This window comes from Pantoea vagans (assembly GCF_001506165.1).
GTDB classification, from domain to species: Bacteria; Pseudomonadota; Gammaproteobacteria; order Enterobacterales; family Enterobacteriaceae; genus Pantoea; species Pantoea vagans_C.
Window position 1 is genome coordinate 1,033,407 of sequence record NZ_CP011427.1, and the last position, 110,501, is coordinate 1,143,907.

At 53.2% G+C, this 110,501-nt stretch carries 127 protein-coding genes, 4 tRNA genes and 1 pseudogene; 90 read left to right on the forward strand and 42 right to left on the reverse strand.

From position 1 onward, the window contains the following. Window positions 1-42 precede the first annotated feature (42 nt). A complete protein-coding gene (locus LK04_RS04735) occupies window positions 43-396 on the reverse strand; it encodes a YfeC-like transcriptional regulator (protein WP_039329658.1) in 354 nt (117 codons plus the stop codon). Window positions 397-507: 111 nt separating this feature from the next. After that, window positions 508-1,296, reverse strand: coding sequence for a formate/nitrite transporter family protein (locus LK04_RS04740; protein ID WP_039329656.1), 789 nt, complete (start codon window positions 1,294-1,296; stop codon window positions 508-510). 342 nt (window positions 1,297-1,638) lie between these two features. Here LK04_RS04740 and LK04_RS04745 point away from each other — a divergent pair. Further along, window positions 1,639-1,714 (forward strand) — tRNA-Ala (locus tag LK04_RS04745). A gap of 42 nt (window positions 1,715-1,756) precedes the next feature. Continuing rightward, window positions 1,757-1,832 (forward strand) — tRNA-Ala (locus LK04_RS04750). 477 nt (window positions 1,833-2,309) lie between these two features. On the opposite strand, the gene LK04_RS04755 is transcribed toward LK04_RS04750, so the two are convergent. The 5 genes from LK04_RS04755 to LK04_RS04775 form a co-directional block, all read right to left on the reverse strand. Then, the gene (locus LK04_RS04755) at window positions 2,310-3,908 is read right to left on the reverse strand and encodes a rhodanese homology domain-containing protein (protein WP_039327406.1); all 1,599 of its coding nucleotides are present in this window, start codon (window positions 3,906-3,908) and stop codon (window positions 2,310-2,312) included. Then, window positions 3,901-4,491, reverse strand: coding sequence for a cysteine dioxygenase (locus LK04_RS04760; protein WP_039327404.1), 591 nt, complete (start codon window positions 4,489-4,491; stop codon window positions 3,901-3,903). The genes LK04_RS04755 and LK04_RS04760 overlap by 8 nt, the downstream gene beginning before the upstream one ends. Continuing rightward, complete coding sequence (locus LK04_RS04765) at window positions 4,488-5,471, reverse strand: ABC transporter substrate-binding protein (RefSeq protein WP_039327400.1); 984 nt, start codon at window positions 5,469-5,471, stop codon at window positions 4,488-4,490. The genes LK04_RS04760 and LK04_RS04765 overlap by 4 nt, the downstream gene beginning before the upstream one ends. Continuing rightward, window positions 5,471-6,559, reverse strand: coding sequence for an LLM class flavin-dependent oxidoreductase (locus LK04_RS04770; RefSeq protein ID WP_039327397.1), 1,089 nt, complete (start codon window positions 6,557-6,559; stop codon window positions 5,471-5,473). The genes LK04_RS04765 and LK04_RS04770 overlap by 1 nt, the downstream gene beginning before the upstream one ends. A gap of 193 nt (window positions 6,560-6,752) precedes the next feature. Continuing rightward, a complete protein-coding gene (locus tag LK04_RS04775) occupies window positions 6,753-7,943 on the reverse strand; it encodes a NupC/NupG family nucleoside CNT transporter (protein ID WP_039327393.1) in 1,191 nt (396 codons plus the stop codon). 369 nt (window positions 7,944-8,312) lie between these two features. Between LK04_RS04775 and LK04_RS04780 the strand changes: the two genes are divergently transcribed. Beyond that, window positions 8,313-9,554 (forward strand): Nramp family divalent metal transporter, encoded by a 1,242-nt coding sequence (locus LK04_RS04780; RefSeq protein WP_039327390.1) that lies wholly within the window; start codon window positions 8,313-8,315, stop codon window positions 9,552-9,554. Window positions 9,555-9,598: 44 nt separating this feature from the next. On the opposite strand, the gene LK04_RS04785 is transcribed toward LK04_RS04780, so the two are convergent. Both LK04_RS04785 and mgrA read right to left on the reverse strand, forming a co-directional pair. Further along, entirely contained in the window at window positions 9,599-9,937 is a 339-nt protein-coding gene (locus LK04_RS04785; protein WP_039327388.1) for a DUF2502 domain-containing protein, read from the reverse strand. A gap of 159 nt (window positions 9,938-10,096) precedes the next feature. After that, window positions 10,097-11,089, reverse strand: a complete 993-nt coding sequence (gene mgrA, locus LK04_RS04790; RefSeq protein WP_039327385.1) for an L-glyceraldehyde 3-phosphate reductase — start codon at window positions 11,087-11,089, stop codon at window positions 10,097-10,099. A gap of 212 nt (window positions 11,090-11,301) precedes the next feature. Between mgrA and LK04_RS04795 the strand changes: the two genes are divergently transcribed. Then, window positions 11,302-12,957 carry an alpha-keto acid decarboxylase family protein gene (locus tag LK04_RS04795; RefSeq protein ID WP_039327382.1) on the forward strand — a complete coding sequence of 552 codons (1,656 nt, stop codon included), beginning with the start codon at window positions 11,302-11,304 and terminating at the stop codon, window positions 12,955-12,957. Window positions 12,958-13,113: 156 nt separating this feature from the next. Next, on the forward strand, window positions 13,114-14,079 hold the full coding sequence (glk, locus tag LK04_RS04800) for a glucokinase (protein WP_039327379.1): 966 nt from the start codon (window positions 13,114-13,116) through the stop codon (window positions 14,077-14,079). Window positions 14,080-14,112: 33 nt separating this feature from the next. On the opposite strand, the gene LK04_RS04805 is transcribed toward glk, so the two are convergent. Together LK04_RS04805 and LK04_RS04810 are read right to left on the reverse strand one after the other, a co-directional pair. Beyond that, the gene (locus LK04_RS04805; protein WP_039327375.1) at window positions 14,113-14,838 is read right to left on the reverse strand and encodes a LytR/AlgR family response regulator transcription factor; all 726 of its coding nucleotides are present in this window, start codon (window positions 14,836-14,838) and stop codon (window positions 14,113-14,115) included. Next, window positions 14,835-16,526, reverse strand: coding sequence for a sensor histidine kinase (locus LK04_RS04810; protein ID WP_039327372.1), 1,692 nt, complete (start codon window positions 16,524-16,526; stop codon window positions 14,835-14,837). The genes LK04_RS04805 and LK04_RS04810 overlap by 4 nt, the downstream gene beginning before the upstream one ends. A 429-nt stretch (window positions 16,527-16,955) precedes the next feature. Between LK04_RS04810 and LK04_RS04820 the strand changes: the two genes are divergently transcribed. Further along, on the forward strand, window positions 16,956-17,480 hold the full coding sequence (locus tag LK04_RS04820) for a GNAT family N-acetyltransferase (protein WP_039327364.1): 525 nt from the start codon (window positions 16,956-16,958) through the stop codon (window positions 17,478-17,480). A 117-nt stretch (window positions 17,481-17,597) separates the two neighbouring features. Beyond that, window positions 17,598-18,833 (forward strand): alanine transaminase, encoded by a 1,236-nt coding sequence (gene alaC, locus LK04_RS04825; RefSeq protein WP_039327361.1) that lies wholly within the window; start codon window positions 17,598-17,600, stop codon window positions 18,831-18,833. Window positions 18,834-18,874: 41 nt separating this feature from the next. On the opposite strand, the gene ypdK is transcribed toward alaC, so the two are convergent. The 3 genes from ypdK to LK04_RS04835 form a co-directional block, all read right to left on the reverse strand. After that, window positions 18,875-18,949, reverse strand: coding sequence for a membrane protein YpdK (gene ypdK, locus LK04_RS20490; protein WP_100701370.1), 75 nt, complete (start codon window positions 18,947-18,949; stop codon window positions 18,875-18,877). 202 nt (window positions 18,950-19,151) lie between these two features. After that, on the reverse strand, window positions 19,152-20,180 hold the full coding sequence (locus LK04_RS04830) for an HlyD family secretion protein (RefSeq protein WP_039327358.1): 1,029 nt from the start codon (window positions 20,178-20,180) through the stop codon (window positions 19,152-19,154). A 5-nt stretch (window positions 20,181-20,185) separates the two neighbouring features. Beyond that, window positions 20,186-21,787 carry an MFS transporter gene (locus LK04_RS04835; RefSeq protein WP_039327355.1) on the reverse strand — a complete coding sequence of 534 codons (1,602 nt, stop codon included), beginning with the start codon at window positions 21,785-21,787 and terminating at the stop codon, window positions 20,186-20,188. Between the two features lie 150 nt (window positions 21,788-21,937). Here LK04_RS04835 and LK04_RS04840 point away from each other — a divergent pair, with 150 nt between their 5' ends. The 4 genes from LK04_RS04840 to LK04_RS04855 all read left to right on the forward strand — a co-directional run bounded on the left by LK04_RS04840 (window position 21,938) and on the right by LK04_RS04855 (window position 24,535). Beyond that, window positions 21,938-22,723, forward strand: coding sequence for an IclR family transcriptional regulator (locus LK04_RS04840; RefSeq protein WP_039327351.1), 786 nt, complete (start codon window positions 21,938-21,940; stop codon window positions 22,721-22,723). Between the two features lie 7 nt (window positions 22,724-22,730). After that, window positions 22,731-23,183, forward strand: a complete 453-nt coding sequence (locus LK04_RS04845) for a universal stress protein (RefSeq protein ID WP_039327348.1) — start codon at window positions 22,731-22,733, stop codon at window positions 23,181-23,183. 9 nt (window positions 23,184-23,192) lie between these two features. Continuing rightward, the gene (locus tag LK04_RS04850; protein ID WP_039327345.1) at window positions 23,193-23,996 is read left to right on the forward strand and encodes a hypothetical protein; all 804 of its coding nucleotides are present in this window, start codon (window positions 23,193-23,195) and stop codon (window positions 23,994-23,996) included. A gap of 257 nt (window positions 23,997-24,253) precedes the next feature. After that, window positions 24,254-24,535, forward strand: coding sequence for a membrane lipoprotein lipid attachment site-containing protein (locus tag LK04_RS04855; protein ID WP_039327342.1), 282 nt, complete (start codon window positions 24,254-24,256; stop codon window positions 24,533-24,535). Between the two features lie 67 nt (window positions 24,536-24,602). Here LK04_RS04855 and LK04_RS20710 read toward each other — a convergent pair whose 3' ends face one another. Together LK04_RS20710 and LK04_RS04860 are read right to left on the reverse strand one after the other, a co-directional pair. Further along, window positions 24,603-24,749 carry a hypothetical protein gene (locus LK04_RS20710; protein WP_197063290.1) on the reverse strand — a complete coding sequence of 49 codons (147 nt, stop codon included), beginning with the start codon at window positions 24,747-24,749 and terminating at the stop codon, window positions 24,603-24,605. A 283-nt stretch (window positions 24,750-25,032) separates the two neighbouring features. Continuing rightward, entirely contained in the window at window positions 25,033-26,250 is a 1,218-nt protein-coding gene (locus LK04_RS04860; RefSeq protein ID WP_039327340.1) for an MFS transporter, read from the reverse strand. A 278-nt stretch (window positions 26,251-26,528) separates the two neighbouring features. Here LK04_RS04860 and LK04_RS04865 point away from each other — a divergent pair, with 278 nt between their 5' ends. After that, window positions 26,529-26,768, forward strand: coding sequence for a hypothetical protein (locus LK04_RS04865; RefSeq protein ID WP_039327337.1), 240 nt, complete (start codon window positions 26,529-26,531; stop codon window positions 26,766-26,768). Window positions 26,769-26,806: 38 nt separating this feature from the next. Here LK04_RS04865 and LK04_RS04870 read toward each other — a convergent pair whose 3' ends face one another. Then, the gene (locus tag LK04_RS04870; RefSeq protein ID WP_039327414.1) at window positions 26,807-27,706 is read right to left on the reverse strand and encodes a DMT family transporter; all 900 of its coding nucleotides are present in this window, start codon (window positions 27,704-27,706) and stop codon (window positions 26,807-26,809) included. Between the two features lie 182 nt (window positions 27,707-27,888). Here LK04_RS04870 and LK04_RS04875 point away from each other — a divergent pair, with 182 nt between their 5' ends. From LK04_RS04875 to LK04_RS04885, 3 genes are all read left to right on the forward strand, one after another. Then, window positions 27,889-28,764, forward strand: coding sequence for an AraC family transcriptional regulator (locus LK04_RS04875; RefSeq protein WP_039327334.1), 876 nt, complete (start codon window positions 27,889-27,891; stop codon window positions 28,762-28,764). A gap of 273 nt (window positions 28,765-29,037) precedes the next feature. After that, the gene (locus LK04_RS04880) at window positions 29,038-29,316 is read left to right on the forward strand and encodes a hypothetical protein (RefSeq protein WP_039327412.1); all 279 of its coding nucleotides are present in this window, start codon (window positions 29,038-29,040) and stop codon (window positions 29,314-29,316) included. Window positions 29,317-29,647: 331 nt separating this feature from the next. Continuing rightward, the gene (locus LK04_RS04885) at window positions 29,648-29,971 is read left to right on the forward strand and encodes a CCDC90 family protein (RefSeq protein WP_231568819.1); all 324 of its coding nucleotides are present in this window, start codon (window positions 29,648-29,650) and stop codon (window positions 29,969-29,971) included. A gap of 18 nt (window positions 29,972-29,989) precedes the next feature. Here the strand turns inward: LK04_RS04885 and LK04_RS04890 are convergent. Beyond that, window positions 29,990-30,064 (reverse strand) — tRNA-Arg (locus tag LK04_RS04890). Window positions 30,065-30,259: 195 nt separating this feature from the next. Between LK04_RS04890 and LK04_RS04895 the strand changes: the two genes are divergently transcribed. Then, complete coding sequence (locus LK04_RS04895) at window positions 30,260-31,429, forward strand: tyrosine-type recombinase/integrase (protein ID WP_039332521.1); 1,170 nt, start codon at window positions 30,260-30,262, stop codon at window positions 31,427-31,429. Here LK04_RS04895 and LK04_RS04900 read toward each other — a convergent pair. From LK04_RS04900 to LK04_RS04950, 12 genes and pseudogenes are all read right to left on the reverse strand, one after another. Then, window positions 31,413-31,595, reverse strand: a complete 183-nt coding sequence (locus LK04_RS04900; RefSeq protein WP_039332520.1) for a helix-turn-helix transcriptional regulator — start codon at window positions 31,593-31,595, stop codon at window positions 31,413-31,415. The two genes, LK04_RS04895 and LK04_RS04900, sit on opposite strands and share 17 nt — an antisense overlap. A 48-nt stretch (window positions 31,596-31,643) precedes the next feature. Next, the gene (locus LK04_RS04905; protein WP_039332518.1) at window positions 31,644-31,979 is read right to left on the reverse strand and encodes a hypothetical protein; all 336 of its coding nucleotides are present in this window, start codon (window positions 31,977-31,979) and stop codon (window positions 31,644-31,646) included. Beyond that, on the reverse strand, window positions 31,979-32,119 hold the full coding sequence (locus LK04_RS20715) for a hypothetical protein (protein WP_197063333.1): 141 nt from the start codon (window positions 32,117-32,119) through the stop codon (window positions 31,979-31,981). The genes LK04_RS04905 and LK04_RS20715 overlap by 1 nt, the downstream gene beginning before the upstream one ends. Then, a complete protein-coding gene (locus LK04_RS20720; RefSeq protein WP_052206086.1) occupies window positions 32,119-32,496 on the reverse strand; it encodes a hypothetical protein in 378 nt (125 codons plus the stop codon). Before LK04_RS20720 ends, LK04_RS20715 begins: the two co-directional genes overlap by 1 nt. Continuing rightward, window positions 32,486-32,803 carry a hypothetical protein gene (locus tag LK04_RS04915; protein ID WP_039332517.1) on the reverse strand — a complete coding sequence of 106 codons (318 nt, stop codon included), beginning with the start codon at window positions 32,801-32,803 and terminating at the stop codon, window positions 32,486-32,488. The genes LK04_RS20720 and LK04_RS04915 overlap by 11 nt, the downstream gene beginning before the upstream one ends. Then, window positions 32,803-33,521 (reverse strand): annotated as a pseudogene (locus LK04_RS20290) (hypothetical protein). Before LK04_RS20290 ends, LK04_RS04915 begins: the two are co-directional and overlap by 1 nt. Further along, window positions 33,514-34,149, reverse strand: coding sequence for a hypothetical protein (locus LK04_RS04930; protein ID WP_039332516.1), 636 nt, complete (start codon window positions 34,147-34,149; stop codon window positions 33,514-33,516). The pseudogene LK04_RS20290 and the gene LK04_RS04930 overlap by 8 nt, the downstream one beginning before the upstream one ends. Further along, window positions 34,146-34,586 carry a hypothetical protein gene (locus LK04_RS04935; protein ID WP_039332514.1) on the reverse strand — a complete coding sequence of 147 codons (441 nt, stop codon included), beginning with the start codon at window positions 34,584-34,586 and terminating at the stop codon, window positions 34,146-34,148. Before LK04_RS04935 ends, LK04_RS04930 begins: the two co-directional genes overlap by 4 nt. 11 nt (window positions 34,587-34,597) lie before the next feature. Next, a complete protein-coding gene (locus LK04_RS04940) occupies window positions 34,598-34,780 on the reverse strand; it encodes a DUF1317 family protein (protein ID WP_418903643.1) in 183 nt (60 codons plus the stop codon). Further along, window positions 34,743-35,282 (reverse strand): hypothetical protein, encoded by a 540-nt coding sequence (locus LK04_RS04945; RefSeq protein ID WP_039332509.1) that lies wholly within the window; start codon window positions 35,280-35,282, stop codon window positions 34,743-34,745. Before LK04_RS04945 ends, LK04_RS04940 begins: the two co-directional genes overlap by 38 nt. Window positions 35,283-35,732: 450 nt before the next feature. Further along, window positions 35,733-35,900 (reverse strand): hypothetical protein, encoded by a 168-nt coding sequence (locus LK04_RS20620; protein WP_156138065.1) that lies wholly within the window; start codon window positions 35,898-35,900, stop codon window positions 35,733-35,735. 196 nt (window positions 35,901-36,096) lie between these two features. Next, a complete protein-coding gene (locus LK04_RS04950; RefSeq protein WP_197063332.1) occupies window positions 36,097-36,756 on the reverse strand; it encodes a LexA family protein in 660 nt (219 codons plus the stop codon). A gap of 93 nt (window positions 36,757-36,849) precedes the next feature. Here LK04_RS04950 and LK04_RS04955 point away from each other — a divergent pair, with 93 nt between their 5' ends. The 41 genes from LK04_RS04955 (at window position 36,850) to LK04_RS05145 (ending at window position 65,411) form a co-directional block, all read left to right on the forward strand. Continuing rightward, window positions 36,850-37,053, forward strand: coding sequence for a Cro/CI family transcriptional regulator (locus LK04_RS04955; protein ID WP_039332503.1), 204 nt, complete (start codon window positions 36,850-36,852; stop codon window positions 37,051-37,053). A 16-nt stretch (window positions 37,054-37,069) separates the two neighbouring features. After that, window positions 37,070-37,639: a YmfL family putative regulatory protein gene (locus LK04_RS04960; RefSeq protein ID WP_052206082.1), complete on the forward strand. Its 570-nt coding sequence runs from the start codon at window positions 37,070-37,072 to the stop codon at window positions 37,637-37,639. 169 nt (window positions 37,640-37,808) lie between these two features. After that, window positions 37,809-38,018 (forward strand): DUF4222 domain-containing protein, encoded by a 210-nt coding sequence (locus tag LK04_RS20005; RefSeq protein ID WP_071885730.1) that lies wholly within the window; start codon window positions 37,809-37,811, stop codon window positions 38,016-38,018. After that, window positions 37,981-38,913, forward strand: a complete 933-nt coding sequence (locus tag LK04_RS04970) for a hypothetical protein (RefSeq protein ID WP_039332494.1) — start codon at window positions 37,981-37,983, stop codon at window positions 38,911-38,913. Before LK04_RS20005 ends, LK04_RS04970 begins: the two co-directional genes overlap by 38 nt. A 2-nt stretch (window positions 38,914-38,915) precedes the next feature. Next, a complete protein-coding gene (locus LK04_RS04975) occupies window positions 38,916-39,326 on the forward strand; it encodes a hypothetical protein (RefSeq protein WP_039332492.1) in 411 nt (136 codons plus the stop codon). Window positions 39,327-39,438: 112 nt separating this feature from the next. Next, window positions 39,439-40,257, forward strand: a complete 819-nt coding sequence (locus tag LK04_RS04980; RefSeq protein WP_039332490.1) for a ParB/RepB/Spo0J family partition protein — start codon at window positions 39,439-39,441, stop codon at window positions 40,255-40,257. Further along, window positions 40,257-40,883 (forward strand): MT-A70 family methyltransferase, encoded by a 627-nt coding sequence (locus tag LK04_RS04985; RefSeq protein WP_039332488.1) that lies wholly within the window; start codon window positions 40,257-40,259, stop codon window positions 40,881-40,883. Before LK04_RS04980 ends, LK04_RS04985 begins: the two co-directional genes overlap by 1 nt. After that, window positions 40,880-41,635: a hypothetical protein gene (locus LK04_RS04990; RefSeq protein WP_039332485.1), complete on the forward strand. Its 756-nt coding sequence runs from the start codon at window positions 40,880-40,882 to the stop codon at window positions 41,633-41,635. The genes LK04_RS04985 and LK04_RS04990 overlap by 4 nt, the downstream gene beginning before the upstream one ends. A gap of 8 nt (window positions 41,636-41,643) precedes the next feature. Next, window positions 41,644-42,009 (forward strand): RusA family crossover junction endodeoxyribonuclease, encoded by a 366-nt coding sequence (locus tag LK04_RS04995; RefSeq protein WP_039332476.1) that lies wholly within the window; start codon window positions 41,644-41,646, stop codon window positions 42,007-42,009. Beyond that, window positions 42,006-43,010, forward strand: a complete 1,005-nt coding sequence (locus tag LK04_RS05000; protein ID WP_039332475.1) for a DUF968 domain-containing protein — start codon at window positions 42,006-42,008, stop codon at window positions 43,008-43,010. Before LK04_RS04995 ends, LK04_RS05000 begins: the two co-directional genes overlap by 4 nt. Before the next feature lie 23 nt (window positions 43,011-43,033). Continuing rightward, window positions 43,034-43,462 (forward strand): antiterminator Q family protein, encoded by a 429-nt coding sequence (locus LK04_RS05005; protein ID WP_039332474.1) that lies wholly within the window; start codon window positions 43,034-43,036, stop codon window positions 43,460-43,462. 107 nt (window positions 43,463-43,569) lie between these two features. Next, window positions 43,570-43,645, forward strand: a tRNA-Arg gene (locus LK04_RS05010). A gap of 645 nt (window positions 43,646-44,290) precedes the next feature. Next, the gene (locus tag LK04_RS05015; protein ID WP_039332523.1) at window positions 44,291-44,644 is read left to right on the forward strand and encodes a phage holin, lambda family; all 354 of its coding nucleotides are present in this window, start codon (window positions 44,291-44,293) and stop codon (window positions 44,642-44,644) included. Further along, the gene (locus LK04_RS05020; protein WP_039332471.1) at window positions 44,628-45,260 is read left to right on the forward strand and encodes a glycoside hydrolase family 19 protein; all 633 of its coding nucleotides are present in this window, start codon (window positions 44,628-44,630) and stop codon (window positions 45,258-45,260) included. The genes LK04_RS05015 and LK04_RS05020 overlap by 17 nt, the downstream gene beginning before the upstream one ends. Further along, on the forward strand, window positions 45,248-45,721 hold the full coding sequence (locus LK04_RS05025) for a hypothetical protein (RefSeq protein WP_039332469.1): 474 nt from the start codon (window positions 45,248-45,250) through the stop codon (window positions 45,719-45,721). The genes LK04_RS05020 and LK04_RS05025 overlap by 13 nt, the downstream gene beginning before the upstream one ends. Further along, window positions 45,639-45,830, forward strand: coding sequence for a rz1 lytic protein (locus LK04_RS20940; protein ID WP_418903644.1), 192 nt, complete (start codon window positions 45,639-45,641; stop codon window positions 45,828-45,830). Before LK04_RS05025 ends, LK04_RS20940 begins: the two co-directional genes overlap by 83 nt. Before the next feature lie 89 nt (window positions 45,831-45,919). After that, on the forward strand, window positions 45,920-46,279 hold the full coding sequence (locus LK04_RS05030; protein ID WP_052206079.1) for a hypothetical protein: 360 nt from the start codon (window positions 45,920-45,922) through the stop codon (window positions 46,277-46,279). 131 nt (window positions 46,280-46,410) lie between these two features. After that, window positions 46,411-46,749: an HNH endonuclease gene (locus LK04_RS05035; protein WP_039332467.1), complete on the forward strand. Its 339-nt coding sequence runs from the start codon at window positions 46,411-46,413 to the stop codon at window positions 46,747-46,749. A 164-nt stretch (window positions 46,750-46,913) separates the two neighbouring features. Continuing rightward, a complete protein-coding gene (locus LK04_RS05040) occupies window positions 46,914-47,381 on the forward strand; it encodes a phage terminase small subunit P27 family (protein ID WP_039332465.1) in 468 nt (155 codons plus the stop codon). Then, window positions 47,335-49,080, forward strand: coding sequence for a terminase large subunit (locus LK04_RS05045; protein ID WP_039332462.1), 1,746 nt, complete (start codon window positions 47,335-47,337; stop codon window positions 49,078-49,080). The genes LK04_RS05040 and LK04_RS05045 overlap by 47 nt, the downstream gene beginning before the upstream one ends. Beyond that, complete coding sequence (locus LK04_RS05050; RefSeq protein ID WP_039332461.1) at window positions 49,080-50,384, forward strand: phage portal protein; 1,305 nt, start codon at window positions 49,080-49,082, stop codon at window positions 50,382-50,384. The genes LK04_RS05045 and LK04_RS05050 overlap by 1 nt, the downstream gene beginning before the upstream one ends. Window positions 50,385-50,395: 11 nt before the next feature. Continuing rightward, window positions 50,396-51,244 (forward strand): head maturation protease, ClpP-related, encoded by an 849-nt coding sequence (locus tag LK04_RS05055; protein ID WP_039332460.1) that lies wholly within the window; start codon window positions 50,396-50,398, stop codon window positions 51,242-51,244. Between the two features lie 9 nt (window positions 51,245-51,253). Continuing rightward, a complete protein-coding gene (locus LK04_RS05060) occupies window positions 51,254-52,465 on the forward strand; it encodes a phage major capsid protein (RefSeq protein ID WP_039332459.1) in 1,212 nt (403 codons plus the stop codon). A gap of 43 nt (window positions 52,466-52,508) precedes the next feature. Beyond that, complete coding sequence (locus tag LK04_RS20295; protein ID WP_199766494.1) at window positions 52,509-53,012, forward strand: hypothetical protein; 504 nt, start codon at window positions 52,509-52,511, stop codon at window positions 53,010-53,012. A gap of 9 nt (window positions 53,013-53,021) precedes the next feature. Further along, window positions 53,022-53,351: a head-tail connector protein gene (locus LK04_RS05070; RefSeq protein ID WP_039335992.1), complete on the forward strand. Its 330-nt coding sequence runs from the start codon at window positions 53,022-53,024 to the stop codon at window positions 53,349-53,351. A 1-nt stretch (window position 53,352) separates the two neighbouring features. Beyond that, window positions 53,353-53,742, forward strand: a complete 390-nt coding sequence (locus tag LK04_RS05075) for a phage head closure protein (RefSeq protein WP_039335990.1) — start codon at window positions 53,353-53,355, stop codon at window positions 53,740-53,742. Continuing rightward, the gene (locus LK04_RS05080; protein ID WP_039335988.1) at window positions 53,735-54,241 is read left to right on the forward strand and encodes a hypothetical protein; all 507 of its coding nucleotides are present in this window, start codon (window positions 53,735-53,737) and stop codon (window positions 54,239-54,241) included. The genes LK04_RS05075 and LK04_RS05080 overlap by 8 nt, the downstream gene beginning before the upstream one ends. Further along, entirely contained in the window at window positions 54,238-54,798 is a 561-nt protein-coding gene (locus LK04_RS05085) for a phage tail terminator protein (protein ID WP_039335987.1), read from the forward strand. The genes LK04_RS05080 and LK04_RS05085 overlap by 4 nt, the downstream gene beginning before the upstream one ends. 3 nt (window positions 54,799-54,801) lie before the next feature. Continuing rightward, window positions 54,802-54,990, forward strand: a complete 189-nt coding sequence (locus LK04_RS20015; protein WP_039335984.1) for a DUF2635 domain-containing protein — start codon at window positions 54,802-54,804, stop codon at window positions 54,988-54,990. Then, complete coding sequence (locus LK04_RS05090; RefSeq protein ID WP_039335982.1) at window positions 54,990-56,486, forward strand: phage tail sheath subtilisin-like domain-containing protein; 1,497 nt, start codon at window positions 54,990-54,992, stop codon at window positions 56,484-56,486. The genes LK04_RS20015 and LK04_RS05090 overlap by 1 nt, the downstream gene beginning before the upstream one ends. Then, a complete protein-coding gene (locus LK04_RS05095; RefSeq protein WP_039335980.1) occupies window positions 56,486-56,842 on the forward strand; it encodes a phage tail tube protein in 357 nt (118 codons plus the stop codon). Before LK04_RS05090 ends, LK04_RS05095 begins: the two co-directional genes overlap by 1 nt. After that, complete coding sequence (locus tag LK04_RS05100) at window positions 56,839-57,162, forward strand: phage tail assembly protein (protein ID WP_039335978.1); 324 nt, start codon at window positions 56,839-56,841, stop codon at window positions 57,160-57,162. Before LK04_RS05095 ends, LK04_RS05100 begins: the two co-directional genes overlap by 4 nt. Before the next feature lie 84 nt (window positions 57,163-57,246). Next, window positions 57,247-59,082, forward strand: coding sequence for a phage tail tape measure protein (locus LK04_RS05105; protein WP_039335976.1), 1,836 nt, complete (start codon window positions 57,247-57,249; stop codon window positions 59,080-59,082). Window positions 59,083-59,118: 36 nt separating this feature from the next. Next, window positions 59,119-60,450, forward strand: a complete 1,332-nt coding sequence (locus LK04_RS05110; protein ID WP_039335974.1) for a DNA circularization protein — start codon at window positions 59,119-59,121, stop codon at window positions 60,448-60,450. Next, a complete protein-coding gene (locus LK04_RS05115) occupies window positions 60,447-61,520 on the forward strand; it encodes a phage baseplate assembly protein (protein WP_039335972.1) in 1,074 nt (357 codons plus the stop codon). Before LK04_RS05110 ends, LK04_RS05115 begins: the two co-directional genes overlap by 4 nt. Further along, entirely contained in the window at window positions 61,520-62,077 is a 558-nt protein-coding gene (locus tag LK04_RS05120; RefSeq protein WP_039335970.1) for a phage baseplate assembly protein domain-containing protein, read from the forward strand. The genes LK04_RS05115 and LK04_RS05120 overlap by 1 nt, the downstream gene beginning before the upstream one ends. Next, on the forward strand, window positions 62,074-62,487 hold the full coding sequence (locus LK04_RS05125) for a phage GP46 family protein (RefSeq protein WP_039335968.1): 414 nt from the start codon (window positions 62,074-62,076) through the stop codon (window positions 62,485-62,487). Before LK04_RS05120 ends, LK04_RS05125 begins: the two co-directional genes overlap by 4 nt. Next, window positions 62,480-63,547 (forward strand): baseplate J/gp47 family protein, encoded by a 1,068-nt coding sequence (locus LK04_RS05130; protein ID WP_039335966.1) that lies wholly within the window; start codon window positions 62,480-62,482, stop codon window positions 63,545-63,547. Before LK04_RS05125 ends, LK04_RS05130 begins: the two co-directional genes overlap by 8 nt. After that, a complete protein-coding gene (locus tag LK04_RS05135; RefSeq protein ID WP_039335964.1) occupies window positions 63,538-64,119 on the forward strand; it encodes a YmfQ family protein in 582 nt (193 codons plus the stop codon). Before LK04_RS05130 ends, LK04_RS05135 begins: the two co-directional genes overlap by 10 nt. A 3-nt stretch (window positions 64,120-64,122) precedes the next feature. Then, window positions 64,123-64,986: a hypothetical protein gene (locus LK04_RS20625; RefSeq protein WP_156138094.1), complete on the forward strand. Its 864-nt coding sequence runs from the start codon at window positions 64,123-64,125 to the stop codon at window positions 64,984-64,986. Further along, window positions 64,986-65,411: a tail fiber assembly protein gene (locus LK04_RS05145; protein ID WP_052206249.1), complete on the forward strand. Its 426-nt coding sequence runs from the start codon at window positions 64,986-64,988 to the stop codon at window positions 65,409-65,411. The genes LK04_RS20625 and LK04_RS05145 overlap by 1 nt, the downstream gene beginning before the upstream one ends. Before the next feature lie 26 nt (window positions 65,412-65,437). On the opposite strand, the gene LK04_RS05150 is transcribed toward LK04_RS05145, so the two are convergent. The 3 genes from LK04_RS05150 to LK04_RS05160 form a co-directional block, all read right to left on the reverse strand. After that, on the reverse strand, window positions 65,438-66,532 hold the full coding sequence (locus LK04_RS05150; RefSeq protein WP_039335960.1) for a hypothetical protein: 1,095 nt from the start codon (window positions 66,530-66,532) through the stop codon (window positions 65,438-65,440). Then, window positions 66,529-67,884, reverse strand: a complete 1,356-nt coding sequence (locus LK04_RS05155) for a glycosyltransferase (RefSeq protein WP_039335959.1) — start codon at window positions 67,882-67,884, stop codon at window positions 66,529-66,531. The genes LK04_RS05150 and LK04_RS05155 overlap by 4 nt, the downstream gene beginning before the upstream one ends. 544 nt (window positions 67,885-68,428) lie before the next feature. Continuing rightward, window positions 68,429-68,671 (reverse strand): DinI family protein, encoded by a 243-nt coding sequence (locus LK04_RS05160; protein ID WP_039335957.1) that lies wholly within the window; start codon window positions 68,669-68,671, stop codon window positions 68,429-68,431. 84 nt (window positions 68,672-68,755) lie between these two features. Between LK04_RS05160 and LK04_RS05165 the strand changes: the two genes are divergently transcribed. Beyond that, window positions 68,756-69,076 carry a hypothetical protein gene (locus LK04_RS05165; protein WP_039335955.1) on the forward strand — a complete coding sequence of 107 codons (321 nt, stop codon included), beginning with the start codon at window positions 68,756-68,758 and terminating at the stop codon, window positions 69,074-69,076. 632 nt (window positions 69,077-69,708) lie between these two features. On the opposite strand, the gene LK04_RS05175 is transcribed toward LK04_RS05165, so the two are convergent. Together LK04_RS05175 and LK04_RS05180 are read right to left on the reverse strand one after the other, a co-directional pair. After that, complete coding sequence (locus tag LK04_RS05175) at window positions 69,709-70,008, reverse strand: hypothetical protein (protein WP_039335951.1); 300 nt, start codon at window positions 70,006-70,008, stop codon at window positions 69,709-69,711. Window positions 70,009-70,431: 423 nt separating this feature from the next. Continuing rightward, the gene (locus tag LK04_RS05180; RefSeq protein WP_039335138.1) at window positions 70,432-71,352 is read right to left on the reverse strand and encodes a formate/nitrite transporter family protein; all 921 of its coding nucleotides are present in this window, start codon (window positions 71,350-71,352) and stop codon (window positions 70,432-70,434) included. A gap of 244 nt (window positions 71,353-71,596) precedes the next feature. On the opposite strand from LK04_RS05180, the gene ccmA reads away from it, so the two are divergent. Genes ccmA through mlaA form a run of 10 tightly spaced genes read left to right on the forward strand, consistent with a single transcriptional unit; the run spans window position 71,597 to window position 79,353 of the window. Continuing rightward, window positions 71,597-72,211: a cytochrome c biogenesis heme-transporting ATPase CcmA gene (gene ccmA, locus LK04_RS05185; RefSeq protein WP_039335168.1), complete on the forward strand. Its 615-nt coding sequence runs from the start codon at window positions 71,597-71,599 to the stop codon at window positions 72,209-72,211. After that, the gene (gene ccmB / locus LK04_RS05190) at window positions 72,211-72,870 is read left to right on the forward strand and encodes a heme exporter protein CcmB (protein WP_039335140.1); all 660 of its coding nucleotides are present in this window, start codon (window positions 72,211-72,213) and stop codon (window positions 72,868-72,870) included. The genes ccmA and ccmB overlap by 1 nt, the downstream gene beginning before the upstream one ends. Window positions 72,871-72,925: 55 nt before the next feature. Then, entirely contained in the window at window positions 72,926-73,666 is a 741-nt protein-coding gene (locus LK04_RS05195) for a heme ABC transporter permease (protein WP_039335170.1), read from the forward strand. Beyond that, window positions 73,663-73,896, forward strand: coding sequence for a heme exporter protein CcmD (gene ccmD / locus LK04_RS05200; protein WP_039335142.1), 234 nt, complete (start codon window positions 73,663-73,665; stop codon window positions 73,894-73,896). Before LK04_RS05195 ends, ccmD begins: the two co-directional genes overlap by 4 nt. Then, entirely contained in the window at window positions 73,893-74,378 is a 486-nt protein-coding gene (gene ccmE, locus LK04_RS05205) for a cytochrome c maturation protein CcmE (protein WP_039335144.1), read from the forward strand. The genes ccmD and ccmE overlap by 4 nt, the downstream gene beginning before the upstream one ends. After that, complete coding sequence (locus LK04_RS05210; RefSeq protein ID WP_039335146.1) at window positions 74,375-76,333, forward strand: heme lyase CcmF/NrfE family subunit; 1,959 nt, start codon at window positions 74,375-74,377, stop codon at window positions 76,331-76,333. The genes ccmE and LK04_RS05210 overlap by 4 nt, the downstream gene beginning before the upstream one ends. Then, window positions 76,330-76,887, forward strand: a complete 558-nt coding sequence (locus tag LK04_RS05215; protein WP_038645648.1) for a DsbE family thiol:disulfide interchange protein — start codon at window positions 76,330-76,332, stop codon at window positions 76,885-76,887. The genes LK04_RS05210 and LK04_RS05215 overlap by 4 nt, the downstream gene beginning before the upstream one ends. Then, window positions 76,884-77,339 (forward strand): cytochrome c-type biogenesis protein, encoded by a 456-nt coding sequence (locus tag LK04_RS05220; RefSeq protein WP_039335149.1) that lies wholly within the window; start codon window positions 76,884-76,886, stop codon window positions 77,337-77,339. The genes LK04_RS05215 and LK04_RS05220 overlap by 4 nt, the downstream gene beginning before the upstream one ends. Then, a complete protein-coding gene (gene ccmI, locus LK04_RS05225; RefSeq protein WP_039335151.1) occupies window positions 77,339-78,550 on the forward strand; it encodes a c-type cytochrome biogenesis protein CcmI in 1,212 nt (403 codons plus the stop codon). Before LK04_RS05220 ends, ccmI begins: the two co-directional genes overlap by 1 nt. Window positions 78,551-78,585: 35 nt before the next feature. After that, window positions 78,586-79,353, forward strand: coding sequence for a phospholipid-binding lipoprotein MlaA (gene mlaA / locus LK04_RS05230; protein ID WP_039335156.1), 768 nt, complete (start codon window positions 78,586-78,588; stop codon window positions 79,351-79,353). A gap of 32 nt (window positions 79,354-79,385) precedes the next feature. Here mlaA and LK04_RS05235 read toward each other — a convergent pair whose 3' ends face one another. Next, window positions 79,386-80,897, reverse strand: a complete 1,512-nt coding sequence (locus tag LK04_RS05235) for an MFS transporter (RefSeq protein WP_052206202.1) — start codon at window positions 80,895-80,897, stop codon at window positions 79,386-79,388. A 106-nt stretch (window positions 80,898-81,003) separates the two neighbouring features. Here LK04_RS05235 and LK04_RS05240 point away from each other — a divergent pair, with 106 nt between their 5' ends. Beyond that, window positions 81,004-81,900 carry a LysR family transcriptional regulator gene (locus LK04_RS05240; RefSeq protein ID WP_039335160.1) on the forward strand — a complete coding sequence of 299 codons (897 nt, stop codon included), beginning with the start codon at window positions 81,004-81,006 and terminating at the stop codon, window positions 81,898-81,900. A 44-nt stretch (window positions 81,901-81,944) separates the two neighbouring features. On the opposite strand, the gene fadL is transcribed toward LK04_RS05240, so the two are convergent. Beyond that, entirely contained in the window at window positions 81,945-83,228 is a 1,284-nt protein-coding gene (gene fadL, locus LK04_RS05245; protein ID WP_039335162.1) for a long-chain fatty acid transporter FadL, read from the reverse strand. Between the two features lie 358 nt (window positions 83,229-83,586). Between fadL and LK04_RS05250 the strand changes: the two genes are divergently transcribed. From LK04_RS05250 to sixA, 4 genes are all read left to right on the forward strand, one after another. Continuing rightward, a complete protein-coding gene (locus LK04_RS05250; protein ID WP_081998136.1) occupies window positions 83,587-83,883 on the forward strand; it encodes a YfcZ/YiiS family protein in 297 nt (98 codons plus the stop codon). 219 nt (window positions 83,884-84,102) lie between these two features. Continuing rightward, the gene (fadI, locus tag LK04_RS05255; RefSeq protein WP_039335164.1) at window positions 84,103-85,413 is read left to right on the forward strand and encodes an acetyl-CoA C-acyltransferase FadI; all 1,311 of its coding nucleotides are present in this window, start codon (window positions 84,103-84,105) and stop codon (window positions 85,411-85,413) included. Continuing rightward, on the forward strand, window positions 85,413-87,542 hold the full coding sequence (gene fadJ, locus LK04_RS05260) for a fatty acid oxidation complex subunit alpha FadJ (RefSeq protein ID WP_059109770.1): 2,130 nt from the start codon (window positions 85,413-85,415) through the stop codon (window positions 87,540-87,542). The genes fadI and fadJ overlap by 1 nt, the downstream gene beginning before the upstream one ends. Before the next feature lie 195 nt (window positions 87,543-87,737). Then, window positions 87,738-88,220 (forward strand): phosphohistidine phosphatase SixA, encoded by a 483-nt coding sequence (sixA, locus tag LK04_RS05265; RefSeq protein WP_039336074.1) that lies wholly within the window; start codon window positions 87,738-87,740, stop codon window positions 88,218-88,220. Window positions 88,221-88,266: 46 nt separating this feature from the next. On the opposite strand, the gene smrB is transcribed toward sixA, so the two are convergent. Then, a complete protein-coding gene (gene smrB / locus LK04_RS05270; protein ID WP_039336057.1) occupies window positions 88,267-88,815 on the reverse strand; it encodes an endonuclease SmrB in 549 nt (182 codons plus the stop codon). A gap of 156 nt (window positions 88,816-88,971) precedes the next feature. Here smrB and prmB point away from each other — a divergent pair, with 156 nt between their 5' ends. From prmB to LK04_RS05300, 6 genes are all read left to right on the forward strand, one after another. After that, window positions 88,972-89,904 (forward strand): 50S ribosomal protein L3 N(5)-glutamine methyltransferase, encoded by a 933-nt coding sequence (prmB, locus tag LK04_RS05275; protein ID WP_039336059.1) that lies wholly within the window; start codon window positions 88,972-88,974, stop codon window positions 89,902-89,904. A 45-nt stretch (window positions 89,905-89,949) separates the two neighbouring features. Further along, window positions 89,950-91,035, forward strand: a complete 1,086-nt coding sequence (gene aroC / locus LK04_RS05280; protein ID WP_039336061.1) for a chorismate synthase — start codon at window positions 89,950-89,952, stop codon at window positions 91,033-91,035. A 7-nt stretch (window positions 91,036-91,042) separates the two neighbouring features. Then, window positions 91,043-91,867: a penicillin-insensitive murein endopeptidase gene (mepA, locus tag LK04_RS05285; protein WP_039336063.1), complete on the forward strand. Its 825-nt coding sequence runs from the start codon at window positions 91,043-91,045 to the stop codon at window positions 91,865-91,867. Between the two features lie 132 nt (window positions 91,868-91,999). Continuing rightward, window positions 92,000-92,797 (forward strand): sulfite exporter TauE/SafE family protein, encoded by a 798-nt coding sequence (locus LK04_RS05290; protein ID WP_039336065.1) that lies wholly within the window; start codon window positions 92,000-92,002, stop codon window positions 92,795-92,797. A gap of 67 nt (window positions 92,798-92,864) precedes the next feature. Continuing rightward, the gene (locus LK04_RS05295) at window positions 92,865-93,410 is read left to right on the forward strand and encodes an elongation factor P hydroxylase (RefSeq protein ID WP_039336067.1); all 546 of its coding nucleotides are present in this window, start codon (window positions 92,865-92,867) and stop codon (window positions 93,408-93,410) included. 31 nt (window positions 93,411-93,441) lie between these two features. After that, window positions 93,442-93,723: a YfcL family protein gene (locus LK04_RS05300; protein ID WP_039336069.1), complete on the forward strand. Its 282-nt coding sequence runs from the start codon at window positions 93,442-93,444 to the stop codon at window positions 93,721-93,723. Between the two features lie 30 nt (window positions 93,724-93,753). Here the strand turns inward: LK04_RS05300 and mnmC are convergent, their stop codons facing one another. Beyond that, window positions 93,754-95,766 carry a bifunctional tRNA (5-methylaminomethyl-2-thiouridine)(34)-methyltransferase MnmD/FAD-dependent 5-carboxymethylaminomethyl-2-thiouridine(34) oxidoreductase MnmC gene (gene mnmC, locus LK04_RS05305; protein ID WP_039336075.1) on the reverse strand — a complete coding sequence of 671 codons (2,013 nt, stop codon included), beginning with the start codon at window positions 95,764-95,766 and terminating at the stop codon, window positions 93,754-93,756. A 155-nt stretch (window positions 95,767-95,921) separates the two neighbouring features. On the opposite strand from mnmC, the gene fabB reads away from it, so the two are divergent. Together fabB and LK04_RS05315 are read left to right on the forward strand one after the other, a co-directional pair. After that, window positions 95,922-97,142 carry a beta-ketoacyl-ACP synthase I gene (gene fabB / locus LK04_RS05310; protein ID WP_039336070.1) on the forward strand — a complete coding sequence of 407 codons (1,221 nt, stop codon included), beginning with the start codon at window positions 95,922-95,924 and terminating at the stop codon, window positions 97,140-97,142. A 251-nt stretch (window positions 97,143-97,393) separates the two neighbouring features. After that, a complete protein-coding gene (locus LK04_RS05315; RefSeq protein WP_039336071.1) occupies window positions 97,394-98,575 on the forward strand; it encodes an MFS transporter in 1,182 nt (393 codons plus the stop codon). Here LK04_RS05315 and LK04_RS05320 read toward each other — a convergent pair. Beyond that, window positions 98,538-99,974 (reverse strand): PLP-dependent aminotransferase family protein, encoded by a 1,437-nt coding sequence (locus LK04_RS05320; protein ID WP_039336072.1) that lies wholly within the window; start codon window positions 99,972-99,974, stop codon window positions 98,538-98,540. The genes LK04_RS05315 and LK04_RS05320 overlap by 38 nt on opposite strands. 86 nt (window positions 99,975-100,060) lie before the next feature. Between LK04_RS05320 and LK04_RS05325 the strand changes: the two genes are divergently transcribed. Next, window positions 100,061-100,504: a rhodanese-like domain-containing protein gene (locus LK04_RS05325; RefSeq protein ID WP_039336073.1), complete on the forward strand. Its 444-nt coding sequence runs from the start codon at window positions 100,061-100,063 to the stop codon at window positions 100,502-100,504. A 1-nt stretch (window position 100,505) separates the two neighbouring features. Here the strand turns inward: LK04_RS05325 and flk are convergent, their stop codons facing one another. Beyond that, entirely contained in the window at window positions 100,506-101,537 is a 1,032-nt protein-coding gene (flk, locus tag LK04_RS05330; RefSeq protein ID WP_039337204.1) for a flagella biosynthesis regulator Flk, read from the reverse strand. A gap of 114 nt (window positions 101,538-101,651) precedes the next feature. Then, window positions 101,652-102,557, reverse strand: coding sequence for a DMT family transporter (locus LK04_RS05335; RefSeq protein ID WP_039337202.1), 906 nt, complete (start codon window positions 102,555-102,557; stop codon window positions 101,652-101,654). Between the two features lie 94 nt (window positions 102,558-102,651). Here LK04_RS05335 and LK04_RS05340 point away from each other — a divergent pair, with 94 nt between their 5' ends. From LK04_RS05340 to dedD, 8 genes are all read left to right on the forward strand, one after another. Then, window positions 102,652-103,431, forward strand: coding sequence for an AraC family transcriptional regulator (locus LK04_RS05340; protein WP_039337200.1), 780 nt, complete (start codon window positions 102,652-102,654; stop codon window positions 103,429-103,431). Window positions 103,432-103,488: 57 nt separating this feature from the next. Next, window positions 103,489-104,613 (forward strand): 4-phosphoerythronate dehydrogenase PdxB, encoded by a 1,125-nt coding sequence (gene pdxB / locus LK04_RS05345; protein WP_039337198.1) that lies wholly within the window; start codon window positions 103,489-103,491, stop codon window positions 104,611-104,613. Between the two features lie 102 nt (window positions 104,614-104,715). Then, on the forward strand, window positions 104,716-105,726 hold the full coding sequence (locus LK04_RS05350) for an aspartate-semialdehyde dehydrogenase (RefSeq protein WP_039337196.1): 1,011 nt from the start codon (window positions 104,716-104,718) through the stop codon (window positions 105,724-105,726). Continuing rightward, complete coding sequence (truA, locus tag LK04_RS05355; RefSeq protein WP_064511439.1) at window positions 105,726-106,532, forward strand: tRNA pseudouridine(38-40) synthase TruA; 807 nt, start codon at window positions 105,726-105,728, stop codon at window positions 106,530-106,532. Before LK04_RS05350 ends, truA begins: the two co-directional genes overlap by 1 nt. A gap of 29 nt (window positions 106,533-106,561) precedes the next feature. Next, the gene (locus LK04_RS05360; RefSeq protein WP_039337194.1) at window positions 106,562-107,224 is read left to right on the forward strand and encodes a DedA family protein; all 663 of its coding nucleotides are present in this window, start codon (window positions 106,562-106,564) and stop codon (window positions 107,222-107,224) included. 132 nt (window positions 107,225-107,356) lie between these two features. Next, a complete protein-coding gene (gene accD, locus LK04_RS05365; RefSeq protein ID WP_039337192.1) occupies window positions 107,357-108,265 on the forward strand; it encodes an acetyl-CoA carboxylase, carboxyltransferase subunit beta in 909 nt (302 codons plus the stop codon). A 67-nt stretch (window positions 108,266-108,332) separates the two neighbouring features. Further along, window positions 108,333-109,598, forward strand: coding sequence for a bifunctional tetrahydrofolate synthase/dihydrofolate synthase (folC, locus tag LK04_RS05370; protein ID WP_039337190.1), 1,266 nt, complete (start codon window positions 108,333-108,335; stop codon window positions 109,596-109,598). After that, window positions 109,588-110,343, forward strand: coding sequence for a cell division protein DedD (gene dedD / locus LK04_RS05375; RefSeq protein WP_059109771.1), 756 nt, complete (start codon window positions 109,588-109,590; stop codon window positions 110,341-110,343). Before folC ends, dedD begins: the two co-directional genes overlap by 11 nt. Window positions 110,344-110,501: the final 158 nt, after the last annotated feature.

A 110,501-nucleotide genomic window follows, 5' to 3' on the forward strand; every position in this document is an offset into this window, starting at 1 on the left:
GCGGGCATTAAAAAAGCCGGGAGCATAATGCCCCCGGCTTTTTTATTCTTCTTTAATGCCTAGCCGTTCCAGCACACCACTTATCCCTTCGCGCAGCAGCAGGGCGGCCAGTTGGTCTTGTTCGCCTGTTGTCATTTGCTGGACAGAATTTATTAATAACGCAGGCAACGTATTTTGTTGAGCACCGTAATTGGCCACCGGTTCGTTCACATGACGCGTGGACTGGATAAAACTTTTCACACGCTCGTCAATGTGGATTAATCGCGCTTTACCGCCCTGAACACCCGGTTTAGGCGTGGTTGTCCAGTTCTCTCGCTTGATCCATTTATTCACGGTCTGCCGACTGTAGCCCGTTTCCAGCGCGAGCTCTTCGGGGGTGAGCCATTCCTTTTTCACGATGCTGTCCCTGTTAAATACATTAGCTGTACATATTACAACAAAACGTAACGGGGAGAAGTCATCCGACAGGAAAATGCCTTTTGTCAGATGACAAAAGGCATAATTCGATTACTGTGCTTCGCTAACGGAAGGCTGTTCTGGACGGAAAGCGAGGAAATAGGTGAGGCCAACAAAAATTGCACCGCCGACGCCGTTGCCGAGGAAAACGGCAATCACGTTTGGCGCAAATTCTGCCCAACTCATTTGGCCCGCAAAAATAGCAGCAGGCACAATAAACATGTTGGCGATGACGTGCTGGAAGCCAATGGCGACGAATGCCATCACCGGGAACCACATGCCAAAGATTTTACCGACCATATCTTTACTGGCAAAAGCTAACCAAACAGCCAGACACACCAGCCAGTTGCAGCCAATACCTGAAATGAACGCATGCAAGAAGTCGGCATTCACTTTCGCGTGGGCAATCGCCACGGTTTTCTTCAGGTAATCGCCTTCGGTCATACCCAGCATGTGGCCAAAGAACCACGCCACGGCCACGCTGCCTAAGAAGTTGGCGATAGTGACCCAGAACCAGTTACGCAGCACGCTAAAACCGCTGATGCGGCGAGCGAACCAGGCAATCGGCATCGTCATCATGTTGCCGGTCAGCAGTTCGCCACCGGCTAACACGGTGAGGATCAGACCCACCGGGAACACGGCTGCGCCGAGGAAGCCACCAAACGAACCCCATTCAGCAGGGAGTTGGTTGATAACGTGCAGATCGAGCAGGAAACCAGTGGCAATAAATGCACCGGCCATAAAGCCAAGAATTAACAAGGTAGAAACCGGCAAACGGCTTTTAGCCACGCCAGCTTGAATCGCCAGTTGGGCGATCTCTTTTGGTGTATGCAGCGACATAGTTCACTTTTCTTTTCGTTAACAAGGGGGAAGTTGCTGGCCGGCCAAAGAGAGACTTACCCTGGAAGGTTGACCGGTTAATTAGCGCGCTAAGTTTACACGCGCCCGTAACGAACACAAGATTATTCCTAACATCTTTAACCGCGATTTAACCTTGTGGGGTGAGAAGGTCATGCGAAAATCAGCAAAGGAAAGTGCGATTGCGTTGAAAAAAAAGCCATTATGACGCGGGGTTGCCGCCTTTTTCAGCGATTGAACACAGAACAAGAATTTGACGTTGACACTCAGGAGGCGGTTTCATATTATGCCGTCCGTCGAGTTAAATCGGCAGTTTTCGGTGCTGGGGGTATAGCTCAGCTGGGAGAGCGCTTGCATGGCATGCAAGAGGTCAGCGGTTCGATCCCGCTTATCTCCACCAAATCGTTATTAACGATGGGCACTGAATAAGATTTCCAGATGTGGGGGTATAGCTCAGCTGGGAGAGCGCTTGCATGGCATGCAAGAGGTCAGCGGTTCGATCCCGCTTATCTCCACCAAATCTCTGTTCGTTCTGAACGCGTAATAAAATCCCAAACGAAAAAATCAAACACGAATGATCGTGCTTTTGGCGTTTTTGCTATGCATTGGATGTCTGTTGTAAGTGCGCATTAATGGCGTAATGCTCTTCAGTCAAACGGCTGATGATAACGCCGTCTGGAGCCGCACCGGGGCTGGCGGTCCTCGCGCCGCTTATTGATAAGTGGCCTTTCTTTTCAGTGCGGGCTCTGCCGCCACTGCTGCCCCCTCTGGGCCGTCCTCGCGCCGCTGACGCGGTACCTTCGACTTTCACGTCGTGCCGGACGGACCGTTCGCGGATGACCATCCATGGTCGGCCGCGAACTGCCCCACGCCTCCCCGGTGTGGCTCCAGCCTGCGTTATCGTCAGCAGCTTAACTGACAAGTAATCAGTCATTAATGGCGACCGAAAGCGCTTGAATGAGTGTCAAAAGCCCTTCTGGTCGCCCAGCAACATATTAAGCCAACGGCAATACCCTGAAACCGTGCGTACCATCGCGGTCCAGTTGCGCGACCAGACCATACTCCCAATCCAGATACGCCTGCATCACCTTCGGTTCGATATCCGTGCCTTCATACGGGCGACGATAGCGATCAATAGCCGGTGACAGTAACTGTTGCTCGCCTTGTTCGGTCGGAAGGTTTGCTGCACGCCAGGCCGCGTTACCCCCTTCCAGCACAAACACCGGCTTGCCGGTCAACTCAGCGACCTGCTCGACAGCATAACCGGCTAACAGGCTGCTGCCGCAGGTCAGAACATAGCGTCGTGCATCGGGTAATGCACCTTTGCCTTGCTGTTGCAGCGTTGAACGCAGTAGCCAGCCCGCGCCGGGAATATGGCTGTTGAGATGATTGGCGCGCGTGGTGAAATCCAGTACTTGCGTTTGCCCCTCGCCCAGCCAGTCCGCGAGCTGCTGAGGCGAAACAAATTCTGGCTGTTCGACGGCTGGCACCTGGGGTTTCCAGTTGCCGGTTGCACTGAAATCCTCTGGCTGCAACTCTTCTAACACTGAAACCTGCCAGCCAAGCTGCGCCAGCCAGGAGGCTGTCATATTGGCGCGTACGCCGTCGTCATCAATCAATACAATGCGCGCGCCGCGTACGCTGGCATAGTGGTCGGTCTCCTGCACCAGCTGTCCCCCTGGCACGTGGCGGCTGCCAGGCAGATGGCCCGTGGCGTACTCCTCGGCATCGCGCACATCAAATACGTAAGTAGTACGTGGCTCCTGCTGCCAGCGCTTCAAGGTTGCCAGCGGAATACGTTCAACGCCGGCACGATCGGCAAGATTACGTGCATTATTCGCGGCCTGGCGCTGTGCGGTTTCGCTGGTCTCACCGTAGCGACGCGACTGGGCTTTATCCAGCGCATGTCCCGCCAGCGTCCAACCGATGGTCCCGTTACGCAGTGCGAATACCGGATTGCGAATCCCGGCATTCACCAACGACTGGGTACCAATGATGCTGCGCGTACGTCCCGCACAGTTCACAATCACAGTGGTTTCCGGCGAAGGGGCGAGATCGCGCACGCGCAACACCAGCTCACCGCCCGGTACGCTGGTGGCACCGGGAATGCTCATGGTCTGATATTCATCAAAGCGGCGGGCATCCAGCACCACCACATCGGCATCGCTGTTGATCAGGGCGTGCACCTCATCCGCTGACAGGGAAGGGGTGTGATTGTGATGTTCCACCAGTTCACCGAACGCTTTGCTCGGCGAATTGACATCAATAAACAGCTCGCCGCCTGCAGCTTGCCAGCCAGCTAAATCCTCTTTCAGCAGCGCCACATTGCTGTAGCCCAGTGCGGCTATACGTTCGGCTGCTGCCTGCGCCAGACCTTCGCCGTTATCATATAAAGTGATGGATGTGCTGTGCTGCGGGATGCGATCTAACAGTTCGAGTTCCAGTTTGGAGAGCGGAATATTCACCGCAAACAGCGGATGTGCGGTGGCGTACAGCGCTTCGTCACGCACATCCACAATCGCCACTTCCTGCTGCTGACGCAGCGCTTCAAGAATCTCCGCTGCCGGGCGGAGAGGGAAAGTCGTTTTACTCATGTGAGAGATCCCAAATGTTTGGTAAATAGCGGTTGCTGTAACCGGAGATAAACTGTTTTTCACTGCCGTCTTCGCGGTACACCGCGCGTTTTACCGCCCCAATATTGGCACCGTAGACGTGGATGCTGATCGAGACGCGGTCGTCATAGGCGTTGCTCACGCGGTGAATATCACCCACGGTGGGGGAGACGGCTTCAACATGACCTGGATTGAGACGCACGGGAGCACCTTCAGGTTGTAATCCATGTGGCCCTGGCTGCCAGGATTGTGAAATCTCCGCGCCGCGCAGCATGCCAATCAAGCCCCACACGCGATGGTCGTGAATCGGTGTTTGCTGGCCCGGTCCCCACACGAAACTCACGACCGAAAAGCGCTGCTGAGCATCGGCATACAGCAGATATTGCTGATAGTGGTCTGGATGCGGCTGGGTATAGGGTTCATCTAACCAGTCATCATGGCGAATAAGCTCGCCCAGCCAGGCACTGCCCTGTTGCAAAACCGTGGCTTCATCGGGTTGGCTGTCGAGTAAGTTCGCCAGATCACTGACAAAGCGGCGTAAACGATGGTGTTGATACTCACTCATGATTTGTCTCCCGGCGCATGTTGAGCAACCTGGTTGGCCTGCGCAGACAGGCTGAAATCAAAGGCTTTGCTGACATCAATCGCTTTGGGCAATACCTGATAGCGATGGAAGAAGTCTGCCGACTGTTGCAGCGTAGGGATCAGGCTGGCGTCAAACACCAGCGGGCGGATTCGCGCATCGGCAATCCAGCTGCTGGTAATGTTTGTGGGCATATTGAGTGTTTTGCCCAGCACCGCTGCGAACTCTTGCGGGTGCTGCTGCGCCCAAATCTGTGCTTTTGCCAGACGTGCCAGCAAATCGGCGATGGCTTTACGCTTACCGGCATCATTCAAGGCTTCATCGCGCGCTAAGGCATACGAGTAACCGGACATAATTCCCTTGCCGCCGCCGTCAGGGACACGCACGGTGCCATCCACCGCCGTTGAGGTGGCGATGTACGGTTCCCACGGCGCCCAGGCCGATACCGCACCAGACGTCAATGCCGCACGACCATCCACCGGGCCAAGGAAACGCAGCGTGACATCGTCAGGCTTCAATCCGGCTCGTTCCAGCAAGCCCAGCAGCAGATAATGGCCCCAGCCGCCACGATTCACCGCGATTTGCTTGCCTTTTAAATCCTGCAAACTGTGGATCCCGGCATTCGGACGCGTCAGCAGGGCGATGCTGTCAGGATTATTCTGCCAGGCGCCCACGGCTTTAACCGGCGCGCCAGCGGCATAGACAAACAGGAACGGCAGGTCGCCGGTAAAGCCGACGTCAAGCGCACCAGCATTCAGTGCTTCCTGCACGGGTGCGCCGGAATCGAAAGCAGTGAGTTTGAGATCGTAAGGCAGGTTATTAAGCTCGCCAGAGGCTTTCAGCGCGGCAAAACGATCGCCTTTCACATCGCCTAAGCGCAGGGTGACTTTATCCGCCGCCAACAACGGATTAAGCGCAGATAGCGCCAGTGCAACACCGGCAAACAGGGCAGCCAACCGCATCAGGCGCTCCTTTTAACCGCAGCAGTATGCACGGCCACTTTTTCACGCGTCAGGGGAATCAGTTCCTGACCATACTCCACCGCATCATTGAGTGGATCGAAGCCGCGAATTAACACGCTGTGAATACCAAGGCGATAGTAGTCCAGCAGCGCATCAGAGACCTGATCGGCGGTGCCGACCAGCGCGGTAGAGTTGTAGCCGCCCTGAACCAGTTTGGCCACGCCGGTCCACAGCACCTTATCCAGTCGATCCCCTTCGTTCGCGGCGGCCAGCAGGCGTTGCGCACCCACGCTTTGCGGTTTGGGTTTACCAAAGGCAAAGCCGGTTTCGCGCAGCTGTTTTTCGGCCGTTTCGCGGATATGCTCGGCACGCTCCCAGGCTTCCTTCTCGGTTTTGCCGATAATCGGGCGGAAGGAAATATTGAAGTCGATTTCACGTCCCTGCTGAGCCGCAGCGGCACGCACGCTGCGCACCGTCTCTTCAGCCCCTTTTAATGGCTCGCCCCACAGTGCAAATACGTCGGCGTGGCGCGCCGCAACATCAATCGCTTCCTGCGATGAACCACCAAAATAGACCGGCAGTTTTTTCTGCAGCGGTTTAATCGCCGAAAATGCCTGTTCAGCCTGATAGAACTGACCTTGATGATCGTAGGGCCGTGAAGATTCCAGACTCTGTTTCAACACGGTCAGAAACTCATCGCTGCGTGCATAGCGTTCGGCTTTATTCAGGAAATCCCCATCGCGGCGCTGCTCTACATCGCTGCCACCGCTGATGATGTGCACCGCCAGGCGGCCATCGGTGAGATGATCCAGCGAGGCCAGCTTACGCGCGGCCAACGTTGGTGCGACAAAACCAGGGCGATGTGCCAGCAGGAATTTCAATGTCGAGGTGTGGGCCGCAGCGTGGGCCGTGACCAAAAAACCGTCGGGTTGATCGGACCAATAGCCGACCAGGATACGATCAAAACCGGCTTCTTCATGGGCGCGGGCAAAGCGAGCGATGTAGTCTTTATCGAACAGCGGGCCGCTGGCCGGGATGATTTCTGAAGCGAGGCGGTGGCCAATCATGCCAAGAAATTGAATGCTCATACGATTCTCCTGATGTGAGGTCATGGAGAAAAGCTACGGGGGCAGGTGGCTGGGAAGGAAATTCAATATTGTGCAAAGGATTTGCAATTAGCGGGGAAGCAGCGGTTGGCGCGGTGATTGCGGGTTGAAAATGGGGTTATAACAGATAGGAATAATTAAGAAGAGAAGGGCGAGCCGAAGCTCGCCCAAACTATCAGAAGGCCAGAACCAGCCCGGCGATAGCGGCAGAGAGCACGCTCACCAGGGTTGAACCGTACAGCAGTTTCAGGCCAAAGCGAGAAACCACATTACCCTGCTCTTCATGCAGACCTTTGATTGCACCCGCCACAATCCCGATAGACGAGAAGTTAGCGAAGGAGACCAGGAACACAGACAGGATGCCTTCGGCATGCGGTGACAGCTGACCGGCAATTTTCTGCAGATCCATCATCGCCACGAATTCGTTTGAAACCAGTTTGGTCGCCATGATACTGCCGACTTGCAGCGCTTCGCTGGACGGCACGCCCATCACCCACGCAAACGGGTAGAACACGTAGCCCAGCACACCCTGGAAGCTGATGCCGAAGATCAGGTCAAACAGGGCGTTCAGACCAGAAATCAGCGCGATAAAACCAATCAGCATCGCGGCAACGATAATCGCCACTTTGAAACCAGCAAGGATGTATTCACCCAGCATTTCAAAGAAGCTCTGACCTTTATGCAGGTCCTGCAACTGCAGGTCTTCTTCGCTGTCGATGCGGTAGGGGTTAATCAGCGACAGGACAATAAAGGTGCTGAACATGTTCAGCACCAGCGCAGCAACCACATATTTTGGCTGCAGCATGGTCATGTAAGCACCGACGATTGACATCGATACAGTCGACATAGCGGTCGCTGCCATGGTGTACATGCGGCGCTGTGACATCTTGCCGAGGATATCCTTATAGGCGATGAAGTTTTCTGACTGTCCCAAAATCAGAGAGCTTACGGCGTTAAAGGATTCCAGTTTGCCCATGCCATTGATTTTAGACAGCACGGTACCGATGCCGCGGATCACCCATGGCAAGATACGGAAATGCTGCAAAATACCGATCAGCGCGGAAATAAACACAATCGGGCACAGAACATTGAGGAAGAAGAAGGCGAGGCCTTTCTCATTCATGTTACCGAACACGAAGTTGGTCCCTTCTGCGGCGTACTTCAGCAGATGGTCAAACAGACCGGCAAACCCTTTCACGAAGCCGAGGCCCGCTTCAGAGTTAAGGAAGAACCACGCCAGCAAAACTTCGATCACCAGAAGCTGTACGATGTAGCGAATACGGATACTCTTACGATCGTGACTGACCAGCAAGGCCAGTACGGCTACCACCACTAATGCCAAAAGAAAGTGCAAAATATGGGACATGTCGGCTCCAAATTTGAGGAGGGTTGTATTTTGTTGCGTATTCTATGTAACGCGTTACTTAAAAACGAGATCTAAACCACATTATAAGTATTCGGTATCGACATATTTCTAAGAATAGTCTCACCGCTCACACCCTCTTCACAAATCCGTTACAAGAAATATCCACAAAAACATTGTCTATAAAATAACCCGAGAGTAGAGTGATTCCTGTTGCAAACATTTTGGCAAGAACTGGCTTTACCGCAAGGTATAGCAATGGCTATACTTCATAGCACCATCTATTACTACGATAACGATAACCATATTTCACTTGCCTTGCTGGCCCCGTAATCTGTGCGGGTCATCAAGCGTTAGGACAGGGTCAACACTATGTCAGAAAGCCGCACCGCTGAGCGCGCCGCTCGCGGAGCCAGAAAAATCAAGCTCGCGCTGCTGGGCCCAGCCTTCATCGCGGCGATCGGTTATATCGATCCCGGTAACTTCGCCACCAACATTCAGGCCGGTGCGGCCTACGGCTATAAGCTGCTGTGGGTGGTGGTCTGGGCTAACGTGATGGCGATGCTGATTCAGCTGATGTCCGCCAAGCTGGGCATCGCTACCGGCAAAAACCTGGCTGAGCATATTCGCGATCGTTTCCCGCGCCCGGCGGTGTGGTTCTATTGGGTGCAGGCAGAGATCATCGCGATGGCCACAGACCTCGCTGAATTTATTGGTGCGGCGCTGGGCTTCAAGCTGCTGCTGGGGATTTCGCTGCTGCAAGGTGCAGTGTTGACCGGCGTTGCCACCTATTTAATTTTGATGCTGCAAAACCGTGGTCAGAAGCCGCTGGAATTAGTGATTGGCGGCCTGCTGCTGTTTGTCGCCGCGGCTTACATCGTTGAGCTGTTTTTCTCGCAGCCGAAAGTGAGTGAGTTAGTGACCGGCATGGCGTTGCCCTCGCTGCCGACATCCGATGCGGTGTTCCTGGCGGCAGGTGTGTTAGGTGCCACCATCATGCCACATGTCATTTATCTCCATTCCGCACTGACACAGCACGGCAACATCGGCAGCAAAGCCGATCGCTACTCTTCGACCAAACTCGATGTAGCGATTGCCATGACTATCGCGGGCTTTGTCAATCTGGCGATGATGGCCACTGCCGCTGCGGCTTTCCACTTTAGCGGCCACACCAGCATTGTCGATCTCGACCAGGCGTACCTGACGCTGCAACCGCTGCTGGGCAAAGCGGCTGCCATTGTGTTTGGCTTGAGTCTGGTCGCCGCCGGTTTGTCATCGACCGTTGTTGGCACACTGGCGGGGCAGGTGGTGATGCAGGGCTTTATCCGCTTCCACATTCCGCTGTGGCTGCGCCGTACCATCACCATGTTGCCTTCCTTTATTGTGATTTGGGCGGGATGGGATCCCACCCGCATTCTGGTAATGAGCCAGGTGCTGCTGAGTTTTGGTATTGCGCTGGCGCTGATTCCGCTGCTTGCCTTTACTGGCAACCGTGAGTTGATGGGCGATGAGATGGTGAATTCACGCCTGATGCAGAACGCGGGGCGCCTGATTGTGGTGCTGGTGGTGGCGTTGAACCTTTACTTACTGGTGGGCGAAGCGCTCGGCTGGTAACGCAATCGCTCAATGAAAAATCCCGGCTCTGAGGCCGGGATTTTTTAACGCCAGTGAGGCGGGGGTGGCGGTGGCGGCCGATGATCGTGTCGCCAGTGTGCGCGGCGTTCACGCTCGTGCCAGCGATGTTCACGCTCCCACTCTTTATGGCGTCGCCATTCATCATGTCGCCACCAGCGGCGTTCATTGTATGAGTAGCGGTCATTCCACCAACGCGGTTCACGCCAGCGTCCACCATCCCAGTAATAACCGCGACGGTCACGGTCGCCGAGATGTAACGTCACGCCGGGTGTGCGAATGGTCAGGCTATCGGCATGTGCTGTGCTTATTGCCAACGGGGATAAAGATGCCAGCAACGCGGCAAACAAAATAGCTCGTTTCATTACTTCTCCTTTTCAGTAGCTTATCACTGCCACCGTTGCGCTAGTCTGCCACATCGGACCAACCATGCCTTGAGAATGAGTCTGAAAAGGTTGAGGGAAATCTGAATTGAGAATTATCTGCTGCGGAAAACACCCGGCCTGAACCGGGTGGGGAAGCGCTTACACTAAAATGGCGTGGATGGCATTAATCTCGTCTTGCGTGAGCACCGGCTGGCTCAACATCTCAACAGCATCATCGATTTGCGCGGTTTTGCTGGCACCGATCAGCACGGAAGTCACACGTTCATCACGCAGCACCCAGCTTAGCGCCATTTGCGCCAGCTTCTGCCCACGCTGCTGCGCGATAGCCTGCAGCTTGCGCACCTTCTCCATTTTCTCTTGGGTCAGTTGGCTCTCATTGAGGAATTTACTGCCGCTGGCGGCGCGTGAATCCTCTGGAATGCCTTGCAGATAGCGGTCAGTCAACACACCGCCCGCTAGCGGAGAGAAGGCGATGCAGCCGACACCATTGTCTCCCAGCACATCCAGCAAGCCTTGCTCTTCAGGGGCGCGTTCGAACATGGAGTATTTTGGCTGGTGGATCAGACATGGCGTACCAAGGTCACGCAAAATGGCGATCGCTTCAGCGGCCTTATCGGCAGGATAGTTGGAAATGGCGGCATACAGCGCTTTGCCCTGACGCACCACGTGATCCAGCGCGCGCATGGTCTCTTCCAGCGGTGTCTCTGGATCAGGACGGTGATGATAGAAGATATCGACGTACTCCAGCCCCAAACGCTTCAGGCTTTGATCGAGACTGGAAACCAGATACTTGCGTGATCCCCAATCGCCATACGGGCCATCCCACATGGTGTAACCCGCTTTGGTCGAGATCACCAGTTCATCACGCAGTCCGGCAAAATCTTCGCGCAGAATACGGCCAAAATTTGACTCGGCGGAACCCGGAGGCGGACCATAGTTATTGGCGAGATCAAAGTGAGTGATGCCACGATCAAAGGCGTGGCGCAGGAGTTCACGACTGTTATCGACGCGCGTGCTGTCGCCAAAGTTATGCCATAAACCCAGCGAAATCGCGGGCAGCTTCAGGCCTGTGCGGCCACTACGACGATATTGCATCTGTTGATAACGGTCGGGATGGGGAAAAATAGACATGCAGCGTTCCTGTCTCAAAGGGGAGAAAGTGACATCAGCATAGCAGTGTATGCGTTTACACTAAGCCGAAACGGGCCGAAGATCGCAACTTACAGAATTTTCTGTCGTCGTAACGATTGCTTGCCACAAATCACAGCGCGCTGATGATGAAAATCTCGCCAATTCAGCCACATTGCTGATACTTCGATTATTCCCTTAAGAAGGAGCTGTCGATGAAAACTCTCACTGTTGGCGACTATTTACTGCACCGTTTACAGCAGGCGGGTATCCGTCACTTGTTTGGCGTGCCCGGCGATTACAACCTGCAATTTCTCGACAGCGTAATCGATCACCCGGAGATCGCCTGGGTCGGCTGCGCCAATGAGTTAAACGCAGCCTACGCAGCGGACGGTTATGGACGCTGCAACGGTGCCGCCGCCTTGCTCACCACCTTTGGCGTGGGCGAACTCAGCGCAATAAATGGCATTGCGGGCAGCTATGCGGAGTATGTGCCTGTCATTCATATTGTGGGCGCTCCCGCCAGCCAAGCCCAGCAGCAGGGGCATTGTGTGCACCACTCTTTAGGCGATGGCGACTTCCATCACTTCCTGCGTATGGCACAGGAGGTCAGCGTCGCCAGCGCGGTGCTGACAGCGGAGAATGCCGTCGCGGAAATTGATCGTGTCATCACCGAGTCACTGCATCAGCATCGGCCGGGCTATTTATTGCTGGCGGTCGACGTGGCAGCCGCGCAGGTTGAACTCGCCGATTTACCGTCCTCAGTAACACCTGACGATTCCGCCGCTGCGGCTTTTGCGGCTGCCGCTGAACGTCTTCTGGCGCCCGCGCAGCGTGTCGCCTTGCTGGCGGACTTTCTCGCGGCACGCTGGCAACTGCAAAAACCACTGGCAACCTTGCGCCAGCTCCGTGCGATTCCCGCCGCTACCTTGTTAATGGGCAAAGGTGTACTGGATGAGCAGCAATCGGGATATGTCGGCACTTACGCCGCGGAGGGCAGCAGTGAAGCGGTACGCCGTGCTATTGAAGATACCGATGTGACGCTGTGTGTCGGCGTGCGCTTTACCGACACCTTAACTGCTGGCTTCACTCAGCATCTGCCTGCAGAACGCGTGATTGATCTGCAACCTTTCCACGCTACGGTGGGCGGAGAACGCTTCGCACCGTTGAGCATGGCGCAGGCATTGGCGGCATTGCTGCCGATTTATCAGCGTCACTGCGCACACTGGGCGCTGGCCGACCACGTTTCCTGCGAAGAAAATGAGCAACCTGATGATGCGGTAATCAGTCAGCGTGCATTCTGGCAGGCGATGCAGCGCTTCCTGCAGCCGGGTGATATTATCCTGGCCGACCAAGGCACGGCGGCGTTTGGCGCGGCAGCGCTGCGTTTACCACAGGGCGCGCAACTGCTGGTGCAGCCGTTATGGGGATCGATTGGCTATACTCTACCAGCGACCTTCGGGGCGCAAACCGCGCAGCCGGAGCGCCGCGTCATCCTGATCATCGGTGATGGCTCAGCGCAACTGACTATTCAGGAGTTGGGTTCGATGCAGCGTGACGGGCAACAGCCGATCATCTTCCTGTTAAATAATGACGGCTACACGGTTGAACGGGCGATTCACGGTGCTGAGCAGCGCTACAACGATATCGCGCCGTGGAACTGGACCGCGCTGCCGCACGCCATGAGTGTGCAGTGTCAGGCACAAAGCTGGCGGGTGAGTGAGACGGTGCAACTGACGGCGGTGATGGAGCAATTAATGCTGAATCGCCGGCTGACGCTGGTGGAAGTGGTGATGGAGAAACAAGACCTGCCACCTCTGCTGCGTAAGGTCACTGCCGCGCTGCATCAGCGCAACAGCGGGCAGGTTTAGGAAAATTGCCTCTATACACATGAGGCTGTGAACGTCAGGCTGTGCCACACATCTGAAGTATTGACGCCCATCATGCTGGTGGGCGTGATTGTTTTATTGGCAGGCTCTTATATAGTGTCCTGCAATTGTTTATGACCCAAGCGGAGCAGCAGAAGAATGACAAAATACGCCCTGGTCGGCGATGTGGGCGGCACTAACGCTCGTCTCGCCTTGTGTGAGGTGGAGACCGGCGCCATCTCCCAGGCCAAAACATTCTCAACATCAGACTACGACAATCTCGAAGCGGTGATTCGTGCTTATCTCGATGAGCAGAAGCAGGAGATCAAACACGCCTGTATCGCGATTGCCTGCCCAATCACCGGCGACTGGGTGGAGATGACCAACCACGATTGGGCATTTTCAACGCGTGAGATGAAAGAACATCTGGCCTTCGAGAGCCTGGAAATCATCAATGATTTCACCGCAGTCTCGATGGCTATTCCGATGCTTTCTGAAAATGAAGTGCTGCAGTTTGGCGGTAAAGCCCCGGTTGAAGGTAAACCAATTGCCATTTACGGTGCCGGTACCGGTTTGGGAGTTAGTCACCTGGTGCATGTGGATAAGCGCTGGGTCAGCCTGCCGGGTGAGGGCGGTCATGTTGACTTCGCGCCAAACAGCGAAGAAGAGGGTGAAATCCTTGAGGTGTTACGCGCCGAGTTGGGCCATGTGTCAGCGGAGCGTGTGCTGTCCGGGTCAGGGCTGGTGAATCTGTATCGCGCTATCGTTAAATCTGACCAGCGCGAGCCGGAAAATCTTAAACCTAAAGATGTAACGGAACGCGCACTACAAGACAGCTGCACCGATTGCCGTCGTGCACTGTCGCTGTTTTGCGTGATCATGGGGCGATTTGGTGGCAACCTGGCGCTGAATCTCGGCACCTTTGGCGGGGTGTATATTGCCGGTGGCATCGTGCCACGCTTCCTCGACTTCTTCAAAGCCTCGGGTTTCCGCGCTGCGTTTGAAGATAAAGGCCGCTTCCGTGATTACCTGGTGGATATTCCGGTCTACATGATTACTCACGATCAGCCAGGCTTACTGGGCGCGGGTGCGCATCTGCGCCAAACGCTGGGCCGCGTACTGTAACGCACAAGGGCGAGCGGCGCTGCGCCGTTCGCCTTATAACCTCATCAACTGGCGAAACGCCTTCACCTTGCTACGACTCACTGGCACCTGCGCATCCAAATCACGCAACTTCACCAGATAAGTGTTGTTAAACCACGGCTCGATCTCGCGAATTTTGCTGAGGTTGACGCAATACGAGCGATGGCAGCGGAAAAACAGCTGCTCCGGCAAGCGACTGCAAAACTCGCTGATCGCCATCGACATCACATAGGCTTCGCGGCGGGTATAAACAAACGTCAGCTTTTCATGGGCCTCAACGTAATAGATATCGTTGATATCGGTGACGATGATGCGCTCATCTTTCACCAGATTGACGGTCAACGGCGCACTCTGGGCTGATTGGGCCTGCGCGTGCTGCTGCTGCGCGGTGGCTTCGAGTTTGTTCAGCATGGTGATGATGCGCGACTCCTGGTAGGGCTTGAGAATGTAGTCAAACGCATCCAGTTCAAAGGCATCCACCGCATGCTCTTTCCAGGCAGTGATAAACACGATCAACGGCTTGTGAGCAAACTGATTAATGTTTTGCGCCAGCAGCATGCCGTCCAGAGACGGAATATTGATATCGAGGAAAATCACATCCACACGGTGGTTTTGCAGGTATTTCAACACCTCCAGACCATCATCAAAGCAGGCTTCGATAGCGATCTGACTGTGTTGCTGAATCATCCAGCTCAACTCTTGTTGAGCAAGGAATTCGTCTTCGACGATGATGGCTTTCACGCGTTGTGTTCCGAAATAAGGCTTAATGGCGCAGCCAGGCGCTGACCATTTTTACTCAGCGTAAAGGAGATCTCGGTGCCGGGTTGATGACGAATGATCGTTAGCCCCTGACCCGAAAGCAGTTTGACCCGATGATGGACATTCAGCAGGCCAATTTTATTGCCGGGCATCTCATCGCGCGCCACGCGAGCAATAACCTCTTCACTGATACCGGCACCGGTATCACGCACCGCCACGCGGACATTATCGCCCAAATCTTTCACGCTCAATGTCACCACACCCTTGCCGCGACACGGTTGGATCCCGTGCACAATGGCATTTTCCACCAGTGGCTGAATCAGCAGGCTTGGCAGAGAAAAGTGCAGGTCTTCATCGATGTCGTAAATCATCGAGAGCTTGTCGCCAAAGCGTGCCTGTTCAATGGCAATGTAATCCTTCACCTGCCACAACTCTTTTTTAATATCGATGGGCTCGTCATCGTTGAGTTCCAGGTTGTAGCGCAGATAACGCGACAGATTAATCACCAACTGACGCGCCGTATCGGGATTGAGGCGAATGGACGCCGAAATCGCGTTGAGCGCATTAAACAGGAAGTGCGGGTTGATCTTACTTTGCAGCGCGCGCAGTTCCGCTTTGTTGGCCATTTCGCGCAACTGCTCCGCGCGCGATACTTCTAACTGAGTGGAGATGATTTGTGACAGGCCAATCGCCATCTCTTTTAGCGAACCGGTGATGCGGTGCGCCCGGCGATAATAGATTTTTAGTGTGCCTGTCACTTCCCCTTTTTCCCAAAGGGGAATAACCAGCATCGAGTGAATATCTTTGGTGCGGTGCGCCTCATCATTATTCTTGATAATGATTTTGCCGCTGGCGATGGACTGCGCGGTGGTGGGGCTGATGCCATCATCCCCATTCTGGTAGTTATGCTCGCCGTAACCGACGTAAGCCAGAATTTGTTTGGTATTGGTGATGGCGACCGCGTCAGCATGAATATCGCTGCGGATGATATCGCACACCTGGCGTAATGACTGACTATTCACCTGGCGAAACAGCGGCAGGGTTTTGTTGGCAATCTCCAGCGCTAACTTGGCCTGACGCGCAGCAATCGCCTCCTTTTCACCCTCTACGCTCTGCACCAGCAGCACAATCAGGCCGATGCTGGATGCGCCAAGGATCATCGGCAGCGCAATCTCTGAGACAATCGAAAAGCCCAGAGACATCGGTCTGGCCCACAGCACAATCAGCAGCATGGTAAGGGTTTCGCACAGCATGCCGCCTAAGATACCGGCGCGCCAACGCTGCTCTTTACCCACCCGACGATTGATCACGCCTGACGCGATCCCGGCAATAATGCTGGTGATTAAACAGGGCACGGCGGTGACGCCATCCATATCAATCAAGTAACGATGCACACCCGCGATGACACCGGTGGCAATGCCGACCCAGGGGCCAAACAGAATCCCGCCTGACATCACCGCAATCACACGCACATTCAGCAACGAGCCATCCACGTTGATACCTGACCAGGTACTAAACAGTGCAAACAGCGAGAAAATCGCCGTCACCACCACTTTCTCTTTTATCGAATGCTCATCTTTCTGCAACAGCTGACGAAACACGCGCGTGCGCGTGAGGAAGAAAAGGCAGATCAGCATCAATGCAGCGCGGTCAAACACCGCCAGCAGCATGTCGAAGTGGGAAGGCAAGGGCATCTCTCAGACTAAGCTTGGATGGGGCTATGATAAAAAATGTGATCAAGATCTGCCAGCGCAAAGGCACCCGACAAACGCTTCTGATGGTGTAGATCAATTTTTAACGAGAATTGACAGCCGGCCATGATGATTAAACAGCAACTCCTATGCTTAAGGTCCAGAAAAGCCGCGTCCGAAGAGCGAAGCGTCCGCGGCATGGACGGCGCGGCCGATCTGCAGGGATGCGTGCTTCCTTTGCGATCGGACGCGGCTTTTCTGGATTGCGCACGGACCCGCAGCAAGAACATCAGGAAAAAGAGGAAAACTTGAGTAACAAAAAGAGGATTAATAAATCCGTGCGCTGAGCGCTGGTTGTCTATTGTCCGGTTTGCTATGTTGCCCTGAGTAAATTCGCGGAGCGCAGCAATGCAACTTCTCACCCCTCGTTTATCTCTGACTCGCTTACAACCCGAAGACTGGCAAATCTTTAAAGCCGTGCATGAAGACCCCGCGACCATGACATGGGTCAGCGAAATTCCTGATGAAAATGACATTCGCCAGCGTTTTAATGACCGGCTCGCGCCCTGGCAGGCCAGCAGTTTCCACATGCTCTGCCTGGTGGCGCGCCTGCGTGACACCAATGAACCTATTGGCCTGTTTGGATGCAGTGCCGAATGGCAGCCCTATCGCCAGGCCGAAGTGGGTTACATGCTCTGCCATCGCTTTACCGGAAACGGTTATGGCAGTGAAGCCCTGCAAGCGCTCTGTGACTTCTTGCTGGAGGCAGAATTTCATAAGCTCAAAGCGCTGGTTATCGAGGGGAATTGGCCATCGCGGCGCATTCTGGAAAAGAATGGTTTCGAGCTAGAGGGTACGCTACGGGATAATTACCTGTTAAACGACCAATGGGTGAACGATTGGGTGTTCGGTCGCCTGAATCCAGAAAATTAAAAAAATATTCTGTTGCTCTCGACAATTCTGTTATCAGCGCGTTATGTTCTTCTTCGGTCACCGCAGTGACCAGCGTCGCTCGGACGGTCCGGGCGCTAACGTAATCCAGAGGACATCATGGCTGATAACAGCACACCCCGTCGTTTCTCGCGTATTGAACGCCTTCCCCCATATGTATTTAACATCACCGCTGAGTTGAAGATGGCTGCGCGTCGGCGCGGCGAAGACATCATCGATTTCTCGATGGGGAACCCCGATGGCGCTACGCCGCCGCATATCGTGGAAAAACTCTGCCAGGTGGCGCAACGCGAAGACACGCACGGCTATTCAACCTCTAAAGGCATTCCGCGTCTGCGTCGCGCCATCTCGCGCTGGTACGCAGACCGCTATCAAGTCGACATCGACCCGGAATCGGAAGCGATTGTCACCATCGGTTCAAAAGAAGGGCTGGCACATCTCATGCTGGCAACCCTCGATCACGGTGATACCGTGCTGGTGCCAAACCCAAGCTACCCGATTCACATCTACGGCGCGGTGATTGCCGGGGCGCAGGTACGTTCAGTGCCGCTGGTGGCAGGCGTCGACTTCTTCAACGAATTAGAGCGCGCCATCCGCGAAAGCTATCCAAAACCGAAGATGATGATCCTCGGCTTCCCGTCGAACCCGACGTCACAATGCGTTGAGCTGGACTTCTTCGAGCGTGTGATTGCGCTAGCGAAACAGTACAACGTACTGGTGATCCACGATCTCGCCTACGCAGACATCACCTACGATGGCTGGAAAGCACCGTCGATAATGCAGGTGCCCGGCGCACGTGATGTCGCGGTGGAATTCTTCACCCTGTCAAAAAGCTACAACATGGCAGGCTGGCGCATCGGCTTTATGGTCGGCAACAAAGAGTTGGTCTCTGCGCTGGCCCGCATCAAAAGCTATCACGACTACGGCACCTTCACGCCATTGCAGGTCGCGGCCATTGCGGCACTGGAAGGCGACCAACAATGCGTGCGCGATATTGCGGAACAGTACAAACGCCGTCGTGATGTCTTAGTAAAAGGCTTGCATGAGGCGGGCTGGATGGTCGATCTGCCTAAAGCGTCGATGTACGTCTGGGCAAAAATCCCCGATCACTACGCGCATCTCGGTTCACTGGAGTTCGCCAAACTGCTGATGCAGGAAGCCAAGGTGTGCGTCTCGCCGGGCATTGGTTTCGGTGACTACGGTGATACCCATGTCCGATTTGCACTGATTGAAAACAGCGATCGTATCCGTCAGGCGGTGCGCGGCATCAAATCGATGTTCCGTGCCGACGGCATTTTGCCGGGAACGGTGAAAGCGCTGGATGAAGAAGAGTAAAAACTAAGAGGGGCGACACTGGTCGCCCCGCCTGGCATGATTTATTTGAGCATCAGCACGAAGGTGCCAACCCAGATCAACAGGAAGAAAGAAACTCCCATTAAAGCGTATCTCACAAAACAACTCCTCTGAGCGGTTACCATGCTGGTGATCCCACGCCAGCGTAACCCGAACAGAATAAGAGAAAGGTGAAGTTCATAACCGCTGCACGCTTTCTTCTCAGGTGGTTCCAAGCGAACTCAGAACAGGATCGAGCGCTAATTTACGCGCAATCGATCCGAAAATAAATAGGCCACTCCTGAGAGATTGCTCACATTTTCAGCGGGCTTCAATTTCTGGAATGGCGGACATGCCCACACGCAATTGCGCCAGATCCGGCTGGTTGGCATCCAGCACAATTTTTACCGGTAAACGCTGTACCACCTTGGTGTAATTACCAGTGGCATTGTCGGGTGAAATCGCGGAAAAAGTCGCCCCCGTGGCCGGTGCAATGCTGTCAACATGGCCGGTAAAGCGCTTGCCTGGCAACGCATCAACCTTCACCACCGCTTTCTGTCCTGGCTGCACATCGGCTAACTGCGTCTCAAGATAATTGGCCGTAATGTACGTCTGTTGCAACGGCACCACCGCCAGCAAACGGGTGCCCGCGCTGACGTACGCGCCCAGTCGCACCGACCGCTGTCCTACCATGCCATCCACGGGCGCGACGATGCGCGTATAGGAAAGATTCAGCTTAGCCTGGTCAACACTGGCTTGGGCGGCGGTCACATCGGCTTCCGCCTGACGCACGGCCGCCTGCAATACGCCCACCTGCTTGATGGCGGCGGCTAAAGCGGCTTCACTCTGGCGCACAGCTGCCGAGGCGGAACGCTGGGTCGAGCTGGCTTTTTGCTGTTCATCGGCGGCAATGGTGCCGCTTTTATACAGCTGATTGTAACGTGCTGCGCTTTGTCCGGCGTACTGAGACGATGCCTGGCTGGCGGCTAAGGTGGCTTTCGCCTCGTCAATGGTGGACTGCTGTTGCTCCAGTTGCGCCTGGCTGCTCAGCCGCTTGGCCTCACTCACTTGCAGATTTGCCTGCGCGGTTTCCAGCGCCACGCGGTAGTCACGATCGTCCAGCGTGGCCAGCAACTCGCCCGCTTTCACTTGCTGGTTATCCAGCACATTCACGCTGGCGACATAGCCGGACACTTTCGGAGCCACCAGGGTGTAATCGGCATTTACATAGGCATCATCCGTACGGTGATCGTTACCGGTCATTGATGACCAGACAAAAAAGGCCATTGCCAGCAACACGATTAATAAGGCGCTCAGCAGCACCGTTCTTTTCAAAGCAGAAGCTTGCATATCAATTATCTCGACGTCGTCGTAACAGGTTGAATCAGGGTTTGTGGTGGCCAGACGCGCTTTGGCAGCCAGGCGGTGAGCAATAACAGCAGCGCAGCGAAAGCGATCAGCATCTGATAACAGTCACTCAGGCTCAGCACCATCGCCTGGTGTTTCAGCAACGTGGCGAAACCGCTGAGGTTTTCAGCGCTGCTGGCACTGCCATCTGGCAATAAAGGAAAACTACTGCTCGATTGAGCACTGGTGGGGGCGGTCATCAGCCAGTCGCGGCTGGCGGCATTCCCTACCAATATGTTGGAGTGAAACTGCTCGCGATGGCTGATAAACCATGTCACCAGCGTACTGGCGGCAATGCTGGAGAAACCGCGTACCGTATTAAACATCGCTGAGGCGAAAGGCCCTTCCGGTGGGGCCACCACGCTGGTGGCGCTCATCAATACCGGCAAAATCACCATCGGCTGACCGAAAGCCTGCAGGATTTGAATCAGCCAGAAGTTCTGGCGTGCCCAGTCAGTGGTGATGTGCATCCCCATCAGGCATGACATCACCAGTAACGTGACGCCCGCCGTCAGCATCCAGCGGCAATCGATCCACCTTATGTTGAGCAGCGCGGCAACCAGCGGGGCGATCAACAGTTGTGGCAGGCCGATGGTTAACGCCAGCGGCGCGAATTGCAGCGTGCGGAAGCCTTCAACCTGAGCGAGATAGGCGGAGGGCAGGGCTGAGCCTGACAGCGATAAAATCAACACTCCCGCCAGAGCCAGTAATCCGTGCGTCAAATTATGCCGACGCAGCATCTGCAATTTGAACAAGGGTAACGGGTGAAACCATTCATTAATAAAGAACACAGTCAGCAATGCGAGTGCGCTGAATAATAGCGCGACGAACAAGGGGGAACTGAGCCAGTCAAGGCGCTCGCCTTGGGTTAAAGCCAGTATCAGCAGCGCCATGCCCGAGCAGCCGGTCAGCATGCCGAACAGATCGATCTGCCTGAAGCGCTCGAAGCGCAGTGGATCCTGTGGCAACCCCCAGCCAATCAACAGCATGGCAATCAGCATCGCGGGGACCACCTGCCAGAAAACAAACATCCAGCCGACTTCATCGGTCCAGAAAGCGGCCAGCGTGGCGGCGAGGTTGGGGCCAAAGGTCGCGGTCAAGGCATAGGCACCCAAGCCATACAGCTTAATGGGAGGCGGTAAAAAACGCAGTGCGACGGTCATCAGCAGCGGTGGCAGTGCACCACCGAACAGGCCCTGAATCACACGCAGTGCGATGAATAGCGTCGAGCCAGGCATTAAAGGCAGCAGTAATCCGCTCAGCATAAATCCGGTGCATACGGCCAGGGCGAAGCGTCGCAGTGAAAACGTCACGGCAAACCAGGGTGCGATCATCATGGCGGCCACTTCCGCGGCTTGGTAGGCGGAGATGATCCAGCTGCCTTGATCGTAGCTAATGCCGATCGCAGCTCGGATATCCGCCAGCGCGATATCGGTCACGCGGTCGTTTAATCCGGAAGTGAGCGCAGCTATCAGCACGCCAACCAACCCTAACGCCAGGCGCAAGGTAAACGGATGGGGAGCCGGAGCCGCAACAGGCTGGGCGTTCATAACAGGCTTCTCTTGTTTTTATTGATGCAGTGTATTGCGATGTGATACATGTCGCATCTTACATCTCGGTATGATGTATTGCAATGTGATACAGGGTGTAAAAGTGCGGTCATTCGCGCTAAAGTAGGGCAGGCCAAAAAGGAACGGACAATGGTTGAAATTCCCTCTAGCCGTGAGGATGAAAAAGCGGGTGGCATTCAGGTCATCGCGCGTGCGGCAAAAATTCTGAATGCGCTGGGTGAACATCCCGGCGGCATGAGTCTGGGTGAAATTGCGCAGGTGGTTGATCTCCCTCGCTCCACGGTGCAGCGCATCATCGCCGCGTTGGATAGCGCCCAACTGGTGCGTAGCAGCGGCGCGGGCGGTTTGCGTCTGGGGCCGGCGCTGCTCAAATTGATCTCCAGCGTGCACAGCGACGTAGTTGAAATCGTGCGCCCGTTCCTGGAACAACTTTCAGCAGAAATCAACGAGACCGTCTCACTGGCGCGCGCCAGCGGCACACAGCTGGCGATCGTGCATTATGTGGTGGCCTCACGTGAATTGCGTGTGGTGCCGCGTATTGGGCTGAATCTTCCGCTTTACAGCACCTCTGGCGGTCGCGCATTGCTGGCGCTGGAGAGTGATGACGATGTGCGGGTGATGGTCGGTGAAGCTTATAAAGAGCTGACCGAAATGACGGTGAAAACCCTGCCGCAACTGCTGGAGTTGATTGCAGAAGTGCGCATCAGCGGTCTGGCCATCGATCGCGGCGAAACGCTGGAAGGTATTTCCACCATGGCAGTGGCGATCGACACCTTGTTCGGGCGCTTTTCTATCTCGTTGCTGGTGCCAACCGCTCGTTTTCATAAACAGGAAGCGCGCTATCGTGAGGAAATCTTGAAGTGCAAAGAGGCGATAATTCGCGAAATTGGCAAAATGACCGCTGTGGAAGGATAACCAACTGATGAAAACGTTGCTGATGGCCATTGATAACTCACCGGTGGCAGAAAAAGTGATTGCGCTGACCATTGAACAGGCGTTAGCGCAACAGGCGCAGGTGACGGTGCTGTGCTGCGTCGATCCGGCCTATTCATCCTGCAATCAGCCCATCGAAATTGATGCTGGAGAAGATCCCGACGATTTCGTGGCCGCAAAAGATGAACAAAACACCGCAGAAATGGTGGTGCGTCACGCGCTGGCTCCACTATTGCGTGCGGGCGTAGCAGCGAAAGGCTTGATTTTGGCCGGTGAAGCGGCGGAAACCATTGTGGCCCAGTCCAATGTATTAAAGGCCAGCATGATTATTATTGGTCGCCGCCATCTCTCGCCTTTTAACCGTCTGCTGAAAGGTTCGGTTAGCGCAGCCGTTATCGAGCGCGCCAACTGTCCGGTATTGATTGACGTTCGCAAGGATTAATCACGCTCCATGCTCTCGCTTTTCCCCATTACGCTGGTGGCCTTTGTGCTGCTGGCAATCATCATCATTGTGTTGGTTCGCACCACATCGCTGCGTTTATGGCAGGGAGTGATTCTCTTTCTGCTGCCGTTAGTGCTGGCCAACTTACTGTGGTTTAGCTGGCTGCATCCTCGTCAAGAGCGGCAGGCGCTGGCTCAGGAAGTCTCGACACAACTCAGTCTGGCTCCGGGCTATCGTTTGCTGAAAACCCAGGAACCGGCACTATGGCAATTGCTTAACCGAGAACTGCTCCACAAGCGGATGGAAGGCGTTCCCGCCGACCAGGCGCTGGGTGAACTACGGGGCTGGCTGATGGATTTAGTCAACCAGCGTATGGCGCGTGCCGATGATGCTACGTTGGTCAATTATTTGCGCGTCTCAGTAGAAGAAATGCAGGCATTGCAGCAGCCTGAACCACAGCGCTGTTTCCGTTTTCTTTACCCACAGGTCAATGGCGGGATTAACCTGCAACAAGCCTTGTCACCGGAACTCTACCAGCGGGACGCACAGGCACTCGATCAGCTGTTGCTAAAGAGCACAGGCAACGATCAACCCTTGGATCAGGCCCTGGCGCAGCGGGATTTGCAAAGCATCGTCGAAAAACTCTACGGGAAGTGGGGCGATAAACTGCAACAGCTCAACATGCCAGCAGACACCGCCGTCGATCGCAGCGCGATGTGTGCCATGTCGATTGATCTCTACAGCGGCATTCTCGCATTGCCTGCCAAACAAGCCGCCAATCTTTTACGTAAGATGGTCAGCCTAACCGGTTAGCGTTAGCGGGCAAAAAAAAGCCCGCTCAGCGCGGGCACAAAGGTCACTATTGGTTTTCTTTTCTGGGTATCACCTGGTGTGGTGCAGACTTTGTTACGTCTGTAGGCATCTTCTCATTGCCTATGAGTGAAGGAAAACCGTTTGGTTTTATCAATTTAATTGGTAAAAACTTTGTTTTTTGAAAATTTTCGCGCCTGATTCCTATAGATGCGCGCGATGCTGCCTTTTAAACTGCGGCATCTAATGAGGACATCCTAATGAAAAAAATATTTATTAGCGCGATGGCGCTCTTTATGCTGGCCGGTTGTAGTGTCAGCAAACCCGGTGGATTTGAACGTGTTGATGAAGATACCAGCTCAAATACTGTTCAGTACCGCTACGATCCGCAAAAGCTAAATAAAGATGCGATGGAACTCGATCTGGCTAATTACTGTAACCAGCGCGGTTTCGATAAAGTGGAATCATTGCCTGCGCAGGAAAGCCATTTACCAGGATTAAAGAAAGCCTGGTACCAATGTAATTATGCGGTAAAAAGCTAAAAGAAAGGGCGGGATAAATTCCCGCCCTTTTTATTTTTTTATTATTTGCTGTGTGTGCTTTGCCCAATTACCAGTGGCGACCATGGTAGCCACGGTCATGATGCCAGCCGCCATTACCCCAGCCGGGACCGTGTCTGTAACCGTCATGGACGATACAGCCACTCAACATGGTCATAATGGCCGCAACCGAAGCAATTTTAATAAACGTTTTCATGGAGAGTCCTCCTCTTTTTCAATGAAGCCAGATTACTGGGAAAAAGTGGAGTGAAGATGCAGGGAATGTAGAGTTATTTCTGGATCTATTACCAGATATGTCAATTTAAAGCTAAAAACGTCTGGGCGGGGAATAAACCAATCAGATAAAGCTGAATACATAAAGATAATAGCGCGAATAATCTGAAATGCAATACTAAATAACAGCTGTTCTCAATAACGCTTTATTTGTGCAGAAAAGAGGGAGAAAGAGGATGCCGCACAGGCTGCGGCATCCCGGAAAATTAATTATGCAGCAAAGGTTCGCTGACGTTTTGACGATTTGGCAGACGGATACTGAGCGACAATACCAGCGAAATCACCAGCAGCGTCATAATCAGGCTGAAGGTGACGGTAAAGCCGCCGAACACCGAAGCCACCAGAGAACCCATTACGCTGCCGATACCAAAGCCAAGGTAAATCAGACCGTAGTTTTTGGTCAGGTTATTGAGACCGAAGAAATCACTGACCAGCGACGGGAACACGGTGATGGTGCCGCCAAAGCTAAAGGCGACACAAGCCAGCGACAGGAAGAAGGTGGTTTCATTCATACGCGTGAACAGCAGGATGCTCATGCCGACCAGCGAAACCATCTGTGCCAGAGAAATCACGCGAATACGTGCCATTTTATCGGACAGTACGCCAAGAATCAGACGACCGCTAAGGTTAGCAATGGCAATCACCGTGACCGCATTGGCTGCCGTTTGTGTGGTCAGATGCACCATACCTTCGCCGATATCTTTCGCTACGCCGATAACGTAAAGGCCGCTCATACACGCGGTGAGGAACATCAGCGCCAGCATCCAGTACTGCGGCAAACGTACTGATTGCGCCAGGGTGTAATCTTTTGCCTGCAACTGCGCATTACCGCTGGTTTGCTGCACTGGTGCATCACGCATCATCAAGGCACCGATGATAATCATGCTCATGGCCAGCACACCCCAAATCATAAAGGTGTTTTCAAGGCCGTAGGTACTCAACAACGCACCACAAATGAATTTAAAGCCGAGGCTGCCTAATCCATAGGCACCAATCGAAAAGGCGGAGATCAGCCCTTTACGCTCTGGGAACCACTTTACGCAGTTAGACAGGGTTAACAGGTAACCGGCACCATCAGCCAGACCGACCAGAATGCCTGCGCTGAGATACAGCATCATCAGGTTATCGGCATGGGCGGTGAGCCAGAAGCCGACGGCCATTAAGATCCCGGCGCCGATGGTGACGTTGCGAACGCCGAATCGTTCCTGCAGTTTGCCCGCCAGTGACGAGGCGATCGCCAGTCCCAGACTTAACAAACCAAACGAGAAAGCGACCTGGCTGATTGGTGCATCCAACTTATGCGCCAGTTGGCCGTTGAACAGGCTCCAGGTGTAGACCGAACCCAGGGCAAACTGGGTGATGATGGTGCCAATTAGGGTAAACATACGAGTACGCTGGTGTTGCGCGGTTAGGGCTGTTTTCATTTTTATCTCTCCCCTCAGGGAATACGGAATCTGCAGCGATAATAAGCGCCTTACGCGCGTGCGGGGCAGGTGAGGGCGTGAATGGACTGGAGGGCGGAATGAAATGCAGTGAAACGGGTATGAATGGCATTGGCAACGAATAAACGAAGCGTGAGTGTCAATCAACAACAGGAGATTGCTGTTAGTGAGTATTTGTAATGAGTTGTATCAATTGCGCCCTATCGCCTGCAAATTCGCCAGCTTTTGCCAGGCTTAAAACTCACTAAACAGGAGGAAATATGACAGACCGAGCATATGAATCCGCGTCAAGCGAGGATGAAGTTTGCTGCATCATCGGTCAGGCGGTGATCGAGTTAAGCGATGAGCATCAGCCTGTGACTAAATCCACGCTGTCGCTTAAACTACTGGCTATGGCCGATCGCGACAGAGATGATGAACGCGTTCTGCTTTACTGGATTGCCAGAAAAGCCATCAATAAACCTCACCAGCTCAATATCGGCGTGCAGGGCTGGCGTTAGAGGAAAAAAGAGCGGGCGCAATGCCCGCTCTCGCTTTATCAGGCCAGGCGCAATTTGCGCGCCTTCGGCCAGCGTACGAACATCACCATGTTCCCTGCCAGAATCATCACCAGTCCAACAATCGCATTGTCATGCCACTGATATCCTTCATAGACGGTGGACAGCGTGAGCGCCACCAACGGGAATAGCAGGGTGCTGTAAGCGGCCTGACTGGCACCAATACGGCCTACTAACGTGAAATAGGCGCCAAAACCCAACACAGAACCAAAGATGGCCAGATAACTCATTGAGCCAAGCCATTGCAGATTGAGCGCAGGGGCCAGTGAATCACCGTTCAGCAGTGCCAGAACCGCCATCATAATCGCGCCATACAGCATGGCGTAGCTGTTGGTGGTCAGCACGTCGCGTTGACGACGCTGGTGGCGGGTGGAGATCATATTACCCAGCGAGAAGCCCAATGTGCCCAAGGCACTGAGTCCGACGCCCCACAGCAGCTGTGGCGCGGGATGTGCAGCCTGAATATCATTCCAGAACAGCGCGACGATTCCTCCTAGCCCCAATACTGCCGCAGGCAACAGGCGAAACGGTGGGCGCTGGCGGAAGAAAATCCAACTATTGAGGGCGTTATACAGCACCGCCATGGAGAAAATCACTGATTCCAGTCCGCTGCTGATCCACGCCGCCGCATGATAAAAACAGACGAAATTGAAGCCGAACACACAGCAGCCTTGCAGCACGCAAAACAGGTGGTCTTGTTTGTCCAGTGGTCGTAGGCGTTTTAACAGTTTCAGGATTACCAGCATCAGTACAGATGCCAGTAAGAAACGCCAAAACACCGCCACCAACACCGGGGTATTGGCGGCATCTTGTTGTAGAAAAATCGCGATCCAGGTGGTGCCCCAAATAAGCACGACTGCAAGGTAAAGCATTATGTTCATCAGATACTCTCCAGCAAAATCATGGCTGCAGTGTGCTGATTTCAACGCAGAGACGCTTGCAGGGCTTTGCGGGATAATTGCAAAATCTTGCGCATTTTTTCCATCATGTCCCATGCTGGTCTGTCTTCTGTCCGAAGAGATACGTAAACTGTGCCTAATTGAACTGCGAGTAGACACCTTCCATGCCTGATTACCAGACCTTCGACATGCTGCAGCGCCACAAAGCGCAACTGCGAGATAGCGTGCAGCTGTCGAGTGGCATCAAGTTGGCGGCGTGGTTTAACAGTGGCGATCGCGTGACCAATCTCAGCGATCACCATACGCTCAGCCTGTATACCGCAGATGGCTATGACACCTGGCATAAAACGCCCCACGGCTGGCGCAACGGTGGCGGCCCGGATCGCTTTTGCCTGATGCCTTCCGGTGTGGAGTCCACCTGGGACCTGCGGTCAGATTTATCGTTTGTGCATCTCTATTGTACCGATGCGCATTTGCGTCATCTGGGTGAGCAGATTTGGGATCGCAGTCCCGCTCAGCTCAATCTGCACGAAAAAATCTTTGCCGATGACGATCGCATCACGCAGCTTTATCGCCATTTCCTGCTGAGCGTGGACTGGCAGCAACCTGCTAACCAGTTAATGTTGAGCAGTGCCTCAACTTTGCTGATGACGCATCTTTTACAGCGTTACAGTGAAGTGCAATGGCAGGCACCTCAAGTCCGAGGCGGCCTTGCCCCAGCGGTGCTGCGTCGTGTGCTGGCGTATATTGATGCCCAGCTGGATCAGCCATTAACCCTGGCGCAATTAGCCGCCGAAGCTGCCTTAAGCGAATACCATTTTGCACGCATGTTCCGCAGCAGCGTAGGTGAAGCACCGCATCAATATGTGATGCGCCGCCGCATGGATACCGCACTGCAACTGTTGAAGTTCAGCTCCCTGCCGTTAACCGAGATCGCACTGCGCTGTGGTTTCCACTCCTCCAGCCACTTCAGCAACCGCTTCCGCCAGCAGCATGGCGTCACGCCTTCGGTGTGGCGTCAAAGCGCGCATCAGATTTAATTTCGCTGTAATTCACTGAAACAGCCGAAATTACACTGCGAGAAACGTCTCAGATTCATTCACGCACATGCTTAATGCGGTGATTTCTCCATCGCTTGAGATACAATACAAACCATCAAGATGTTGTTTTTATTGTTATAATTACGTGTTCAACTTATGAGGTTTTGCAAAATGGCAGTTTTGACGGTGCGGAGTGACACCCTGCTAAACAGAGGGGCATTTCTGTCTGAGCAGAACAGGTTCCATTATCCAGGGGACAATGACGGAGGAAACATGTTCGAATCGCGCGTTGTAAAACTTGAATCTGATGTCAAATACATTCGACGTGATGTGGATGAGTTAAAGGCTGATGTAAAATCCATTGATAGAAATATGGTCACCGTACTTGAAAAACTGGACAGCATCAAAGAGTCACTCGCTAAAAAGCCTTCAACAGATACAGTCGATAAGAAGATCTCTGAAGCTAAGCTCTCGATTTTACTGGGTGTTCCAGCCTTAATCGCTGTTGGCAGTGCAGCCTACAAGTTGATAACGCATTTTTACTTCGTATGAAGACCCGGAATTATTTGTGGTTAATTGATCCCTTCGCCAGTTATCGAACATCTTTGCGAGTAAATCTGATTCTTCAATCTGTTTGATTGTGAGGAGGAAGATGGCGTCACACCCTCGGTGTGGCGTCAAAGCGCGCATCAGATTTGATTTCGCTGTAATTGACTGAAACAGCCGAAGTTATCTCTGCGAGAATCGTCTCATATCTCCTCTCTGACACCGACATTGTGATGAATTTGCGTTTAGACGCTGTACAATGAAAGGCATTAACACATTGTTATTCATCATTAAATTACATGTTCAACTTATGTGAGGTAGTAAAATGGAAATGCGCGTGTCGAAGTTGGAGGCTGATGTGCTTGAGATGAAATCGGATATTAAAACGATGAAAACCGATATTAATACGTTGAAGACTGATACGGAAACGATGAAAAACGATATTAATACATTGAAAAGCGATACGGAAATCCTGAAAACCGATATGGCATCGGTGAAAACTGATATCGCGGTGATCAAATCCAACTACGTCACCAAAGGCGATCTGCATCAGGAGATAGCTAAAATTCATGTCGAGATCACCAAACAAACCAAATGGATCGTGGCAGGTATGTTGAGCACGGCTGGGCTGAGCCTGGCGTTTGCACGCTGGTTGTTTTGAATGGGGGAATGCGGCTACTGGTGTCCCCTGCAGGAATCGAACCTGCAACTAGCCCTTAGGAGGGGCTCGTTATATCCATTTAACTAAGGAGACCTTGTTTTCTTTACTTCCGAATTAACCGAAGTGGTTTCTATACTACCGTAAAACCTCAGATTTTAACAACCGTTACAGTTCTAACTGTGTGAGTTTGTTTCGATTGTTTCTTAATCAAATCTTGTTCGTTCACTTGTCTTTGAGTACACAATGAGTACAGAATGCAATTAAACAGTGTGTACAGGACATAAATAAGTGGCACTCAGCGATACCAAGCTTCGCAGCATCAACGGCAAGCCATACGATGGCCCTGCAGAAGTCACTGACGGTGACGGACTCAGCGCGCGCATCACTCCCACCGGGACAATAGCTTTTCAGTTCCGCTTCCGCTGGAATGGTAAACCCGTTCGCCTGACTGTTGGCCGCTATCCCACCACTACGCTCAAAGATGCTCGTGTCATCGTTGGCGAGATGCGCGGATTGTACACGAAGGGTATCCACCCTAAAACCTACTTTGCCAGCAGCAAGGGTGAATTAACGCTGAAAGAGTGCCTGGATGAATGGTGGAACAAGTATGTTGATGGACTAAAGGCCAACACAAAGATTCTGTACAAGTCGGTTGTGTACAACACGATGTACACGGAATTTGAGGATATACCGGTTGCCAACATCCCTGTGTCACAATGGGTTCTGTTCTTCGACAAACAAGAAAAATTAAATAAGAAAAGGGCGAGGGTGCTGCTTCTGCAGCTCCGTTCTGTGATCAACTGGTGTATCAGCCGTCAGCTTATCCCATCTTGCGAATTGACCAAGTTAAGCGTTAAAAACATCGGCAAGAAACCTGACGTTGGTGATCGTGTACTCACCTATACGGAACTCGCAAAAATATGGCTGGCGCTGGAAAACAGTAAAATCACCACCTCTAACCGAATCCTCCATCAGCTGCTTTTACTTTGGGGCGCTCGCCTGTCTGAATTACGCCTGGCGACCGCTTCAGAATTCAATATGAGCGACTACATATGGACCACGCCCGCCATCCATTCAAAGATGGGTAATGTTATTCGCCGTCCTATCTTTGAGCAGGTAAAGCCTTACATCGAGAGGCTACTTGCTACCGACAATAAAATACTCTTCCCCGGCCAGGAACTGGACAAGGCAATAGACAGGTCCTCATCAAACCTCTACATGAGGAAGTTACGGAGCGGAATTGAAATACCAGAATGGCGAACACACGATTTCCGGCGTTCTCTAGTCACCAACCTATCCAGTGAGGGGATAATGCCGCATGTCACTGAGAAAATGCTGGGACATGAGTTAGGCGGGGTAATGGCTGTTTATAACAAACACGACTGGCTAGAGGATCAGCGCAAAGCGTATGAGCTCTACGCTGATAAAATCTTTTGGCATGTTAAACAGCTCGGTTAACGCCACCTGATTCAATCCAGCGCTGAACGGCTTTGCGGCTGTAGCGCGCTGGATGAGTCAGAACAGGCGAGGGGAAGCCGTGGCATTTACGCAAGCGCCACAGAGCGGTGCGCGCTTTGCCAATTTCCTGCATAACTTCCTGTTCGCTCATAAAATCAGTATTCATATTTCCTCCACGCTTCCTGCTGCAACAGGCTTGTTGTGCCGTGACATGTCACGGCTTAAGTTTGGTTTCGTGCCACCCAAGGCGGCACCAACACGCATCTTCTTTCTTAAAGCAGCAATCCTGCACAGGCAGTGAATCACCGCACTTCCCACACTGACGTTTACTCATGGACTTAAAGAGGCTGCGCTTACGAGCATCGTCCTGTCGAATAAGCAGAGAGATGTACTCGGTCATATCGTAGGGTTCACGACCTGGCCGACGAGCGGCGCAGTTGTGAGCCAGCATTGCGACTTCCTGAGCATCGAGCACCAGTTCAACCTTAGTTTCACCGGCAGCGGCCTGACGTGCCCGCTGCGCTGCTTTGCGCTCTGCAGGTGAGGCCATCAATCGTCATCCTCTTCTGTTTCTTCCAGAGCATCACGAAAAGCCACTGCGACAACCTTGCCGCCAAACACTTCCATGTGCGCGTGTACTGGCGGCTCTTTGCCTTCTTCGAACTCAACAACGAAAGTTAGCCTGGACATCACTCCACCTCCGGCGCTGCTGCTAACATAGCCTGCCAGCAAAGCAATGCACAGTGCGCCGCCTGCTGACATCCGCTCATATCTTCATATGCAGCCCATTCCTCAGGTGCGCTCCAGAACTCATCAGGTTTTGATTCGAAACCACGAATTATCATGTCTTCAGTTGGCTCGATTGGTACCAGCTTCCAACCATCAGGAAACTTGTAACGATGGCTTACAGGTTGCTGAATGAGCGCAGCCATATCATCAATGCAACGATTCCAAATTTGAGCTTCTGCTCTGTTCATTTCCAGGTCAGGAGCACTACTTGAATAATAATATTGTTCAAATGGTCGCTTACCGCGCTTAGCCTTCTCCGGCAACTGATTACTGTTCATTGGTTGGCTCCTTGCCATCAGAAGCTCCGTTAAGAAATACAGCTTCTACAAATTGGATATAGTCATCTGAATCCAATGCCAGCAACCCCGGCGTTGGCTCAAAATCGCTCGTTGTTTCCCAACGCTTCGTTGCGTGGTTGAGTGCAATCGCCGGGTTCAGCTCACGGTAAGCCCTTAAATCCCGCGTAGCTGTAGGCTCGGTGACACCAAACATGCTAGTTATGTCAGACCGATTGATAGCACCGCTGGTAATCATCATCGCCTCAATGAAGCGCAGACGAACTTGTTTGAAATCTTCGTAACGCATCACTCACCCTCCACGCGCTTAAACTCAATCACCCACACCCACGGGTTAGCCTGCCAGCTTTCCTCTCCGTAGATAGATCGCCACAGGCTATGGAAACCGAGGAAGTGCTTATCACCGATAACGCAACATTCAGTTGGCGCACCTTCTGATTTTGCATCTTCCTCACTGTTATCCTGCAACCGCTCCACACGAACGCCGGTAATCTCCAGCGTTATGCGGGAAGCCCAGCGCGGCATGTGGATGGATGGACGCCAAGGGATTTCTTTTTCTGAAAGCAGTTTCCCACCTAAACCAATGCAGTCGTAGAAGACGCTTGGATTGGAATCCTTCCATTAGCCGCGTAGAAAAGCCCAGCCTTAATACCAAACCGGGCGCTACCATTTAGATGCTCATGCGGGTCACCAAACAATTCAGAATCCCATGGGAATACGTCGTACTCGCTACCAGTTTCAGCATCACTAGTTTCGCGCGCGACCTGCCACGTCTCACGCACCCACAGGCGATCACCTACTGCACCGAACGGGCAACATTCACGGTAATAGCTCTGACTGTTTGCGTGCTGGTGGCCGGACTCAAGTGGATAGCACTCACCAATGCTGGCGGCAGCATCGATCATCTTGAGTTGGCGAGGCGACAACATGCGCCGCGTCTGCGTCTTCCTGCCTTCCAGAACTGCACGAACCATTTCGCCGTTGAAAATCATTCCACGTTCACGCATTGTCGCCACACTTAGCCGCTGCGGCGCGCTCAGCGAACAACTCTGCTTTCTGATCATCAGTCAGCATGTCGTCAGAAACGATGGCAGCGTACTTTCCGCCTTGCCATGAAACAGGTTCACTTTCACGAATAGCTTTGTTCAACGCTTCTGCTGCGAGCCAGATTGCTTCGGGTATATCGTGATGATCACCGCCGTCAGGAATGATTTCTTCGCAGTGATCATTCATGTCGATTTCGCGCGGGTAATTCGGTTCGCAGATTAGTAATTTCAGCTCCGAAGGAAGCACGTTGTGTTCCTGGCAATGGTCAACTAAAGATTCTGCGTCGAAGAAGTATTTATCGTCATCGAAAATCACCAACGGCTCACCGGCCCACGGCTTTCTCTCCAGAGACTGGAACTGCTTAAGGCGACTTTCTTGCCAGCATTTATCACACCAACCATTGCTCGCGTGCGAACCATGTACGGGGTTTTTAGAGCAAATGCGGTGAGTACTGCCGCAGTAGCGCGCCATGTGCTCATCATTTCCCCAGAAGCGACCATTACGATCAACCCAACCGGTAACGGTCTGAATGCTTGCCGCTTCGTCAGATTCGTACATGACAACATTTGGTTTCTTTTGAATGTTCATGACACCACCTGCAAGTTAGGTCGTGAGCGCAGCAAATCCATTTCCATCTGAGAGATGATGTTTATTGCGTGAGCAATACCGGGCTGCTGGTGGTTAGCTAAAATGCCAATCATCCGCTTAGCTTCACCGAGCGCCTCGCTACGCATAACACGAATCCATTGGTCGCAAGCAGGGGTAGCTAGTGCAACATTGATTTCATCAATCAGGCCGATATCAGCATCTGTCTTCTGCAAAGCTGTAATCGCGTCAGGAAGAACACTGTTGATGCGCAGCACTTCAGCAGCCATTACATTGGCACGAGCATTGGAAACATCGAGACGGTTAGCCAACTCGGTGACCATCTTTGCGATTACGATGATTGGCGTGTCCATGCTCATAGCAGCAGCGAATGCGTGACCTGCTTTCACCAGTTCTTTGTTTGATTGTTGATTAGTCATGCTGGTGGCCCTTAGTGAAATGTACGGTGAGCGCTATTCAGTCGCTCAGCTGCGTTCTGTGCTGCCACAGGGTTATGGATAACTGATCCGTCAGGCATGATCCAACCCGCCAGGATGATGCTGTAGGGCAGGGTGACGATGCCTACAGTGATGTGATCACGCGAATGTTTCATTGTGCTCTCTCCACAGCTCATCAAAACGGTTGAGGAATTCCGCACGCGCCTGCTTTGGCGTCAGTGGGAAGATGACAAACTCAGCGGGGGTGATGCCTTCCAGACATGGCCATATAGTTCCGTCATCCAAATCAAAGTCGCGGCGCTCGGTAGCCAGCATGACCATGTCAGCGTGCTTAACGCATTCAGACTTGCGGACCGGAATATTGAAGTTGTGGCGAATGGCCATCTCAACGCGGTGCTCAATCACTTTGTAATCGGGAAGCATTGCTTTTAACGGAGCAGCGATATCGTTTATGTAAGCCTCGGCTGCATCGTGCATGAGCGCTTCGAAGGCGAACTTAGCCGGCACAAGCTTGCTGCAGAGAACTGAGTGCTGAGCATCGCTGTAGAACTGATCGAGGTGACCAGTGAAACGGCAAATGTTTGATAAGGCACAGGCGATATCTTCAATGCAGATAGCCTCACGAACCGGATCAACGAAGCTGAAATGCTTCTGGCTGTTGGTGCAAATCCAAGTCATTTAATGACCTCCACGCTGTTTTTTGGTTGCACGAATCCCTTGCCGTAGATGGCAATAAATCACTGAGGGATTCATAAAATTGGCTGGCAGGTTCTGCAAAACCTGCAGCCGGTTAACTCCACGCTATGAAAGGTATTGCGGTGCCGGGTGCCTCCCGGTGCTCTGGCTGAACTGACAAGCACCAGAGCGGTGACTTAGACTTGTAGCACCAACTGACCGCATGAAAGTTGGTATCAGTTCACCGCGAGCGCATAGCCGCATTCACCACAACGTTGAGAGCACTTAGTGCCTCTTATGGCGCGCCAGAGTACGCCCACCAAATGCTCTCAACGTTGTGAAAAAGAGGCGGTCACCCCGGTCGAACACTATCTTCACTCTCCTGATAAGGGTGAAAGCCCCGGAGAGACCGCCAAAGTAAAACAACATCTCTCATTCCACTACACACAGCCTTTAAAACGGACCCTTGGAGGGCATTTGTACTTCTTCCAGCTCAACACTCAGAACACCAGTATCTGCATCACAGATCAGTTCAGCATTTGGGAAAAGCTTAAGAAACGTAATCAAATCCCCGATGCTTGTAGCCGCCATCTGCTTGACCATCATTGGCAATTTACTCACCTGACAACCTCCGCAAAACCACGCTTAAGCGAATCATCCCGATATTCATATGCCTCGGGCGGCTACTTCGTGGGCGTCCTGCCTGTTCGCTGTTGATGGATTAAAAGTACCTTTAGTTACCTTTGCTGTCAATACTGTTTGTACCTTTAGTTACATTCAGGAGCAAAAAAAAGCCGCGAAGAGCGGCTTGATGTAACTATAGGTTCTGAGTAACTTGAACAACCTTGCCAATTATTCGGCAATTTCCGTCTATCGATATCGGCTTAAACATGGGGTTCAAAGGCATCAGGTATGCGTTCGGGCTATCCCACACCAGCTTCTTAACCGTGGCTTCTGATGAGCCATCCAGAATGGCTACAACAATTTTCCCGTAAAGGTCGTCTATCTGCCCAAAGTTTGGTTCAACGATTACTACAGATCCCTCAGGTATTGAGGGCAGGCCGTTAGGGTTTGTCATCGACTCCCCTCTAACGATCAAGCCGAAAACTTCATCAGAAACATCACTGGTAGTATGGGTCCAACTCAACACGTCGCTCAACCTTGAACTTGCATAGCTATCCGTCCAAAGACCCGCCTGGACAGCAGAAATTATGGGCACACCAATTGGTTTTTTGATGTATGGGGCAATTTTAATGTCATCTTCCTGAGTGGCATCTTTCGAGTAAAGCAGCCATTCAGGACTGGTTTGTAAAATCTTAGCCAACCTGTGGAGGTTTTCTCCGTCAGGTTTTGTAGTCCCGTTTTCCCATTTAGTGACTGATACGCGACTTATACCAAGCGCCTTTGCCAAAGCATCTTGGGTCAGATTCAGCTGCAGCCTTCTAGATCTTATGCGGTCTTTCATCTCTGTTTTCATGTAACCAATGTTACCCAAAAGCAATGTAACTTTTGTTTGCTTTTGTGTGTACCTTTAGTTACCTTATTATCCATTATGTGAAGGAGGGGAAAAATGCTTAAACAAATCGTTGTAGCGCACTTTGGCGGCATATCTAAAACCGCAATTGCCTTAAAAATTTCTCACCCAGCTGTTTGCCGATGGGGAGATGTAATTCCGGAAAAACAAGCCTTCGTTATTGAGCGAATTACGAAAGGCAAACTTAAGTATGACCCAAGCCTATATGCAAAGAATAACGCACCGGCGGCTTTAAAATAACCACAGTAGAAGGGGTATGACAGTGGGTAAACCAGAATCACAAATCGATAAGCAACCAGCTTGGATGGTGGCGGCTATTAAGAAAACCATAACGGAGATGCCTGGCGGGTACGCTGGCGCAGCTGACTGGCTTGGTGTTTCGGAAAACATGCTTTTCAACCGTCTGCGTGTGGATGGCGATCAGATGTTCCCAATCGGCTGGGCAATGCTTCTGCAGCAGGCCAGCGGCACAAAGTACATTGCTGACGCCGTATCTCGCAACAGCAACAGCGTGAACGTCCCGCTGGTGGACCTTGAAGAGGTTGATAACGCCGATATCAATGATCGCCTGATGGAAACCATCGAATGGATTGGCAAGCACACAGCTTACCTTCGTGAAGCGACCGCAGATGGAGAGATTGATCACTCAGAGCGTGAGCGTATCGAAGAGAACAGCTATCAGGTAATGGCTAAGTGGCAACAGCACCTGACCTTACTCTATCGCACTTTCTGCCAGCCAGAAAAGGCGAACGCCCCGGGTTGCAGCCCAGAGCGTTCTGTCGCGATCAATATCCAGCGTGGAGAACGTGGAGATAAATCAGCATGAGCAATTTAACCAGACAACAGGCTTTTCCGCAAATGCGTTGCCTCCCGCTGCATGGCATTACCGATGTGTATCGGTATGTGCAGATGGTAAACGGGGTGTGGGTTCCAATCAACCACATCAAACCTTCAGCAACTGTGGGTGACATCACCAATGAATTGGGAGAGCAGCCATGCGAGTTCTCGACCGGTGGTTCACCGACAAACGAGGTATATCCGTCCGAGTTATCCGCTGGGAGCCTGAATCAAGCCGGGTTATCTACCTTCGGACCGGTTATGAACATGGTGAGTGCTTCTGTCCTCTCATCCAGTTCAAGCGCCATTTTCGGGAAATAGAGGCACCAGATGAGCTTACTTCTGAAAGTGAAACCGCTGGTGGTTAGCCCTTTGCTTGCCTGCCGTATTGGTCTGAATGAGGCTATCGTGCTTCAGCAGATTTGTTACTGGCTGGAAGACACACCATCAGGCGTTGAGAAGGCAGGGCGTAAATGGGTTTACAACACTCACGAGCAGTGGAATGAGCAATTTCCGTTCTGGTCATCGGACACGGTTAAACGCGCTCTTAACAGCTTGAAAAGGCATGAGCTGATTCATGTGGAGCAGTGGAATAAGTCCAAACATGATCGCACTAACTTCTATGCGATTAATTACGAAAACCCACTTTTAACCGATGAGTGCAATTTGCCCTCATCGAGTAGTGCAAATTCCACCTCATCGAACAGTGCAAAAACACCACCATCGATGGGTGGCAATCTGCCCTCATCCATCGGGGCAAAACGCCCTGTTCTTACAGAGAATACAACAGAGAATACTACAGAGATTACAGGTAAAGACTCTCGTCAGGTTTCTGCGAAACCCGACACGTTGAGTGATGTTCGTCCTGATGCAGCAGTAAGTAATCCGTCAAAACGTCAATGGGGATCTGAAGAAGACCTGATCTGCGCCAAATGGATTTGGTCCCGCATTTCCAGCATGTACGAGAAAGCCGCTGAAGCAGATGGCGAAGTCAGTAAGCCTAAAGATCCGAACTGGGCTGATTGGGCCAACGAAGTGCGCCTGATGTGCAGCCGTGATGGTCGCACCCATCGTCAGATTTGCGAGTTGTTCAGCCGAGTCCAGCGTGACCCGTTCTGGTGCCGCAACGTTCTTAGCCCATCAAAGCTGCGTGAGAAGTGGGATGAACTCTCAATCAAGCTCAGCCCTGCTGGTGGCCAGCGCAACGTTAACGATACGGCAAGTACTGACTATGAAATTCCTGACGGCTGGAAGGGGGCATAACCATGAACACAGAAACTTTGATACTCACCCATCTCATGCTGCATAGCGGCCAGAAGCCCGGTCAGATTGCCGATGCAATTGGACGCACCTTCAGCACCGTTAAGAACTCACTGCAAGCTCTGACTGCAACAGGTGATGTCTGGTATGACGCCGAGGCCCGCTACTATGCCGCTGAACAGATTGGTGATTGTGATGAGGTTTACGCCACCCTGAGCGACCAGGCTATCGGCCTGCAGGACCGGAATCTTTGGTACCGCGCAGCGCGTGTATGGCTTGAGGCCCATGACGCCACCCAGCGCCCCGGACTCCGTCAGAAAGCGATTATCTGCCGTGCGCAGTGCATCAAGCGAGGCAACAGCCTGGCACCCAAACCGGAGCCTGAGTTTCCGGAAAAACGGAGCCGAAGCCGATGAGGGCAATAAAAGCGCACTTCATGCGCAACGCAGAGTTTTACCTCGGGGCACGAGTTTCGATTTCGATGACCATCGGTTTGATTATTTATCTGGCGTGGGAGTTTCACAAAGCATGAGCAATTTACTTCAGGTATACAAAAACAAAGACGACAGCAACACCAACATCACGGTGCGTAAAACTTACCTGCTGGGCGTTGATGAGCTGTACATCGAACCCGGTAACAACGTCCGGGAGATCGATCAGACCCACGTCGAAGAATTCCGCGATGCATACATTGCCGGTGAGCATGTCCCGCCGCTGACCGTTCAGGTGACAGGACAGGGCGTGAAGGTTATCGACGGTCACCACCGTTGGAACGGCGCGAAGCTGGCACAGGAAGCGGGCTACGCTATCCGTCTTGAGTGCAAAGACTTTGTTGGCAACGAAGCTGACCGCATTGCCTACATGGTAACCAGCAGTCAGGGCCGCGCACTGGAGCCACTGGAACGCGCAGCAGCTTACCAGCGCCTGATCAATCAGGGATTGGAGCCAGCTGAAATCGCGAAGAAGGTGAAGCGCTCAGTTGCTGACGTTGATCACCACCTCGCACTTCTGACTACAGGCGATGAGCTGATTGGCATGGTGAAGCGTAATGAAGTCGCCGCGACCACCGCCGTTGCACTATCCCGCGAACATGGAGCCAAAGCAGGAACGATTGCCGCAGAGGGACTGGCAAAGGCCAAGGCCAGCGGTAAGAAGAAACTGACCCGCGCCGCAGCAATCCCACAATTTAGCGCCACACGTGCCCGCCGTCTGGTTGAGTTGCTGGCTGGCGCTGAGAGTTTTCCCCACGGTGATGCTTCAGCGCTTGAATTGTCTCAACAGGTCGAATTCGAAGTGCTCGCCATTCTTGAAGAGTACCGCTCAAGCCAGACCAAGGAGGACGCGTAATGCCATACCAACTCATCTACGCCGATCCTCCATGGGAATACGGCAACAAAATCAGCAACGGTGCAGCAAAGAACCACTACAGCACGATGACCATGGCTGACCTTAAGCGCCTGCCCGTGTGGGCGCTGGGTGAGGAAAACTCGGTGTTGGCTATGTGGTACACCGGCACTCACAACCTGGAAGCTCGCGAACTGGCTGAAGCATGGGGCTACCGCGTGCGCACCATGAAGGGCTTTACATGGGTGAAGCTGAATCAACTGGCAGAGCAGCGCGTAAACCGCGCTCTCACCGAGCAGACAATCCACGACTTCACTGACTTGCTGGACCTGCTTAACTCAGAGACCCGCATGAACGGCGGCAACCACACCCGCAGCAACACAGAGGATGTGCTGATAGCGACACGCGGTACCGGACTGGAACGCGCCAGCGCATCGGTAAAGCAGGTTGTTTATTCCTGCCTTGGAGAGCACAGCGCTAAGCCGTGGGAAGTGAGAAACCGTCTGGAGCAACTTTATGGTGACGTGTCCCGCATTGAGCTGTTTGCGCGAACCGCCGCCGATGGCTGGGATTGCTGGGGCAACCAGTGTGACAGCAGCGTGCAACTGATCGCCGGGAGGGTGGCATGATTCATTATCACGGTGGGCCGATTACACCTGATACATGCGCCATTCGCGCATGGAAAGCCCGTCACGCGTTTATCTCTTTTGCCCATGCGAGCCAGATAAATCTCGCCGCTGAGAACTGCCAGTCGTTCGCTTTGGACAATGGCGCGTTCACAGCGTGGAAGGCAGCAGGGCGCAATAAAATCGACTGGGCCGACTATTACGACTTCGTAGCTTGCTGGAAAAATCACCCTGGCTTTGATTTCGCAATCATTCCTGACGTAATCGACGGCGGTGAAGCTGAGAACGAGGCGCTCCTTGACGAATGGCCACACGGTGATTTTTACGGAGTTCCGGTCTGGCACATGAACGAGAGCGATGATCGCTTCATCCGCCTCTGCAATGAATACCCACGCGTGGCCATCGGAAGTTGTGGCGAATATGACGTGAAAACACCAACACGTGCTGTGACCCGCATGAAAGACCTGATCCGCCACGTAACCGACAGCAATGGTCAGCCCATCGCTAAGTTGCATGGTTTACGCATGCTCAATCCTGAAATTTTCACAAAGCTACCGCTGGCCAGCGCCGACAGCACCAACGTAGCCAGGAACATCGGCATCGATAAGGCGTGGAAAGGTGCTTATGCCCCAGCCTCAAAAGAGACCCGCGCAGCCCTGATGGTAGAGCGTATCGAATCACACAACAGCCCCGGCTCACTCGACTACTGCGAGCAGCGTGACCGGTTCAGCATTCAGCTGCCATTGGCGGTTTAGGAGAGCCGATGAAATTAACTCTGCCATTCCCTCCATCCGTAAACACTTACTGGAGAAATACCAGTAAAGGAGTATTAATCAGCGCCTCCGGGCGCTCTTTCCGATCCAACGCTATTGCAGCGGTGTATCAGCAACTGAAACGCAGGCCAAAGCCGATTACAGTTGGCGTAGAGGTATCAGTCATCCTGTACCCTCCATCACGGCAGTCACGCGACCTTGATAATTACCTGAAAGCGCTATTCGACAGCATGACGCACGCCGGAATCTGGCTGGATGACAAGCAGGTGAAAAGATTCACTGTAGAGTGGGGCGAAGTCGTAAAAGGCGGCAGGTCGGAAGTGACGATCAGTGAATATCAGGCGGTGGCCGCATGAGGGCGATATTCACACCTGATGTTGCCATGAAGACCGGGATTGTGTTGCTAAAGCCCGGTCGCGAACTCATACCAATGTTTCGTGAACGCGTCATGGTCTGCACAATTCCCCGTGACATGTCACACCTTCCAGCAGGCTTAATCAACGACAGCAGCCAGCCGCTACTGGATGAGCCAACCCTGAAAGACTTCTTCGCCGATAAGAAGGTGATCGCCGCTGCTGGTGGAATGGATGCACATGATGCGTGGGTGCAAAGAATTGGCACCTGCCAGTTTGAGAAAAAGGATATTTATCACCATGCGCATTACACTACCCTGCGGACCGATTACGGGAGTCTCTGCCTGTGTTATTCCTGCGACAATTACTGTCGTTCTAACGGTCTACCTGGTATCCTGGAATCAGTAGCGGCAGGCAATCTGGCAAGGTGGATTATCGAGTCGGCATGCATCCAGATGGGGTTAGGTTCGGACCATCAGATGACGCTGCCAGAGTTGTGCTGGTGGGCCTGTCTGAATGGCGTAATCGACTTGATACCGGAGTCGCATGCCCGCCGCGTGCTGCGCATGCCACAGCTGATTGCCGATACCGGGCCAATGCCTGAAGCGATGATTAACCCGGCACCCTCGGCGCAGGAGGTGATTCAGGAAGTGGCTGAGGTGGTTAAGCAGGTGCTGACCATAGGCATCAACCCGGAATCGCCACAGTCATATATGGCGAGGCCAAAGCGGTTACGCTGGACCAATGAGAAGTACACGCGGTGGGTTAAAGCGCAGCCATGCGCATGCTGCAACAAGCCAGCAGACGACCCGCACCACATCATTGGGCACGGACAGGGAGGAATGGGAACGAAGGCGCATGATTTATTTGTGATACCGCTTTGCAGGGCGCATCACGATGAGCTGCACCGTGATCCAAAGGCATTCGAAGAAAAATATGGCAGTCAGTTAGAACTGCTTTTCAGGTTTCTCGATCACTCGATTGCAGTCGGCGTGGTTGGGTAAAATTAAAGCGTGGAGGAAAATATATGCGTGACATGTCACAGGTATTAGAACGCTGGGCGGGTTGGGCTCGCTCAGACCGTAGCGGCGTAGATTACTCACCAATCGCAGCAGGATTTAAAGGCTTGCTGCCACAGGATTCAAAGCTAACCCTGTCGTGCACTGATGACGATGGACTGGTTATTGAGTCATGCCTGGCTAAGCTACGCACCCGCCGCCCCGATGAGCACGAACTTATTGTGCTGCATTACTTCTACAATATCTCCAAACGCAAGCTGGCTCAGCGCGCTAAATGCGATGAGAAGATGATCCGTATTCAGGTCCAGATGGCTGAAGGCTTCCTTGAAGGCTGTCTTGCGTGGCTTGATGTTCGTCTCGAAATGGACCCTGAATTAGAGCCGAAAAAAATAACTCAAAAAACATTATCGCGGTCCGCAAAATCATTGGTAATGTGATAAGACTCGGTACTGTGATGTACTGCTTATCTTCAAGAATTCAGTTGCAAAAGCTGTGAATAATTAAAGCGCCCGGAGCCTCACCAGCTTACGGGCGTTTTTTATTTGCGCCATTAGCTCAACGGATAGAGCATCGGAGTTCTAATCCGCTGGTTCGGGGTTCGAATACCCGGTGGTGCACCAAATCTCAAAAATGCGCAGTTTTGCGATTACGTGAGATCAGCTTAACCCTGTGCTCGACGGGGCAAGAAACTATCGCGTAATGCGTCAGGGTTTATTATTTTTATCTTATGTTCTAGATTGTTATCAATGCGGTGAATCCCTCTATGCGACGGGGTCAAATCTGAGCTATTCCAAGAGTTGTGAGCCGACATACCTGTTTCAGATGGCAGGTATACCGGGAGGCACCCGGCACCGCAGACATTTTCAAAGTCGGAGCGAATCCCCCTAAGCGGCGGGGCATCAGCCAAGAACCAGCGCAAGTTTGCGGACGAAGGTGGCTGTACTTCGTTCACCGGGAGGCACCCGGCGTTCCGGCAACCTGCTAATATGACAATGTTGCTATGAATCCCCCTATGCGGAGGGGCGTCAGCTTTACTCCCAAGATCGGTCTCAAGCGGTAAGTATTGGCTGGTACTTATCACCGGGAGGCACCCGGCATAGCAATTCCAAATTCACGTATATAAGGGCTCGCTTCGGCGAGCCTTTTTCGTTTTTGCGCCCGCCAATCACTGCAAACCACGCTTACTTTAAGCTGTGGCGGAGCGCAATTTCATTTAAGAGACCATAGACAGCACCTGCCAACTACTGGAGGTGAGGATGAAGCGCATGCCAGACAAAGATCCAGGCTTATGGGCAAGCCTGCTTGCATGGCTGTACGCCCACAAAAACGAATCAGGTTATGCAGCTCTAGCTGGAGTGATGGCCATACTACGCGCCACTTACATCGGCAAAGACACATGGCCAAGACGTTTGCTTGATGCGGCAATGTGCAGCCTCTTCGCATTCTTTCTCCAGCCAACGCTGCAGGTGCTTGGTTCTGTCTTCAACTGGAATTTCAGCGAGGGCACAACGCAGGTTGCGGCTGTGTTCCTTGGATTTCTCGGCGTTGACTGGCTTTCATCAAAGCTGCGCCGGTTCATTGATAAGCGCATAGGGGATGGCAATGCTGACACCCAGTAATTTTCAGAAGGCTACTGGCGTAACTGATGCCCAGCGTGATACGTGGTTTCCGCGCATCTCAGCCAGCATGGCAGCATTTGGCATCACCACGGCATTACGTAAGGCTCACTTTCTGGCTCAGGTTGGTCATGAATCGGCAGGATTTACTAAAACCGAGGAAGGACTCAATTACAGCGAGAACGCGCTCACCGCGATGTTTGGCAGGCGCATTACTGCGGCGCAGGCTAATGCCTATGGACGCAACACCGCGCACCCGGCAAACCAGAAGATGATTGCTAACTTCATTTACGCCAACCGCAATGGTAATGGTGATGTGGCTTCGGGTGATGGATACCGTTATCGCGGTCGCGGTCTTATCCAGATCACGGGCAGAGCAAACTACGCGGCGCTGGCCGGGCAGTTAAGCGCTGATGTGGTGGCGAACCCTGATTTGCTGAAAGAACCGATGCAGGCCGCAATGTCAGCGGCGGCATGGTGGAAGAATCACGGATTAAACGAACTGGCTGACACTGATGATGTTACCCGCATCACCAGAGTTATTAACGGTGGAACTAACGGCCTGGACGACAGGATCACCCGCTTACTCAAAGCTAAGGGGATTCTATGCTCAACGTAATCGGCTTTATCCGAAACTATTCACACGTCATTTTCATTGGCCTTATCTGCGTCTGCCTTTGGGGGCTTAACGCCCGTAACTCACAGCTGACCGCGACAAACGACCGGCTGGAAAAGTTATCAAACAGTAAAGACGACCAGATAAACGACCTTCGCTCTAAAAACGATGACCTGGCTTCCAGCGTTAACGACCTCGTTACAGCGGTAAAGAAGCAAAACGAAGTGATGGGGCAGGTAGCAGACCAGCGAGCGGTAACAGCAGAGCAGAACCGGAAACTCCAGAATGAAATCAAGCAATACCTTGCGGCTGATAAAAACGCTGCCGCTCCTGTTCCTGCTGATGCTGTTAAGCGGTTGCGAGACGCAGCGAAGTCAGCAAGTGGAGTACAGGACGATAAAGCAGCCCCGGTTAAATCTTCCAGCGGAACTGACCAGCCCGATAAAGGCACCGGAGCCCGCTAGCGCGATGAGTTATGGCGATTCGGTTGAGTTGAACGTGGTGCTATATGGGTTGGTTGAGCAGTGCAATATTGATAGGGCTGCAGTTCGGAAAATCGAAGGGAACAGATAGAATAAGTATGCTGTAAAAACTTAAAAAGTGCTTCAATAACATCCACGTTGGCTGTAATTTGGTTGTTTTCATTTTAGAGGTATTCAACCATGAAACTAGTGGGTATTGATAAGTTGCTGAGCAGTACGGAGAATGGATTGGCCCAACGGTATCTAGTTTTAGACTATGTACCTAATAATTATTGGGCAGATATGTTTTTAAAGTTACACAAAAATTCAATCTCTCCAGAGAAGCGAGAGGTTTCCCTAAGAGGTAAATATGTCATCGTTGAATGCCTTGTTGAAGAAATTCAGGGGCAGGTCAACTTCCTGAATAAATTATGTGAGGAAGCTGAAATACAGCTCATTAAAGCGCATGATCAGGAACAAAAAGCTAAACAAGCTAAAGGTAGGTTAGAGGAAGAAAATAGAATCCTAGCTTTAGAGGCTTTCGAAAAGCTGAAATTCTGATGACTGAACCGCCTAAAGGCGGTTTTTTAATTTTGAAGTTTAATGCGCTATCAAAATAAACAACTTACTGATGGTTGATGACTTTATTTTTGTAAAACAGTTTTATTCGATCTTCACCGAGGAACTTTCAAATGGCTGAACCGCGCATATATAACAGTCGGTGGGATAAGGCCAGGCTTTCATTTCTCAGGTCGCACCCTATCTGCGTAATGTGTCACCGACAGGGCCGCGCGGTTGCCGCCACTGTGGTCGACCACATCAAACCTCACCGTTTGAAAGAGGCGCTCAACGGTGGCAAGCAGGAGGAGGTTGTTAAGGCTCAGAAGCTGTTCTGGGACAAAGGCAACTGGCAGCCATTGTGCAAGCAGCATCATGATTCAACGAAGCAGCGTGAAGAGAAGCGTGGGCATGTCATCGGGTGCGATGAGAATGGCATGCCTCTTGACCCGTCATCCCACTGGCACAAATGATAATCAATATCGTTTGAATGAAGGTGGCACAAAAATGGTGCAAAAATTTAACATCAGACGGAGGAGGGGCGGGGTAAATGTTCAGGGTACATCGCCTTCCTGACCGCCCGCCCCCCTTTTTATGCACAACCGCGAAATGAAAAGTTTTTTTCTGGGAGGTTTTTATGGCCGGAAGACGACCAAAACCTACCCATCTGAAAGTTGTTACAGGGAATCCCGGCAAGCGCGCGCTCAATAAAAAAGAGCCGAAGCCCGCCCGGGAAATTCCAAGCCCTCCATCACATCTGACCGACTGGGGTAAAACAGCCTGGGGAAAGCTCACCGTTCTGCTGGACGGGATGGGCGTGCTCACGGTTGCGGATACACTTGCGCTCGAACGGCTCTGCGATCTTTATGCAGAAATTCTGCAATTGCGCCAGATAGTCGATATCGAAGGGCGCACCTATACGACTAAAACCCAGATGGGTGATTTTTTGATTAAAGCAAACCCGGCTGTCGCCATGCTGGCGGATGTGGATCGCCGGTTCAAAAGTTATCTGGTGGAGTTCGGCCTTACACCGGCTGCCCGGTCAAAGGTAAATGCTGATGGTGGAGAAAAAGAAGAAGACCCGCTCAACCAGTTCTTCGGTTGATCCAGCTACACAATATGCCATGGACGTTACCAGCGGCTCAGTCATAGCGGGCCCGGATATTCGCGCTGCATGCGCACGGCACCTTCGGGATTTAGAAGAAGGGCCTGAGCGCGGACTGTTTTGGGATGTTGAAGCCGTCACTCGCGTCGTTAATTTCTTCGCTCAGGTTCTGAAGCTTAACGGCGGTGAGCATGAGGGAAAACCGTTTATCCTGCTGCCATGGCAGTGTTTCATTGTGGGTTCTCTCTTTGGCTGGAAAGCGGAGGACGGCACGCGCCGCTTTCGCATGAGCTACATAGAATCAGGTAAGGGTTCAGGCAAGTCGCCTCTTGCTGGCGGTGTTGGCCTTTACCTTCTGATGGCAGACAAGGAGCCACGCGCCGAAGTATATGCGGCGGCCACAAAAAAAGACCAGGCGATGATCCTGTTTCGCGATGCGGTAACGATGGTCGATCAGTCGCCCGCGCTGGCGCAGCGCATCACCAAATCCGGCACCGGGCTGAATGTTTGGAATCTCGCGTTCTTGCAGACAGGCTCTTTCTTCAAACCGATCAGCTCCGATGATGGTCAGTCAGGCCCGCGCCCTCACGGCGCGTTGATCGACGAGGTCCATGAGCACAAAACAAACGCCGTTGTTGAGATGATGCGCGCCGGGACCAAGGGCCGTCGTCAGGCTCTGATGTTCCTCATCACCAACAGTGGCCACGATAAGACCAGCGTCTGTTATGAGTATCACGAGTACGGTCGCAAGGTTGCAGCCGGTGACCTCGTTGATGACAGCTTTTTCAGCTTCATCTGTTCGCTGGATGAGGGCGACGACCCGTTCAAAGATGAATCCTGCTGGGGGAAAGCTAACCCCTCACTGGGGCAAACATTCACGGATAAATATCTGCGTGAGCAGGTGACGCAGGCGCGCGGAATGCCTTCGAAAGAGAGCATCGTGCGCCGCCTTAACTTCTGTCAGTGGGTGGAAGCGTCCGATCCTTGGATTGACAGCGACACCTGGATGAACTGCGAACAGGACTTTGATCCCGCAGATTTGGCGGGAGAAGAGTGTTACGGGGGGCTGGACCTGTCAGGTTCTCGTGACCTGACGGCACTGGCGCTTTACTTCCCGAAATCCAAAAAGCTTTTAGTCGAATTCTGGACCCCTAAAGACTCACTGCTTGAGCGCGCCAAAACGGACCATGTTCCCTATGACGCCTGGTTGCGTAACGGCTTCATCCATGCACCACCGGGGAAGGCGGTTAACTACGGCTTTGTAGCGGTACGAATTGGAGAGTTGGCGGCCAGATATGACATTAAGTGCATCGCGTTTGACCAGTATCGCATTAAGTATCTGGAGCCCGAACTCGAAAGCGAGTCTGTGAGCGTTGACCTTGTTCCGCACGGTCAGGGCTTTTATAAGGCCCAGGAATCCGGACTCTGGATGCCGCGCTCTATCGAGTTGTTTGAGGAACACCTCAATAACCGGGTTCTAGTTATACGGCCTAATCCCTGCCTGCGCTGGAACGCTGCCTCTGCAGTGCTTGAGGCAGATCAGAAGGACAACCGTATCTTTGCCAAAAAGAAAAGCACTGGTCGAATTGATGGCGTGGTGGCGTCTGCAATGGCAATCGGTGCGGCTGAGGATGCAGTGCTGGTAGACAGTGGCGACCCCGATGACTTTTTTGACGACCCGATTATGGTAGGTATCTGATGAAGCAAAAGAAACAGCCGGGCCGCATTAAAAGCGCGATTGTTAACTGGCTTGGCGAGTCCATTGGGCTTAACGATGCTGCTTTCTGGCAGGAATGGTACGGCACCAGTAGTAGCGGAAAAGTAGTGACAGCTGAGAAAGCGCTGGCGCTGGCTTCAGTCTGGGCATGTGTTCGACTACTCAGTGAGTCGGTTTCAACCCTACCCATGAAGGTTTATGAACGCGCTGCCGATGGTTCCCGCAAGCTTGCTCTGAATCATCCGGCCTATCAGCTGCTTTGCCGCCGCCCAAACAGTGAAATGACACCGTCACGATTTATGCTGATGGTGGTTGCCAGTATCTGTCTGCGGGGCAACGCCTACGTTGAGAAAAAGATGATAGGCACCAAGCTGGTTTCGCTTGTTCCACTTCTTCCACAGAGTATGAAGGTAGAACGCCTCGACAGCGGTGAGCTGCAATATACCTACACCGAAAAAGGCATACCCCGCATCATTCCTGTAAAGAACATGATGCATATTCGTGGTTTCGGGCTAGATGGCGTCTGCGGGATGATGCCGATGCGCACCGGGCGTGATGTGTTCGGGGCGGCAATGGCGGTAGAAGAATCCGCTGCCAAGATTTTTGAAAACGGTATTCAGACTTCCGGCTTCTTCCTCTCGAAGAACCTGCTGACAAAAGAGCAACGCCAAAAGAACCGTGAAAACCTTAACCGGTTCGTTGGTTCAAAAAATGCCGGAAAGGTGATGGTGCTGGAGGGCGATATGTCCTATCAGGGTATTACGCTGAACCCTGAAGACGCTCAGATGCTTGAATCACGCTCGTTCAGCATTGAAGAAATCTGCCGCTGGTTCCGTGTTCCGCCATTTATGGTGGGCCACGTTGATAAACAAAGCAGTTGGGCTTCAAGTGTAGAGGGCATGAACCTGCTGTTCCTGACCAACACGCTGCGCCCGATGCTGGTTAACATTGAGCAGGAAATTTCACGCTGCCTGCTTAACGGCGATGAAGATTTGTTTGCTGAGTTCTCCGTTGAGGGGCTGTTACGCGCCGACAGCGCCGGACGTTCCGCCTATTACACTACAGCACTTCAGAACGGCTGGATGTCACGTAATGACGTTCGTCGCCTTGAGAATCTGCCACCAATTGAAGGCGGTGATATCTACACCGTGCAACTGAACCTTACCCCGCTTGAGGATTTGCGCAAAAACAGCATTGAAGCAAGGGCTACGTTGTTGCGCGAAGTTCACAATGCCGTTTTCCCGGACATTCCTTTAGAACAGTCACCGCTTAAACAAGCGGCTTAGGAGCAACCCCCATGACATTGAAAAGTCTTCCGGCAGCGCCGGAGGGGCGGCCTTTTGCGCGCGAAAATCGCGATCTGCCGTCCTCCGCAATGGAACGCTGGAACGGCGGTATTAAAGCCGCGAAGCAGGCAGACAACAGCATTTCCGTGTTCGACGTCATTGGCGCTGACTGGTACGGCGATGGAGTTACCGCCAGCCGCATTGCTGCTGCCCTCCGGTCAATCGGCGGCGCTGATGTGACCGTGAATATCAATTCGCCCGGCGGAGATATGTTTGAAGGCCTGGCAATTTATAACCTGCTGCGCGAGTACGAGGGAAAAGTCACCGTCAAGGTGCTGGGCCTCGCTGCTTCTGCTGCTTCGATCATCGCGATGGCCGGTGATGAGGTCCAGATTGGTCGCGGTGCCTTCCTGATGATCCATAACTGCTGGGTGTATGCGATGGGCAACCGTCACGACCTGCAGCAGATTGCGGCTGACATGGTGCCTTTTGATAAAGCCATGAACGATATTTACGGCGCTCGCACGGGGCTGGATACCGCCACTATCGACGCAATGATGGACGCAGAAACTTACATCGGCGGCAGTGATGCTGTTGATAAGGGATTTGCGGATCGTCTTCTTTCTGCAGATGAAATTGCGGATGACGACGACAGCCCCGCAGCTGCATTACGCAAACTGGACGCGATGCTGGCTAAAACCGATGCACCCCGTTCCGAACGTCGAAAACTTCTCAAAGCACTAACCGGCAGCAAGCCAGGCGCTGCTGCCACCCCTGAAGGTATGCCGGGCGCTACCGACGAAATCAACCCTGAAAGTATTGAACAACTTCAAAACGCGCTGGCCGCGTTCGGCAAATAAGGAATCATCATGTCAGATGTAAATGAGTTACTTAAGAAAGTATCTGCAAAGCTTGAAGAGGTTTCAGGCACCTTCAGCGCGAAGGCTGAAGATGCGCTTAAGGAAGCAAAGAACTCTGGTCAGTTGTCAGCCCAGACAAAAGAGGCGGTCGATAAAATCGCCACTGAATTTAACGCTCTTAACGAGGCGAATAAAACGCTGAAAGCATCACTCGGTGAGCTGGAACAGCACGTCGCACAGATGCCGATGAACCACGCGGCCAAAGTTGTTGAAACCGTGGGTCGTCAGGTCGTCTCATCTGAAGCGCTTAAAGCCTTCACCGCTGGCGTTGAAGGTAATAAACGCATCAGTATTCCAGTTAATGCAGCGCTGGTTTCAGTCGATGTTCCTGGTCAAATCGTTGCGCCTGATCGCCTTCCTGGTATCGACACCCAGCCAAAGCAGCGCCTGTTTATTCGTGATTTGATTGCGCCGGGCCGTACGGCTTCCAACACCATTTACTGGGTGCAGCAGACCGGTTTCACCAACAAAGCCGCTGCCGTTGCTGAAAATACGACCAAGCCGTACAGCGACATTGCGTTTGCTGAGAAGATCACGCCAGTTCGCACGATCGCTCACCTGTTTAAGGCGGCCAAGCAGATTCTGGATGATATGCCGCAACTGCAGTCAACGATTGATGCAGAGCTGCGCTACGGTCTGAAGTACGTTGAGGAGCAGGAAATTCTGTTTGGTGACGGTACCGGTGCCCATCTCGAAGGTATCGTTCCGCAGGCTTCAGATTTTGCCGCTGCATTTACAGTCGAAAGTCAGAATGGTATTGACGATCTGCGCCTGGCCATGCTTCAGGCTCAACTGGCGAGATTCCCGGCTTCGGGTCACGTCCTGCATTTCATCGACTGGGCCAAGATTGAATTGACCAAAGACACGCTGGGTCGCTATATCCTGGCGAATCCTGCGGCGCTGACAGGGCCAACCCTCTGGGGTCTTCCTGTCGTGGCTACCGAAGCGGCTGCATTCCAGGGCAAATTCCTGACAGGCGCATTTAATGCCGGTGCACAAATCTTTGATCGTGAAGATGCCAACGTCGTTATCTCCACCGAAAACGCCGACGACTTTGAGAAAAACATGATCTCAATCCGTTGTGAAGAGCGTCTCGCTTTGGCGGTTAAACGTCCTGAAGCATTCATCTACGGTACCTTCACCGTTCCTGCAGCCAGCTAACTAATCAGGCGGCCTGAGTGCCGCCTTTATCAGGGGTACGTTCATGAAACTGATTCTGTTAAAGCCGAATTACTTTAATGGTGTGGTCGTAACTGAAGGTCAAACTATTGAAACGACTGAGCAACACGGTCGTGAACTCATCAAGCTTAAATATGCCCGTTCAGTCGATGATGACGGCGATGCAGAAGCAAAGGCTAAAGCCGATGCTGAAGCGCAAGCCAAAGCAGAAGCCGAAGCACAGGCTAATGCCGAGGCTGAAGCCAAAGCGAAGGCTGAAGAAGATGCTCAGGCTAAAGCCGATGCTGAAGCGCAAGCCAAAGCAGAAGCCGAAGCACAGGCTAATGCCGAGGCTGAAGCCAAAGCGAAGGCTGAAGAAGATGCTCAGGCTAAAGCCGATGCTGAAGCGCAAGCCAAAGCAGAAGCCGAAGCACAGGCTAATGCCGAGGCTGAAGCCAAAGCGAAGGCTGAAGAAGATGCTCAGGCTAAAGCCGCTGCTGAAGCGCAAGCCAAAGCAGATGCCGAAGCAAAGGAAAAAGCTAAAAAATAAGGCGTGGTCATGCTGCTGACGCTCGAAGAAATCAAATTGCAGTGCCGCCTGGAAAGCGATTTCACTGCAGAGGATCAGCTTCTTGAGCTTTTTGCTCTGGCTGCTGAAGCGAAGGCGGTGACCTACCTCAACCGCAACCTCTATAAAACAATTGCCGACATTGCCCCACTTGATACTGACGGCATTGTGATCACCGAAGATATTCGACTTGCTCTGCTAATGCTGGTAAGTCACTGGTACGAACACCGCAGTTCTGTGTCGGAACTGGAAATGACAGAGACGCCTCAGGCGTTTGAGTTTCTCCTCTATTCACGCCGCCTGCCCGTGTCGGGGTACTGATATGCAGTTACGGTCATCTAATACCAGCGCGGTATTCACGCTGCCCGATCCCGGTGAACTGAATAAGCGCATTCACTTACGGCAGCGCATAGACCAGGCGGCAGCCGATTATGGCGTACAGCCGGTTTATCAGAATGAAAATGACGTGTGGGCAAAGGTCCGGCAGGTCGGGGCCACAACCTATCACGAATCCATTCAGGCTGATGACATCATTACCCATTACATCACGATCCGCTTTCGTCAGGGCATCACTTCCGACTTTGAAGTGGTTTATGGCGGCAATATTTACCGGGTTAAGCGCCTTCGCGATCTTAACTCGGCTGGCCGTTATCTGCTGATGGAATGCGAGGAGCTGGGCGCGGTAGAGCGCGATGGAGAGATGTATGGCTAAGCCGCTGCTGCACGTCGATTTCGACCAACCGAAAGAGCTCGTTTTTAACCGCGCCAAGATGCGCAAGGCCTTTGTGAAAATAGGCCAGGTGCATATGCGCGATGCCCGCCGGATGGTGATGCGTCGCGGTCGTTCTTCTCCGGGGGAAAGTCCGGGATATCGCACTGGCAGACTGGCGCGCTCAATTGGTTATTACGTACCCCGGGCATCTAAAAACCGTCCTGGACTGATGGTGCGCATTGCCCCAAACCAGAAGCGGGGCGAAGGCAACCGCCTTATTGAAGGGGATTTCTATCCTGCTTTCCTGTTCTATGGCGTCCGGCGTGGCGCAAAACGCGGTAAAAGCCATCATAAAGGCAAGTCTGGTGGCAACGGCTGGCGTATTGCGCCACGTAAAAACTATATGGCGGAAGTGCTTGAATCCCGCAAGAGCTGGACGCGTTATGTCCTCAGCAGGGCGTTGCGCACCTCCCTCCGGCCAGAAAGGAAAAAGAAATGAAGCTCTCTCTTGTGATAGCTGCCCTTCGCGCAAGGTGTCCACGCTTTGCGGGCAACGTAGCAGGTGCGGCGGAATTTAAAGCCATTCCTGAAACCGGGAAAATGAAACTTCCGGCGGCTTACGTGGTGCCGACTGAGGACATTACCGCCGAGCAAAAGTCACTGACCGACTACTGGCAGAACGTCACTGAAGGGTTTGCAGTTGTCGTTGTACTGGACAACACCCGTGACGAGCGCGGTCAGGCATCAGGCTATGACGCGGTACATGATGTGCGGGGTGAAATCTGGAAGGCGCTGCTGGGCTGGGAGCCGGATGAAGACGCGGGTCCAGTAGCATACTCGGGTGGCCAGCTTCTGGATATGGACAGAGGCCGCCTCTATTACCAGTTTGAGTTCATGCTCACACGTGAAATTACTGGTGAGATGACGCGCCAGCAGGACGATCTCAACGCCCTGGATGAATTCAGTGAAATTGATGTCGATGTGGATTTCATAGGCAAAGACCAGAAACCAGACGGCATCATCGAACATAAACTTCGGGTCAACCTCAGCGAGTAACCAATGAAACTAAAACCTGTAGGCGGGCGGTCAGTTCCTGATCCAGCCCGTGGCGACCTGTTGCCCAAAGAAGGGCGAAACGTCGAAATGAGTACTTACTGGCTCCGCCGTATGAAGGTTGGAGATGTTACGGAAGTCAAAGCAGAAACCAAGGCTTCTGCAAAAGACGCAACTAAACAAGGTGGCGAGTGATGACTGTCAGTTTTAATCAGGTGCCTTCTGATATCCGCGTGCCGCTGTTCTGGGCAGAAATGGATGCCAGCCAGGCGAATACCGAGAGTTCAAGCAGCCCGGCGCTGCTAATCGGCACTGTGGCGACCACGTCAACGGTTGTGAAAAATGCGCTCACTATCATGCCATCAGCCGATCTTGCCGGGAAAATCTGCGGATTCGGCAGCCAGTTACACCGTATGGTCAAACGCTATCGCGCCATCGACCCCTTTGGTGAACTCTGGATTCTGGCAGTAGGTGAATCAACAGGTGCGCAGGCGGCAGGCTCGGTAGTCATTGCAGGCACCGCGCAGGCATCTGGAACTCTCAGCCTTTATATCGGGGTTGAACGTGTTCAGGCCTCCGTGGTTATTGGCGATGAGGCTGCTGACGTTGCCACTACGCTTGCGGCTGCTATCAACGCGAATACCAGCCTTCCTGTCACCGCGACCGCCACTGACGGCACCGTTGCAGTCAAGGCTCGCCATAAGGGACTGCCCGGGAACGACATCCCGTTGATGCTGAACTATTACGGCACGGTGGGCGGTGAAACTACCCCTGACGGCATTACCGTGATCATTACCGCGCTTTCTGGCGGCACCGGTTCACCTGACCTTACCGACACCATTGCTGCGATGGGTGATGAGCCGTTTGATTTTATCGGGCTACCGTTCAGTGATTCAGCTTCCCTCGCGACTATGGCGCTGGAAATGAATGACGGTTCAGGTAGATGGAGCTACGCACGCCAGCTTTATGGCCACGTATACACGGCTAAAACAGGCACACTGTCAGATCTGGTTGCCTTCGGCGACACCATGAATAACCAGCATATCACCGTTGCGGGTTATGAAGTGTCCACGCAAACCTGCTGCGATGAGCTGGTGGCGATGCGTACCGCCCGCAATGCGGTATTTATCCGTAACGATCCGGCGCGACCAACGCAAACCGGAGAACTGACCGGGGCATTACCTGCGCCGAAAGGCACCCGTTTCATTCTTTCAGAGCAACAGTCTCTGCTGACGCATGGCATTGCAACAGCCTATGCAGAGAGCGGCGTGCTACGTATTCAGCGTGATATTACGACCTATCAGCAGAACAGTTACGGCGTGGCTGATGACAGCTATCTGGACAGTGAAACGCTGCATACCAGTGCTTACGTACTGCGCGAACTGAAGAGCGTGATCACCTCCAAGTACCCTCGCCATAAACTGGCCAATGACGGCACCCGATTTGGTGATGGTCAGGCTGTGGTGACGCCATCGGTCATCAAAGGTGAGATGTGCTCGGTCTACAAACAGATGGAGCGATCAGCCATCGTTGAGAACTTTGACCTGTTCAAAACCTATCTGGTGGTGGAGCGCAACACGGATAATCCAAACCGCGTAGACGTGCTGTTCCCGCCTGACTACGTTAATCAGCTGCGCGTGTTTGCTCTGGTTAATCAGTTCCGTCTGCAATACAGCGAGGAGAGCGAATAATGTCCCGTATTGCTGGTACCACGTATTTCAAACTCGACGGGCTTCAGCTGTCGCTGACGGGCGGCATTGAAGTGCCAATGAACACTAAGGTTAATGATGATGTGATCGGCCTTGATGGTTCTGTTGACCGCAAAGAAACGCACCGCGCGCCCTATATCAAAGGCACTTTCAAAGTGCCGAAGGGATTCCCGCTCAGCAAAATCACAGAGTCCGACAGCATGACCGGTACTGCTGAGCTGGCGAACGGTCAGGTGTATGTCCTGACCGAAGCCTGGCTGTTTGGTGAGGCCAACCACAATGCTGAAGAGGGCACGGTTGACCTTGAATTCCACGGTTCAGAAGGATTCTACCAGTGAAAGAATTGGTACTGACTAAACCCATTGTGGCGGCAAATGAAACGCTTCATGTGCTGGAAATCCGCGAGCCTACTTACGACGAAGTTGAGCAGTTCGGTATTCCCTTCAGCTACAACGAGTCCGGGGAAATGAAACTGGACTCCCGCGTCTCGCTGAAATATATCCCTGTGCTCGCCTCTATCCCGCGATCTTCTGCGGCTAAGTTAGCGCTCAAAGATGTCTTTATGGCATCAATGACAATCGTTGGTTTTTTTACGGGGTCGGAAGCGGCAGAGAGTTCAGAAAGCGACTCTACAACACTGCCCACTTCTGGCGAATAAATCCGCTTGAACTAAAAAATGTCAGCCTCAGCAAGTTTCTGGAAATGGAAGCTGAGGCTGTACGCATCTCTGAGGAAATAAACCGTGGCGGATAGTTTTCAGCTGAAGGCGATCATCACGGCAGTGGATCAGTTGTCTGGTCCACTGAAGGGGATGAGCAAAAACCTAAAAGGCTTCCAGAAGGAAGCCAAAAATATCATGGTCAATGCGGCTGCTATGGGCGTCGCGCTGACTTCAGCGTTTGCAGTGCCAATCAGCCAGGCGATGGATTTCGAATCGCAGATGGCGGACGTTCGCAAAGTCGTGAACTTCGACACCCCGCAGCAGTTTAAAGAGATGAGTGAGGACGTACTCAAACTCTCGACTCAGTTGCCGATGGCTGCAAACGGTATTGCGCAGATCGTTGCGGCTGGTGGTCAGTCCGGTATTGCGCGTAAAGATCTGATGCAGTTCGCCAGCGATGCGGTGAAAATGGGCGTGGCATTTGATCAGACCGCTGAAGAGTCTGGCCAGATGATGGCACAGTGGCGAACCGCGTTCAAAATGACTCAGGATGGCGTGGTGGTTCTCGCCGATAAAATTAACTACCTGGGTAACACTGGCCCGGCAAATGCACAAAAGATTTCCGACATCGTCACCCGTATAGGTCCTCTGGGTGGCGTAGCAGGCGTGGCGTCTGGTGAGATTGCCGCGATGGGCGCTACCATCGCGGGTATGGGCGTGGAGTCTGAGATAGCCGCAACGGGCATTAAAAACTTCATGCTTTCCCTGACCTCCGGCAAATCAGCCACGGCATCACAAAAGAAAGCGCTGAAGTTTATAAAGATTGATCCGGGCCAACTGGCAGCAGACATGCAGAAGGATTCACGCGCCGCGATGCTGAAGGTGCTGGACTCTCTGGCTAAGGTGCCAAAAGATAAACAGGCAGCGGTCATGAATGCGCTGTTTGGCAAAGAGTCGCTTGGTGCGATTGCCCCTCTGCTGACAAATCTGGACTTATTGAGCACCAACTTCAATCGCGTTGCGGATGCGCAGCAGTATGCAGGGTCGATGCAGAAAGAATATGAGTCGCGAGCGGCCACTACTGCTAACTCTGTTCAGTTGCTTAAGAATCAGTTCAACGCTGCCAGTATTACCATCGGTGATATGTTCCTTCCCGATATCGTCAGGCTGACGCAGAAGGTTCAGCCGATGGTCGAACAGTTCAGACAGTTCACCAAGGCTAACCCCGAGATGGTTCGCGGCACCTTTAAGTTTGGTCTGACCTTGCTTGGCACAGCCTCTGCTGTTGGCATTGCCGTCAAAGCGGTGAAGATGTTTGAAACCGTGCTGAAGATGTCCACCATGGGCAAACTGGTTTCTCTGCTGGTGCTGGGAGGTAGCCTTATTGTCAGCAACTGGGATCAGGTTGGTCCGGTTGTTAAAGCAGTATGGCAAGACGTGAATGATGTCGTTGAAGCGATGGGTGGCTGGAAGAGCACTATTGAGGGCGTCAGTGCCGTAATGGCTGGCGTATTCACCATCCGTACCGTCGGCACGCTGAAAACCGCGCTCACAACAGCGACTTCACTTTCTGGCGTACTGGCGCAGATAGCTTCACTCGGTGCTCTGACGGTGTCCATCGGCGTTGCGATTTACATCTTCAAAAAACTGAATGATATCGCTGATGCAGTTACCGAAAAGGACGGCACAACATCGTTCTGGCAATCCCTGAAGAACCGCTGGAATGCGGGAGGCTGGTATAACAATCAGCAGGGCGGTCCGGGCTATCAGTCAGCGGTCCCGCTTTCTCGCCCACAGCAGGGTGAGCTGAAGGTGACATTCGATAATGCGCCGCCTGGCATGCGCGTTGCGCCAGCGGGTAACTCCCTGCCCTGGCTTAACTATGATGTCGGATATAACCGCTTCTCAAACCAGTAACCCGCTCCGGCGGGTTTTTTATTGCCCGGAGATTGCATGAGCTGGATTGATAATCTGCAGGATGCCTCACTGCGCGGCGTGCCTTTCAAAGTCGATGAGGATGAAGCCACTTTTGGTCGCCGTGTTCAGGTTCATGAATACCCCAACCGGGATAAACCATGGGCTGAAGATATGGGGCGTGCAACGCGGCGCTTCAGCGTTCAGGCGTATCTGGTAGGCGATAACTATTTTGAGCAGCGCAACAGGCTGATCGAAGCAGTTGAAAAGCCCGGAAGCTGCACGCTCGTTCATCCATTCTACGGCGAAATGACCGTCACCGTTACGGATGAAGTTCGCGTAAGCCACACCAAAGACGAAGGCCGAATGTGCCGCGTCAGCTTCAGCTTCATTGAATCAGGCGAGCTGTCCTTCCCAAAAGCCGGTATTGCAACCGGAACGAAGCTGACCGGGGCTGCAGCGCTGATGGATGATTTTTTGTCATCTGCATTTGGAGCGTTTGGGCTTGATGGTCTGCCAGATTTCACGCAAAACGGCCTGCTGGATGATGCCACTGAAATGTTCGATACCGTAACTGACGCCATGCAGTACGTGGATTCCGGTATCAGTGCAGCATCCCGCCTGATGCAGGGTGATTTGTCTGTGCTGCTGATGCCACCATCCAGTGGCATGAACTTCGTTAATCAGCTTCAGACGATGTGGCGGGCAGGGACAAAACTGACTGGTAATGTCACAGACCTGATCACAATGGTTAAAGGTCTCAGTGGTATTACCCTCGATACGGGACTTGCCCCGCGCGGGGTGTGGAAAACAGACAGTGCCAGCACACAGGCCAGAACGGAGCAGCGCAATTTCGTTGCGCAGGCCATTCGCACGTCAGCACTCAGCGAGGCTGTTAATACGGTAACGAACCTTCCCAAATCCACCTCATCAACAACGAAGCCAGCAGACCAGCAAGCGTCAGCAACCGTCATTGTTTCACATCCTGCCGTTAATGATGTGCTTGAAGACGATACAGCCGTGGGGGTAACAACCTCTACAGCAACTGATACGGTCCCGTCCTGGGATGATTTAACTGAAGTTCGCGACACGCTCAATACGGCCATCGATCAGGAAATGGTGCGTGTCACCGATGACGGACTGTTTCTCGCTTTGCGACAGGTACGCACCGCGCTGAATGAAGATATCACCGCCCGACTTGAGCAAACCGCCAGAACGGTTGAGCGCGTCCCGCCAGAGGTTTTACCCGCAGTCGTGCTTGCTGCTGACTGGTACGACGATGCCGGGCGTGAATATGACATTACCGCGCGCAACGCCATCCGGCACCCCGGCTTTGTCCCGGTTAAAACTCTGAGAGTGCCCGTCCAGTGAATACAACCGTACTTCTTCGCGTTAATGGCCGTGAGTGGGGCGGATGGACCTCTGTCCGCATTGCCGCTGGCATTGAACGTATCGCAAGGGATTTCAACGTCCAGATTACCCGGTCCTGGCCGGGTGATGAATCACAGGTGAGTCGCCGCAGCCGCATTAAAAAGGGCGATAAGGTTGAAGTACTTATAGGTGACGATCTGGTTATCACCGGATGGGTAGAAGCAACGCCCGTGCGGTATGACGCTAACAGTATCTCAATGGGCATCGTTGGCCGCAGTAAAACGGCTGATCTGGTTGATTGCTCAGCTACACCCTCGCAGTACAACGGACGATCAATCGTTCAGGTTGCCGCAGACCTCGCTAAACCTTTCAGCATCAACGTTGTGGATGCGGGCGGCGTGTCAGGCGTACTGCAGGGCGTGCAGGCCGACCAGGGTGAATCCGTTATGGATGTGCTGAATAAGATGCTGGGGCTACAGCAGGCTCTGGCCTATGACAACGCAGCGGGTGATTTAGTTATTGGCGGGATAGGTACCGTCAAAGCTACAACCGCGCTGGTGCTGGGCGAAAATATCCTTACCTGTGACAGCGAGCAGAGTATTAAAGACCGCTTCAGTAGTTATCAGGTATCAGGCATGCGCGCCGGAAACAACAATGATTTTGGCGAAGCAACCACAACAGCGATTCGCGGTACGGCCACTGATACTGGTATTGCCCGGTACAGGCCACTACTGGTCAGGCAGACCGGTAATGCTACATCAGCAACCTGCGCAGAGCGCAGCGAGTTCGAAATGCGCCAGCGAGCCGCCAAAACTGACGAGGTGACTTACACCGTTCAGGGATGGCATCAGGGAGACGGTAAGCTGTGGCAGCCCAACATGCTGGTGAACGTATTCGATCCCGTTCTGGGTTTTGATAACCGTGAAATGGTAATCGCGGAGGTTACCTATCAGCAGGATGACAACGGCACCATCAGTGAATTACGCGTTGGCCCTGCAGATGCTTATCTACCCGAGCCAGCCAAGCCCGGCAAGCGTAAGAAAAAAGCAGCAGCGGAGGATGATTTCTGATGGCTGGTCCACTTGATGCGATTAATCGCGCTATTTCAAATGTTCTCGCCCGCGCGGTATTACGCGGTATCGACACCGCCAGCAAATGCCAGATGCTGGAAATCAGCATGCCGGGCAATGAAGGAAAGAGCGATATAGAACATCTTGAGCCTTATGGGTTTACGTCAGCTGCACTGAGCGGCGCGGAGGCCATTGCGGCTTACTTCGATGGTGATCGCTCTCATGGTGTCGTGCTGGTGGTGGCGGACCGTCGCTATCGCCTCAAAGGATTACAGGGCGGCGAGGTCGCCATTTATGACGACCAATCCAAGTCAGTAACCCTGACCCGGTCAGGAATTGTTGTTGATGGTGGTGGGAAACTTATCACCCTCAAAAATGCCCCTAAAGCCCGTTTCGAAATGGACATTGAGGCCACCGGAAATATCACCGACAACTGTGATTCTGGTGGCGTTTCTATGGCCCAGATGCGTGTGACTTACAACGGTCATAAGCATAAAGAAAACGGCGATGGTGGCGGCACAACGGATGCAACCTTGCAACAAATGGGCGGATCATGATCCTTACGATAAATGGTAAGCAGCAGGCGGTGTACCAGTTGACTGACCCGCTTACCCGTGCGGTGGTCATCTCACTTTTCACCTGGAGAAAAGCAGGCAAAGACGATGCGCCTGAAGAGGTCAATGGCTGGTGGGGTGACACATACCCAACCGTACAGAATGACCGAATCGGTTCACGCCTTTATTTACTTAAGCGCTCAAAACTGACCAACCAGACGCCGCTGAAAGCCCGCGAGTACATCACAGAAGCGCTGCAGTGGCTCACGGCTGATGGTGTGGCCTCGCGGGTGGACGTGACAGCGCAAAGGCTCGGCATCAACGCTATGTCAGCTTCGGCGGTTATCCAGAAACAGGACGGCACAACCCTGACGCTTTCCTTTGATGATTTATGGAGTGAACTCAATGGCTGACAGCGGATTTTCCCGCCCGACACTCCCGCAGCTGATCACCGCAGTACGGAGCGATATTCTTACCCGCCTCGCGGCTGATTCAACCCTGGCCGAATTACGCCGGACTGACGCCGAGGTATACAGCCGCGTTATTGCCGCATCGGTTCATACCGTATATGGCTACATAGATTATCTCGCCCGGAATCTCCTTCCAGACCTTGCGGAAGAAGACTGGCTTATCCGACACGGAAATATGAAGCGCGCCCCGCGCAAGGCAGCAACTTATGCGAGCGGCTATGTTCGCTGGGACGGCGTGACGGGCACTACCGGTATTGATGCTGGCGTAACGATCCAGCGTGACGATTTGGTGTCATTCACCACAACAGCCAGCGCTACGCCTTCCGGGGGGGTGCTTCGCGTGCCAGTCACCTGTGATACGTCAGGGGTCACTGGAAATACTGATGACGGCATCACAATGCGCCTCACCAGTCCGGTAACGGGTCTGGCTTCGGCTGGAGTAGCGGACACCATTCAGGGCGGTACTGATATCGAAGACCTTGAGGTATGGCGCGCCAGAATCATTGAGCGCTGGTATTACACACCACAGGGTGGAGCAGACGCCGATTATGAGGTGTGGGCGAAAGAAGTATCAGGCGTAACCCGTGCATGGACTTACCGGCACTGGTCAGGTCGCGGCACGGTGGGGATCATGCTGGCAAATAGCGACCTCTATGACCCTATACCGGATGCCGCTGTCGTGGCCGCTGTGCAGGCGCATATCGAACCCCTTGCCCCGATAGCAGGATCGGATGTTTACGCCTTTGCCGCAACACCGCATGTCGTTGATTATCACATCCGACTCACGCCCGACACGGAAGAAATCAGGCTGGCTGTAGAAGCGGAGATCAGAGCGATGAATCTTCGCGATGGTGTGCCTGAAGGCGCGCTTGAGCCATCCCGAATTAGTGAAGCCATCAGCCTGGCGACCGGGGAATACAGCCACGTTCTGGTTAGTCCAACCGATGAGGTGGCAATAGCAAAAGGTGAAGTGGGCGTAGTGGGAGACTTCACATGGACCTGACAGCACAGTATGAGCAGATGCTGGGCGCGCTGCTGCCGCGAGGCCCAGCGTGGGATGGTGAAGACCCGCTGCTGCTGGGATTGGCTCCCGTTATGTCACGAGCACATCAACGCGCTGATGCATTGATGCTGGAAACTGACCCGCGCTCAGTGACGGAACTCATAGAACGCTACGAGAACATTACTGGCTTGCCTGACAGTTGCACACCTTCGGGAACGCAGACGTTGCAGCAGCGCCGCCAGCGGCTGGATGCAAAGATAAATCTGTCTGGTGGAATCAATGAAGCTTTTTATCGCGCGCAACTGGATGCGCTTGGGTATACCGATGCAACGATAACGCGCTATCCCAAGAGTAGTTTCACTTGTTTATCTGACTGTACAGAGTCCCTGTACAGCGATGAGTGGCGCTATTACTGGCGTGTGAATATCCCAGCAGCCGCGCAAATCAGCCCTATGACTTGCATCAGTAACTGTACGGACTCAATCCGTACATGGGGTGAAACCATAGTCGAGTGTGTACTTAACAAGCTTGCCCCATCGCACACCTACGTAATCTTCTTATACACGGAGTAATCCATGCATCGTATTGATACGTCTACCGCTCAGGTGGACAAATTTGGCTCGGGTAAAAATGGGTTCACTGGTGGCAACCCGCAAACAGGTGTGCTACCGACTGCGCTGGATGCGGACTATTTCGATACCCTACAAGAAGAGCTTGCGGGCGTCATTGAGGCCGCTGGAATCACATTAAAAAAGGATACTAATACGCAGTTGTTAACTGCAATGAGAGCATTATTTACTGGCCGCCAGATTGGCGCGCCGATAGTGATGTCTGCGACTGGAACTTACACCCCAAGCTCATCTTTTGTTAAATATGTTGAAGTCGAGCTTTACGCACCTGGTGGTGGTGGCGCAGGTGTGCCAGCATACTCAGGAAGTACTGCCGCTATAGGCGGAGGAGGTTCGGCTGGATCTTGGGTAAAATTCAGAATCCCGGTATCACTGATTTCTGCGGGCGTACTGGTGACCATTGGTGTCCAGGGAACAGCAGGAGCTTCAGGTGGAGGAGTCGGAGGGACAGGAGGTAATTCATCATTTGGTTCACTGGTTGTTTGCCCAGGTGGAATCGGAAGCGGTTACTCAACCTCCACATCAGCAACTAACGCCGGCGGTGCTAACTCACCTGCAGACGCAACTATTTCTGCATCAGTTACGGTTATTGCCAAATCTAGGGGGCAAGCTGGTTCTCCTGGGTATCTTTCTAATAATACCAGTGGTTCGCCTGGACTTGGTGGGGCAACTCCTGTTGGTTCTTCTGGCCCAGACTCCGCGGGAAATGGAGCGGGAGGAAGTGGTAGCCGAGCTATTTCATCAGACACTACTGCAAAAGCAGGCAACATCGGTGGCCCCGGTCTTTGCATCATAAGGGAGTTCGCATAATGGGTTCATTTGCTCTGATTCAAGATGGCGTTGTGGTAAATACGATTGTTTGGGATGGCCCGGAAATTTCACCGGTAGATTTTGGAGAGAGTATTACTTACGCGGAAATCCCAGATAGTGAAGGAAATCAACCATCGATTGGCTGGAGTTACGATGGTTCGGTATTTGCATCCCCACCTTTAACGGCCGAAGAGATTGCCACGCAAAATGCTCAGAAGATTGCCAACAATGTTGCCATGAAAGCGAACTTGATTGCTCAAGCTACGATTGCAATCGCACCACTTCAGGATGCGGTAGATTTAGATGAGGCCACAGACTCCGAAATAGCCTCCCTTAAAGCATGGAAGCAGTATAGGGTGGCAGTCAATAGGATAGATGCAAACACGACAGATGAGTTGAATTGGCCAGCTTCGGAGTCTATGTAGTTAAAGCCCCGATAAGGGGCTTTATGTTAGATAAATGACGCCAGATAATGTGAGTTTTTGAAACTACTTTCATCAACATTTTGCGAAAGAAGAGAATCAAATTTATTGGAATCATATGACTTCAACAAGCCAGTCTTAATTTCTTTTGCATCATTTTTTATCTCTTCTGCATTATAAAAAGATGAGGCAGATTCAAACTCTGAAATTAAATTCTCGACTCCTGAGCAGTTGAATACGTTGACCCTCTTTGAGTGCATTTCATAATCAAGGAGGCATGTGGTAACTGTTGAAATGCCATATTCACAGTAAGGGATCAGATCATCTGTGCCTTCAATACCATGAAAATAAATATCATTATGTAGGCCATAAAGTAGAAAGTTGTTAGGTTTAAAATCCATAGCGGCAAAGCTGAATGTATCTGGCATTAATTCCGCTGGATGTGGGCACCAAATGAAAATCTCATCGCTATTTTTTTCTGCATAATCAAAGATCTCTTTATAGAATCTTCTCTTATCAGACTGAGAGTATAAAAACCAATTTGTATTTGAAGTAATTAATGTGAATTTAGGTAAAACCCTCTCATGATATTTTTCCATCAAAGCGGTTCTTGGGTATCCGAAACCATCATCACCAGACCAGCTCAACTTAATGTTGGTAAGCGATGGTAAATTTTCACCAATTCCATCATAGTAAGAGTTAGTATCAATCAAGTTTGAATTGTCGATCAAATTTTGCCCAGACTGAAAAAGCCCATGAGGAACTTCGTACATAGGCTTTTTTGTTTTAAGGCAAGCAAGAATTATTCTTTTGAAATTACTCATTGAAAATTGTGTTACGCTACCGTAAAAGACTACAACCTTATCAATTATTGGTAAAAAGTCAGCTACTGAACTTTCCGTCAAGAAAAATTTAACTTTAGAAGAGCTATTGTTTTTAATATAATTTCTAGCAATTACGTCGTATCCATTCGCATATATATAACCATCATATTTACTTGTTTCAGCAAATATTAGCGCCATATTGAAATGAGAACCATTTCCCGGGAGATACAATACCTTCTCTTTTTTATCTTCTTTTACTGTAAGAGGTTTGGAAAGCGAAGCTTTGATGATTCCATTCATACACTGTAACTCCGTAACGCAGATTCGTAAGCTTTTATGCCAATATCCTCTAAATCGAATTCTTTGAGGATTATTGATTTTAGGTTCTCATACCAGTCAAGTTCATTTTCACACAACCAACCATTAACGCCTGATGATATCGCTAAATTATATTGGTCAACGTTCGATGCTATTACAGGAACGCCCTGAGAGGCTGCTTCAATAAATTTGATATTGGACTTAGCATTATTGAAAACAGTGTTTTCCAATGGTACAAGAACGAGGTCATTCCTTCCTATTTCCTGTATCATTTCCTCGAAACTCACGAAGGGGATGAAGTTTGTTTCGACGCCTAAATTAGAAAATATAGATGTTTGATCGTTTAGTGTCCCTAAGAAATTTATTGAGAACCTGTCAGGATGCTCCATGGCTAGTTTAATGAGGCATCCACAAATTATCGTATAATCTTTAATGTGTGTCTTAGAACCGGAAAGATAAAGAAGCTTAATCTTTTTTGATTTTCTTTCTTTTCTTTTTAGATTCAAATCTTCTTTGGATAAAAAATACTCTATTGGGAGTTTGTTATGCTCAACTGATATCTCATCGACAAATCCTGAAAAGGTTTGGCTAAGTTTTTCTGTCGATAATACAAGTTTTTCAGCACCTAAAAGCATCGCAGAATCCCTAATCAAACTATCTCTCATTGAAGGGATGTCAGCAATTTCAGAACGAACTGCACCTTTTTCAAGAATGTATTCAGGGGTAAGAAGATCGTCGAAATTCATTGATATTTTAATATTAAGAGACTTGCATAGTCCCATGAAATATTTTGTTCTTGCACTTCTAACAGACGGCCTAATGAAAACCATTTCATTTGCAGAGAAAACGGCCTTTACGGCAGTCATTAAATCAGTTTCTTGATGAATTATATCAGCGGTTTCATTTCTTATTTCCGGGAAGAACCCCCTATAAAGGAATGAAGCATTGTTTTTAAGTGTATCAAAGAAAATGATTTTTTTTGTGCCTGTTTCCGCTGATGTTTTCTTGATTGCCCGGAAGTTGGGGGCGCAAAACATTCTACCCTCTTTATTACCATAAGTATAATAGTGATAAATTGGGCACATTTTAGCAGCTTTTACGTCCTGATTTAATTCAAGGTAAAGTCTCTGGTTTAGTAAGATTTCACTAATAAAATCAGTAGTTAGATCTGGCCTTAAGTTAGATAAATCACTCAAAAAGGTTTCGTATTCATTTTCTTTAGGGGGCTGAGGTTTTTTGAATGCGATTTTACCCATCTTAACAATTATTTCTTTAGGATAAGAAAGAACGGCAGGGCTTTTAGTAGGAGTATTCATGCTACTAAACAGACTCATATTGTCACTCCACAATCTGGAAAGCTTTACATAAACAATCATTACAAAATATAACATGTTCTCAACTTTAGCAAATGCTTTGCAAGAAGTAACTACCGGAAACTAATCATTAATGGTGATTTGCAAGATGGGATTTTGTGGGATTAGTATCAATTCTCAAAATCAAAGGTTTTAGGATGATTTAATCTCATATATATCATGATTTTACATTGTAATCGCTTGTTATGAGAGGCGCCTAAAACTTTCTAAATTTTTACGATGGGCTCGTTCATTTGGTGGTGTAGTACTGATTTGAGAGCCTTTACTTAAAGATCTTAATAGTTAGGCTAGCCAATTGCTGCAAGTTAAGCCAAGCGAAATCAAAAAAGTTCGCGCTGAGTGCGAGAACAAGCGCGGGCTACCTTTGGGAAAAACTATAGTACCTTCAGATCTCTCCCCATCATGCATGATGTCTATAAGAATGTTGTTATCGCTACTGCTTACGCAAAAAAGCCCGCAGGCGGCGGGCAAAGGAGAGAGTATTTTATAGTTTGAATCCTGCCTGTTATGTCCCTTCACACATCCACATATCAGCCTCTTCAAACATTTCTTGGATGGTTGCGTTGATCTTCTCCTTCTGGGCCTTGTTGCAGTCAGAGTTAACGGCGTTCGCCTGCATTGGCTTCACCCTGATTTCTGCTTCAGGGAAAATGCTGTGAATGCGTTTCGTCAGCTCAGCTTCAATGATCCCTTTCGCATTTCTCAGCCCTTCCGTATTGCGCTTATCGTAGACAAGTTCGACGTACACTTTTCACCTCATTTGACTGGATGGATATACAGTTAATTTATATACTGTGTTTACATACAGTGCAACCAATCGAGGGCAAAAATCATGGGTTTTCCTTCTCCAGCACAGGACTACGTTGAATCTCGTGTAGACTTGAACGAGGTATTTTTACCTAACCGTTCGAACACATTCATGATCGAGACCGCTACAGGCTGTCTACTAGTTGACCAGGTGGCGAAGGTTACGCCTGGCGACACAGTCGCGTTTCAGATAGACGGCTGCCCACTGATTGGAAAGTGGTACCCAAAGCACCTGATGACAGAGGATGGTGTGATTGAGGCTGATGCGCTGGAGAATGTGATCGTGCTTGGGAAGGTTACGGTTGAGGTTCTGACGCTGGATAACAATCGGCGTCCAACGATTTGAGCCAAAAAAGCCTGCGTTACACAGGCATAAATTCGTTCAATGGGAAATTCATCTCTTGTAAGCAACACGTTTGCTGTGTGTATTACGTTGCTATAATAGCAACGAAACCTAAACAGTTCACAAAATGATCGATGATAAGAATTTACTGAGATGATTAGGGGATTTGGTGCCGTTTCGGAAGTGATTATTACAAAAATAAAAAGCCCGTCACTGATGGCGTACGGGCTGCACAAAGGGTGCGAATCATGATCAATCGGAGTTTGTCGTTAGTACAGGGAAGTAGCAGCGACTCATAAAATGTAGTCGATATTTTTAGGGGTGATCTTAATTCTAAGATGAGAAGGAAAGTTATGTGAGTTCTAGATCGCTGAGCCGACAATTTCCCTTGCAATAGGCGTAAAATTTGCGGTGATTGACATCAGCTTGTCTGGCCATAGCTAAAATCAAATCTTTAGCGAATGGTTGCAAGTGCTTAGAAACTGTGACTACCAGCTTTTTGCCCGATGAGTTAATGCGCGTCCATTTTTCATGGCTAGTAGATGTTTTGGGATGCAAGGTGAACCCCATGTCCAAAAGAGCGGAGCTCACCTCTTTATATGTTAACGTCCCGATTTTCGACTTAAACATGGCAGTTACGCCATTGCCGGACAATCTTCTGTAAACACTGCGGCCTTGCCGGCACGATGTGTAAACATCATGCGGAGATGGATTGAGTAGTAGCGAACCCACAATTGCCATGGGGCTTTGCGATTTAGTAGCTGGTTGGCATGTTCAGGCTCGGAAACTGCCTCATGAATGTAGTCAAACAACTGTTCTTCGAGAGCTTTTTGAGCGCCCTTGAGAGTGTCCGCTTGCGCTGCCAAAGATAAATCAAGGCAGACTGCAACAAAAACGCCATCTTGATTGTATGCCATGCAACGTAAGGTTTTCATTTTGTATCTCCTATCTGACCCACTTTATTGAGTCGGACGCCAATTGTACTGAATTGCAAAATTCAATCAAGGTCCACAGCATCATTTGGGAAGAAGCTTACCTTCAAAAAAGACACCACAGTATGAGAGAGGAAGAGGCATAAAAATTATCGTCAATTAAGAATAAAGCTTTATGCCAGACATACAAAAAATCCAGTATCGGAAGGTAATTTCAGCAAAAACGTTACTCAATGTGCGTACATAATTGGGTACTTTTTTTATGTTTAATATGGACTAAATCATATATAAAACATTGTGTTATGATTTAAATAAGTTTAGTCCATTTAACTAAGGAGACGCGGCGCGCAGTATAGCGTACCGACCCGCAAAATTTAACCGTGAAAAGCTTGATTGCTCAATCTATCAACAATCTAGTACCAAACTTCACTTCGACTGACCTTGCGCTTTCTCTTTCCGTTTCTGCTCAGCCTTGGCTTTGGCCTTTGCCGCTTCGCTCATATCGTTGCGAATCTGGGCATGGCTGATTAAGGCAAAAATGAGCGTACCGCCGGTTATATTGCCCAGCAACGTCGGCAGGGCAAATGGCCAGAAGAACTCATACCAAGGCAGTGTGCCGGCAAATACCAGATACAGTACTTCCACCGATCCGACCACGATATGAGCCAAATCACCCAATGCGACCAGCCACGTCATCATCACGATAACCACGATTTTCGCCGCGCCCGCATAAGGGAACATCCAGACCATGGTGGCGATGATCCAGCCGGATATCACCGCATTGGCGAACATCTCGCGCGGTGGATTTGCCATCACTTTTTCGCTTATAGAGGTAAAAGCCTGGCGTGTGGCATCGTCAAAGATGGGCATATGATTAAACGCCAGTGCGCCGAGTGCTGTACCGATCAGGTTTCCCGCCAACACCACACCCCACAGGCGTAAAAGCAGCAACATATTGCCACCGGTGGGTTTGTGCATCACGGGCAACACGGCTGTGACCGTGTTTTCAGTGAACAGCTGCTGACGCGCCATAATCACGATAACAAAGCCAAAGGTGTAACCCAGATTCTCGAGTAAAAAACCGCCCGGCACCTCAGCTAAATGTACGTGGAAAATCCCTTTCGCCATCAGTGAGGCACTCATGGAAAGCCCAGCGGCAACAGCAGACCAAAGCAATGCCATACCGTCGCGCTCTAACTCTTTCTCACCGTCCTGACGGATCTCTTCATGAATAGCGGCTGCCCGTGAAGGCAAGGCATCTTCGTCTACCTCAATCTCTTTGCCTTGCTCCTTTTCTTCGCTTTCCACATCGTTGTCATGTTCTGTAATGGATGGCGATTGCTTCATGTTTTCCCCCAGTGATAATGCCAGCGCGTAATAAGCGTAGACGTTTTTATCAAGGGCGAAATGTTACTAAGATTCAATTTAAGAGTAACAAGATTTTAACTGAGGCGTTTTTTTGAGCAGTTTATTGATCTGATGCGCACGAATACCCCCTTTGAGGGAAGTGAGAGCCAACTCACAGACTTCGGCCCACAGATTCATTGTGGTATTATCCCCGCCTTATTTCATTGCTGCGATTCCCTCTTTCATGCTCGAAGTCATTAATCTCTCATGCGTTCGCGATGAGCGAACCTTGTTTCATGGACTCAGCTTCCATGTGCAACCGGGTGACATTGTGCAAATTGAAGGTCCTAACGGGGCGGGAAAAACCTCACTGTTACGCTTACTGGCGGGTTTGAGCCGGGCAGAAGAGGGGGAAGTGATGTGGCAATCGCAGCCGACGCGTCAGCAACGCGAAATATGGCACCAAAACCTGCTTTATCTTGGCCATCATCCGGGCGTGAAATCAGTACTCTCGCCAATGGAAAACCTGCAGTTCTGGCATGGCCATCACGATGAGGAACGCCTCTATGACGCGCTGGAGCAGGTCAACCTGTTGGGTTACGAAGAGGTGCCCGTGGCACAACTGTCGGCCGGACAGCAGCGACGCGTTGCACTGGCGCGCCTGTGGCTGAGCACGGCAAAAGTCTGGATTCTGGATGAGCCGCTGACGGCGATTGATAAAGGCGGCGTGGAAAAATTAATGGCCCGCTTCGCCGAACATGCCGATAACGGAGGCGCGGTCATTTTGACCACCCATCAGGATTTACCCGGTGACAGCGACCGCGTGCGCAAAATTCGTCTGACTTCGGAGTGGGCTTGATGTTAGGTCGGGTCATTCAACGAGAATTAAAAATTGCTTTTCGCAGCGGTGCAGAAGTGATCAACCCGCTGTGGTTTTTCCTGATTGTTATCACGCTGTTTCCTTTGGGTGTCGGTCCGGATCCGCAGCAGTTGGCTCGCATTGCACCCGGCATCGCGTGGGTTGCTGCGTTATTGGCGTCTTTGCTGGCGCTGGAACGGCTGTTTCGTGATGACTTTCTGGATGGTTCGCTTGAGCAACTACTTTTGTTGCCAACACCACTGCCGGTGACGGTGCTGGGCAAAGTGATTGCGCACTGGTTAATTACCGGCTTGCCGTTGATCTTGCTATCGCCTCTGGCAGCGTTACTGCTGTCGCTGGATTTCTCCGGCTGGCGCGCGATGGCGCTGACACTGTTGCTCGGTACACCCACCTTGAGTTTCCTGGGCGCAATTGGTACAGGCCTAACGGTGGGGCTGCGACGCGGCGGCGTATTACTGAGTTTGCTGGTGTTGCCGTTGTCGATACCGGTACTGATTTTTGCCAGCGCGGCGATTGATGCCGCGGGCCAAGGGCTGCCGATCGGAGGTTATCTGGCGATTCTTGGCGCCATGCTGGCAGTGAGCGCAACACTTTCGCCGTTCGCAACTGCTGCGGCTTTGCGTATTAGTCTGCACTGATTCGTGCTGCCCCAGAGCAGCCGGATACCGAATTCTTTTATTGTGAGCTATGCAAATGTGGAAATGGTTACACCAGTGGGCGAAGCCTGAACGGCTTTACCAACTATGCGGTCGCTTGATTCCGTGGTTCGCCGTATTGGGCGTGGCAACGCTGCTACTCGGTTGGGTGTGGGGCTTCGGCTTTGCACCGGCGGATTATCAGCAGGGCAACAGCTTCCGTATTATGTACATTCATGTGCCCGCAGCGATGTGGTCAATGGGGGTCTATGCCTCAATGGCGATTGCCGCCTTTATTGGCCTGGTCTGGCAGATGAAGATGGCGGATTTGGTCTCGGCGGCGATGGCACCCATTGGTGCGGTGTTCACTTTCATCGCCCTGATCACCGGCTCTGCGTGGGGCAAACCGATGTGGGGCACCTGGTGGATCTGGGATGCGCGTCTGACTTCTGAACTGGTGCTGCTGTTCATCTATATGGGTGTCATTGCGCTCTATCACTCGTTTGAAGACCGCCGTACGGCGGGTCGCGCCGCGGGTATCCTGATTCTGGTGGGCGTGGTCAATCTGCCGATTATCCATTTCTCGGTGCAGTGGTGGAACACGCTCCATCAGGGATCTTCAGGTATTCTGCAGCAGGCCATCGCGCCAAGTATGCGCACACCGCTGCGCTGGGCGATCCTCGGTTATCTGCTGGTGTTTGGTGCCCTAACGCTAATGCGTCTGCGTAACCTGATCCTGTTTACCGAGCGTCATCGTCCCTGGGCGATTGATGTGGCTCAGGGAGGGCGCAAAGCATGACCCCAGCTTTCTCGTCGTGGAGCGACTTCTTTGCCATGGGCGGCTATGCCTTTTATGTCTGGCTCGCCGTGATCCTCACATTGATTCCCTTATTCGGTCTGGTGCTGCACACCGTGCTGTTCCGTCGCCGCTTGCTGGCGGAGATTCGCCAGCGTCAATCCAGGGAGCGCCGCATCCGCGCGGCGAAGTCGAAAAAAGCTGCCAGTGAAGCAGCAGGAGAATCTGTGTGAATATCCGTCGTCGTAACCGCCTGTATGTGGTGGTGGCGATTTTGGTGGGCTTAGGTCTTGCCACATCGCTGGTGATGTACGCGCTGCGTTCCAACATCGATCTGTTCTACACCCCAAGTGAAATTCTGTATGGCAAGGGCGAAGCGCATCAAATGCCTGAAACCGGACAGCGTCTGCGCGTGGGCGGTATGGTGATGCCGGGCAGCGTAAAACGCGATCCTAAAACACTCGCCGTCTCCTTCAAGTTGTATGACGCCAACGGCGTGATCAGCGTCAGCTACGAAGGCATTTTGCCGGACCTGTTCCGGGAAGGGCAGGGCGTGGTCGCTCAGGGCGTGCTGGAAGATGGCCACCTGGTGGTGGCAAAAGAAGTCCTCGCCAAGCATGACGAGAAATACACGCCGCCAGAAATTGAAGATGCGATGAAGCAAAATCACAAAGGGCCTGCCGCCACTTATCAGCAGGCAGGTGCGCAATCATGATTCCGGAAATTGGTAGCTTTTTACTCTGCCTGGCACTGGCATTATCGCTGCTGTTAAGTATCTACCCGTTGTGGGGAGCAACCCGCCAGGATGCACGTTTGATGGCGCTGGCACGTCCGCTGGCCTGGGGCATGTTCGTCTGCATCGCGGCGGCGTTCCTGGTGTTGGTACATGCGTTTATCGTCAACGACTTCACCGTCGGCTATGTCGCTACGAACTCCAACACCTTGTTGCCGGTTTACTATCGCATCGCAGCAACCTGGGGCGCACACGAAGGTTCTCTGCTGTTGTGGCTGCTGCTGCTGAGTACCTGGACAGTGGCCGTGGCGATCTTCAGCCGCGGTATGCCGCAGGATGCACTGGCGCGCGTGTTGTCGGTGATGGGAATGATCAATCTCGGCTTCCTGCTGTTTATCACCCTGACGTCAAACCCGTTTACCCGCACCTTGCCGAACTTCCCGATTGATGGCAACGACCTCAATCCGATGCTGCAGGATATCGGCCTGATTTTCCATCCGCCGTTACTCTATATGGGGTATGTCGGTTTCTCCGTAGCCTTTGCTTTCGCCATCGCCTCACTGATGGCGGGACGTCTGGATACGGCCTGGGCGCGCTGGTCACGTCCGTGGACCACCGCCGCATGGGTATTCCTGACGATTGGCATCGTGCTGGGTTCTGCCTGGGCGTATTACGAACTCGGCTGGGGCGGCTGGTGGTTCTGGGATCCGGTAGAGAATGCCTCCTTTATGCCATGGCTGGCCGGAACCGCACTGATGCACTCGCTGGCGGTCACTGAAAAACGCGGCAGCTTTAAGTCCTGGACAGTGCTGCTGGCGATCACAGCATTCTCCCTGAGCCTGCTCGGCACCTTCCTGGTGCGCTCTGGCGTGCTGGTCTCGGTGCACTCATTTGCCTCCGATCCGGCGCGCGGGATGTTTATCCTCGCCTTCCTGGTGATTGTGATTGGCAGTTCACTGCTGCTCTACGCGATTAAAGGCGGCAAGGTTCGCAGCCGTGTGCAGAGCGAAGTCTGGTCGCGCGAATCTTTCCTGCTGGGCAATAACGTCTTGCTGATTGCTGCCATGCTGGTGGTGCTGCTGGGTACGCTGCTGCCGCTGGTGCACAAGCAACTGGGGCTAGGCAGTATTTCAGTGGGTGAACCCTTCTTTAACACCATGTTCACCTGGTTGATGGCACCGTTCGCGCTGATGCTGGGCATCGGGCCGTTGGTGCGCTGGCGTCGTGATGAGCCACAGAAATTGTGGAAGCGTCTTGGCGTGGGCTTACTGGTGACGTTGATCCTGTCGATCGCACTGCCGTGGCTGCTGCAGGATCGCATTGAAGCGATGACGGTGATCGGCCTGCTGATGGCGATTTGGGTGATTCTGCTGACGTTAATGGAATTGCATGAACGCGCTACCCATCGTCACAGTTTCCTTAAAGGCCTCCGTCATCTGACGCGCAGCCACTGGGGCATGATGCTGGGCCATCTTGGCGTGGCGGTGACTGTCGTCGGGATTGCCTTCAGCACGCAGTACAGCGTAGAACGCGACGTGCGCATGAAGTCAGGTGATACCGTGGATATCCATAATTATCACTTCATTTTCCGCGATGTACACAATCTGCAGGGGCCAAACTACAGTGGCGGTGTGGCGATTATCGACGTCACGCGTGACGGTAAACCCGAAGCGGTGCTGCATGCAGAAAAACGCTTCTATACCGCGGCCCGCACCATGATGACCGAAGCGGCTATCAGCGGTGGCTTCACGCGTGATCTTTACGCCGCGTTAGGCGAAGAGCTGGATGATGGTTCATGGGCGGTACGTATTTACTACAAACCGTTCGTGCGCTGGATCTGGTTCGGTGGCGTCTTTATGGCAGTGGGTGGCGTACTCTGTCTGCTTGATCCGCGCTACCGTTCGCGCAAAAAAGCGCAGCGGGAGGAGTTGGCATGAGTAAGAAAATCCTTTTCATCCCGCTAGTGCTGTTTTTGCTGCTGGCAGCGGCGTTGTTGTGGCAGTTGTCACGCAACGCCAACGGTGACGATCCTACCCGTCTGGAATCGGCCTTGATTGGCAAACCGGTGCCAGTGTTCAAGCTGGAAGCGCTCGACAAACCGGGGAAAATCTACGACCAACAGGTGCTGACCGACGGTAAGCCGATTCTGCTGAACGTCTGGGCCACCTGGTGCCCAACCTGTCGTGCAGAGCATCAGTACCTTAATACGCTGGCAGAGAAAGGCATTCGCGTTGTGGGCCTTAACTATAAAGATGACCGGACCAAAGCGGTGACCTGGCTGAACACGTTGGGCAATCCTTACGCGCTGAGCTTGTATGATGGTGACGGCATGCTGGGTCTGGATCTTGGCGTGTATGGCGCACCGGAAACCTTCCTGATCGACGGCCATGGCATTATTCGTTATCGCCATGCGGGTGATATGAATGACCGCGTGTGGAATGAAGAAGTGAAGCCGCTATGGGACAAATACAGTAAGGGGGCGGGAGCATGAAGCGTCTGCTTCTTTTGTTAGCGGGCATTTTGCTTAGCACCAGCCTGTGGGCGGCTATCGATACTTACCAATTCGATTCGGTGCAGCAAGAAGAGCAATACCGCGATCTCACCGGTTCGCTGCGCTGCCCTAAATGTCAGAACAACAGCATTGCGGATTCCAATGCGATGATTGCCGCCGATATGCGTCTCAAAGTCTATGAACTGATGAAGCAGGGCCAGAGTCGTCAGCAGATCATCGACTACATGGTGGCGCGCTACGGCAACTTCGTCACTTATGAACCGCCGGTCACGCCCTCCACACTGATTTTGTGGGCGGGGCCTGCGCTGTTTGTGGTGCTGGGGGCGCTGATCATTATTCTGCGTAATCGTCGTGGCCGGACGCGAAGCGATCTTGATGACGATGAACAACAACGCCTTGCGGCGATTCTAAAGCGTGACGGGAAGCCGTAATGACTGGATTCTGGATTACCCTGATTATTTTACTGGTGGCGGCATCGGTGCTGTTTGTCAGCGCAGGCTGGCGCCAGCGTGTGGCCAGCAGTGGCGATCGCGATCGCCTGAACACGGATTTCTATCAGCAGCGCCTGCGCGAACTTGAGCGTGATGAAGAGGAAGGCGTGGTGGCCGAGCGACCAGAGATGGTGCGCGAGCTGCAACAAACTCTGCTGACCGATGTGCCTGACGCTCACGCAGCGCGTATTCATCAAAGTAGTCGCTGGGTATTGCTACCCGGTGTGGTGGTGTTGCTGGTGGTCTCGGTCGGTTTTTATCTGAAAACCGGTGGTCTGGGCCAGTTGGCAGGATGGGTCACCGTGCAACAGGAGTATCCTGAACTGCGTGCCCGTGTCATGGACCCGAAAGCTGCACCGCTGACCATGGAAGAGTTGGCGCGTTTACAATTAGGTCTGCGTACCTCGTTGCAGAACGATCCACAAAATCTCAATGACTGGACGATGTTGGGTCGATTGGGCATGGTGCTGAACAACGCCACCAATGCCAGCCAGGCGTTCCAGCGTGCGCTGCAACTGGCTCCCGACAATCTGGAGTTACAGCAGGATTATGCGGAAGTGTTAACCCGTTCCAGCGACCCGCAAGACAATCGCCAGGCGAACGTGATGCTGAAAGACCTGTTAAAACGCGATCACAGCAATATTCGTACGCTGAGTCTGTTGGCATTTAATGCTTTTGAACAGCAGCAGTACGATCAGGCCATCGGTGCGTGGCAGGTGATGCTGAAGCTGTTACCTGCGGGCGATAAGCGCATTACTATGATCGAGCGCAGCATTGAACAAGCGAAAACGGACGCGGGGCAGCAAAATAGTCATCTGGCATTGACGGTGAATTTAACCCCGCAGGCAGAAAAAATGTTACCGCAAGGCGGAGTGATGTATATTTCTGTGTCTGACGGTGTTTCACCGGTGCCTGTGGCAGTGAAGCGTTTACCGCTGAGCCACTTCCCGTTATCGCTCACGCTGGATGACAGTAACGCCATGATGCCAGATCGCCTGCTTTCGGCGCAGCATCAGGTGCAGGTCAGGGTGCGTATTTCGCGCGATGGTAGTGCCAATCCTCAGTCGGGTGACTGGTTTGGTCTCAGCGCGATCACCCCCTGGGATGGTCATCAGCAACTGGCTGTGGAAATTAATCAACAGCAGCCCTGAAGCGATACATTTTTCAACCGCACAGGGAGATAAGAATGAATAACCGCCTGACCGGTCTGGCGCTGGCCAGTTTGCTGCTGGTGGGATGTGCCAGTTCAAAACCGGCCGATCCTTCGCAGCCTGCCCAGCGTAGCGATCCGCTCGAAGGCTTTAACCGCACGATGTTTAACTTCAACTACAACGTGCTGGATCCTTATGTGGTGCGCCCGGTTGCGGTTGCCTGGCGCGACTACGTGCCTGTGCCTGCGCGCAGCGGCTTAAGTAATTTCCTCGGCAACCTGGACGAACCTGCCAGCATGCTGAACTCAATCCTGGTGGGTGAACCACGTCAGGCGGGTGTGCACTTCACGCGTTTCTTCCTCAATACCGTATTGGGATTGGGCGGATTTATCGATGTGGCGGGCAAAGCGAACCCAGAGTTGGCGCGTGAAGTGCCGCATCACTTCGGCAGTACCTTGGGCCGTTACGGTGTGGGCTACGGCCCGTATGTGGTGTTACCCGGTTACGGTAGCTTTACGGTGCGCCAGGATGGCGGTGACTACGTCGATACGCTCTATCCGGTATTAAGCTGGCTGACCTGGCCGATGTCGATCGGTAAATGGACTCTGGAAGGCGTGGAAACGCGCGCGCAGCTGTTGGATTCCGATGCCATCCTCAAGCAGCAGCAAGATCCTTACAGCTTTATTCGTAATGCTTACTTCCAGCGTAATGACTTCCTTGCCAATGGCGGTAAGTTGAAACCGGAAGAAAACCCGAACGCCAGCGCGATTCAGGACGATTTGAAAGACATCGATTCACAATAAAAATTATGGCGACTTTTATAGTCGCCATTTTTTTATCCTTTATTTGCAGGACGCTTGAGCAGTAAGCCCACCAGTACCGCGCACCCCAGGGTGATGGCGGCTAATCCGTACAGCAATATCTGATACGCGTGTTGCACGTTCAGCACCAGCAAGGCTGCTGAAATGTGCGGCAGTATCTCTTGTGCTTGAAGGACATGGCTGCCGGATAACCATACGGCAGCCGCCTGCCGTGTCGCACTATCCACATCCGGCAAATGCTGCTGTAAGCCGATGCGGTTAAGCAGCGCCAGCACCGCCATCACGACTGCCAGCGCAACGCCTTCTCCTGCTACACGCACGGTGTTGAATAGACCTGCCGCCATACCTGCACGATCAACGGATACCGCGGAGACGGCCAACCCATCCATCAGCCCCCAAGGTAATGCGGCTCCTGCGCCCGTGAGCAGCATGGCGCAGGCGAGCAGCATCAGATCTGCGGAGGCCAGGGTGTATGCCATCCCGACTAATCCCAGCGTGGCCAGTAGCAAACCCATCACGGATATGGCACCCGCCGCAAACCAGCGCGTAAGCCAGGCGGCAATACCGGGAAATATCAACATCGGCGCGGTAAGAGAGAGCAACAGGGTCGCACTCTGCGTTTCACTGAGATTGCGTGCCCCCATCAGAAACAGTGGAATGACAATCAGTAAAACCACGTAGCAATAACAGGTGGCCACGGGCAAGAGCAGAACACCGGCAAAGTGCGGCTGACGCAGCAGCGAGAGGCTAAACACTGGATGGATAGTGCGCTGGGTGTGGCGGATAAAGATGACTGCAGCCAGTAAAGTCAGCGCCAGACCGATCAGTGTTACCCATGACGCTACCCCATATTGCGGTAACAGTATCAGCGTGGCGGTCAATGCCAGCAGTGTGAAGCTAAACATCGCGGTACCGCGAATATCGGCTGCGGGAGAGGGCGCGACCGGTGCAGAGACCAGACTGAGTTGGCCAGCCAGAGCGACAACGGCTGCCACAGTTGCCAGCAGTGCATAAACCCAGCGCCAACTGAAGGCATCCGTGATGATACCCATCAACAAAGGACCAAAGGCCAGGCCCACGCCAAATAAGGTGCCGAGTAGACTAAACGCACGCGTTCGGGCGGGGCCATTGTAGAGGTGCGCCAACGCCGTGGCTCCACCGGCTAAGGTGAGCGCCGCCGCAATGCCCTGCAATGCGCGGTAGATCCCCAGAGAAAAACTACTCTGGGTCAGTGCAATCAGCATCGAACTGATCGCGAACAGCGCCAGACCCGCAATGAAGATGCGCTTGTGACGAAGTTTATCTGCAGCTACACCTGCCGCCAGCAGGCCACTGCCAAAGGTCAGCATAAAGCCGTTGGTGAGCCACGCCAGTGACAACGGCCCACCGTGCAGTTCCATGCTGATGGCCGGGGTGGTGACCACACCGCCAGTAAAACTCAGAGGAAGCAGGAGCGCAGCCAACAAAATTGCCAGCGTCGCGCTGATCCTGACGCTTGAAGGAGAAGTGCTACTAATTTCCGTCATGAAGAGTCTCGCAAAGAGAGGGATAGTGATGTGGCAGGTTATTGCGGATATAAATGATGATAAATAGGGTTAACATCTACACTTTGCGGACATAAGGTTAATTATCATGGACAGTCTTACAGCGTTAACTTCTTTTATACGTACTGCTGAAACATTGAGCTTTGTTCAGGCGGCACAACTGCTGGGGATTTCTGCTTCTGCGGTGGGTAAGAATGTGGCCCGGCTTGAGCAGCAACTCGGTGTAAGGCTGTTAAATCGCAGCACACGCAGCGTCAGCCTGACGGTTGAAGGGGCGCTGCTACTGGCGCGTTCGCGCCCGATTCTGGAACAGTTACGTGATGTTGAAGCAGAAATCACGCAAGCCGTCGCCCATCCCAGCGGCAAGTTACATGTTTCATTACCCGTGGTGGGATACCGGCTGATCACGCCACTTCTTCCGTTATTCAGCCAGCTCTATCCCGATATAGAATTAGATTTTGATTTCAGTGACCGGCTGGTCAATGTGATTGATGAGGGTTTTGATGTCGCGATTCGTAGCGGTGAGATGCAGGACTCACGCCTGCAGGCGCGTGCACTGGGGCCCTTTCGTTTTGTGCTTTGCGCCAGCCCCGCTTATCTGGCGTTACAGGGCACTCCCTCCTGTAGCGATGAATTAGTCGATCATCACTGCATTCTGTTCCGCTTTCCGGCGACAGGTCTGATTCAAAACTGGGAGTTGGCGGATCTCCGTGTGACGGGTGATTTCCATCCTGCACACACCCTGACGGTGAACAATATCGAAGCGATGGTGCAGAGCACGTTTGCGGGCATGGGCATTAGCTATGTGCCGGATTTTGTGGTGGGGGATTTGCTGGCGCAGGGTACATTAGTGGAAGTGTTGCCAGGCAACTGTATTCGCGAAAGCGGTTTTTCGGCGATTTGGCCCGGACGCTATTTGTCACCCCGCGTGCGCTGCTTTATCGACTTTTTAGCGGAACATTGGCCGGTAGCGCGCCGTCAATAAAAACGGCGACATCACTGTCGCCGTAGTTCATAGCGATGCTGGTTTTAGAACTTGTAGTTAAAGTTCGCGCCGTACAGCCATGCGGTACCATCGGAATTAAAGGTGTAGTTACCTTCTTTGATGGTGACTTTTTGGCCGTGCATGTATGAGACACCAACGTCAACTGACGCATCTTCGTTAAATGCGTAAGAAGCACCTGCACTCAGCCACAGGCGATCCTGATCCGGGATCGAGATAGAACGCTTGTCAGCCGGTACTGGGCTGTCATCAAAGGCGATACCGGTACGGAAGGTCCAGTTGTCGTCATAGAAATAGGAAGTACCCAGCGCGATGCGGTAAGCATCATGGAAGCCTTCATCTTTATAGAACAAGGTCTGTCCGTTGCTGCCGGTGGCTTTCAGCTCCTGGAACTGGCTCCAGCTGGTATAGGTCAGGCTGTAGTGAACGGCCCACTGAGGCGCGACTTTGTTGTAACCTGACAGCTCCCACATTTCCGGCAGGTTCAGGGTTAATGAACCCGGAATAGTTGAACCGCCCGTACCATACGGCAGACCCAGCAACTGTGCCTGCGGCAGTGAGTTCACGTAAGTCGGCAGGTTGCTGCGATAGTTGCCGTCAAAGTCGATTTTGACTTCTGAACGATAGGTGAAGCCATAACGATTATTTTTGTCCACTTCATACAGGATGCCGGCATTCCAGCCGTAACCCCATTTGTTGCCGTTCAGATGCGCAATCTGCGTATTGGCAGGAATGCCGAGTGCGGCACCGGATTCTCCCGCGTAACGCTCGATTTTTGCTTTGGCATAGACTGCATCAAAACCGACACCGAAGCTGAAGTGCTCGTTCAAACGGTAAGCGGTGCTGATATTAAAATTACCGGTCTGCAAATCGGTTTTGCCGCCGTAACCGCCCGCGGTATAGCCATCATTGAATTCGGTGGCAAGACCGTAATTGGAGGTGACAGATGCGCCTACCCACCACTGATCATTGATCGGGTGAACATAGTGAATATTGGGCACCCACTGATTTGGGGCAATATTTTTAGCATCAAGGCTGCGGCCAGAAGGGCTGGTACCCGTAATATTGACGTCAGGATCGATATAAACAGCACCGATGGAGAACGAAGGACGATCCATCAATGCCATGGTCGCGGGGTTGCGACTGGCGGATGCGGCGGTATCGCCCATCGCACCTTCACCCGAATATGCACGACCTAAACCAATTGCTGAGAATTCATTAAGTTGAAAGCCTGCGGCGTAAACATGGGAAGAGACGAGCGCCACTGCAGCTGCCACAGCTGACTTTGCAAACAGGTTCTTATGGTTCATGACCACAACCTCATCTAGATTTATTATTAAACGTTGTTACGTCGCGTAACAAAGGACGGCGGATTGTAGGGACTGACGACAAAGACACATATCAGACCAGTGCGACGAGTATAGGTCCGACCTGTGTATTTGTTGCAATATTGTTTTTTAAATATTTCCAATTTGATCGACAAAATCAGATCTGCTTAACAAAATCTTGTCGATGCCTCTCCAGCATAGCGGTCAAATTTGTTTTGGATCAATTTTTAGTGTGATATTCGTCACTTAGCTGCTGAGAGATAGATGCCAGGGCGCGTGGAGCGTACACTTTGCGATAGAAAATGATCCGATTGTGTCGATTTATCGTCAGGAGAGAGCAATGACTGATGCCATTAAAAAATGCAGTGCTAACGAAACCGCAGCCTGTTGCTGTGTCGATGTGGGCACCGTGATGGACAATACCGATTGCACGGCCAGTTGGTCGGGCGTGTTTGCAGACCGCCATGCGGCGGAGGCGATGCTGACGCACCTGAGCGATAAAGCTCGTCAGGTTGAGTCCGAACCTTGTGATATTCGCGCAGACTTTGTTGAAGAAGCGGCTGCTGTTCGTCTCAATATCGATTTCACCTTTGCCTGCCAGGCCGAGACGCTGATTTTCCAGCTCGGCTTACGTTAATCCTGCGGCTGCCGGAAGCCCTCTCGGCAGCGTTATACCCTTCATACTTCAAGTCCCCATGAGGGGAGTCGAATTATTTTGGGTATATTTCTTTTTCGTGTCTTCCCTCGCACTTTTTTTCTTCTGTTATTGGCGACTTAGCAGCACCTGGTTAACACTGATGATCAGGTCAGACCTGTTTGGCAATGATGCTACGGTCGTAAATTACAGGTGAGTGCAATGAGCAAAGCGCAGCCGCTGCTGACGCGTCAGGGCGAACGTATCGCCATAACCCACGGATTACGGACACCTTTTGCTCGCCAGGCGAGTGACTTTCATGGCATCCCAGCACTTGAGCTGGGGCGCATGGTGGTGTCTGAACTCATGGCGCGTAGCGAATTACCGGTCGAGGTAATCGACCAACTGGTATTTGGTCAGGTGGTACAGATGCCGGAAGCGCCAAACATTGCGCGTGAGATCGTGCTGAGTAGCGGGTTGAGTGTGCACACCGATGCTTACAGCGTTAGCCGGGCTTGCGCCACCAGTTTTCAGGCCGTGGCCAATGTGGCTGAAAGTTTAATGGCGGGCACCATCAATGCCGGGATTGCAGGTGGAGCCGATTCATCCTCCGTTTTGCCGATAGGGGTCAGTAAGACGCTGGCGCGTGCGCTGGTGGATCTCAATAAGGCCCGCACCTTTAGCAAGAAGCTGCAAATCTTACGTCGTCTGCGCCCACGCGACCTCTTACCGGTGCCACCGGCCGTTGCGGAGTATTCCACCGGTTTGCGCATGGGTGACACCGCCGAGCAGATGGCGAAAACCCATGGCATTACCCGTGAACAACAAGATGCCCTTGCACTGCGTTCTCATCAGCATGCGGCCCGCGCCTGGCAATCTGGCGTACTGGCGCAAGAAGTGATGCCCGCTTTTGTGCCCCCTTGGAAAGCCCCGATCGAACAGGATAACAACATCCGTTTCAACGCCAGTGCCAGTGATTACGCCAAACTGCGTCCAGCCTTTGATCGTCGCCATGGTACGGTGACCGCCGCCAACAGCACGCCACTGACCGATGGCGCAGCCGCGGTGATTTTAATGCGTGAAGGCCGCGCGCGTGAGTTGGGTATTCCGCCATTGGGCTATTTGCGCAGCTATGCCTTCACCGCCATTGATGTCTGGCAAGACATGCTGCTGGGTCCTGCCTATGCGTCCCCGCTGGCGCTGGAGCGAGCAGGCATCACCCTCAACGATTTGACGCTGATTGATATGCACGAAGCTTTTGCCGCGCAAACGCTCGCTAATCTGAAAATGTTCCGCGATGAACGCTTTGCCCGCGAGGTGCTGAATCGACCGCATGCCTTGGGTGAAGTCAATGAAGAACGATTCAACGTGCTGGGGGGATCGATTGCCTATGGTCATCCATTTGCTGCCACGGGCGCACGTATGATCACCCAAACGCTGCAAGAGCTAAGGCGTCGCGGCGGCGGGTTGGGGTTGGTGACCGCCTGCGCGGCGGGCGGATTAGGTACCGCGATGGTTCTGGAGGCTGAATAATGAGCGAGTCCGCTTTCCATTTACATATGCGCCTCGACCATGTTGGGGTGATCACCATCGATGTGCCGGGCGAAAAGATGAATACGCTCAAGGCCGAGTTTGTCCCGCAAATTAAAGCCGTGCTGGCAGAGGCGCGCAGTAATCCGCAGCTGGCGGGCCTGGTGCTGATTTCCGGTAAAAGCGATAACTTTGTGGCGGGTGCGGACATCAGCATGATCGCGCAGTGTCAAACGGCAGAAGAGGCGGAAACCCTGGCACGACAGGGGCAAGAGGTGATGGCAGAAATTGCGGCCTTACCCTTCCCGGTAGTGGCGGCGATACACGGTGCCTGTCTGGGGGGCGGTCTTGAACTGGCGCTGGCCTGCAGTGCGCGTATTTGCACGCTGGATGACAAAACCCGGTTGGGGCTGCCCGAGGTTCAGCTGGGCCTGCTGCCAGGTTCCGGCGGCACACAGCGCCTGCCGAAGTTAATTGGCGTGCCACAGGCGTTGCCGTTAATACTCAGTGGTAAGCAACTGCGCGCGAAGCAGGCATTAAAGCTGGGTGTAGTAGATGACGCCGTTCCGCAATCGATTCTGCTGGAAACCGCCATTGCACGGGTACACAAAGGTCGTATTTCGCGTCGTGAGTTATCACGCCGCGATCGGCTGATGCAGGCACCGCTGATGCGTTCATTATTATTCTCGATGGCAAAGCGCCAGACGGACAGTAAAACCCAAGGCAACTATCCCGCAGCAGATCGTATTCTGCAGGTGGTGCGCGTGGGGCTGGAGCAGGGGAGCGACGCCGGTCACGCTGCTGAAGCTCGCGCATTTGGCCAGTTGGCCATGACCCCTGAATCGGCCGCGCTGCGCAGCCTGTTCTTTGCCTCAACCGCATTAAAGAAAGAAGCGATGGCTGATGCAGAACCGCGCACGCTGAAGCAGATTGGTGTGCTGGGTGGCGGATTGATGGGGGGCGGCATTGCCAGCGTAACGGCGATCAAGGCCGGTTTACCGGTACGTATCAAAGATATCAACCTTAACGGCGTCAATCACGCGTTGCAATATAGCTGGGATCTGCTGAGCCAAAAGGTGAAACGCCGCCAGTTAAAAGCGGCTGAACGCCAACAGCAGATGGCGCGCATTAGCGGCGGAACGGACTATCAAGGTTTTAGCCAGCGCGATCTGGTGATCGAAGCGGTGTTTGAAGACCTGGCGCTTAAGCAACAGATGGTGGCGGAAATCGAAACACAGTGTCAGCCGCACACCATTTTTGCCTCTAATACCTCCTCGCTGCCGATTGGCGACATCGCGTCAAACGCGCAGCGCCCGGAGAATGTGATTGGTCTGCATTACTTCAGTCCGGTCGACAAAATGCCGCTGGTGGAGGTGATCCCGCATGCTGGTACTTCCGCCGAGACTATCGCAACCACGGTGCAGCTGGCTCGTCAGCAGGGAAAAACCGCGGTGGTAGTGGCCGATCGCCCTGGCTTCTACGTTAACCGTATTCTTGCACCCTATATAAATGAAGCAATGCGTTGCCTGCTTGAAGGTGAGCCGGTGGATCATATCGACCGCGCATTAGTGAAGTTTGGCTTCCCAGTGGGGCCGCTGCAGCTGCTTGATGAAGTGGGCATTGATGTGGGCAGTAAAATCAGCCCCATTTTGCAACAGGCCTACGGTGCGCGGTTCAGTGCACCCGATGCGGTCAATGCTATCCTGGCGGATGGCCGTAAAGGGCGTAAAAACCAAAAGGGGTTCTACCTTTACAGCGCTTCACGCTGGCCGGGTAAACGCAAAGTGGATGATTCGATTTATGCGTTATTGAACGCCAAACCGCAGGCGAAGCAGAGCGAAGAGCAGATCGCACAGCGCTGTGTGATGATGATGCTGAATGAAGCGGCGCGCTGTCTGGATGAAGCGGTGATCCGCAGTGCCAGAGATGGCGATATGGCGGCCGTATTTGGCATCGGTTTTCCGCCGTTTTTGGGCGGCCCGTTCCGTTATATGGATCAGCGCGGCGTGCTTGACATCGTCAACACATTACGCGCATTAATGCAGCAACAGGGCGACCGTTTTGCGCCCTGTGACGCTTTGATGGCAATGTCAGAAGCGCAAACGAATTTTTACACTTCTGCACAATCATGAATAGGCGCAAAGATTCAGCGGGTTAGAAATGGGGCTGTGCAACAGGTGGCGCGGCACCATTCTGAGATGTGCTTATTTAATAAACAACCGGTTGACTATACTGAAGCCATTGGGGTAAAACACACCGTTCATTCGCAGAATGAAGCGTCTGGTGCTGTGGTACCCGACGATATCGACAAACAACAGCGGTGCTTTATGCAAGTTTTTATCATGCGTCACGGCGATGCAGCTCTGGAAGCAGCAAGTGATTCGGTACGCCCTTTAACAATCTGTGGCTGTGATGAATCACGCCAGATGGCGAGCTGGCTGAACGGCCAGGCGCTGGATATCGAACGAGTGTTAGTGAGCCCCTATCTGCGTGCTGAGCAAACGCTCGCCACAGTCCGTGAGGCGCTGACGTTACCAGAAGGGCAGGATGTGTTGCCGGAACTGACGCCAGGTGGTGATCCGGGCATGGTGGCCTGTTATCTGCAGGCACTGGCGCAGCAGGGTGTTAAATCGGCGTTGGTGATTTCGCATCTGCCGCTGGTGGGGTATCTGGTTTCAGAACTCTGTCCGCAGGAAGCGCCACCGATGTTTGCGACTTCCGCGATAGCCTACGTGAACTTTGATGCAGATGCCTGTGAAGGCAAGCTGGAGTGGCAGGTCAGCCCGTCAAAACTGGCCAAAGCGATGTAAATTCGCCAATGCTATGGGCCGCAATCGCGGCCCTTTCCTTTTCTGCTCAAGGCAGTTCCGGCGGTTGCCACTCTTCCACTTCTATCAGCACCAGTAACGCTGCATCTCCGCCAAAAAGCTTGGGCGCCTGATGAAATGCCATCACATGCGGATGTTGTGCCAACCACAGTGGCGTTTGCTGTTTGAGAATATGTTTGCCGTGCCCGGTCATGACGCTGGCACAGAACAAGTGTTCACGCCGGCAGGCGGCAATCAGCGCACCCAACTCCTGTTTAGCCTGCTGCTGTCTCAACCCGTGCAAATCGAGAAAAATCTCGGGCGTGTAGTCGCCGCGTCGTAACTTCTTCAATTCATAGTGGCTGACATCCGCACGCACATAGCGCATCGGCCCATCGCTGGAGAGCAGAGGCTGAAATTCATCTGAGAAGTAATGGCTGTTATCGGCCTGTTCAGAAAGCAGCCTTTTCAACGGAACTTCGCGGGTTTTCACCACCGGTTTATGCACGATGGTGTCTTGTTTAAGCTTACGCGTTCCGCTCATTAATTCACGAAACAGCGCCTGATCGTCCTGGTTTAGCGGTGTCTTCTTACTCATGGCTCGGCAATGGGTTAAAAAGCTGGTTAACAGCCGGTGGCATACCTTAACGCGGGGCGTTAACAAATGTCAGCTTTTTCGCCTCATCGCGCTGAATTCTGCCCGGCTTCGTGGCAAACTATCCGCCGATTGATTTTAAGGCCTGCGGAGGGCTACGTGGACAAGATTTTCGTCGATGAGGCAGTGAGTGAACTGCACACCATTCAGGATATGCTGCGCTGGGCTGTCAGCCGTTTTTCGGCGGCAGGCATTTGGTACGGCCACGGCACGGATAATCCCTGGGACGAAGCAGTCCAACTGGTTCTGCCAACGCTATGGTTGCCGCTGGATATTCCCGAAGATATGCGCCACGCGCGCCTCACCGCCAGTGAGCGTCATCGCATTGTTGAACGCGTGATTCGTCGCGTCAATGAGCGTATCCCAGTGGCCTACCTCACTAACAAAGCCTGGTTCTGCGGCCATGAGTTCTATGTCGACGAGCGCGTGTTAGTGCCGCGTTCACCGATTGGTGAGCTGATCGAAAACCGTTTTGCCGGGCTGATTAGCCAGCAACCCCATCACATTCTCGACATGTGCACCGGCAGCGGCTGCATCGCGATTGCCTGCGCTTACGCTTTCCCGGAAGCCGAAGTGGATGCGGTAGATATTTCTACCGATGCCCTGGCTGTGGCTGAGCAGAACATTGAAGAGCATGGCCTGATGCATCATGTCACGCCGATTCGTGCGGATCTGTTCCGTGGTCTGCCGCAGGTGAAATATGATCTGATCGTCACTAATCCGCCGTATGTGGATGCGGAAGATATGGACGACCTGCCAAACGAATATCGCCATGAGCCGGAGCTGGGCTTAGCCGCGGGCAGCGATGGTTTGAAACTGGTGCGCCGTATTCTCTCTTGCGCCCCGGATTATCTCAGCGAGCAGGGCGTGCTGATTTGTGAAGTGGGCAACAGCATGGTGCACATGATTGAACAGTATCCGGATGTGCCTTTCACCTGGCTGGAATTTGATAACGGCGGTGACGGCGTATTCATGCTGACGCGCGAGCAGATTGTCGCGGCACAGCATCACTTCTCTTTCTATAAAGACTAAAATCGGGGCGAGCGCTCGCCCGCAACATCGCAACAAGGAACCACAATGGCCGGAAACAGCATCGGACACGTTTTTCGCGTAACCACCTTTGGCGAGTCGCATGGTATTGCGCTGGGCTGCATTGTTGACGGTGTGCCACCTGGCATTCCGCTGACTGAAGCCGATATTCAGCACGATCTCGATCGCCGCCGCCCGGGCACCTCGCGCTATACCACGCAGCGTCGTGAGCCAGATCAGGTGAAAATTTTGTCCGGTGTGTTTGAGGGCGTCACGACGGGCACCTCCATCGGCTTGCTGATTGAGAATACCGACCAGCGTTCGCAGGATTACAGCGCCATCAAAGATCTGTTCCGTCCGGGGCATGCGGATTACACCTACGAGCAGAAATATGGCATGCGCGACTACCGTGGAGGCGGCCGTTCATCTGCTCGTGAGACTGCGATGCGCGTGGCAGCAGGGGCGATTGCCAAAAAATATCTGCAGATGAAGCATGGTATTCAGGTGCGCGGCTATCTGGCGCAGATTGGTGATGTGGCCTGTGAGTTGAAAGACTGGAGCATCGTGGAGGAGAACCCGTTCTTCTGCCCGGATGCATCAAAACTGGAAGCGCTCGACGAACTGATGCGTGGCCTGAAGAAAGAGGGTGACTCGATCGGTGCCAAGGTAACGGTGATGGCGGAAAACGTCCCGCCAGGACTGGGTGAGCCGGTGTTCGATCGACTGGATGCCGATTTGGCCCACGCGCTGATGAGCATTAACGCGGTGAAAGGCGTAGAGATCGGCGACGGTTTCGCGGTGATCAACCAGCGTGGCAGCCAGCACCGCGATGAAATTCGTGCCGATGGCTTCCAGAGTAACCATGCGGGCGGCATCCTCGGTGGGATCAGCAGTGGGCAAACCATCAGCGCTAATCTGGCGATGAAACCCACTTCCAGCATCACCGTTCCGGGGAAAACCATTACCCGTGATGGCGAAGAAGTCGAGATGATCACTAAAGGTCGTCACGATCCTTGCGTCGGTATCCGTGCGGTGCCGATCGCGGAAGCGATGATGGCGATTGTGTTGATGGACCACCTGTTGCGCCAGCGTGCGCAGAACGGTGACGTCAACAGCACAGTACCGCGCTGGTAAGCCATTGATGCGCCGCCTGCTCATCACCGTTGCCGCGCTGTTGTGCAGTGCGGCCGCCTTTGCTGCCACGCCCTGGCAGCAAATTCATCAGCCGATCGCCGGTAGCCCGCAGTCGATTGGTGGTTTTGCTAACGGCTGTATTATCGGTGCACAACAGCTGCCGCTTAATGCGCCGAACTATCAGGTGATGCGTCAGGATCAGCGTCGCTATTATGGTCATCCGGATCTTATCGCCTTTATTCAGCGTCTCAGCAACCAGGTGCACCAGTTGCAGTTGGGGCAAGTGTTAATTGGCGATATGGGCATGGCCGCAGGTGGGCGTTTCAGCAGTGGTCACGCCAGCCATCAAACCGGCCTGGATGTCGATATCTGGCTGCAACTGCCGCAAACCCGTTGGACTGCACAGCAGTTGTTGAAGCCGCAACCGCTCGATCTGGTGGCCCCGGATGATAAGCAGGTGATTGCGCGTCACTGGCAGCCGCAAATTGATAGCCTGATTAAACTGGCCGCCAAAGATGATGAAGTCACGCGCATCTTCGTTAATCCGGCGATCAAAAAGCAGCTTTGTGCTGATGCGGGTAGCGATCGTGCCTGGCTGAACAAAGTGCGACCGTGGTTTGCCCATCGTGCACATATGCACGTGCGTCTGCGCTGTCCGGCTGGCAGCCTGGAGTGCGAAGATCAGGCGGCACCACCACCGGGCGACGGTTGTGGTGCGGAGCTGGATAGCTGGTTCTTGCCGAAAAAACCTGGCAGCACGCCACCGGTGAAGAAGACGCCGCCGCCGTTGCCGCCGTCGTGTCAGGCATTACTGGATCGTCATTTGCTCTAGCCTTGATTCTTCACGCCGCAGGTGCGTTGGCTGCAAAGCGAATTATCAAGGTCATACGACTGAAAACTTGGTTCTTCACGCCGCTGGTGCATTGGCTGCAACGAGAATTTTAAAGTTATATATGAGACAAAAATGGATTTCTTCGTTGTAAGCCCACTCGTGCTGGGCGTGCTATTTCTGGTTGCGGTGCTGGCGGCGTTTATTGACTCCATCGCCGGTGGCGGTGGTTTGCTCACCGTTCCCTCGTTACTGGCTGCCGGGCTCTCACCGGCGCAGGCGTTAGCCACCAATAAATTACAGTCAGTAGGCGGTTCTTTCTCTGCCAGCCTCTACTTTGTGCGTCGCGGCGCGGTGAAACTGCGTGAACAGCGGCTCAATATCGCCATGACCTTTATTGGCGCGGTCTGCGGCACGGTATTGATTCAACACATCCAGGCCGATGTGTTGCGCCAGATTCTGCCTATTCTGTTGATCAGCATCGGCTTATGGTTCCTGCTGATGCCACGCTTGGGTGAATCCGATCGTGAACATCGTCTGCAAGGTTTCGCCTATGCGCTGGTGGGCGGCGGCTGTGTGGGATTCTACGACGGCTTTTTCGGGCCGGGCGCCGGTTCATTCTATGCATTGGCGTTTGTGACACTGTGCGGATTCAATCTGGCAAAAGCCACTGCCCACGCCAAAGTCTTAAATTTCACTTCCAACTTTGCGAGCCTACTGTTCTTTATGTTCGGCGGGAAAGTGGTGTGGGGCACCGGCGCGATCATGCTGATTGGCGCGTTTTGTGGTGCGCGCCTTGGCGCAAGGCTGGTGCTGAGCCGCGGTCAGAAACTTATACGCCCGATGGTGGTCACCGTCTCCGCAGTGATGAGCGCTAAACTGTTATGGGATAGTCACGGCAGCGCGCTGCTGGCGTGGATGGCGACCCTGTGAACCAACACTCGTCAAGACCGGCTACCAATGCGACAATGGCTACAGTTTTTTTAAAGATTAAAATATTATGAGTACAGAACATCATTATCAGCAGCTGGTGGATATCTTTGATGGCTGCTTTGTTGAAGACTTTCAGACCCGTCTAATTAAAGGCGACGACGAACCTATTTATCTTCCAGCGGATGAGGAATCGCCGTGGAACCGCGTGGTGTTTGCCCATGGCTTCTATGCCAGCGCACTCCACGAGATTTCCCACTGGTGTATTGCGGGTGAAGCTCGTCGTAAGTTGGTGGATTTTGGTTACTGGTATTGCCCAGACGGACGTGATGCGCAGACGCAGAGCCAGTTCGAGTCGGTGGAAGTGAAACCACAGGCGCTGGAGTGGTTATTCTGTGTTGCGGCGGGCTTTCCCTTCAATGTCAGCTGTGACAACCTCGAAGGGGATTGTGAGCCGGATCGCATCGCGTTTCAGCGTAAGGTCCATGCTCAGGTCATGCACTATTTTGAGCAGGGCATCCCGGCACGTCCGGCGCGTTTTATTGATGCGTTAGCCAGCTATTACGGTACGCCTGCGCTGACGGCGGCACATTTTCCCTGGCCGGAAGATCTGTGATTCGTCTGGCGACTAATAAAGGATAGAAAAGATGATCGTAGAATTTGAATCACGCATTCTGGCTCTGATTGACGATATGGTCGATCATGCCAGCGACGACGAGCTGTTTGCCGGTGGCTATCTGCGTGGTCATCTGACCCTGGCGGTGGCTGAGATTGAAATCAGCGGCGAACATACCCCTGAAGCCCTGCAAATTCACGTTACCAATAGCCTGCAAAAAGCGATTGCGGCAGGCGAGTTGTCACCACGCGATCAAGCGCTGGTGATAGGGATGTGGGACAACTTATTCCTGCAGGCGCGCCAGCCTGCATAAACAAACGGGGCGATTACTCGCCCCGTTCGGTTACCGCCCGGCTTTTTTTCCTTTCAGCAGTTTCCTCACCCAGTAGCGATTGGGATTCATCGCCGCCAGCGTCGCCGCATCCAGCGGTTGGGGTTCGCCACTCATCTGCGCAGCCAGCACTTCTGCGGCCAGCGGTGCGCTGCATAAACCGCGCGAACCTAACGCCCCTAGCACAAACAACCCGGTATGCACTGGCGCTTCAGTGATGGTGTAACCCTGTGCACGCTGCTCAGGCAGGTTGGCATACTGCGCAAGGGTGGCGGGGTAATCGGGCGCGCTGCCACTCATCGGCAAATGGTCACGTGTGGCACAGCGCACACCGACACGCGCCTCGTTATCACGGATATCCACCAGCAACGGCCAGTCAGCATCGGGTAAACAGTTAATCAGTCGCTGACGATTTTCCTGCTGATCGTCAGCGCGGAAGGTGGTGGCGGTATCACCACGATGATAGCTGGCACCGATACAGTGGGTATTAAAATCAGGGCTGACCGGCGTGAGATAGCCGTCGTAGCACAGCACGGTTTTTAACGCGGCCAAGGCGGAATGGGTCGGCACGTGGCTCACCTGACCTGACACGGCATACACTGGCAGTTCTTTGCTCTGTTCCATCTCCAGTAGCGCATGTCCATTCGCCAATACCACTTGCTGATGTTTGACCGCCGGTTGCTCGCTGAACTGCAACGTCCAGCCATCCTCTGCACGCTCCATCTTTGTGACCTGATGCAGCCAGTGCACGCGTAAGCCCAGTGTTTGCGCATGTTCAAGCAAATTGCTGGTGAGTTGAGAAGGAGAGAGCCAGCCGCCTTGCGGGTAGAAAATACCGCCACTTCCGGTCGCCACCCCTGCCAGTTGTTCCGCTTCTTCTTTAGTCACTCCCCGCGCGACTTCCTGTGGCAGTGCCATCTGCAGCATCTGCGCAATTTTCTCTGCGCTTTTACTGTCCCAGCCAAGTTGCAACACGCCGCTCCAGTCATGCTCAAACATCACCGGCAGTTGATCGTACAAACGGCGGGCAAAGGTGAACGCAGCAGGGAAGAAGGTGGCAAGAGCTGGATCATGTTGATTGAGCAGCGGATAGAGTGCTCCCTGACGATTACCCGAAGCGCCCAAAGCGGGAGCCGCATCTGCGCAATAAAGGGTCACTTTCCAGCCTCGGCGTAACAGCGCTAGAGCTAACACGGCGCTGGCGACACCCCCGCCAATCAGCGCGGCCTCCTGGCTGTTAGCCGCAGGGCGGGCGTACCACGGCTGGCTGTGGGGCAGGGGAATGCTCTGATCCATCACCCCGGTTAACATTTCACGTTTGTGGCCAAACCCTTTGCGTTTGGCCACGGTGAAACCCGCTTCCTGCAACCCACGCCGCACGAAACCGGCTGCTGTAAATGTCGCCAGTGTCCCACCCGGTCGGGCGAGGCGCGCCATGGCAGCGAACAGCTCGGGGGTCCACATCTCAGGGTTTTTTGCCGGTGCGAAGCCATCTAAAAACCACGCGTCAACTTGCCCATTAAGACTGTCATCAAAGGTATTAATTAGCGCGTTAATATCTCCGAGCCAGAGATCGAGCGTGACTTTACCGCCGTTGAACAATATGCGCTGGCAACCCGGTAACGCTTGTGGCCATTGCTGTTGTAGCTGTTCGGCCCAAGGCGCCAGCTCAGGCCAGTGTGCATGGGCAGCCACGAGATCGCTTTGCGTGAGTGGGAATTTTTCGCAGCTAATAAAGTGCAGGCGCTTCAGTGTGGCATCTGGATGCGCGTGGCAGAAGCGGTCAAAGGCTTGCCACAGGGTCAAAAAGTTAAGACCAGTCCCAAAACCGCTTTCGGCGACAATAAAAATATCGCGCAAATGTTCGGCAAAACGGAGTGGAATCTGGTTGCCATCAAGGAACACATAGCGCGTCTCTTCCAGCCCGTTGTCGTTGGAGAAGTAGACGTCGTCGAATGCTCGGGAAACAGGTGTACCCTGATCATTCCAGTTTAATTGCGCGTGTTCAACCGGGGATAACTTCACGGGAAAGGCTCGTTTTTCAGGCAGTGGCGCGATTTTAGCGAGTGTGGTCACATGACGCAAATTTACAAAAGGAAATGGCTGATCGGACTTGTTCGGCTTACAACTGTAAGCTAGAGTGCACGTCAATCCAAAAGAAGTGGAATGAGGACTATTGAATGAAACGTGCAGTGATTACTGGCCTGGGTATTGTTTCCAGCATTGGTAATAACCAGCAAGAAGTGCTGGCTTCTCTGCGTGAAGGCCGTTCCGGGATCACTTTCTCTGAAGAGATGAGAGATATCGGTATGCGCAGCCACGTATGGGGCAACGTCAAACTGGATACCAACGGGCTCATCGATCGCAAAATCGTGCGTTTCATGAGTGATGCTTCAATCTACGCTTATCTGTCCATGGCTGAAGCCATCCAGGATTCCGGTCTGACTGATGAGCAGTATCAGAACAACCCACGTGTGGGTCTGATTGCCGGTTCAGGCGGTGGTTCTCCGCGTTACCAGGTATTCGGTGCTGATGCGATGCGCGGTCCACGCGGTCTGAAAGCGGTCGGTCCTTATGTGGTGACCAAAGCCATGGGTTCTGGTGTGTCAGCTTGCCTGGCCACGCCGTTCAAAATCCACGGTGTGAACTACTCGATCAGCTCTGCTTGTGCGACTTCCGCACACTGTATTGGTAATGCCGTTGAGCAGATCCAACTGGGCAAACAGGACATCGTGTTTGCTGGCGGCGGCGAAGAGCTGAGCTGGGAAATGGCCTGTGAGTTCGATGCGATGGGCGCACTGTCCACCAAATACAACGAAACGCCAGAAAAAGCGTCACGTACTTACGATGCAAACCGTGATGGTTTCGTGATCGCTGGCGGCGGCGGTATGGTTGTTGTTGAAGAGCTGGAACATGCTCTGGCGCGTGGCGCACACATCTATGCAGAAATCGTGGGCTACGGCGCGACCTCTGACGGTGCGGACATGGTTGCTCCTTCAGGCGAAGGCGCAGTGCGCTGCATGAAGATGGCGATGCAGGGTGTTGATACCCCAATCGATTACCTCAACACCCACGGCACTTCCACGCCAGTCGGCGATGTGAAAGAGCTGGGTGCGATTCGCGAAGTGTTCGGTGACAACTCTCCGTACATCTCTGCCACCAAAGCCATGACCGGTCACTCACTGGGTGCGGCGGGCGTGCAGGAAGCCATCTACACCCTGTTAATGCTGGAACACAGCTTCATCGCGCCAAGCATCAACATCGAAGAGATTGATGAAGCCGGTAAGGGCCTGAACATCGTGACTCAGCCAACTGAAAAAGTGCTGACCACCGTGATGTCCAACAGCTTCGGTTTCGGTGGCACTAACGCCACGCTGACGATGCGTAAACTGCCAGCATAAAATACTCGTCATATTTCGACCTGCAGCCTGCCTGCGAGTTGAAGTATTTCGTGCATAACATGCTCAGTATCAAGGGCCGGTCAATCCGGCCCTTGTTGTTTTTGACATTTATCCCCTCGCTTGCCTACACTCTTCGTTCTTACCTGAAACAAAATAATCGTTTGCGCATATTGTGAATCAAATCACCCGTTTTTGCTGCGAGCAGCCAACGAACCTATTGCGCACGCCCTGAACAAGGAGTTCATACCATCATGACCACGGCTGCTGATACGCAGACGCAATCCGTGCTGCCTTTAGGCTGCATCTCTTTTGCGGTATTCCTCACTTATCTTACTGCCGGGTTGGCCTTGCCGGTGATCCCGCTGTATGTCCATCAGCAGTTGGGCATGAGTAACCTGATGGTCGGCGTGGCGGTGGGGATTCAGTTCTTCGCTACCCTGCTGACGCGCAGCTTTGCGGGCCGTCGCGCCGATCAGCACGGTGCCAAGCTCACCACACAGCACGGGATGATTGCCATTGCGCTGGTCGGTGTCGCCTATTTGGCGGCGGCATTGTTGCCGGTGTCTCCCTGGGCCAAATTTGGTCTGTTAGCGGTTGGGCGCTTATTACTGGGTTTTGGCGAGAGCCTGCTGCTGACCGGCAATCTCACCTGGGGTATGGGATTGGTTGGAAGCAAACGCTCTGGATTGGTGATGTCGTGGAACGGCATGGCGATTTATGGATCGCTGGCAGCTGGCGCACCGCTTGGCTTACTCATCAATCAACACGGCGGTTTTGCGGCGTTGGGTCTTGTGGCGCTTCTGCTTCCTTTGCTCTCGTTGGCGATCAACAGCTGGGTGAGCAAAGTCCCGGTGGTCGGCGGGGAGCGGCCTTCACTGTTTAGCGTGGTAAAAACCATTTTCCAACCGGGTATGGCGCTGGCACTGCAAGGTACCGGATTCGCGGTCATCGGCACTTTCACCTCGCTCTACTTTGCCGCTGAGAACTGGGGCAACGCCGGTTTTGCCCTGACGGCATTTGGCTGTGCCTTTGTGCTGGTGCGGGTATTTTTTGGCGGCTTGCCCGATCGTCACGGTGGCGTGCGCGTGGCGATGGTGTCGCTGTTGGTGGAAACCCTGGGTTTGCTGGTGCTGGCGTGTGCGACCTCTGGCTGGATGGCGCTGGTCGGCGCGGCACTGACCGGCTGCGGCTGCTCGCTGATCTTCCCGGCATTGGGTGTCGAAGTGATTAAACGCGTCTCCCCGCAGATTCGCGGCACGGCACTGGGTGGATTCTCCGCCTTTCAGGATATCGCTTATGGTGCCAGCGGTCCGCTCACCGGTCTGCTGGCGACCGCGCTGGGCTATGGCTCAGTCTATCTGGCCGGTGCCTGCTGCGCGGCATTGGGCATTTTGGTTACCTGGGCGTTTGCGCGTAGCGCGACAACAGCCTGACCAGCTTATCGCAGGCACTGACAATCTCGCCGGGCGTCAGTGCCGCAAAGCCGAGCAGCCAGCCGGCTTGTTTTGTATCCCCTGCATATAACGGCGACAGGCGTGGTAACAACAACCCCACCTCACTGGCCTGCTGTGTCAATCGTGCTTCATCACCTTGATTCAAAGTGACGGTCAATTGCAGGCCACCGGCCGCATGCCAGGGTGTCAGCCACGGCTGCAGCCGTGAATGGATTTGATCCAGCAGACGGTCGCGGCGGCTGTGATAGAGCTGGCGCATCAACCGCAGATGGCTGGCAAAATGGCCCTGCTGCATAAATTCGGCGGTGATCGCCTGCGGTAACAGTGCGCTGTGTCCATCCATCACGCTGCGTGCACGACCCAGTGCATCCACCAACTGCGGTGGCACTACCATCCACGCCAACCGCAATGAGGGGAAAAGCGTTTTGGAAAAGGTGCCAAGGCAGATCACCCGGCTGTCGTTCTCTAACCCCTGAAGCGCCGGGGCTGGACGATCCTCATAATGAAATTCACTGTCATAATCATCTTCAATCAACCAGCTTTGCTGCTGGCGCGCCCAGGCCAGCCAGTGAAGACGGCGGGCCAGGCTCATCGGCGTGCCGGTGGGGTAATGATGCGCAGGCGTCAGATAGACCAGTTTGGCATGCCCGCTTAGCGGCACGGCACCTTCGCTATCCAGCGGCATGGCACGGCAGCGCGCACCCGCAGCCAGAAAGGCATTACGCGCGCCAGGATAGCCGGGCTCTTCCAGCCACACCTCATCATCATTATCGAGAAACATCAAAGCCAACAGCTGCAATGCCTGCTGCGAACTGGTCAACATCACCACCTGTTCAGCGGTGCAGCGCACTCCGCGTGACAGGGCCAGATAATCGGCCACCGCCTGACGGAGCGGCGGGTATCCTAACGGGTCGCCATAACCCATTAACTGACTCCCGAACTGGCGTTGAACACTGTTGCTAATGCGTCGCCATTGTTCATGCGGAAAGGCGCGTAACTCCGGTGAACCGGCGGCAAAAGCATAAGGGAAGGGGGGATCCTGGCAACCGCCGGTCACCAGAACGCGATCCCCACGTTGCGAGAAGCGTGGCGAGTCGATTGAAGTTGAAGATCTCTGCCGCACCGGCATAGCGATCGACACAAAGGTGCCGCTGCCGGCCCGCCTCTCCAAATAACCTTCACTCTCTAATTGCGCATAGGCGCTTTCCACTGTGACGCGTGAGAGTGACAAATCCAGTGCCAGCTGGCGGCTGGAGGGTAACTTCTGCTGATGGTGTAAATGGCCATGGGCGATCGCCTGACGCAGCATATTGCATACACGCTCGCGCAATCCGCCTTGCAACTGTAAGTTAAACAGCGCCAAAAAAGAGAGGCTCATTGTGGTCTTGTCATCATCGATAAAGTGGTATCAGGTTACAGACCACTTTGCCGTAGACTGAGGGAAAATCACAACAGGAGAATACGATGTCATCGGTATTACATGTTCCCGCAGCCAGCCCGGCAGAAAGCCTGGCCTATTTGCAGCACAAACTGAGTTATTACACCGATGCCTGGGATCTGGCAGAAGATTTGGCTTTAGGTAATTCGGCAATCGTGGTGATTGATGCACGCTCCGAGGAGGTTTATCAGGCGGGGCATATCACGGGGGCTATCTCATTTCCCCATCGCACCATGAATGCCGAGTCGACTGCGCAGCTGGATCGCAGCAAGGTTTACATCACCTATTGCGATGGCATTGGCTGCAATGGATCGACCAAAGCCGCACTGAAACTGGCGTCACTGGGTTTTCAGGTCAAGGAGCTGATCGGCGGGTTGGATTTCTGGAAGCGCGATGGGCACCCGTTGACGTGGGGCGCGGCACCGGGTGAATGGCCGCAAGCCACTCCCGGCGCACACTGCGGCTGTTAAGTTACAGCAACAGCCACAGCAAAAAGAAAAACAGCGCCAGTCCGAGGATCAATGTTAATGCCGGACGCTGGGCCAACGGTCGCGGCAGCATTTCAACCCAAGGTGACCAGATGGGCTGAGGGCGTAATTCGCTGGCGGCGTGCGGTTGCTCCAGCGTCTTCTCTACGCGGCGGCTGAACAGCACATTGAGCAGATCTTGCGCTTGTGCCGGCGTCAGTACCGTCTGCGGCGTGGCCTGGAAACGCTGCTGGCTGTAGTCCTCCAGCATTCGTTGTTCGTCGTGGGTCAGCGGCTGTTTCAGCGAGCTTTCCAGCAATTGCAGCGTCGGCGCATGGTGCTGGCTCAGCGTTTGACGCACCTGAAGATACTGGGTCAGCAGTGGGAAGTGGCGTGAGGGAATGGGATCGCCACTTTTTAGATTGACCAGTTTTAAGGTATCAGCCAGCAGTTTGACTGGCGACTCGCCGGTGGTCGCGGCAAGGCGTGTGACCTGCTGATTGAGTGACTGCTGTTCGGCCGGCAGCAAGGTGCGATCCGAGACGCGCGTCTGCTGAGGCTGTGGGATCGCCATCTGGCCATTTTGCAGCATCGTCAACACCTGACGCAGTTGATCCTGCGACAGCGCACTTAACACAGTTTGGTTAAATTGCTGGCGAATGAAGTCACTGACGGCCTGACGATTATTGCCCTGCGGCAGTTTTTCTAACAGCTGCTGCAATAACTGGCGCGTGGCCAGGCTGTTCTGCACCTGCGTTAAACGTCCATTCAGATGCTGTTCAGCGGCAGGGAAATGACGCGATTGCAGTTCTGCATCGTTCTTCACGCCCACTTCGTGGCGCACGCCTGCCCACAGCTCCGGCGCTTTCAGTGTGCTGAGAGACATGATGCGAACAATCAGACGTTCCAGCGTCGTGCGCTGAGCAGGGGAGAGAGGCTGTTCGCCCGCCGGTCCGCCAGGACGTGTTGGGCCAGTTGCGTTAGTGAGCGTTGAACGATCGCCCGCAGGCACACCGGGACCGCTGAGAGGTTGCATGGCGGAATCCTTGAAAAACGAGGTCAGATCCGGGTGCGCCGGAAAAAAGAGGCCATATGATAACAAAAGCCCCCGGGAAATCCACGGGGGCTGCGGCCTTTCAGGACAATAAAATCAGGCAGCGGTATCGGGAATTGTGGCTTCACGCGGCTTGCGCAGTGGGGTTTTCAGGCGTTGCGCCAGAATCACGCCGACTAACGTCATGCCGCCGCCCACCCAGTGATAGGCATGCAACTGTTCATGCAGGAACAGCACGGCGATAATTGCCGTAAAGGCCGGTACGAAATTCATAAAGATGCTGGTGGTGCTGGCACCGAGCCGTTGTACGCCAAGGATCCACAGGAATGGCGCGACAATAGAAGCAAACAGCCCTGCAAACAGCACCAGCGGAATATTATGCATATTCAACGTGACGTCTGGTGCATGCAGGAATCCCGGCAATAGCAGCAACACGCCAAAGAAGATCTGCACGTAGAGACTTTGCCAGGTGGGCAGCGGGATCGCCCAGCGCTTGGTGAGTACACCATAGAGCGCGTACGAAGTAGAGGCCGCCAGCATCATTAACTCCCCGTTGCCGAGACGTTGATTCAGAAGCTGGGCAGGGTTGCCTTCACTGACCAGCCACACCAAGCCAACAAATGACAGCAGGCCGCCGATCAAAATCCCACGCGTGGGTGCAAGGCGCAGCACGAACACACTGAGCAAGATGGTTAACAATGGGATGGTGGCTCCCAAAATGCCCATCATCACCGCTGACACGCTGTGCGCTGCATAGTAGGCAAGACTCTGATACAGCACCATACCCAGCAGGCCGAGGACCAGTAAGCGCCACACATTCGCACGAATGGTCTGTCGATGACGCCAGACACCGGGCAAGCAGAACGGTGCCAACACCACCAGCGCCAGCAACCAGCGATAGAATGAAATGGCGGCAGGATCGATGCTCCCGGCAGAGAGTTTGCTGACGATGGTGTTGATCGACCAGATCAACACCGCAATTAGCGGGAAGAGTAAATTCATCGTACGGCTCCTGAAATAATTGCGAATAGTTTACGTTTGACCGGTTTAAACCAGATAGTTAAAATCGGACAATATTCGTTAATGACCGGACAGAATGAATTTACAGATCGAGTATCAGGCGCCCATTGATGCACCGATGCTGCGCTTCTTTATGCGTTATGACGAAGCCAGTGCGAAGACCGAGTATCTTCCACATGCTCACGACTGGGGGCAGGTGATTTTTGTCACCCGCCACGTCATGGAGATAGAAGTGGAGGGTGAGCGCTTGTTAGCCCCTTCAGATATGCCGATCTGGATCCCACCGACCCATCGCCACAGTAGCTATAACCATGACACCGCGCATTTTCGCACCTTGAACATTGCCGCTGAACTTTGCCATGACCTGCCGGCAAAAGCCTGTTTGCTTAACGTTGATGCTATTGTGCACGCCATTATGAACGACTTTGCACGGCGCTCGCTGGAACAGCCTCAGACCGAAGCCGACTGGCGATTGTGCGAGGTACTGATCGATCGCCTGGGTTTAGCGCCCGTGCACACCAGTTATTTACCGTTATCGGATGACAAATTTCTCGCGCCGATTCTCCGCGCGCTGGAGGATAACCCCGGCGATAACACCACGCTGGCACAATGGGCGAAGCGCGTATTTACCACCGAGCGTACGCTGGCGCGGCGTTGCCAACAGCAACTGAACATGTCGTTCAGCGAATGGCGGCAGCGTTTACGTTTTCTGCGCGCGATTGCGCTTCTTGAGCAAGGTTGTAGCGTGCAGGGGATCGCACATGAACTCGGTTACAGTTCGGCATCCGCGCTGATAGTGATGTTTCAACAGCAGGCGGGGACTACGCCCGATCGCTATCGCAGCCGGTTAGGCTAATCCCGGACTTTGTGACAAAATACGCCCCGTTTATTTCAATATGACAGGACCGCCGCAGTGAAAATTCTCGTCGATGAAAATATGCCTTACGCCCGTGAACTGTTCAGCCGTACCGGTGATGTGCTGGCGGTACCGGGTCGACCATTACCGGAAGCGGAATTACAGGATGCCAGCGGACTGATGGTGCGTTCCGTCACCAAAGTCAATGCGGCACTGCTGGCGGGCACGCCGGTGAAATTTGTCGGTACCGCGACGGCAGGCACTGACCATATTGATGACGCATCGCTGGCGGCGGCAGGCATTGCCTTCTCTGCCGCGCCGGGCTGCAACGCCATTGCCGTGGTGGAGTATGTATTCTCTTCTTTATTGCTATTGGCTGAGCGTGATGGTTTTGAGTTGCGCGATCGTACCGTCGGCATTGTCGGCGTTGGGAATGTCGGTGGGCGCTTGCAAAAACGCCTTGCCGCCTGGGGCGTGAAGACCTTGCTGTGCGATCCACCACGTGCCGATCGCGGCGATCAAGAGGAATTCCATTCGCTTGATGAAGTGGTGGCACAGGCCGATATCCTGACGTTCCACACGCCACTGTTTAAAGATGGTCCCTACAAAAGCTGGCATCTGGCGGACATGGCGCTGTTGATGGCGTTAAAACCGAACACCATCCTGATCAACGCCTGTCGTGGCCCGGTGGTGGATAACGCCGCCTTATTGGAAGTGCTCAAGCTGCGCAGCGATCTGAGCGTGGTGCTGGATGTGTGGGAGCCAGAGCCGGATCTGAATCTGGATCTGCTGGATAAAGTGGATATCGCCACGGCCCATATTGCAGGCTATACCCTGGAAGGGAAAGCGCGCGGAACCACGCAGGTATTCGAAGCCTGGTGTGACTTTATCGGCCAGCCCCAACAGGTGGCGCTGGAGAGTCTGCTGCCTGCACCCGAGTTTGGCACCCTCACGCTGCACGGTAAGCTCGATCAGCCTACGCTGAAACGACTGGTGCATCTGGTGTATGATGTGCGCCGCGATGATGCCCCACTACGGAAAGTGGCCGCGCAGCCAGGTGAGTTTGACCGCCTGCGCAAGCAGTATGAAGAGCGCCGTGAGTGGTCCTCGCTGCAGGTGAAATGCGATGACGCCGACGCGGCTGCCATGCTGGAAAAACTCGGTTTTCGCGCCAGTTTGTAAAGTTAAATCAATCCCCTGCGTTTTCGCGCGGGAAAAGTCTTAAATGTCAGGCGGTGATGTCACCGCCTCAATTTTTTGTGTCATTGTCTGGAGTAAACCAACATGTCTGACGGCTGGAATATCGCGCTACTGGGCGCAACAGGCGCAGTAGGGAACGCTGTACTGGAATTGCTGGCAGAACGCCAGTTCCCGGTTGGTGAATTGCATCTGCTGGCGAGTGAAAACAGCGCCGGTGAGAGTGTACGTTTTGATGGTCGTACCCTGCGGGTGCAGGATGCCGCCGAGTTCGACTGGACCCAGGCACAGCTGGCATTTTTCGCTGCTGGGCGTGAAGCCTCAGCACGTTATGCGGATGAAGCCGCGAGCCAGGGTTGTCTGGTGATCGACAGCAGCGACCTGTTCGCGCTGGAGCCGGATGTGCCGCTGGTGGTGCCGGATGTCAATCCGCAGGTGCTGGCCGACTATCGCAATCGTAATATTGTGACAGTGGCAGATGCGCTGGTCAGTCAGTTGCTGAGCGCGATCAAACCGCTGGTGGATAGCGCCGGTTTAAGCCGTTTACAGGTCACCAACCTGATGTCTGTCTCCAGCCATGGTAAAGCTGCGGTTGATGGCCTGGCCGGTGAGAGCGCGCGTTTGCTGAACGGCATCCCCGCTGATGAACACTACTTTGGCCGCCAGCTGGCGTTCAACTTGTTGCCACAGTTGGCAGACAACAATGGCAGCGTAGAGAGTGAACGTCGACTGGTGGATCAGGTGCGTAAAGTGTTGCAGGACGAAGGTTTACCGATTGCGGTCAGCAGCGTGCAGGCACCGGTGTTCTACGGTAGCGCACAGCTGGTGCACATCGAAAATCTGCGCCCACTGTCAGCAGAAGAAGCACGTGACGAGCTGGCCCGCGCTGAAGACATCAATTTGAGCGAAGACGGTGAGTACCCAACCCCGGTCAGCGATGCATCGGGCAGCGATGCACTGAGCATTGGCAACGTTCGTAACGATTACGGCGTGCCTGAACTGCTGCAGTTCTGGTCAGTGGCGGACAACATCCGCTTCGGCGGCGCATTGATGGCCGTGAAAACCGCTGAGAAATTGGTGCAGGAGTATTTCTATTAATGTTGTCTGAAGCTAAGACCATTAAGCTGGCGTTAGGCATTGAGTACGATGGCAGCCGTTATTACGGTTGGCAGCGACAGAATGAAGTGCGCAGCGTGCAGGAAAAGTTAGAAAAAGCGCTGTCGAAAGTGGCGAATCATCCGGTGGTCGTATTCTGCGCCGGACGCACCGATGCGGGTGTGCATGGAACCGGGCAGGTGGTGCATTTTGAAACCACCTCTCAGCGTGCTGACGGTGCCTGGACGCTGGGCGCCAACGCCAATTTGCCGGATGACATTGCGGTGCGTTGGGTCAAAGAAGTGCCCGATGAGTTCCACGCGCGTTTCAGTGCCACTGCGCGTCGCTATCGCTACGTGATTTTCAACCAGCGGCTGCGCCCTGCGATTCTGGGCAACGGTATCACCCATTTTTATCATCCGCTGGATGCAGAAAAAATGCAGCGTGCAGGGCAGTGTTTGATCGGCGAGAACGATTTCACCTCGTTCCGAGCCGTGCAGTGCCAGTCACGCACACCGTGGCGCAATGTGATGCACCTCAACGTCACGCGTCAGGGGCCGTATGTGATTGTCGATATCAAAGCCAACGCCTTTGTGCATCACATGGTGCGCAATATCGTCGGCAGCCTGATGGAAATTGGTTGTGGCAACAAGCCTGAGAATTGGATGGCTGAGTTGCTGGCAGCAAAAGATCGCACTCTTGCGGCAGCAACCGCTAAAGCAGAAGGGTTGTATTTGGTGGCGGTGGATTATCCATCCCATTTTGCGTTACCTCAGCCTGCGCTGGGACCCTTGTTCCTCGCGGATTAACTGTTAATTGAAGGATGTAGGGGAGCCGTATGGAGTTTATCCACTTCGTTATTGATTTTATTCTGCATATTGATGTGCATTTAGCCGAACTCGTGGCGCAGTACGGCATCTGGATTTACGCCATTCTGTTCCTGATTCTGTTCTGTGAAACCGGCTTAGTGGTCACGCCTTTCCTGCCAGGGGATTCCCTGCTGTTTGTGGCCGGTGCCTTGGCCGCACTGCCGGGCAACGATCTCAATGTGCATTTAATGGTGACGCTGCTGGTGATCGCCGCCATCCTCGGCGATGCGGTGAACTACACTATTGGTCGGTTGTTCGGTGAGAAGCTGTTCAGTAACCCGAACTCAAAAATTTTCCGTCGTAGCTACCTGGATAAAACCCACGCGTTCTACGATCGCCACGGTGGCAAAACCATTATACTTGCGCGCTTTGTACCAATCGTGCGAACCTTTGCCCCCTTTGTGGCAGGGATGGGACACATGTCTTATCGCCACTTCGCGCTCTTCAACGTAACGGGTGCGCTGCTATGGGTACTGCTCTTCTCCTACGCCGGTTACCTGTTTGGCGACTTGCCGGTGGTGCAAGAGAACCTGAAGCTGCTGATTGTGGGCATTATTGTGGTCTCAATACTGCCAGGCGTGATTGAAGTGTGGCGTCATCGCCGCCAGGCGCGTCAGCAGAAGCCACAGTAAGCCTGTTACCAGATTTTTGTCCACAGCGAGAACGGGTTGTGGTTTAATGAGCGACATTTACGGCCTGCTGAAGGTGATTTCGGCAGCCACAAGAAGACTGGACCAGGTCAGCATTAAACAGAAAGGTCATCAATGAGCTGGATTGAACGCATACTGAATAAAAGCACCACCACGCCAACGCGCAAAGCCAGTATCCCGGAAGGGGTCTGGACCAAATGCGATAGCTGCGGCCAGGTGCTGTACCGCGCCGAGCTGGAGCGTAACCTTGAGGTCTGCCCGAAGTGCGACCACCACATGCGTATGCACGCCCGTGAGCGTTTGCACAGCATGCTGGACGAAGGTTCTCTGGTTGAGTTAGGCAGCGAGCTGGAACCGAAGGATCTGCTGAAGTTCCGCGATTCTAAGAAGTACAAAGATCGTCTGGTTGCCGCGCAGAAAGATACCGGTGAAAAAGATGCATTGATCACCATGAAAGGCACACTGCATGGTATGCCGGTGGTGGCTGTAGCTTTCGAGTTCTCCTTTATGGGCGGCTCGATGGGTTCTGTGGTTGGCGCGCGCTTTGTGCGTGGCGTTGAACAAGCACTGGAAGATAACTGCCCACTGATTTGCTTCTCAGCCAGTGGCGGTGCGCGTATGCAGGAAGCGTTACAGTCGCTGATGCAGATGGCGAAAACCAGCGCAGCCTTGGCGAAAATGCAGGAGCGCGGCTTGCCGTACATCTCCGTGCTGACTGACCCAACCATGGGCGGTGTTTCAGCCAGCTTCGCGATGTTAGGCGATCTGAACGTCGCAGAACCGAAAGCCCTGATCGGCTTTGCGGGTCCACGCGTCATTGAGCAGACCGTGCGCGAAAAACTGCCGCCGGGCTTCCAGCGCAGTGAGTTCCTGATTGAGAAAGGCGCGATCGACATGATCATCCGTCGTCCGGAAATGCGCTTTAAGCTGGCAAGCCTGCTGGCGAAAATGATGAACCTGCCAGCGCCGCTGCAGGATGGTGATCAGCCAACGACGGCTGAGCCGGAGAGCAACGAGGCCTGATCAGGCAACGAAAAGGCGCATCTATGCGCCTTTTCACCAATGCACCGTCAATCAGTTAACGGGACACATGGACAAGACTCTTCCCCAAGCCACGTCGCCTTTGGCCACGTGGCTTCATTATCTAGAACATCTTCATTCGCAGGCCATCGAACTGGGTCTGGACCGTATTCAACGCGTTGCTGCACGCCTCGATTTACTCAAACCCGCTCCGTTTATCTTCACCGTCGCCGGCACTAACGGCAAAGGCACCACCTGTCGTACGCTGGAAACCTTGTTGATGGCCGCGGGATACCGTGTGGGTGTTTACAGTTCGCCGCATCTGGTGCGCTACACCGAGCGTGTACGTGTGCAGGGCGCTGAGCTGGATGAAGCGCTGCACAGCGCCAGTTTCGCCAGCATCGAAGCCGGGCGCGGTGACACTTCGCTGACCTATTTCGAATTTGGTACGCTGTCGGCACTCAATCTGTTTCGCGATGCCAACCTTGATGTGGTGATCCTGGAAGTCGGGCTGGGCGGACGTCTGGATGCCACCAATATTGTCGATGCTGATGTTGCGGTTATCACCAGTATTGCCCTGGATCACACTGACTGGCTGGGGCCGGATCGCGAGAGTATCGGACGTGAAAAAGCGGGTGTGTTCCGCGCTGGTAAGCCTGCGGTAGTGGGTGAGCCTGATATGCCGCACACCATTGCAGAGGTGGCCGCAGAGAAGGGCGCACAGCTGCTGCAAATCAATCGCGACTGGCAGTGGCAAAAACAGGAAAACAGCTGGACGCTACAGGATGCGCACGGTGAGTTGCGCGACCTGCCATTGCCACAGGTACCGCTGCCTAACGCGGCAACGGCACTGACGGCGTTACGCGCCTCTGGTCTGAATGTCAGTGAGGCAGTGATCCGCGAACATCTGCCATTAGCGATTCTGCCGGGCCGCTTCCAGACCGTGAGCGAATCACCGCGCGTGATCCTCGATGTGGCGCACAATCCACATGCCGCTTATTATCTGGCTTCACGGTTGGCTGAACTGCCAAAGCGCGGGAAAGTCCTGGCGGTGGTCGGCATGCTGCACGACAAAGATATCGCTGGCACCCTGGCGGCATTGTCGCCACAGGTGGACAGCTGGTACTGCGCGCCACTTGATGGTCCACGCGGTGCAACAGCCGATGAGTTGATTGCGCATCTTGATGCAGGTAAAGCGTTCACGCATGTGGATGCGGCATGGCAAGCAGCGCGCCTGCAAGCAGCGCCTGAGGATGTGATTCTGGTGTGCGGATCTTTCCACACCGTCGCACAGGTTATGGAATCGATGGCAGCGGAGAACGGCAGTGGCAAGTAAGTTTCAAAATCGCTTAGTCGGGACCGTTATTCTGGTTGCGATTGGCGTCATTGTGTTGCCGGGCCTGTTGGACGGCAAGAAAAAACACTACAAGGAAGAGTTTGCGGCGATCCCGCTGGTGCCCAAACCTGACGATCAGCAAGACAGCGAAATGGTACCGCCGGTCACGCAACCGTTGCCTGCGCAACCGCCAGAAGGCGCCGGCGCGGCACAGAATCCGGAGAATGCGAAAGCCACGGGTAATGCCAGCAACGGCAGTGCCCAGCCTGCGCAGAACAGTGAGCCGACGCTGGTGACGCCACCGCCGGTGCATCAGCAGGTGAAGCCGGTTGAGCAACCGAAGCCCAAACCGATTGAACAACCCAAGCCGAAGCCAGTAGAACAGCCGAAGCCAAAACCTGTCGAGCAGGTAAAACCGAAACCGGTAGAGCAACCGAAGCCGGTTGAGCAGCCGAAAGCGGTTGAAACGCCGAAGCAGAGTGAGCCGGAAGCGGCGCCTGCAGGCCAGGCGTATGTGGTGCAACTCGGCGCGCTGAAGAATGCGGCCAAGGTGAGCGAGATCGTGGCGCAGCTGCGTCTCTCGGGCTATCGCGCCTTTACCGTGCCGTCAACGCCGGTGCAGGGACAAATCACCCGAATTTACGTGGGACCGGATGCGTCAAAAGCGAAGCTTCAGAGTTCACTGAGCGAGCTACAAAGCATTTCAGGCCTCGGTGGTGTGGTTAAACCGTATGGTACGCGTTAATGGCTTGATAAGCCGCGCCGATAGCAGTAAAAGGCGCGGTAAAGCATTCACTGCTTGCCAAAATGTTGCAATAAAATTATTAAATATCAGTCAGTTAAATCGCTGATGACACTCAGGGCGAAGAAAGTTTTTTTCATCGCCTTTTTTATGGATGCAGA

Bases quoted from the DNA above. Each gene is read 5' to 3' on its own strand.
- LK04_RS04740 (WP_039329656.1), bottom strand. From the start codon at position 1,296: ATGTCGCTGCATACACCAAAAGAGATCGCCCAACTGGCGATTCAAGCT.
- LK04_RS04755 (WP_039327406.1), bottom strand. From the start codon at position 3,908: ATGAGTAAAACGACTTTCCCTCTCCGCCCGGCAGCGGAGATTCTTGAA.
- LK04_RS04760 (WP_039327404.1), bottom strand. From the start codon at position 4,491: ATGAGTGAGTATCAACACCATCGTTTACGCCGCTTTGTCAGTGATCTG.
- LK04_RS04765 (WP_039327400.1), bottom strand. From the start codon at position 5,471: ATGCGGTTGGCTGCCCTGTTTGCCGGTGTTGCACTGGCGCTATCTGCG.
- LK04_RS04770 (WP_039327397.1), bottom strand. From the start codon at position 6,559: ATGAGCATTCAATTTCTTGGCATGATTGGCCACCGCCTCGCTTCAGAA.
- LK04_RS04775 (WP_039327393.1), bottom strand. From the start codon at position 7,943: ATGTCCCATATTTTGCACTTTCTTTTGGCATTAGTGGTGGTAGCCGTA.
- LK04_RS04780 (WP_039327390.1), top strand. From the start codon at position 8,313: ATGTCAGAAAGCCGCACCGCTGAGCGCGCCGCTCGCGGAGCCAGAAAA.
- LK04_RS04785 (WP_039327388.1), bottom strand. From the start codon at position 9,937: ATGAAACGAGCTATTTTGTTTGCCGCGTTGCTGGCATCTTTATCCCCG.
- mgrA (WP_039327385.1), bottom strand. From the start codon at position 11,089: ATGTCTATTTTTCCCCATCCCGACCGTTATCAACAGATGCAATATCGT.
- LK04_RS04795 (WP_039327382.1), top strand. From the start codon at position 11,302: ATGAAAACTCTCACTGTTGGCGACTATTTACTGCACCGTTTACAGCAG.
- glk (WP_039327379.1), top strand. From the start codon at position 13,114: ATGACAAAATACGCCCTGGTCGGCGATGTGGGCGGCACTAACGCTCGT.
- LK04_RS04810 (WP_039327372.1), bottom strand. From the start codon at position 16,526: ATGCTGCTGGCGGTGTTTGACCGCGCTGCATTGATGCTGATCTGCCTT.
- LK04_RS04820 (WP_039327364.1), top strand. From the start codon at position 16,956: ATGCAACTTCTCACCCCTCGTTTATCTCTGACTCGCTTACAACCCGAA.
- alaC (WP_039327361.1), top strand. From the start codon at position 17,598: ATGGCTGATAACAGCACACCCCGTCGTTTCTCGCGTATTGAACGCCTT.
- LK04_RS04830 (WP_039327358.1), bottom strand. From the start codon at position 20,180: ATGCAAGCTTCTGCTTTGAAAAGAACGGTGCTGCTGAGCGCCTTATTA.
- LK04_RS04835 (WP_039327355.1), bottom strand. From the start codon at position 21,787: ATGAACGCCCAGCCTGTTGCGGCTCCGGCTCCCCATCCGTTTACCTTG.
- LK04_RS04840 (WP_039327351.1), top strand. From the start codon at position 21,938: ATGGTTGAAATTCCCTCTAGCCGTGAGGATGAAAAAGCGGGTGGCATT.
- LK04_RS04845 (WP_039327348.1), top strand. From the start codon at position 22,731: ATGAAAACGTTGCTGATGGCCATTGATAACTCACCGGTGGCAGAAAAA.
- LK04_RS04850 (WP_039327345.1), top strand. From the start codon at position 23,193: ATGCTCTCGCTTTTCCCCATTACGCTGGTGGCCTTTGTGCTGCTGGCA.
- LK04_RS04855 (WP_039327342.1), top strand. From the start codon at position 24,254: ATGAAAAAAATATTTATTAGCGCGATGGCGCTCTTTATGCTGGCCGGT.
- LK04_RS20710 (WP_197063290.1), bottom strand. From the start codon at position 24,749: ATGAAAACGTTTATTAAAATTGCTTCGGTTGCGGCCATTATGACCATG.
- LK04_RS04860 (WP_039327340.1), bottom strand. From the start codon at position 26,250: ATGAAAACAGCCCTAACCGCGCAACACCAGCGTACTCGTATGTTTACC.
- LK04_RS04865 (WP_039327337.1), top strand. From the start codon at position 26,529: ATGACAGACCGAGCATATGAATCCGCGTCAAGCGAGGATGAAGTTTGC.
- LK04_RS04870 (WP_039327414.1), bottom strand. From the start codon at position 27,706: ATGAACATAATGCTTTACCTTGCAGTCGTGCTTATTTGGGGCACCACC.
- LK04_RS04875 (WP_039327334.1), top strand. From the start codon at position 27,889: ATGCCTGATTACCAGACCTTCGACATGCTGCAGCGCCACAAAGCGCAA.
- LK04_RS04880 (WP_039327412.1), top strand. From the start codon at position 29,038: ATGTTCGAATCGCGCGTTGTAAAACTTGAATCTGATGTCAAATACATT.
- LK04_RS04900 (WP_039332520.1), bottom strand. From the start codon at position 31,595: ATGAATACTGATTTTATGAGCGAACAGGAAGTTATGCAGGAAATTGGC.
- LK04_RS04905 (WP_039332518.1), bottom strand. From the start codon at position 31,979: ATGGCCTCACCTGCAGAGCGCAAAGCAGCGCAGCGGGCACGTCAGGCC.
- LK04_RS20715 (WP_197063333.1), bottom strand. From the start codon at position 32,119: ATGTCCAGGCTAACTTTCGTTGTTGAGTTCGAAGAAGGCAAAGAGCCG.
- LK04_RS20720 (WP_052206086.1), bottom strand. From the start codon at position 32,496: ATGAACAGTAATCAGTTGCCGGAGAAGGCTAAGCGCGGTAAGCGACCA.
- LK04_RS04915 (WP_039332517.1), bottom strand. From the start codon at position 32,803: ATGCGTTACGAAGATTTCAAACAAGTTCGTCTGCGCTTCATTGAGGCG.
- LK04_RS04930 (WP_039332516.1), bottom strand. From the start codon at position 34,149: ATGAACATTCAAAAGAAACCAAATGTTGTCATGTACGAATCTGACGAA.
- LK04_RS04935 (WP_039332514.1), bottom strand. From the start codon at position 34,586: ATGACTAATCAACAATCAAACAAAGAACTGGTGAAAGCAGGTCACGCA.
- LK04_RS04940 (WP_418903643.1), bottom strand. From the start codon at position 34,780: ATGAGCTGTGGAGAGAGCACAATGAAACATTCGCGTGATCACATCACT.
- LK04_RS04945 (WP_039332509.1), bottom strand. From the start codon at position 35,282: ATGACTTGGATTTGCACCAACAGCCAGAAGCATTTCAGCTTCGTTGAT.
- LK04_RS04950 (WP_197063332.1), bottom strand. From the start codon at position 36,756: ATGAAAACAGAGATGAAAGACCGCATAAGATCTAGAAGGCTGCAGCTG.
- LK04_RS04955 (WP_039332503.1), top strand. From the start codon at position 36,850: ATGCTTAAACAAATCGTTGTAGCGCACTTTGGCGGCATATCTAAAACC.
- LK04_RS04960 (WP_052206082.1), top strand. From the start codon at position 37,070: ATGACAGTGGGTAAACCAGAATCACAAATCGATAAGCAACCAGCTTGG.
- LK04_RS20005 (WP_071885730.1), top strand. From the start codon at position 37,809: ATGCGAGTTCTCGACCGGTGGTTCACCGACAAACGAGGTATATCCGTC.
- LK04_RS04970 (WP_039332494.1), top strand. From the start codon at position 37,981: ATGAGCTTACTTCTGAAAGTGAAACCGCTGGTGGTTAGCCCTTTGCTT.
- LK04_RS04975 (WP_039332492.1), top strand. From the start codon at position 38,916: ATGAACACAGAAACTTTGATACTCACCCATCTCATGCTGCATAGCGGC.
- LK04_RS04980 (WP_039332490.1), top strand. From the start codon at position 39,439: ATGAGCAATTTACTTCAGGTATACAAAAACAAAGACGACAGCAACACC.
- LK04_RS04985 (WP_039332488.1), top strand. From the start codon at position 40,257: ATGCCATACCAACTCATCTACGCCGATCCTCCATGGGAATACGGCAAC.
- LK04_RS04990 (WP_039332485.1), top strand. From the start codon at position 40,880: ATGATTCATTATCACGGTGGGCCGATTACACCTGATACATGCGCCATT.
- LK04_RS04995 (WP_039332476.1), top strand. From the start codon at position 41,644: ATGAAATTAACTCTGCCATTCCCTCCATCCGTAAACACTTACTGGAGA.
- LK04_RS05000 (WP_039332475.1), top strand. From the start codon at position 42,006: ATGAGGGCGATATTCACACCTGATGTTGCCATGAAGACCGGGATTGTG.
- LK04_RS05005 (WP_039332474.1), top strand. From the start codon at position 43,034: ATGCGTGACATGTCACAGGTATTAGAACGCTGGGCGGGTTGGGCTCGC.
- LK04_RS05015 (WP_039332523.1), top strand. From the start codon at position 44,291: ATGCCAGACAAAGATCCAGGCTTATGGGCAAGCCTGCTTGCATGGCTG.
- LK04_RS05020 (WP_039332471.1), top strand. From the start codon at position 44,628: ATGCTGACACCCAGTAATTTTCAGAAGGCTACTGGCGTAACTGATGCC.
- LK04_RS05025 (WP_039332469.1), top strand. From the start codon at position 45,248: ATGCTCAACGTAATCGGCTTTATCCGAAACTATTCACACGTCATTTTC.
- LK04_RS05030 (WP_052206079.1), top strand. From the start codon at position 45,920: ATGAAACTAGTGGGTATTGATAAGTTGCTGAGCAGTACGGAGAATGGA.
- LK04_RS05035 (WP_039332467.1), top strand. From the start codon at position 46,411: ATGGCTGAACCGCGCATATATAACAGTCGGTGGGATAAGGCCAGGCTT.
- LK04_RS05040 (WP_039332465.1), top strand. From the start codon at position 46,914: ATGGCCGGAAGACGACCAAAACCTACCCATCTGAAAGTTGTTACAGGG.
- LK04_RS05045 (WP_039332462.1), top strand. From the start codon at position 47,335: ATGGTGGAGAAAAAGAAGAAGACCCGCTCAACCAGTTCTTCGGTTGAT.
- LK04_RS05050 (WP_039332461.1), top strand. From the start codon at position 49,080: ATGAAGCAAAAGAAACAGCCGGGCCGCATTAAAAGCGCGATTGTTAAC.
- LK04_RS05055 (WP_039332460.1), top strand. From the start codon at position 50,396: ATGACATTGAAAAGTCTTCCGGCAGCGCCGGAGGGGCGGCCTTTTGCG.
- LK04_RS05060 (WP_039332459.1), top strand. From the start codon at position 51,254: ATGTCAGATGTAAATGAGTTACTTAAGAAAGTATCTGCAAAGCTTGAA.
- LK04_RS20295 (WP_199766494.1), top strand. From the start codon at position 52,509: ATGAAACTGATTCTGTTAAAGCCGAATTACTTTAATGGTGTGGTCGTA.
- LK04_RS05070 (WP_039335992.1), top strand. From the start codon at position 53,022: ATGCTGCTGACGCTCGAAGAAATCAAATTGCAGTGCCGCCTGGAAAGC.
- LK04_RS05075 (WP_039335990.1), top strand. From the start codon at position 53,353: ATGCAGTTACGGTCATCTAATACCAGCGCGGTATTCACGCTGCCCGAT.
- LK04_RS05080 (WP_039335988.1), top strand. From the start codon at position 53,735: ATGGCTAAGCCGCTGCTGCACGTCGATTTCGACCAACCGAAAGAGCTC.
- LK04_RS05085 (WP_039335987.1), top strand. From the start codon at position 54,238: ATGAAGCTCTCTCTTGTGATAGCTGCCCTTCGCGCAAGGTGTCCACGC.
- LK04_RS20015 (WP_039335984.1), top strand. From the start codon at position 54,802: ATGAAACTAAAACCTGTAGGCGGGCGGTCAGTTCCTGATCCAGCCCGT.
- LK04_RS05090 (WP_039335982.1), top strand. From the start codon at position 54,990: ATGACTGTCAGTTTTAATCAGGTGCCTTCTGATATCCGCGTGCCGCTG.
- LK04_RS05095 (WP_039335980.1), top strand. From the start codon at position 56,486: ATGTCCCGTATTGCTGGTACCACGTATTTCAAACTCGACGGGCTTCAG.
- LK04_RS05110 (WP_039335974.1), top strand. From the start codon at position 59,119: ATGAGCTGGATTGATAATCTGCAGGATGCCTCACTGCGCGGCGTGCCT.
- LK04_RS05120 (WP_039335970.1), top strand. From the start codon at position 61,520: ATGGCTGGTCCACTTGATGCGATTAATCGCGCTATTTCAAATGTTCTC.
- LK04_RS05125 (WP_039335968.1), top strand. From the start codon at position 62,074: ATGATCCTTACGATAAATGGTAAGCAGCAGGCGGTGTACCAGTTGACT.
- LK04_RS05130 (WP_039335966.1), top strand. From the start codon at position 62,480: ATGGCTGACAGCGGATTTTCCCGCCCGACACTCCCGCAGCTGATCACC.
- LK04_RS05135 (WP_039335964.1), top strand. From the start codon at position 63,538: ATGGACCTGACAGCACAGTATGAGCAGATGCTGGGCGCGCTGCTGCCG.
- LK04_RS20625 (WP_156138094.1), top strand. From the start codon at position 64,123: ATGCATCGTATTGATACGTCTACCGCTCAGGTGGACAAATTTGGCTCG.
- LK04_RS05145 (WP_052206249.1), top strand. From the start codon at position 64,986: ATGGGTTCATTTGCTCTGATTCAAGATGGCGTTGTGGTAAATACGATT.
- LK04_RS05150 (WP_039335960.1), bottom strand. From the start codon at position 66,532: ATGAATGGAATCATCAAAGCTTCGCTTTCCAAACCTCTTACAGTAAAA.
- LK04_RS05155 (WP_039335959.1), bottom strand. From the start codon at position 67,884: ATGAGTCTGTTTAGTAGCATGAATACTCCTACTAAAAGCCCTGCCGTT.
- LK04_RS05165 (WP_039335955.1), top strand. From the start codon at position 68,756: ATGGGTTTTCCTTCTCCAGCACAGGACTACGTTGAATCTCGTGTAGAC.
- LK04_RS05175 (WP_039335951.1), bottom strand. From the start codon at position 70,008: ATGAAAACCTTACGTTGCATGGCATACAATCAAGATGGCGTTTTTGTT.
- LK04_RS05180 (WP_039335138.1), bottom strand. From the start codon at position 71,352: ATGAAGCAATCGCCATCCATTACAGAACATGACAACGATGTGGAAAGC.
- ccmA (WP_039335168.1), top strand. From the start codon at position 71,597: ATGCTCGAAGTCATTAATCTCTCATGCGTTCGCGATGAGCGAACCTTG.
- ccmB (WP_039335140.1), top strand. From the start codon at position 72,211: ATGTTAGGTCGGGTCATTCAACGAGAATTAAAAATTGCTTTTCGCAGC.
- LK04_RS05195 (WP_039335170.1), top strand. From the start codon at position 72,926: ATGTGGAAATGGTTACACCAGTGGGCGAAGCCTGAACGGCTTTACCAA.
- ccmD (WP_039335142.1), top strand. From the start codon at position 73,663: ATGACCCCAGCTTTCTCGTCGTGGAGCGACTTCTTTGCCATGGGCGGC.
- LK04_RS05210 (WP_039335146.1), top strand. From the start codon at position 74,375: ATGATTCCGGAAATTGGTAGCTTTTTACTCTGCCTGGCACTGGCATTA.
- LK04_RS05215 (WP_038645648.1), top strand. From the start codon at position 76,330: ATGAGTAAGAAAATCCTTTTCATCCCGCTAGTGCTGTTTTTGCTGCTG.
- LK04_RS05220 (WP_039335149.1), top strand. From the start codon at position 76,884: ATGAAGCGTCTGCTTCTTTTGTTAGCGGGCATTTTGCTTAGCACCAGC.
- ccmI (WP_039335151.1), top strand. From the start codon at position 77,339: ATGACTGGATTCTGGATTACCCTGATTATTTTACTGGTGGCGGCATCG.
- mlaA (WP_039335156.1), top strand. From the start codon at position 78,586: ATGAATAACCGCCTGACCGGTCTGGCGCTGGCCAGTTTGCTGCTGGTG.
- LK04_RS05235 (WP_052206202.1), bottom strand. From the start codon at position 80,897: ATGACGGAAATTAGTAGCACTTCTCCTTCAAGCGTCAGGATCAGCGCG.
- LK04_RS05240 (WP_039335160.1), top strand. From the start codon at position 81,004: ATGGACAGTCTTACAGCGTTAACTTCTTTTATACGTACTGCTGAAACA.
- fadL (WP_039335162.1), bottom strand. From the start codon at position 83,228: ATGAACCATAAGAACCTGTTTGCAAAGTCAGCTGTGGCAGCTGCAGTG.
- LK04_RS05250 (WP_081998136.1), top strand. From the start codon at position 83,587: ATGACTGATGCCATTAAAAAATGCAGTGCTAACGAAACCGCAGCCTGT.
- fadI (WP_039335164.1), top strand. From the start codon at position 84,103: ATGAGCAAAGCGCAGCCGCTGCTGACGCGTCAGGGCGAACGTATCGCC.
- fadJ (WP_059109770.1), top strand. From the start codon at position 85,413: ATGAGCGAGTCCGCTTTCCATTTACATATGCGCCTCGACCATGTTGGG.
- sixA (WP_039336074.1), top strand. From the start codon at position 87,738: ATGCAAGTTTTTATCATGCGTCACGGCGATGCAGCTCTGGAAGCAGCA.
- smrB (WP_039336057.1), bottom strand. From the start codon at position 88,815: ATGAGTAAGAAGACACCGCTAAACCAGGACGATCAGGCGCTGTTTCGT.
- aroC (WP_039336061.1), top strand. From the start codon at position 89,950: ATGGCCGGAAACAGCATCGGACACGTTTTTCGCGTAACCACCTTTGGC.
- mepA (WP_039336063.1), top strand. From the start codon at position 91,043: ATGCGCCGCCTGCTCATCACCGTTGCCGCGCTGTTGTGCAGTGCGGCC.
- LK04_RS05290 (WP_039336065.1), top strand. From the start codon at position 92,000: ATGGATTTCTTCGTTGTAAGCCCACTCGTGCTGGGCGTGCTATTTCTG.
- LK04_RS05295 (WP_039336067.1), top strand. From the start codon at position 92,865: ATGAGTACAGAACATCATTATCAGCAGCTGGTGGATATCTTTGATGGC.
- LK04_RS05300 (WP_039336069.1), top strand. From the start codon at position 93,442: ATGATCGTAGAATTTGAATCACGCATTCTGGCTCTGATTGACGATATG.
- fabB (WP_039336070.1), top strand. From the start codon at position 95,922: ATGAAACGTGCAGTGATTACTGGCCTGGGTATTGTTTCCAGCATTGGT.
- LK04_RS05315 (WP_039336071.1), top strand. From the start codon at position 97,394: ATGACCACGGCTGCTGATACGCAGACGCAATCCGTGCTGCCTTTAGGC.
- LK04_RS05320 (WP_039336072.1), bottom strand. From the start codon at position 99,974: ATGAGCCTCTCTTTTTTGGCGCTGTTTAACTTACAGTTGCAAGGCGGA.
- LK04_RS05325 (WP_039336073.1), top strand. From the start codon at position 100,061: ATGTCATCGGTATTACATGTTCCCGCAGCCAGCCCGGCAGAAAGCCTG.
- flk (WP_039337204.1), bottom strand. From the start codon at position 101,537: ATGCAACCTCTCAGCGGTCCCGGTGTGCCTGCGGGCGATCGTTCAACG.
- LK04_RS05335 (WP_039337202.1), bottom strand. From the start codon at position 102,557: ATGAATTTACTCTTCCCGCTAATTGCGGTGTTGATCTGGTCGATCAAC.
- LK04_RS05340 (WP_039337200.1), top strand. From the start codon at position 102,652: ATGAATTTACAGATCGAGTATCAGGCGCCCATTGATGCACCGATGCTG.
- LK04_RS05350 (WP_039337196.1), top strand. From the start codon at position 104,716: ATGTCTGACGGCTGGAATATCGCGCTACTGGGCGCAACAGGCGCAGTA.
- truA (WP_064511439.1), top strand. From the start codon at position 105,726: ATGTTGTCTGAAGCTAAGACCATTAAGCTGGCGTTAGGCATTGAGTAC.
- LK04_RS05360 (WP_039337194.1), top strand. From the start codon at position 106,562: ATGGAGTTTATCCACTTCGTTATTGATTTTATTCTGCATATTGATGTG.
- accD (WP_039337192.1), top strand. From the start codon at position 107,357: ATGAGCTGGATTGAACGCATACTGAATAAAAGCACCACCACGCCAACG.
- folC (WP_039337190.1), top strand. From the start codon at position 108,333: ATGGACAAGACTCTTCCCCAAGCCACGTCGCCTTTGGCCACGTGGCTT.